This is a genomic window from Enterococcus sp. AN402 (assembly GCF_040719405.1).
GTDB classification, from domain to species: Bacteria; Bacillota; Bacilli; order Lactobacillales; family Enterococcaceae; genus Enterococcus; species Enterococcus faecalis.
The window spans coordinates 2,028,773-2,144,115 of sequence record NZ_JBFDTM010000004.1 but is presented as its reverse complement, the minus strand read 5'-3'; the positions used below and the strand labels follow the sequence as shown (position 1 = coordinate 2,144,115).

The 115,343-nt window shown below is 37.7% G+C and carries 109 protein-coding genes, 1 tRNA gene, 2 riboswitches and 1 other annotated feature (2 of these 113 running past the window's edge); of the genes, 94 read left to right on the top strand and 16 right to left on the bottom strand.

Features of this window, described 5'->3' with window-relative positions; translation table 11 throughout:
* The 24 genes from AB1I62_RS11765 to AB1I62_RS11650 all read left to right on the top strand — a co-directional run.
* Positions 1–356, top strand: partial view of a glucosaminidase domain-containing protein gene (locus AB1I62_RS11765; RefSeq protein ID WP_104859484.1) — the 3' portion only. It extends 1,192 nt beyond the left edge of the window; only the last 356 of its 1,548 coding nucleotides appear in the window; the start codon falls outside the window, past its left edge; its stop codon occupies positions 354–356.
* A gap of 217 nt (positions 357–573) precedes the next feature.
* Positions 574–984: a GtrA family protein gene (locus AB1I62_RS11760; RefSeq protein ID WP_002356537.1), complete on the top strand. Its 411-nt coding sequence runs from the start codon at positions 574–576 to the stop codon at positions 982–984.
* 77 nt (positions 985–1,061) lie between these two features.
* Positions 1,062–2,546: a nicotinate phosphoribosyltransferase gene (locus AB1I62_RS11755; protein ID WP_002356538.1), complete on the top strand. Its 1,485-nt coding sequence runs from the start codon at positions 1,062–1,064 to the stop codon at positions 2,544–2,546.
* Between the two features lie 2 nt (positions 2,547–2,548).
* Positions 2,549–3,376: an ammonia-dependent NAD(+) synthetase gene (gene nadE, locus AB1I62_RS11750; protein ID WP_002356540.1), complete on the top strand. Its 828-nt coding sequence runs from the start codon at positions 2,549–2,551 to the stop codon at positions 3,374–3,376.
* A 168-nt stretch (positions 3,377–3,544) separates the two neighbouring features.
* On the top strand, positions 3,545–5,374 hold the full coding sequence (locus AB1I62_RS11745; RefSeq protein WP_164978394.1) for a heavy metal translocating P-type ATPase: 1,830 nt from the start codon (positions 3,545–3,547) through the stop codon (positions 5,372–5,374).
* 91 nt (positions 5,375–5,465) lie between these two features.
* Positions 5,466–5,750, top strand: coding sequence for a (4Fe-4S)-binding protein (locus AB1I62_RS11740; RefSeq protein ID WP_010710643.1), 285 nt, complete (start codon positions 5,466–5,468; stop codon positions 5,748–5,750).
* Positions 5,740–6,015: a GNAT family N-acetyltransferase gene (locus tag AB1I62_RS11735; protein ID WP_002356545.1), complete on the top strand. Its 276-nt coding sequence runs from the start codon at positions 5,740–5,742 to the stop codon at positions 6,013–6,015. The genes AB1I62_RS11740 and AB1I62_RS11735 overlap by 11 nt, the downstream gene beginning before the upstream one ends.
* Before the next feature lie 167 nt (positions 6,016–6,182).
* Positions 6,183–6,419, top strand: coding sequence for a preprotein translocase subunit SecG (gene secG / locus AB1I62_RS11730; protein WP_002356546.1), 237 nt, complete (start codon positions 6,183–6,185; stop codon positions 6,417–6,419).
* Between the two features lie 145 nt (positions 6,420–6,564).
* The gene (locus tag AB1I62_RS11725; protein ID WP_002384145.1) at positions 6,565–7,338 is read left to right on the top strand and encodes an alpha/beta fold hydrolase; all 774 of its coding nucleotides are present in this window, start codon (positions 6,565–6,567) and stop codon (positions 7,336–7,338) included.
* On the top strand, positions 7,338–9,707 hold the full coding sequence (rnr, locus tag AB1I62_RS11720) for a ribonuclease R (protein WP_104859486.1): 2,370 nt from the start codon (positions 7,338–7,340) through the stop codon (positions 9,705–9,707). The genes AB1I62_RS11725 and rnr overlap by 1 nt, the downstream gene beginning before the upstream one ends.
* Positions 9,708–9,719: 12 nt before the next feature.
* Positions 9,720–10,184, top strand: a complete 465-nt coding sequence (gene smpB, locus AB1I62_RS11715) for an SsrA-binding protein SmpB (protein ID WP_002356550.1) — start codon at positions 9,720–9,722, stop codon at positions 10,182–10,184.
* Positions 10,185–10,486: 302 nt separating this feature from the next.
* On the top strand, positions 10,487–11,206 hold the full coding sequence (gene atpB, locus AB1I62_RS11710) for a F0F1 ATP synthase subunit A (protein ID WP_002356551.1): 720 nt from the start codon (positions 10,487–10,489) through the stop codon (positions 11,204–11,206).
* 48 nt (positions 11,207–11,254) lie between these two features.
* Positions 11,255–11,476, top strand: coding sequence for an ATP synthase F0 subunit C (atpE, locus tag AB1I62_RS11705; RefSeq protein WP_002356552.1), 222 nt, complete (start codon positions 11,255–11,257; stop codon positions 11,474–11,476).
* 137 nt (positions 11,477–11,613) lie between these two features.
* Positions 11,614–12,144: a F0F1 ATP synthase subunit B gene (atpF, locus tag AB1I62_RS11700; protein WP_002365031.1), complete on the top strand. Its 531-nt coding sequence runs from the start codon at positions 11,614–11,616 to the stop codon at positions 12,142–12,144.
* The gene (gene atpH / locus AB1I62_RS11695) at positions 12,131–12,673 is read left to right on the top strand and encodes an ATP synthase F1 subunit delta (RefSeq protein ID WP_002356554.1); all 543 of its coding nucleotides are present in this window, start codon (positions 12,131–12,133) and stop codon (positions 12,671–12,673) included. The genes atpF and atpH overlap by 14 nt, the downstream gene beginning before the upstream one ends.
* Before the next feature lie 28 nt (positions 12,674–12,701).
* Positions 12,702–14,258: a F0F1 ATP synthase subunit alpha gene (gene atpA / locus AB1I62_RS11690; protein ID WP_002356555.1), complete on the top strand. Its 1,557-nt coding sequence runs from the start codon at positions 12,702–12,704 to the stop codon at positions 14,256–14,258.
* 15 nt (positions 14,259–14,273) lie between these two features.
* A complete protein-coding gene (locus AB1I62_RS11685; RefSeq protein WP_002359606.1) occupies positions 14,274–15,182 on the top strand; it encodes a F0F1 ATP synthase subunit gamma in 909 nt (302 codons plus the stop codon).
* 73 nt (positions 15,183–15,255) lie between these two features.
* Positions 15,256–16,662: a F0F1 ATP synthase subunit beta gene (gene atpD, locus AB1I62_RS11680; protein WP_002356558.1), complete on the top strand. Its 1,407-nt coding sequence runs from the start codon at positions 15,256–15,258 to the stop codon at positions 16,660–16,662.
* Between the two features lie 16 nt (positions 16,663–16,678).
* Positions 16,679–17,098 carry a F0F1 ATP synthase subunit epsilon gene (locus tag AB1I62_RS11675; RefSeq protein ID WP_002356559.1) on the top strand — a complete coding sequence of 140 codons (420 nt, stop codon included), beginning with the start codon at positions 16,679–16,681 and terminating at the stop codon, positions 17,096–17,098.
* A gap of 188 nt (positions 17,099–17,286) precedes the next feature.
* Positions 17,287–17,523, top strand: a complete 237-nt coding sequence (locus AB1I62_RS11670) for a DUF1146 family protein (RefSeq protein ID WP_002356560.1) — start codon at positions 17,287–17,289, stop codon at positions 17,521–17,523.
* A 102-nt stretch (positions 17,524–17,625) separates the two neighbouring features.
* Positions 17,626–18,927, top strand: a complete 1,302-nt coding sequence (gene murA, locus AB1I62_RS11665) for a UDP-N-acetylglucosamine 1-carboxyvinyltransferase (RefSeq protein ID WP_002356562.1) — start codon at positions 17,626–17,628, stop codon at positions 18,925–18,927.
* A 13-nt stretch (positions 18,928–18,940) separates the two neighbouring features.
* Positions 18,941–19,117: a DNA-directed RNA polymerase subunit beta gene (locus tag AB1I62_RS11660; protein ID WP_002356564.1), complete on the top strand. Its 177-nt coding sequence runs from the start codon at positions 18,941–18,943 to the stop codon at positions 19,115–19,117.
* 127 nt (positions 19,118–19,244) lie between these two features.
* A complete protein-coding gene (locus AB1I62_RS11655) occupies positions 19,245–19,613 on the top strand; it encodes a PTS glucitol/sorbitol transporter subunit IIA (RefSeq protein WP_002356567.1) in 369 nt (122 codons plus the stop codon).
* Between the two features lie 4 nt (positions 19,614–19,617).
* Positions 19,618–20,787: an AI-2E family transporter gene (locus AB1I62_RS11650; protein WP_002381494.1), complete on the top strand. Its 1,170-nt coding sequence runs from the start codon at positions 19,618–19,620 to the stop codon at positions 20,785–20,787.
* Positions 20,788–20,848: 61 nt separating this feature from the next.
* Here the strand turns inward: AB1I62_RS11650 and AB1I62_RS11645 are convergent, their stop codons facing one another.
* On the bottom strand, positions 20,849–21,475 hold the full coding sequence (locus AB1I62_RS11645) for an FMN-dependent NADH-azoreductase (protein ID WP_002356569.1): 627 nt from the start codon (positions 21,473–21,475) through the stop codon (positions 20,849–20,851).
* Positions 21,476–21,775: 300 nt separating this feature from the next.
* Here AB1I62_RS11645 and licT point away from each other — a divergent pair, with 300 nt between their 5' ends.
* The 10 genes from licT (at position 21,776) to manA (ending at position 34,538) form a co-directional block, all read left to right on the top strand.
* Positions 21,776–22,618 (top strand): BglG family transcription antiterminator LicT, encoded by an 843-nt coding sequence (gene licT / locus AB1I62_RS11640; protein WP_002359608.1) that lies wholly within the window; start codon positions 21,776–21,778, stop codon positions 22,616–22,618.
* Between the two features lie 162 nt (positions 22,619–22,780).
* Positions 22,781–24,661, top strand: a complete 1,881-nt coding sequence (locus AB1I62_RS11635; RefSeq protein ID WP_048737933.1) for a beta-glucoside-specific PTS transporter subunit IIABC — start codon at positions 22,781–22,783, stop codon at positions 24,659–24,661.
* Positions 24,662–24,685: 24 nt separating this feature from the next.
* Positions 24,686–26,131, top strand: coding sequence for a glycoside hydrolase family 1 protein (locus AB1I62_RS11630; protein ID WP_048737934.1), 1,446 nt, complete (start codon positions 24,686–24,688; stop codon positions 26,129–26,131).
* A gap of 181 nt (positions 26,132–26,312) precedes the next feature.
* On the top strand, positions 26,313–26,882 hold the full coding sequence (locus tag AB1I62_RS11625) for a guanylate kinase (protein WP_002387147.1): 570 nt from the start codon (positions 26,313–26,315) through the stop codon (positions 26,880–26,882).
* Between the two features lie 147 nt (positions 26,883–27,029).
* The gene (locus AB1I62_RS11620; protein WP_002388377.1) at positions 27,030–27,707 is read left to right on the top strand and encodes a TetR/AcrR family transcriptional regulator; all 678 of its coding nucleotides are present in this window, start codon (positions 27,030–27,032) and stop codon (positions 27,705–27,707) included.
* A gap of 20 nt (positions 27,708–27,727) precedes the next feature.
* Entirely contained in the window at positions 27,728–29,455 is a 1,728-nt protein-coding gene (locus tag AB1I62_RS11615; protein WP_002374237.1) for an ABC transporter ATP-binding protein, read from the top strand.
* The gene (locus AB1I62_RS11610) at positions 29,452–31,320 is read left to right on the top strand and encodes an ABC transporter ATP-binding protein (RefSeq protein ID WP_141435603.1); all 1,869 of its coding nucleotides are present in this window, start codon (positions 29,452–29,454) and stop codon (positions 31,318–31,320) included. Before AB1I62_RS11615 ends, AB1I62_RS11610 begins: the two co-directional genes overlap by 4 nt.
* A gap of 162 nt (positions 31,321–31,482) precedes the next feature.
* Entirely contained in the window at positions 31,483–32,352 is an 870-nt protein-coding gene (locus tag AB1I62_RS11605) for a VOC family protein (protein ID WP_002359617.1), read from the top strand.
* A 129-nt stretch (positions 32,353–32,481) separates the two neighbouring features.
* The gene (locus tag AB1I62_RS11600) at positions 32,482–33,525 is read left to right on the top strand and encodes a serine hydrolase (protein WP_010777864.1); all 1,044 of its coding nucleotides are present in this window, start codon (positions 32,482–32,484) and stop codon (positions 33,523–33,525) included.
* A gap of 41 nt (positions 33,526–33,566) precedes the next feature.
* A complete protein-coding gene (manA, locus tag AB1I62_RS11595) occupies positions 33,567–34,538 on the top strand; it encodes a mannose-6-phosphate isomerase, class I (RefSeq protein ID WP_104845876.1) in 972 nt (323 codons plus the stop codon).
* Between the two features lie 55 nt (positions 34,539–34,593).
* Here the strand turns inward: manA and AB1I62_RS11590 are convergent, their stop codons facing one another.
* From AB1I62_RS11590 to AB1I62_RS11570, 5 genes are all read right to left on the bottom strand, one after another.
* Complete coding sequence (locus tag AB1I62_RS11590) at positions 34,594–35,139, bottom strand: ECF transporter S component (protein WP_002356581.1); 546 nt, start codon at positions 35,137–35,139, stop codon at positions 34,594–34,596.
* Between the two features lie 2 nt (positions 35,140–35,141).
* Entirely contained in the window at positions 35,142–36,116 is a 975-nt protein-coding gene (locus AB1I62_RS11585; protein WP_010777863.1) for a nucleoside hydrolase, read from the bottom strand.
* 77 nt (positions 36,117–36,193) lie between these two features.
* Positions 36,194–36,238: riboswitch (PreQ1 riboswitch) on the bottom strand.
* Positions 36,239–36,352: 114 nt separating this feature from the next.
* Positions 36,353–37,045 carry a type 1 glutamine amidotransferase gene (locus tag AB1I62_RS11580; protein ID WP_002356583.1) on the bottom strand — a complete coding sequence of 231 codons (693 nt, stop codon included), beginning with the start codon at positions 37,043–37,045 and terminating at the stop codon, positions 36,353–36,355.
* Positions 37,035–38,387 (bottom strand): Mur ligase family protein, encoded by a 1,353-nt coding sequence (locus AB1I62_RS11575; protein ID WP_086318029.1) that lies wholly within the window; start codon positions 38,385–38,387, stop codon positions 37,035–37,037. Before AB1I62_RS11575 ends, AB1I62_RS11580 begins: the two co-directional genes overlap by 11 nt.
* A 205-nt stretch (positions 38,388–38,592) precedes the next feature.
* Positions 38,593–39,231: a transcriptional regulator gene (locus tag AB1I62_RS11570; RefSeq protein ID WP_002381503.1), complete on the bottom strand. Its 639-nt coding sequence runs from the start codon at positions 39,229–39,231 to the stop codon at positions 38,593–38,595.
* 402 nt (positions 39,232–39,633) lie between these two features.
* On the opposite strand from AB1I62_RS11570, the gene ssnA reads away from it, so the two are divergent.
* From ssnA to nifJ, 23 genes are all read left to right on the top strand, one after another.
* Positions 39,634–40,968, top strand: a complete 1,335-nt coding sequence (gene ssnA, locus AB1I62_RS11565; RefSeq protein WP_367019307.1) for a putative aminohydrolase SsnA — start codon at positions 39,634–39,636, stop codon at positions 40,966–40,968.
* Positions 40,969–40,998: 30 nt separating this feature from the next.
* Positions 40,999–44,004, top strand: a complete 3,006-nt coding sequence (gene ygfK / locus AB1I62_RS11560) for a putative selenate reductase subunit YgfK (protein ID WP_367019306.1) — start codon at positions 40,999–41,001, stop codon at positions 44,002–44,004.
* Between the two features lie 29 nt (positions 44,005–44,033).
* A complete protein-coding gene (hydA, locus tag AB1I62_RS11555; RefSeq protein ID WP_367019305.1) occupies positions 44,034–45,407 on the top strand; it encodes a dihydropyrimidinase in 1,374 nt (457 codons plus the stop codon).
* 23 nt (positions 45,408–45,430) lie between these two features.
* Positions 45,431–46,624, top strand: coding sequence for a diaminopropionate ammonia-lyase (gene dpaL, locus AB1I62_RS11550; protein WP_002356589.1), 1,194 nt, complete (start codon positions 45,431–45,433; stop codon positions 46,622–46,624).
* Positions 46,615–47,940, top strand: a complete 1,326-nt coding sequence (locus tag AB1I62_RS11545; protein ID WP_202452971.1) for a YgeY family selenium metabolism-linked hydrolase — start codon at positions 46,615–46,617, stop codon at positions 47,938–47,940. The genes dpaL and AB1I62_RS11545 overlap by 10 nt, the downstream gene beginning before the upstream one ends.
* Before the next feature lie 38 nt (positions 47,941–47,978).
* A complete protein-coding gene (gene ygeW / locus AB1I62_RS11540; protein WP_002359643.1) occupies positions 47,979–49,172 on the top strand; it encodes a knotted carbamoyltransferase YgeW in 1,194 nt (397 codons plus the stop codon).
* Between the two features lie 240 nt (positions 49,173–49,412).
* The gene (gene arcC / locus AB1I62_RS11535; RefSeq protein ID WP_002362589.1) at positions 49,413–50,357 is read left to right on the top strand and encodes a carbamate kinase; all 945 of its coding nucleotides are present in this window, start codon (positions 49,413–49,415) and stop codon (positions 50,355–50,357) included.
* A gap of 14 nt (positions 50,358–50,371) precedes the next feature.
* On the top strand, positions 50,372–50,752 hold the full coding sequence (locus AB1I62_RS11530; RefSeq protein WP_002356593.1) for a RidA family protein: 381 nt from the start codon (positions 50,372–50,374) through the stop codon (positions 50,750–50,752).
* A gap of 93 nt (positions 50,753–50,845) precedes the next feature.
* The gene (locus AB1I62_RS11525; protein WP_002356594.1) at positions 50,846–52,165 is read left to right on the top strand and encodes a nucleobase:cation symporter-2 family protein; all 1,320 of its coding nucleotides are present in this window, start codon (positions 50,846–50,848) and stop codon (positions 52,163–52,165) included.
* A gap of 93 nt (positions 52,166–52,258) precedes the next feature.
* On the top strand, positions 52,259–52,618 hold the full coding sequence (locus AB1I62_RS11520) for a LysR family transcriptional regulator (RefSeq protein ID WP_367019303.1): 360 nt from the start codon (positions 52,259–52,261) through the stop codon (positions 52,616–52,618).
* Positions 52,615–53,622 carry an XdhC family protein gene (locus AB1I62_RS11515; protein WP_077932760.1) on the top strand — a complete coding sequence of 336 codons (1,008 nt, stop codon included), beginning with the start codon at positions 52,615–52,617 and terminating at the stop codon, positions 53,620–53,622. The genes AB1I62_RS11520 and AB1I62_RS11515 overlap by 4 nt, the downstream gene beginning before the upstream one ends.
* Positions 53,623–53,742: 120 nt before the next feature.
* The gene (gene xdh / locus AB1I62_RS11510; RefSeq protein ID WP_367019302.1) at positions 53,743–56,316 is read left to right on the top strand and encodes a selenium-dependent xanthine dehydrogenase; all 2,574 of its coding nucleotides are present in this window, start codon (positions 53,743–53,745) and stop codon (positions 56,314–56,316) included.
* Between the two features lie 13 nt (positions 56,317–56,329).
* Positions 56,330–56,911 carry a molybdenum cofactor cytidylyltransferase gene (mocA, locus tag AB1I62_RS11505; protein ID WP_033594458.1) on the top strand — a complete coding sequence of 194 codons (582 nt, stop codon included), beginning with the start codon at positions 56,330–56,332 and terminating at the stop codon, positions 56,909–56,911.
* A 13-nt stretch (positions 56,912–56,924) separates the two neighbouring features.
* Positions 56,925–58,073: a selenocysteine lyase SclA gene (sclA, locus tag AB1I62_RS11500; RefSeq protein WP_104890965.1), complete on the top strand. Its 1,149-nt coding sequence runs from the start codon at positions 56,925–56,927 to the stop codon at positions 58,071–58,073.
* Positions 58,074–58,088: 15 nt separating this feature from the next.
* Positions 58,089–59,111, top strand: a complete 1,023-nt coding sequence (selD, locus tag AB1I62_RS11495; protein ID WP_002407197.1) for a selenide, water dikinase SelD — start codon at positions 58,089–58,091, stop codon at positions 59,109–59,111.
* Between the two features lie 15 nt (positions 59,112–59,126).
* Positions 59,127–59,714, top strand: a complete 588-nt coding sequence (gene yedF, locus AB1I62_RS11490) for a sulfurtransferase-like selenium metabolism protein YedF (protein WP_109538029.1) — start codon at positions 59,127–59,129, stop codon at positions 59,712–59,714.
* A 20-nt stretch (positions 59,715–59,734) separates the two neighbouring features.
* Positions 59,735–59,992 (top strand): DUF3343 domain-containing protein, encoded by a 258-nt coding sequence (locus tag AB1I62_RS11485; RefSeq protein ID WP_002367121.1) that lies wholly within the window; start codon positions 59,735–59,737, stop codon positions 59,990–59,992.
* Positions 59,980–60,735: a selenium cofactor biosynthesis protein YqeC gene (gene yqeC / locus AB1I62_RS11480; protein ID WP_002368918.1), complete on the top strand. Its 756-nt coding sequence runs from the start codon at positions 59,980–59,982 to the stop codon at positions 60,733–60,735. Before AB1I62_RS11485 ends, yqeC begins: the two co-directional genes overlap by 13 nt.
* Positions 60,699–61,529 (top strand): selenium-dependent molybdenum cofactor biosynthesis protein YqeB, encoded by an 831-nt coding sequence (gene yqeB, locus AB1I62_RS11475; RefSeq protein ID WP_002376613.1) that lies wholly within the window; start codon positions 60,699–60,701, stop codon positions 61,527–61,529. The genes yqeC and yqeB overlap by 37 nt, the downstream gene beginning before the upstream one ends.
* A 233-nt stretch (positions 61,530–61,762) precedes the next feature.
* The gene (locus AB1I62_RS11470; RefSeq protein WP_002382673.1) at positions 61,763–62,227 is read left to right on the top strand and encodes a flavodoxin; all 465 of its coding nucleotides are present in this window, start codon (positions 61,763–61,765) and stop codon (positions 62,225–62,227) included.
* A 37-nt stretch (positions 62,228–62,264) separates the two neighbouring features.
* Positions 62,265–63,122: a sulfide/dihydroorotate dehydrogenase-like FAD/NAD-binding protein gene (locus AB1I62_RS11465; protein ID WP_174097263.1), complete on the top strand. Its 858-nt coding sequence runs from the start codon at positions 62,265–62,267 to the stop codon at positions 63,120–63,122.
* The gene (gene gltA / locus AB1I62_RS11460) at positions 63,115–64,533 is read left to right on the top strand and encodes an NADPH-dependent glutamate synthase (protein WP_367019300.1); all 1,419 of its coding nucleotides are present in this window, start codon (positions 63,115–63,117) and stop codon (positions 64,531–64,533) included. The genes AB1I62_RS11465 and gltA overlap by 8 nt, the downstream gene beginning before the upstream one ends.
* Positions 64,534–64,553: 20 nt before the next feature.
* The gene (nifJ, locus tag AB1I62_RS11455) at positions 64,554–68,087 is read left to right on the top strand and encodes a pyruvate:ferredoxin (flavodoxin) oxidoreductase (RefSeq protein WP_002389106.1); all 3,534 of its coding nucleotides are present in this window, start codon (positions 64,554–64,556) and stop codon (positions 68,085–68,087) included.
* Between the two features lie 35 nt (positions 68,088–68,122).
* Here nifJ and AB1I62_RS11450 read toward each other — a convergent pair whose 3' ends face one another.
* The gene (locus tag AB1I62_RS11450) at positions 68,123–69,538 is read right to left on the bottom strand and encodes a Ktr system potassium uptake protein D (RefSeq protein ID WP_002385738.1); all 1,416 of its coding nucleotides are present in this window, start codon (positions 69,536–69,538) and stop codon (positions 68,123–68,125) included.
* A 369-nt stretch (positions 69,539–69,907) separates the two neighbouring features.
* On the opposite strand from AB1I62_RS11450, the gene AB1I62_RS11445 reads away from it, so the two are divergent.
* The 8 genes from AB1I62_RS11445 (at position 69,908) to AB1I62_RS11410 (ending at position 77,666) form a co-directional block, all read left to right on the top strand.
* Entirely contained in the window at positions 69,908–71,425 is a 1,518-nt protein-coding gene (locus AB1I62_RS11445) for a flavocytochrome c (RefSeq protein ID WP_002356617.1), read from the top strand.
* Between the two features lie 226 nt (positions 71,426–71,651).
* On the top strand, positions 71,652–72,236 hold the full coding sequence (locus AB1I62_RS11440; RefSeq protein ID WP_002356618.1) for a thymidine kinase: 585 nt from the start codon (positions 71,652–71,654) through the stop codon (positions 72,234–72,236).
* Positions 72,237–72,247: 11 nt separating this feature from the next.
* Positions 72,248–73,321, top strand: coding sequence for a peptide chain release factor 1 (prfA, locus tag AB1I62_RS11435; RefSeq protein WP_002356619.1), 1,074 nt, complete (start codon positions 72,248–72,250; stop codon positions 73,319–73,321).
* Positions 73,314–74,147 (top strand): peptide chain release factor N(5)-glutamine methyltransferase, encoded by an 834-nt coding sequence (prmC, locus tag AB1I62_RS11430; RefSeq protein ID WP_202250968.1) that lies wholly within the window; start codon positions 73,314–73,316, stop codon positions 74,145–74,147. Before prfA ends, prmC begins: the two co-directional genes overlap by 8 nt.
* A gap of 43 nt (positions 74,148–74,190) precedes the next feature.
* Complete coding sequence (locus tag AB1I62_RS11425) at positions 74,191–75,213, top strand: L-threonylcarbamoyladenylate synthase (RefSeq protein WP_010712708.1); 1,023 nt, start codon at positions 74,191–74,193, stop codon at positions 75,211–75,213.
* Between the two features lie 75 nt (positions 75,214–75,288).
* Positions 75,289–76,527, top strand: a complete 1,239-nt coding sequence (gene glyA, locus AB1I62_RS11420) for a serine hydroxymethyltransferase (protein WP_002356623.1) — start codon at positions 75,289–75,291, stop codon at positions 76,525–76,527.
* Positions 76,528–76,658: 131 nt separating this feature from the next.
* Positions 76,659–77,288, top strand: a complete 630-nt coding sequence (gene upp / locus AB1I62_RS11415) for a uracil phosphoribosyltransferase (protein WP_002356624.1) — start codon at positions 76,659–76,661, stop codon at positions 77,286–77,288.
* A 105-nt stretch (positions 77,289–77,393) separates the two neighbouring features.
* The gene (locus AB1I62_RS11410; RefSeq protein ID WP_002356625.1) at positions 77,394–77,666 is read left to right on the top strand and encodes a membrane protein; all 273 of its coding nucleotides are present in this window, start codon (positions 77,394–77,396) and stop codon (positions 77,664–77,666) included.
* A 73-nt stretch (positions 77,667–77,739) separates the two neighbouring features.
* Here AB1I62_RS11410 and AB1I62_RS11405 read toward each other — a convergent pair whose 3' ends face one another.
* Positions 77,740–77,976 carry a hypothetical protein gene (locus AB1I62_RS11405; protein ID WP_002381528.1) on the bottom strand — a complete coding sequence of 79 codons (237 nt, stop codon included), beginning with the start codon at positions 77,974–77,976 and terminating at the stop codon, positions 77,740–77,742.
* Between the two features lie 158 nt (positions 77,977–78,134).
* Here AB1I62_RS11405 and AB1I62_RS11400 point away from each other — a divergent pair.
* Positions 78,135–78,207, top strand: a tRNA-Thr gene (locus tag AB1I62_RS11400).
* A 49-nt stretch (positions 78,208–78,256) separates the two neighbouring features.
* Here the strand turns inward: AB1I62_RS11400 and AB1I62_RS11395 are convergent.
* Both AB1I62_RS11395 and AB1I62_RS11390 read right to left on the bottom strand, forming a co-directional pair.
* Positions 78,257–78,583: an AzlD domain-containing protein gene (locus tag AB1I62_RS11395; protein WP_002356627.1), complete on the bottom strand. Its 327-nt coding sequence runs from the start codon at positions 78,581–78,583 to the stop codon at positions 78,257–78,259.
* Positions 78,570–79,277, bottom strand: a complete 708-nt coding sequence (locus tag AB1I62_RS11390; RefSeq protein ID WP_141417362.1) for an AzlC family ABC transporter permease — start codon at positions 79,275–79,277, stop codon at positions 78,570–78,572. The genes AB1I62_RS11395 and AB1I62_RS11390 overlap by 14 nt, the downstream gene beginning before the upstream one ends.
* A 213-nt stretch (positions 79,278–79,490) precedes the next feature.
* Here AB1I62_RS11390 and AB1I62_RS11385 point away from each other — a divergent pair, with 213 nt between their 5' ends.
* From AB1I62_RS11385 to AB1I62_RS11310, 16 genes are all read left to right on the top strand, one after another.
* Positions 79,491–80,042 carry an XRE family transcriptional regulator gene (locus AB1I62_RS11385; protein ID WP_002376638.1) on the top strand — a complete coding sequence of 184 codons (552 nt, stop codon included), beginning with the start codon at positions 79,491–79,493 and terminating at the stop codon, positions 80,040–80,042.
* A gap of 112 nt (positions 80,043–80,154) precedes the next feature.
* Positions 80,155–81,486 (top strand): hypothetical protein, encoded by a 1,332-nt coding sequence (locus AB1I62_RS11380; protein WP_002379697.1) that lies wholly within the window; start codon positions 80,155–80,157, stop codon positions 81,484–81,486.
* A gap of 175 nt (positions 81,487–81,661) precedes the next feature.
* On the top strand, positions 81,662–86,185 hold the full coding sequence (locus AB1I62_RS11375) for a bacterial Ig-like domain-containing protein (protein ID WP_202250967.1): 4,524 nt from the start codon (positions 81,662–81,664) through the stop codon (positions 86,183–86,185).
* 198 nt (positions 86,186–86,383) lie between these two features.
* Complete coding sequence (locus AB1I62_RS11370) at positions 86,384–87,085, top strand: bacterial Ig-like domain-containing protein (RefSeq protein WP_002379695.1); 702 nt, start codon at positions 86,384–86,386, stop codon at positions 87,083–87,085.
* Positions 87,086–88,522 carry a helix-turn-helix domain-containing protein gene (locus AB1I62_RS11365; protein ID WP_002356635.1) on the top strand — a complete coding sequence of 479 codons (1,437 nt, stop codon included), beginning with the start codon at positions 87,086–87,088 and terminating at the stop codon, positions 88,520–88,522. It abuts the gene before it with no gap.
* 243 nt (positions 88,523–88,765) lie between these two features.
* Positions 88,766–89,953 carry an FtsW/RodA/SpoVE family cell cycle protein gene (locus tag AB1I62_RS11360; protein ID WP_048737953.1) on the top strand — a complete coding sequence of 396 codons (1,188 nt, stop codon included), beginning with the start codon at positions 88,766–88,768 and terminating at the stop codon, positions 89,951–89,953.
* A gap of 24 nt (positions 89,954–89,977) precedes the next feature.
* Entirely contained in the window at positions 89,978–90,337 is a 360-nt protein-coding gene (locus AB1I62_RS11355) for an arsenate reductase family protein (protein ID WP_002359675.1), read from the top strand.
* A gap of 5 nt (positions 90,338–90,342) precedes the next feature.
* On the top strand, positions 90,343–90,657 hold the full coding sequence (locus tag AB1I62_RS11350; protein WP_002413422.1) for a glycine cleavage system protein H: 315 nt from the start codon (positions 90,343–90,345) through the stop codon (positions 90,655–90,657).
* Positions 90,658–90,710: 53 nt separating this feature from the next.
* Positions 90,711–90,958 (top strand) — a binding site (T-box leader).
* Positions 90,959–91,071: 113 nt separating this feature from the next.
* Entirely contained in the window at positions 91,072–92,109 is a 1,038-nt protein-coding gene (locus tag AB1I62_RS11345) for a methionine ABC transporter ATP-binding protein (protein WP_048737955.1), read from the top strand.
* Positions 92,102–92,788 (top strand): methionine ABC transporter permease, encoded by a 687-nt coding sequence (locus AB1I62_RS11340; protein ID WP_002362617.1) that lies wholly within the window; start codon positions 92,102–92,104, stop codon positions 92,786–92,788. The genes AB1I62_RS11345 and AB1I62_RS11340 overlap by 8 nt, the downstream gene beginning before the upstream one ends.
* Positions 92,789–92,802: 14 nt before the next feature.
* Complete coding sequence (locus tag AB1I62_RS11335; protein WP_367019296.1) at positions 92,803–93,621, top strand: MetQ/NlpA family ABC transporter substrate-binding protein; 819 nt, start codon at positions 92,803–92,805, stop codon at positions 93,619–93,621.
* 347 nt (positions 93,622–93,968) lie between these two features.
* The gene (locus tag AB1I62_RS11330; RefSeq protein ID WP_002362225.1) at positions 93,969–94,784 is read left to right on the top strand and encodes an isoprenyl transferase; all 816 of its coding nucleotides are present in this window, start codon (positions 93,969–93,971) and stop codon (positions 94,782–94,784) included.
* Positions 94,781–95,581 (top strand): phosphatidate cytidylyltransferase, encoded by an 801-nt coding sequence (locus tag AB1I62_RS11325; protein ID WP_002359680.1) that lies wholly within the window; start codon positions 94,781–94,783, stop codon positions 95,579–95,581. Before AB1I62_RS11330 ends, AB1I62_RS11325 begins: the two co-directional genes overlap by 4 nt.
* A 763-nt stretch (positions 95,582–96,344) precedes the next feature.
* Positions 96,345–96,995, top strand: coding sequence for a diphthine--ammonia ligase (locus AB1I62_RS11320; RefSeq protein ID WP_202250966.1), 651 nt, complete (start codon positions 96,345–96,347; stop codon positions 96,993–96,995).
* Between the two features lie 87 nt (positions 96,996–97,082).
* Entirely contained in the window at positions 97,083–97,310 is a 228-nt protein-coding gene (locus AB1I62_RS11315) for a hypothetical protein (protein WP_048737963.1), read from the top strand.
* A gap of 147 nt (positions 97,311–97,457) precedes the next feature.
* The gene (locus tag AB1I62_RS11310; RefSeq protein ID WP_048737964.1) at positions 97,458–98,189 is read left to right on the top strand and encodes an HAD family hydrolase; all 732 of its coding nucleotides are present in this window, start codon (positions 97,458–97,460) and stop codon (positions 98,187–98,189) included.
* A gap of 23 nt (positions 98,190–98,212) precedes the next feature.
* Here AB1I62_RS11310 and AB1I62_RS11305 read toward each other — a convergent pair whose 3' ends face one another.
* From AB1I62_RS11305 to AB1I62_RS11285, 5 genes are all read right to left on the bottom strand, one after another.
* Positions 98,213–99,325 (bottom strand): SHOCT domain-containing protein, encoded by a 1,113-nt coding sequence (locus AB1I62_RS11305; RefSeq protein WP_367019294.1) that lies wholly within the window; start codon positions 99,323–99,325, stop codon positions 98,213–98,215.
* Between the two features lie 101 nt (positions 99,326–99,426).
* The gene (locus AB1I62_RS11300; protein WP_010783600.1) at positions 99,427–99,978 is read right to left on the bottom strand and encodes a DUF5067 domain-containing protein; all 552 of its coding nucleotides are present in this window, start codon (positions 99,976–99,978) and stop codon (positions 99,427–99,429) included.
* A 222-nt stretch (positions 99,979–100,200) separates the two neighbouring features.
* The gene (locus AB1I62_RS11295) at positions 100,201–101,010 is read right to left on the bottom strand and encodes a TPM domain-containing protein (RefSeq protein WP_128705471.1); all 810 of its coding nucleotides are present in this window, start codon (positions 101,008–101,010) and stop codon (positions 100,201–100,203) included.
* Positions 101,007–102,152: a hypothetical protein gene (locus AB1I62_RS11290; protein WP_010824820.1), complete on the bottom strand. Its 1,146-nt coding sequence runs from the start codon at positions 102,150–102,152 to the stop codon at positions 101,007–101,009. Before AB1I62_RS11290 ends, AB1I62_RS11295 begins: the two co-directional genes overlap by 4 nt.
* 103 nt (positions 102,153–102,255) lie before the next feature.
* A complete protein-coding gene (locus tag AB1I62_RS11285) occupies positions 102,256–103,488 on the bottom strand; it encodes an SPFH domain-containing protein (protein ID WP_002356656.1) in 1,233 nt (410 codons plus the stop codon).
* 207 nt (positions 103,489–103,695) lie between these two features.
* On the opposite strand from AB1I62_RS11285, the gene AB1I62_RS11280 reads away from it, so the two are divergent.
* The 7 genes from AB1I62_RS11280 to AB1I62_RS11250 all read left to right on the top strand — a co-directional run bounded on the left by AB1I62_RS11280 (position 103,696) and on the right by AB1I62_RS11250 (position 111,279).
* Positions 103,696–105,738: a penicillin-binding transpeptidase domain-containing protein gene (locus AB1I62_RS11280; RefSeq protein ID WP_202250964.1), complete on the top strand. Its 2,043-nt coding sequence runs from the start codon at positions 103,696–103,698 to the stop codon at positions 105,736–105,738.
* A 115-nt stretch (positions 105,739–105,853) separates the two neighbouring features.
* The gene (gene tsaB / locus AB1I62_RS11275) at positions 105,854–106,573 is read left to right on the top strand and encodes a tRNA (adenosine(37)-N6)-threonylcarbamoyltransferase complex dimerization subunit type 1 TsaB (protein ID WP_002356660.1); all 720 of its coding nucleotides are present in this window, start codon (positions 105,854–105,856) and stop codon (positions 106,571–106,573) included.
* Positions 106,545–107,099 carry a ribosomal protein S18-alanine N-acetyltransferase gene (gene rimI / locus AB1I62_RS11270; protein ID WP_002384199.1) on the top strand — a complete coding sequence of 185 codons (555 nt, stop codon included), beginning with the start codon at positions 106,545–106,547 and terminating at the stop codon, positions 107,097–107,099. The genes tsaB and rimI (AB1I62_RS11270) overlap by 29 nt, the downstream gene beginning before the upstream one ends.
* A gap of 7 nt (positions 107,100–107,106) precedes the next feature.
* Positions 107,107–107,571, top strand: coding sequence for a ribosomal protein S18-alanine N-acetyltransferase (rimI, locus tag AB1I62_RS11265; protein WP_002359702.1), 465 nt, complete (start codon positions 107,107–107,109; stop codon positions 107,569–107,571).
* On the top strand, positions 107,568–108,614 hold the full coding sequence (tsaD, locus tag AB1I62_RS11260; protein ID WP_002388334.1) for a tRNA (adenosine(37)-N6)-threonylcarbamoyltransferase complex transferase subunit TsaD: 1,047 nt from the start codon (positions 107,568–107,570) through the stop codon (positions 108,612–108,614). The genes rimI (AB1I62_RS11265) and tsaD overlap by 4 nt, the downstream gene beginning before the upstream one ends.
* A gap of 317 nt (positions 108,615–108,931) precedes the next feature.
* The gene (gene argS / locus AB1I62_RS11255; protein WP_002359703.1) at positions 108,932–110,623 is read left to right on the top strand and encodes an arginine--tRNA ligase; all 1,692 of its coding nucleotides are present in this window, start codon (positions 108,932–108,934) and stop codon (positions 110,621–110,623) included.
* Positions 110,624–110,778: 155 nt separating this feature from the next.
* Complete coding sequence (locus AB1I62_RS11250) at positions 110,779–111,279, top strand: HD domain-containing protein (protein WP_002356666.1); 501 nt, start codon at positions 110,779–110,781, stop codon at positions 111,277–111,279.
* Positions 111,280–111,360: 81 nt separating this feature from the next.
* Here the strand turns inward: AB1I62_RS11250 and AB1I62_RS11245 are convergent, their stop codons facing one another.
* Positions 111,361–111,693, bottom strand: a complete 333-nt coding sequence (locus AB1I62_RS11245; protein ID WP_002362641.1) for a helix-turn-helix transcriptional regulator — start codon at positions 111,691–111,693, stop codon at positions 111,361–111,363.
* Between the two features lie 93 nt (positions 111,694–111,786).
* Here AB1I62_RS11245 and AB1I62_RS11240 point away from each other — a divergent pair, with 93 nt between their 5' ends.
* From AB1I62_RS11240 to typA, 5 genes are all read left to right on the top strand, one after another.
* Positions 111,787–112,110, top strand: a complete 324-nt coding sequence (locus tag AB1I62_RS11240) for a hypothetical protein (RefSeq protein WP_161971835.1) — start codon at positions 111,787–111,789, stop codon at positions 112,108–112,110.
* Between the two features lie 64 nt (positions 112,111–112,174).
* A riboswitch (Fluoride riboswitch) is annotated at positions 112,175–112,244 on the top strand.
* A 76-nt stretch (positions 112,245–112,320) separates the two neighbouring features.
* Positions 112,321–113,586 (top strand): voltage-gated chloride channel family protein, encoded by a 1,266-nt coding sequence (locus AB1I62_RS11235; RefSeq protein WP_109538012.1) that lies wholly within the window; start codon positions 112,321–112,323, stop codon positions 113,584–113,586.
* Between the two features lie 49 nt (positions 113,587–113,635).
* On the top strand, positions 113,636–113,914 hold the full coding sequence (locus AB1I62_RS11230) for a UPF0223 family protein (protein ID WP_002356679.1): 279 nt from the start codon (positions 113,636–113,638) through the stop codon (positions 113,912–113,914).
* On the top strand, positions 113,915–114,697 hold the full coding sequence (locus AB1I62_RS11225) for an inositol monophosphatase family protein (RefSeq protein ID WP_010712689.1): 783 nt from the start codon (positions 113,915–113,917) through the stop codon (positions 114,695–114,697). It begins immediately after the preceding gene.
* Positions 114,698–114,917: 220 nt separating this feature from the next.
* Positions 114,918–115,343 carry the 5' end (the start) of a translational GTPase TypA gene (gene typA / locus AB1I62_RS11220; RefSeq protein WP_002356682.1) on the top strand. The gene runs 1,410 nt beyond the window's last position, so the window shows 426 of its 1,836 coding nt (coding positions 1–426); it begins with the start codon at positions 114,918–114,920; its stop codon lies off the right edge, out of view.

Below are 115,343 nucleotides of genomic sequence, written 5' to 3'. Positions count from 1 at the left end.
CCATTTTAAAACAAAATTCAAAGACTCAAGAAATGTTTTATATTGGCCAAAAAATCACGATTCCTCAGCATACAGCGGCGACTTCTCTAGAACCGAAAGAACAAGCGTTACTTCAATCACTAATAATCAGTAAATCGGTGACTAATGCTTTGAAAACAGCAGAGCAATCAAATGGTAAAGCGAATGACTCAAAAACAGAGTCTACTGAGTATTATGAAGTAAAAAGAGGAGAGACACTCGCAAAAATTGCAAAAAAAACGGGCTATTCCTTAACCGCCCTCAAGCAGACAAATGACTTAACGTATTCTGTATTAACCGAAGGACAAACGATAGCACTTCCTAAGCTAAAGGACTGATGCTGATTTAACTTATTGGTTGATGGAGTCATATATTATTAGACGAAGAGAAGAGGAGAGTTCATCCATGGATGAACTTCTCCTCTTCTCTTACTATGTTTTTCATAAATACCTTAATAAATAGTAAAATTAGCAAGAGAATTGTGTCTTTACACAAAATAGATAGGTTTTCTTGCCGAAGTTTGATAAAATGATTAGTTGAAAGGATGCGTGAAAATTGAAAGAATTATTTCGTAAATACCGAGAAGTACTGGCTTATTTATTTTTTGGTGGTGCAACGACGGTCGTCAACTTAGTTGTATTTTTTGTTTGTCAAAATGTGTTAGGGCTGGATTACAAGATAAGTAACACAATTAGTTGGTTTTTATCTGTTCTATTTGCCTTTTTCACGAATAAATATTGGGTATTCGCAAGTAAGCATGAAAGCATAGCTGGTTTTTTTAAAGAAATGGGCTTATTTTATTGGTACCGAATTTTATCTTTTGTGGCTGATATGGGTTTAATGATTCTCCTAATTGATGGCATTCATTTTTCATCATTTTGGGCGAAAATGATTACACAAGTTGTAGTAGTGATTTTAAATTATTTCTTCAGTAAATTTTTCATTTTTAAAGAAAAAGAGGTCTAAGCAGATTTTAGGCTAAAAAAAATTTTTTTGTTATAATATAAACAAGTTTTTAATACAAAGAATAGAGGTAGAAAACGATGGACTATACATATGCAGATGATAGTTTGACATTGCATACAGATATGTATCAAATCAATATGATGCAAACATACTGGGAATTAGGGAGAGCAGATTTACATGCTGTTTTTGAATGTTACTTTAGAGAGATGCCCTTTAATCATGGCTACGCAATTTTTGCAGGCTTAGAACGTTTAGTCAATTATCTCGAAAATTTAACGTTTACAGAATCTGATATTGCATATCTCCGAGAAGTTGAAGAATATCCAGAAGATTTCTTGACGTATTTAGCAAATTTTGAATTTAAATGTACTGTACGCTCTGCTTTAGAAGGGGATTTGGTTTTTAATAACGAACCGTTAATTCAAATTGAAGGTCCTTTGGCACAATGTCAATTGGTAGAAACTGCCTTGCTAAATATGGTGAATTTTCAAACATTAATTGCGACAAAAGCGGCTCGAATTAAATCCGTGATTGGCGATGATCCTTTATTGGAATTTGGAACACGCCGAGCACAAGAATTAGATGCTGCCATTTGGGGCACAAGAGCCGCCTATATTGGTGGGGCGGACGCGACAAGTAATGTTCGTGCTGGTAAAATTTTTGGTATTCCGGTTAGTGGGACTCATGCCCATTCATTGGTTCAGTCGTATGGAAATGATTATGAAGCATTCATGGCGTATGCCAAAACACATCGGGATTGCGTTTTTCTTGTTGATACGTATGATACTTTGAAAGCGGGAGTGCCAAGCGCAATTCGAGTAGCTCGAGAAATGGGTGATAAAATTAATTTCCTAGGCGTGCGGATTGATAGTGGCGATATGGCTTATATTTCTAAACGAGTTCGTGAACAACTGGACGAAGCAGGCTTTACTGAAGCAAAAATTTATGCATCGAACGATTTAGATGAAAATACGATTTTGAATCTAAAAATGCAAAAATCAAAAATTGATGTATGGGGCGTGGGTACCAAGCTGATTACCGCCTATGATCAACCGGCTTTAGGAGCGGTGTTTAAATTAGTTTCAATTGAAGGTGAAGATGGTCAAATGAAAGATACCATTAAACTATCTAGCAATGCTGAAAAAGTGACAACACCAGGAAAAAAACAAGTCTGGCGCATTACACGTAAATCTGATAAAAAGTCAGAAGGGGACTATGTGACACTTTGGAACGAAGATCCTCGCCAAGAAGAAGAAATTTATATGTTCCATCCCGTTCATACCTTTATTAATAAGTATGTCCGTGATTTTGAAGCACGGCCAGTACTCCAAGATATTTTCGTTGAAGGAAAACGTGTGTATGAATTACCAACTTTAGATGAAATTAAACAATATGCAAAAGAAAATTTAGATTCACTTTGGGAAGAATACAAGCGGGACTTGAATCCGCAGAAATATCCAGTGGACCTTTCAACAGATTGTTGGAACCACAAAATGAATTTATTGGAAAAAGTGCGTAAAGACGTTAAACATTTAACGGAAACGGTGAATAAGGAGGCCTAGAAATGACAACACTTCAAGAAAAAATCATTCAAGAGTTAGGTGTTTTACCGACAATTGATCCAAAAGAAGAAGTTCGTAAAAGTATTGATTTTCTGAAAGCTTATTTAACTAAACATCCTTTTTTAAAAACCTTTGTCTTGGGAATTAGTGGCGGACAAGATTCAACATTAGCTGGTCGCTTAGCACAATTAGCGATGACTGAAATGCGCGAAGAAACAGGAGATATGTCGTATCAATTTATTGCGATTCGCCTTCCATACGGTGAGCAAGCAGATGAAGCTGATGCACAAGCTGCGCTAGCCTTTATCCAGCCAGATGTTTCTTTACGAGTGGATATTAAACCAGCAGTGGATGCAATGGTTGGTTCGCTAGAAAACGCTGGCGTTCAAATTAGCGATTTTAATAAAGGGAACATGAAAGCACGTCAACGTATGATTACACAATATGCAGTAGCTGGCGAAAATGCTGGCGCAGTAATTGGCACAGACCACGCAGCCGAAAATGTGACAGCTTTCTTCACCAAATATGGCGATGGCGGAGCGGATATTTTACCGTTATTTCGTTTAAATAAGCGCCAAGGAAAAGCTTTGCTGAAAGAACTTGGGGCACCAGAAGCCTTGTATCTAAAAATACCAACAGCTGATCTAGAAGATGACAAACCGTTAGTTGCAGATGAAGTTGCCTTAGGTGTCACGTATGATGCCATTGATGACTATTTGGAAGGCAAAAAAGTCTCGGAAACAGATCAACAAACAATTGAAAACTGGTATAAAAAAGGACAACACAAACGGCATTTACCCATTACAATTTTTGATGATTTTTGGAAATAAAAACACAGACCATCGGCGAATGAACGATGGTCTGTGTTTTTTTTACATAACTACTTTTCAGAAAGTAAACGTTGCTACAGCAACTATCCTATGATAATGAAAGTCGTTTTCATTTAGGCGTTTTCACTTTCTTTTTCAAAACAGAAAAGGTACGCTCAATAATGTAAAGTGAATGATGGGAGAGAAAAAGAGATGAAGCATGTAACAAAATTGGGGATTACAATTATAACAGGAGTTTTGGCATTATTATTTGAATTTATTTTACATCAGCCGAATTGGGCGTATGGCATTATTTTAATAACAGGTTCTGTAATGGCGTTAATGATGTTCTGGGAAATGATTCAAACCTTACGTGAAGGAAAATATGGTGTCGATATTTTAGCGATTACCGCTATCGTTGCAACCTTAGCTGTGGGAGAATACTGGGCCAGTTTGATGATTTTAATTATGTTGACTGGTGGTGATTCATTAGAAGACTATGCCGCTGGAAAAGCTAACCAAGAGCTGAAGTCATTATTGGATAACTCGCCACAAAAAGCTCATCGCTTGAATGGCGAAAATTTAGAAGATGTTTCTGTTGAGGAAATCAATGTTGGCGATGAATTAGTAGTAAAACCAGGGGAACTAGTTCCAGTTGATGGCTTGGTAAAAACCGGGACATCAACAGTCGATGAATCTTCATTAACAGGAGAATCAAAACCAATTGAAAAAAATCCTGGGGATGAATTAATGTCGGGTTCCGTGAATGGTGATGGCTCTTTGAAAATGGTTGCTGAAAAAACTGTAGCCGACAGTCAATATCAAACGATTGTGAACTTAGTGAAAGAATCTGCGGCGCGTCCAGCTCATTTTGTACGTTTAGCAGACCGCTATGCGGTACCTTTTACACTAATTGCCTACTTAATTGCAGGTGTTGCTTGGTTTGTTTCAAAAAGTCCGACACGTTTTGCGGAAGTCTTAGTGGTTGCTTCGCCGTGTCCTTTAATTCTATCTGCCCCAATTGCTTTAGTGGCAGGGATGGGTCGTTCAAGTCGTCATGGGGTCGTTATTAAATCGGGAACGATGGTCGAAAAATTAGCTTCTGCAAAAACGATTGCGTTTGATAAAACAGGCACGATTACGCAAGGACAACTTTCTGTTGATCAAGTCCAACCAATCAATGCTGAAATAACTGCTGCTGAATTAGTGGGATTGGCAGCAAGCGTGGAACAAGAATCAAGTCATATTTTAGCTAGATCAATTGTTGCTTATGCCAGAAAGCAAGATGTCCCATTAAAAAATATTACAGATCTAGCGGAAGTTTCTGGTGCTGGCGTGAAGGCATTTGTGGATGGTGCTGAGATACGGGTAGGTAAAAAGAATTTTGTGACACAAGAGTCTCAAGAAACTGAAAAAATTGATAAAACGACTATTCATATTTCACGTAATGGCACATATTTAGGCCGAATTACTTTTACAGACACTGTACGCCCAGAAGCAAAAGAGACTATGGAAAAATTACACCAATTACATCTTCAACGAATTTTAATGCTGACGGGGGATCAAGAATCCGTCGCAGAAACGATTGCTGCAGAAGTAGGAATTACCGAAGTACATGGGGAATGTTTACCACAAGATAAATTAACTATTCTAAAAGAATTGCCTAAAGAAAATCATCCAGTCATCATGGTAGGAGATGGTGTAAATGATGCACCTTCGCTTGCTGCTGCAGACGTAGGTATTGCTATGGGCGCTCATGGAGCTACTGCGGCTAGTGAAACTGCTGACGTTGTTATTTTAAAAGATGACTTAAGTAAAGTCAGCCAAGCGGTCGAAATTGCCCAAGATACCATGAAAATTGCCAAACAATCTGTATTAATCGGAATTTTTATCTGCGTTTTACTAATGTTAATTGCTAGTACCGGGATTATTCCAGCGCTAATCGGGGCTATGCTACAAGAAGTTGTGGACACTGTGTCAATCTTATCTGCTTTGCGAGCTCGTCGAATTGGCAAGTAAGGTGGAACAATTAATTGCCTGAATGTCCAGCTTAGTGGTAAAATAAAGGTACGTTTTTAATATTAATAAGTTACAGGGGAGAGATTGTGCAATGAAAGGAAACCAAATAGATGGGCAACCAGTCACGGAAGAACAACTATTAAAAGAAGGCTACCGTAAATATACTGGGAAAGGAATTGATATCTTTTATAATAAAGATATTTGTGAACATATTGGTAATTGTGTTCGCGGAAATCCAGAAGTCTTTGAAGTTGGTCGGAAACCATGGATTATTCCAGATAACGGAAGTGTTGAAAATGACATGATTGTAGTTGATTCATGTCCAAGTGGCGCTCTAAAATATATTCGGAAAGCAGGGAACGAGTATGCAAATTAAAGAAGAAAACAATCGTTTTGCTCTATATAACGATGAAAACCAAGAAATTGGTGAAATGACTTGGTCAGATGCTGGCGAAAGCATGATGATTATTGACCATACGTTTGTTGATCCAACTTATCGTGGACAAAAATTAGCTGAAAAACTTGTTTTAGCCGGTGTTGAAAAAGCGAGAAAAGAGCATAAAAAAATTATTCCGCTATGTCCATTTGCCAAAAAAGAATTTGATACTAAACCTGAATACGGAGACGTATTGAGAAAATAAAGAAGAAACTAGCAACAGCCGCAAGTAGAAATCTGATTCCTACTTGCGGCTGTTGCTATTAGAGACAAATAGGGAAAGACATTAAATTTCACTGGTGTTTACAGATAAAATATGCTACATTAAAGTAGATGAATTTCGCATATTTGTATAAAAAGGAGAATTAACGCATGTATAATCTAATCTTAACGTTGGTCATCATCTTATCTGTTTTAATCGTCATTACTGTTATGATGCAACCAAGCAAACAAAACAGTGCAGCAAGTGCCTTCACTGGCGGTGCAGATAAATTATTTGGGAAGCAAAAAGCGCGCGGTTTTGAAGCTGTTATGCAACGCTCAACAGCAGTTCTTGGCGCAATTTGGATGATTTTATTATTTGTTTTGGCGTTCTTATCTTCAAAATAAGTACGTAATCTTTTAAAATGACAAGTTTAGAACAGAGAGATGAGTGCGGACACTTATTTTTCTGTTCTTTTTCTTTCTGAAAAAGTCTTTGAAACTTATCATTTCGGAAGGTTTTCTTTTGAGAATATGATAGAATGAAGCTGAGGTGAGCGAAGTGGCAAAAAAAATCAATTTACCGAAGCCGTTATTTTCAGAAAAAGGAAAACGGGCGGTCCTTTTATTACACGCTTATTCTGGCAGCAGTAATGATGTACGGATGTTAAGCAGACGTTTAGAAAAAGAAAATTATACTGTCTATTCGCCTAATTTTTCAGGACATGGCACGCTAGTTCCTGAAGATATTTTAGATCAAACAACGGAACAATGGTGGCAAGATACACAAGAAGCAGTCGCTTTTTTGAGAGAAAGAGGTTACCAAGAAATTGCCATTTTTGGTTTATCAATGGGCGGGATTTTCAGTATGCATGCATTAACGGAACAATTAACAGGATTAATTGGTGGTGGATTTTTCTGTTCACCTATCTACCCTGTCGAAAATAAAGTCCCAGAAAATTTCGTATTATACGCAGAAAATGTGATGAAAATCGCAGAAGTTCCTGCAGAGGAACAACAAAGCCGGTTGCAATCGATTGAGCAACGAGTCAAACAACAATTAGGAGCGATTGAAACGATTGCTAGTCAGACGGCTGACAAACTAAACAAAATCCACGCACCTCTTTTCTTAGCGCAAGCTGGCAAAGATGAAATGATTGAGCCAATGGGCGTCTATCAAACGGCCCAAGCGCTAACACAAGCACGTGTGACCTTACAATGGTACCCAAACAGCGGACATGTCATTACGGTGAGTGGAGAACACAAACAATTAGAGCAAGATGTGGTGCAATTTTTAGCAACACTACCTTGGAATGAGGAGAAATAATGACAAAACAAACAATTAAAGAGCAAATTTTACATTTCATGGAAAGCCAAAAAAAGAAAAGCTTTTCAATGGAAGAAATTGCACAAGGCTTGAATTTAGAAAAAAGTTCAGATTTTAAAATTTTAGTGCAAACCATTGCACAAATGGAACGAGAAAAGTCAGTTAGTTTCAACAAAAAAGGCAAAGTCCTGTTACCAATGAAAGACTTATTAATAGAAGGAACGTTTCGTGCAAATGAACGAGGCTTTGGTTTCGTGACCATCGATCCTGAAGAACCAGATGTTTACATTCCTAAAGAGGCAACGAACTTTGCAATGGATGGAGATACGGTTTTAATCGACGTGATCCAACATGCGGATCCTTTTTCAGATCGCGGCGCAGAAGGTAAAGTCAAAGAAATTAAAGAGCGAGCAGTGAGCCAAGTTGTCGGAGAATTTGTGGCATATAGTGAAGAAGAAATGGCAGAAATGGGACTGTATGGCTACATGATTCCCAAAGATAAGAAATTGAATCAGTATACTGTATCAATTGCACCTGAAGGGATTAAGCCAGTAGATGGTAGCATTGTCATTGCTGAAATTACCTATTATCCAGATCAAGAATATCCAACGAGTATGGAAGGACTAGTCAAACAAGTGATTGGTCATAAAAATGATCCAGGAATGGATATTTTATCAATCGTGGTGGCTCATGGAATTCCCACAGCATTTCCTGATGAAGTTTTGGCTGAAGCGGACCAAGTACCAGAAACTATTGCAGAAAGCGATTTAGTCGGTCGTCGGGATTTACGTGATCAGTTGATTGTGACGATTGATGGAGAAGATGCGAAAGATTTAGATGATGCAGTAACGGTACAAAAGTTAGCAAATGGCAATTTCTTTTTAGGGGTGCATATTGCAGATGTTTCTTATTATGTAACTGAAGGAAGCCAATTGGATATGGAAGCGTATGAACGTGGTACAAGTGTCTATTTGACAGACCGAGTTGTGCCAATGATTCCGCAGCGATTATCAAATGGGATTTGTTCGCTAAACCCACATGTTCCACGTTTAACCATGAGTTGTGAGATGGAAATTACACCAGAAGGAGAAGTTATTTCGCATGAAATTTTCCAAAGTGTAATCCAAACAACGGAGCGAATGACCTATACAGCAGTCAATGAAATTTTAGAAGAGCAAAAACCTGAAACGTTAGAACGCTACAAAGAACTAGTTCCCATGTTTAAAGAGATGGGTGAGCTGCACCATATATTAGAAGAGATGCGTATGCGCCGTGGTGCGATTTCTTTTGAAGATCGTGAAGCCAAAGTCCTAGTTGATGAAAATGGTCATCCCAAAGATATTCTTTTACGCACGCGTGGTGTGGGTGAACGATTAATTGAATCCTTTATGTTGGCAGCGAATGAAACTGTGGCGCGTCATTATCATGACTTAAAACTGCCATTTATTTATCGGATTCATGAACAACCAAAAGAAGAAAAAATGCAACGTTTCTTTGACTTTGCTGCAGTACTTGGCATTCTTGTTAAAGGAACAAAAGAAAACATTTCACCGAAAGATTTACAAAAAGTTTTAGAGCAAGTTGAAAATAAGCCGGAAGAAGTGGTTATCAATACGATGTTGCTAAGAAGTATGCAACAAGCGAAATACTCAGAAGACAACTACGGACACTATGGGTTGGCTGCTGAATATTATACGCATTTCACTTCACCAATACGTCGTTATCCAGATTTAATTGTGCATCGTTTGATTCGCAGCTATAGCCAAGATCAATCTGAAAAAAATCAAGAAAAATGGAACGAAGCATTACCAGAAATTGCCAATCATAGTTCAAGTATGGAACGTCGCGCAGTTGATGCAGAGCGTGAAGTGGACGCCATGAAGAAAGCCGAATTTATGGTAGATAAAGTGGGAGAAACGTATGACGGGATTATCAGCTCAGTCACAAAATTTGGTATCTTTGTGGAACTGCCTAATACAATAGAAGGCTTGATTCACGTGAACAACTTAAAACAAGATTATTTCCACTTTATTGAAAATCATATGGCGTTAGTTGGTGAACGGACGGGAATGACTTTGAAAATTGGTCAGAAAGTTCAAATCCGTGTTGAAAAAGCTGATCCAGAAACAAGAGAAGTTGATTTTGAATTGATTTCAGCTGAGGAAGTCGCGCCAGTCGAAGGACCAAAAGGACGTAAAAAAGGCAAAGCCAATTCTTCAACTCGTTCAAATAATCAACGAAGAAATAAAAAAGATGAATCATTTGATGGTAAGAAAAAGAAAAATAAGAAAAAAGGCAAAGGCAAAAAACAACTTTTTTATAAAGAAGCAATGAAACAAAAAAATAAAAAAGGGAAAAAGAAGAAGTAGAGGAGGTCGCTTATGCCAAAAGGGGAAGGAAAATTAATCGCACAAAACCGCAAAGCTAGACATGATTATTCAATTATCGATACGGTTGAAGCTGGGCTTGTTTTACAAGGAACAGAAATCAAATCTATTCGAAATGGTCGTATCAATTTAAAAGATGGTTTTGCACGAATTCGAAACGGAGAAGCCTTTTTGTATAATGTTCATATTAGTCCATATGAACAAGGCAATATTTTTAATCATGACCCATTACGTACCAGAAAATTATTATTACACAAAAAACAAATTAATAAGTTAATCGGCGAAACCAAAAATACAGGTATCACATTAGTACCTTTGAAGGTCTATATTAAAGACGGCTATGCCAAAGTTTTGATTGGTTTAGCTAAAGGGAAAAAGCAGTACGACAAGCGTGAAGACTTGAAACGTAAGGAAGTTGACCGACAAATCAGCCGAACATTAAAAAATAACCGACGTTAAAAATGTAAATTTATTCTTTTTCGCATATTTGCTTGCCTTTCTTCGGATTAGGTGTAAAATCTGGTAAGTGTTGAGTAAATGAATGTAAATGATTCATTTTTTAATCGCTTCGGAAAGCAGTACCACCCTGCATTAGATTGGTTTATGGAAAAGGTTTTCCAACCAATTTTCAACACATGAAATTTTAAAAGTAAACTATTTGTAAATTATCAACAAGTGGTGGTACGATAGCTTTGCCAGGGATTATCACTCAGGAGTAGGATGAAACTTCTGAAAGATTGTTGGAAAAGAGGTGAATTGATTTGGAAGAGAAGAAATTACTCTTCAATATCGGACCAATTTGGTTTGATGGAACCATTGTTTTGATGGTGCTGTTGACGTGTATCATTGTTTTCGCCTTTGTCTATGCTTGTACGAGAAATATGAAGCTACGACCTAAAGGCAAACAAACGGTCATCGAATGGTTAGTGGATTTTATTCGTGGAATCATTACAGACAATTTACCTCGTAAAGAAGTGAGCAATTTTCATTTAATGGCGTTTACCCTGTTCATGTTTGTACTTGTTTCAAACATCTTGGGTCTCGTTACAAAAATCGTTGTGGGCGACGATCTCAGCGTTTGGAAAAGTCCAACCGCCGATCCAATCGTAACCTTAACGTTAGCGATGATGATGATTGTCTTAACACACTTCTTTGGTATGAAACGCTTTGGTTTTAAAGGCTATCTAGTTAATAGTTATTTAAGACCCGTTGGTTTCTTACTACCGGTAAAATTAATGGAAGAATTCACGAATCTATTAACATTAGGCTTGCGTTTGTACGGAAACATTTTTGCCGGCGAAGTTCTATTGGGCTTGATTGCTGGAACCGTAGCAAGCGTTGGATTATGGGTTATCCCACTAGCAATTCCGCTAGAAATGATTTGGGTAGCATTCTCAATCTTTATTGGATGTATCCAAGCGTTTATCTTTGTGACACTTTCAATGGTTTATATGTCACACAAAATTGAAACAGAAGAATAATCAAGAAATACGAAGGACAAAAATTATCTTTTAGGAGGATTTTACACAATGGAAGGATTAAATTTTATCGCAGCAGCAATTGCAATTTTCGGTTCAGCTATCGGAGCCGCTATCGGTAACGGACAAGTTATTTCAAAAACAATCGAGTCAATGACTCGTCAACCAGAAATGTCTGGTCAATTAAGAACAACAATGTTTATCGGGGTCGCTTTAATCGAAGCTGTGCCAATTTTAGGTGTCGTTGTTTCTTTATTACTTTTATTCAGATAAGCAATAAAATGGAGGCAGGACGCTGATTATTATCGGGACCGTCACTGCTTTCTTCTATCTTTAGCCTTTTCAATAGCTGGTGATAAAGCAGTTGAAGAAGCTAAATCGATTTTTGCAGGAAAGGAAGTTGAGACTTCATGCTACTTACTACATTGGTAGTCGGTGAAACGGCTCCTAGTACCACACTAGGCACGATGATTGTTGTCAGTGGTGCATTTTTAATCTTGATGCTCTTATTAAAGAAATATGCATGGGGAGCAATCGTAGATATTTTGACACAACGTGAAGAAAAAATTGCCAACGATTTAGACTCTGCAGAACAATCTCGCGTAGCAGCAGCGAAAATGGAAAAAGAACGTCAACAACAATTACTTTCTTCCAGATCAGAAGCAGCTGAAATTATTAAAAACGCGAAAGAAAGTGGAGAACAGACTCGCCAAAAAACATTAAAAGAAACAACTGCGGAAGTTACTCGCTTACGCGAAAAAGCTCGGACAGATATTTCTCAAGAACGTGAAGAAGCATTGTCTTCAGTAAAAAATGAAGTGGCAGATCTTTCTCTTCAAATTGCAGCCAAAATTTTAAATAAAGAATTAACACCAGATGCACATGAAGCATTGATTGATTCTTATATTGAAAGTTTAGGTAAAGCAAATGAAACTAGATAAATATACAGTTGGTAAACGCTACGGCAAGGCTTTGTTTGAGTTGGCAGTTGAAAAGAACCAAGCTGAAGCAATTTATCAAGAATTATTGACGCTTCGCGAAGTCTATCACCAAGTACCTGGTATCGGCGATATTTTAAGTGATGATCGCTTAGAACCTTATGAAAAAGACAGCATCATGGAAAAACTAGTAACAGGTTTTAGTGAAATGATGCAAAACTTTTTGCGAGTGGTTTACGAATATCGTCGCATGTACGATCTGCTCTTGATGATTGATGAATATGAACGACGTTATGATGAGCACCAAGGACTAATTTTGGGTTCAGTGACAACAGCCATTCCTTTATCAAAAGAACAACATCAAGCAATGGAAGAAAAAGCTGCCCAATTATTAGGGTATGAACAAGCGCATTTAGTCAATTTAATTGACCCGTCAATTGTCGGCGGAGTGGTTATTGAAGCAAACCATCAAGTAATCGATGGCAGCATCCGCAAACAATTAGAACATATGCAGCAGAAGTTATTAAAATAATCTTTAGGACTACAAAGAGGTGAATTGAATGGCTATCAAAGCAGAAGAAATCAGTGCCTTGATTAAAGAACAAATCGAAAACTATCAACAACAGCTTGCTGTTGAAGAAGTTGGAACAGTCACTTACGTCGGTGACGGAATTGCCCGCGCCCACGGTTTAGAAAATGCCATGAGTGGAGAACTTGTTGAGTTTTCAAACGGTTCATACGGAATGGCACAAAACTTAGAAACAAATGATGTAGGGATTATTATCCTTGGCGATTTTGAAACCATTCGTGAAGGAGATAAAGTACAACGCACAGGCAAAATCATGGAAGTACCCGTTGGGGAAGCTTTGATTGGCCGTGTTGTTAATCCATTAGGTCAACCATTAGATGGTTTAGGCGAAATTAAAACAGACAAAACACGTCCTGTGGAAGCAACAGCTCCCGGTGTTATGCAACGTCAATCTGTTGCTGAACCAATGCAAACTGGTTTAAAAGCCATTGATGCCCTCGTACCAATTGGTCGTGGACAACGGGAATTAGTTATTGGAGACCGTAAAACAGGGAAAACATCGATTGCAATTGATACAATTATTAACCAAAAAGGACAAGATGTAATTTGTATTTATGTAGCGATTGGTCAAAAAGAATCTACTGTTCGTAACCAAGTAGAAACACTTCGTAAATTTGGTGCCTTAGATTATACAATCGTTGTGACTGCAGGGGCTTCACAACCAGCACCATTACTTTACATTGCACCATATGCAGGAACTGCAATGGGTGAAGAATTCATGTATAACGGCAAACATGTCTTAATTATTTTTGATGACTTATCAAAACAAGCCGTGGCTTATCGTGAACTTTCTCTACTATTACGCCGTCCACCAGGTCGTGAAGCTTATCCAGGGGATGTCTTCTATTTACACTCACGTTTATTAGAACGTGCAGCTAAATTAAGTGATGAATTAGGTGGCGGTTCAATGACAGCCTTACCATTCGTTGAAACACAAGCAGGCGATATTTCTGCTTATATTCCAACAAACGTTATTTCAATCACTGATGGACAAATTTTCTTAGAAAGCGACTTGTTCTATGCAGGCACTCGTCCAGCCGTTGATGCTGGGTTATCTGTTTCTCGTGTCGGAGGATCAGCGCAAATCAAAGCAATGAAAAAAGTTGCCGGAACGCTTCGTTTAGACTTAGCTAGTTACCGTGAGTTAGAAGCCTTTACACAATTTGGCTCTGATTTAGATGCGGCAACACAAGCTAAATTAAACCGTGGTCGTCGTACGGTAGAAATTTTAAAACAAAAACTACATGCGCCACTGCCTGTAGAAAAACAAGTCTTAATTTTATATGCGTTAACACACGGCTTTTTAGATAGCGTGAGCGTGGATAAAATTTTACACTTTGAACAAGATTTATTCGATTATTTTGATGGCAAACATGCAGACTTATTGGAAACCATTCGTACTACGAAAGACTTACCAGATACTGATGCATTAGATGCAGCGATTACAGAGTTTTCTGAAATGTTTGCAGCGGCAAACAACAGCGGAGATTCAGCCAAAGAAGCTTTAGAAAAAATCGATAACGCATAAGAGAGGTGAGCGACATTGGGTGCTTCATTAAACGAAATCAAACAACGCATTGCATCAACAAAAAAGACAAGCCAAATTACCAAAGCGATGCAAATGGTTTCTGCAGCCAAATTGACCAAGTCAGAAGGCGCCTCTAAAAGCTTTCAAGAATATTCTTCAAAAATTCGTAGTGTCGTTACGCATTTAGTAGCTGCTCAGTTAAGTGAATTACGTGAAACAGAACAATCTTCTCTTAGTGAAGGGAACTATCATGTGATGTTAGCGCAACGACCTGTCAAAAAAACAGGCTATATAGTTATCACTTCTGACAAAGGGTTAGTTGGTGGCTACAATAGCTCAATCTTAAAACAAACCATGAGTATGATTCAAGAAGACCACGATTCTAATAAAGAATATGCCTTAATCGCCATTGGTGGTACAGGGGCGGATTTCTTTAAAGCACGCGGAATCGATGTTTCCTATGAGCTCAGAGGCTTAACGGATCAACCAACGTTTGAAGAAGTCCGTAAGATTGTGACAACGGCAACGACTATGTACCAAAACGAAGTGTTTGATGAATTGTATGTTTGTTATAATCACCACGTTAACTCACTAACGAGTCAGTTTCGTGTGGAAAAAATGTTGCCAATTACTGATTTAGATCCATCAGAGGCGACCTCTTACGAACAAGAATATCTTTTAGAGCCTTCACCTGAAGCAATTTTGGATCAATTATTACCACAATATGCAGAAAGCTTAATTTATGGGGCGATCATTGATGCGAAAACAGCAGAACATGCTGCTGGGATGACCGCCATGAAAACAGCCACTGACAATGCGCAAAATATTATTAGCGATTTAACAATTTCTTATAACCGTGCTCGTCAAGGGGCGATTACCCAAGAAATTACAGAAATTGTTGCTGGTGCAGCTGCACTAGAATAATCTAGTCTTACGTTTGAACGTTTATAAAAACGTTCAAAGCGTGTGACTTTATGAAGACTGGAGGAAAGAAATTATGAGTTCAGGAAAGATTGTTCAAGTAATCGGTCCCGTTGTTGACGTGGAATTTTCATTAGATCAATCCTTACCCGATATTAACAACGCTTTAGTCGTTTATAAAAATGGCGAAGCAAAACAAAAAGTAGTACTTGAAGTCGCTTTAGAACTAGGTGATGGAGTGATTCGTTCTATCGCCATGGAATCGACAGATGGTTTACAACGTGGAATGGAAGTTATCGATACAGGAAAATCAATTTCAGTTCCTGTTGGTAAAGATACATTGGGTCGTGTGTTTAACGTTTTAGGAGACACAATTGACTTAGAAGCGCCATTTCCTGCAGATGCTGAACGTAGTGGGATTCATAAAAAAGCGCCAGCATTTGATGAATTAAGTACCAGTAATGAAATTTTAGAAACAGGGATTAAAGTTATTGACTTATTAGCACCTTATCTAAAAGGTGGTAAAGTCGGACTTTTCGGTGGTGCCGGTGTTGGTAAAACCGTCTTAATTCAAGAATTAATTCATAATATTGCCCAAGAACATGGAGGGATTTCCGTCTTTACTGGTGTTGGTGAACGGACACGTGAAGGGAACGACCTGTACTATGAAATGAAAGATTCAGGCGTTATTGAAAAAACAGCCATGGTTTTTGGTCAAATGAACGAACCACCAGGTGCACGGATGCGTGTGGCCTTAACTGGGTTAACGATTGCTGAATATTTCCGTGATGTGGAAGGACAAGACGTGCTATTATTTATTGATAACATTTTCCGTTTCACCCAAGCCGGTTCAGAAGTTTCTGCCCTTTTAGGTCGGATGCCGTCAGCCGTTGGTTACCAACCAACCTTAGCGACTGAAATGGGACAATTACAAGAACGGATTACTTCAACGAAAAAAGGATCAATTACCTCTATTCAAGCAATCTATGTTCCAGCCGATGACTATACCGATCCAGCGCCAGCAACAGCGTTTGCCCATTTGGATGCAACAACTAACTTGGAACGTAAATTAACCGAACAAGGGATTTATCCAGCGGTAGATCCGTTAGCTTCATCTTCTAGTGCCTTGGCTCCTGAAATTGTTGGAGAAGAACACTACGAAGTGGCTACCGAAGTGCAACATATTTTACAACGTTATCGTGAATTACAAGATATCATCGCTATTTTAGGGATGGACGAATTATCAGATGACGAAAAAGTACTTGTTGGTCGCGCACGCCGTGTTCAATTCTTCTTATCTCAAAACTTTAACGTTGCTGAACAATTTACAGGTCAACCTGGTTCTTATGTACCAGTTGCGGAAACAGTTCGTGGCTTTAAAGAAATTCTTGAAGGTAAACATGACAATCTGCCAGAAGAAGCCTTCCGTAGTGTCGGTAAAATTGAAGATGCCATCGAAAAAGCGAAACAATTAAACTACTAGAAAGGCGGCAAACACAATGGATAGTCTTACTGTGAATGTAGTAACGCCTAATGGTCTAGTTTATGACCACCATGCAAAAATCGTTGTGGCGAAAACAACAGATGGTGAAATTGGTATTTTACCAAAACATGCGCCAATCATCGTTCCGCTAGCGATTGATGAAGTCCGCATCAAACGGACCGATTCAGATACACATGTTGACTGGGTAGCTGTAAATGGTGGTATCATGGAAGTCCGTGATAATGTCGTTTCTATTATTGCCGATAGTGCCGAACGTGAACGAGATATCGATGTACCTCGTGCTGAACGAGCAAAACAACGAGCAGAGCGTTTAATTGAAGAAGCCAAAGCAAAAGATGACCGCGATCAACTACGTCGTGCGACTGTTGCTTTGCATCGTGCAATCAACCGGATCAACGTATCGAAACATGGGTAAAAAAGGCTGAAGGATTCAGTCACTTTTGTAGAGTTTAAGGCGCTTGCTATTGAGTCAGTTGCCTTAAACTCTATTTCTTCGTATTTTTTAATAAATAGTGTCAAATTTTGGCATTTCAAGTGGATTAATTATCGGTTTTTATTATTTTGTGATAAAATGTTCCTACGTTAGAAAAAAGGAGGCTCCTTATGCAATACTATGGAGTAGATGCTATTGTTCGAATCGTTAGTCATCTTATGTTCATTTACATAAGTTTTTGGGCGTTGCAATCATTGCGTATTGAGCAATTTTTCAAAACCCAATTTACACCGCAAATTAGAATGCTGATGGTATTTTTCGCCATCGCTATCGGATACACAGTTAGCTCGTTTGCTTTAGAATTGATTGCGCTTTGTCGAAATCTTTTCATTGTGTATTTTCCTTAAAAATTGAAAAATAAAAAAAGGTACAATTTTTAGTTGAATAATGGTATAATAGTAAAGATTTTGAATAGGAATACCTATTCTCATTTTTTTGGGGGGAACAAAATGGAACAAATTATTGTTCATGGTGGTAATACAAAATTAGAAGGAACTGTAAAAATTGAAGGCGCCAAAAACGCTGTTTTACCAATTTTAGCAGCTACTCTTTTAGCTGAAGAAGGCGTTACTACTTTAAAAAATGTACCAATTTTATCTGATGTATTTACAATGAATCAAGTAATTAAGCATTTGAATGTAGCCATTGATTTTGATGAAGACGCGAATGAAGTAACAATAGACGCAACACAACCTTTAGGGATCGAAGCAAACTATGAGTACGTTAGTAAAATGCGTGCTTCTATCGTTGTAATGGGACCTTTATTGGCTCGTAATGGCCATGCCAAAGTGGCAATGCCAGGTGGCTGTGCCATTGGGAAACGACCAATTGATTTACACTTAAAAGGCTTCCAAGCATTAGGTGCAAAAATCATCCAAAAAAATGGTTATATTGAAGCAATTGCGGATGAACTAATCGGTAACACTATTTACTTAGACTTCCCAAGTGTCGGCGCTACGCAAAACATTATGATGGCTGCTGTTCGTGCGAAAGGAACAACCATCATTGAAAACGTTGCTCGTGAACCTGAAATCGTTGACTTAGCAAACATTTTAAACAAAATGGGTGCCAATGTTATCGGTGCTGGAACAGAAACGATGCGTATCGAAGGCGTCGATAAATTACATGCCGTAGAGCATTCAATCGTTCAAGATCGAATTGAAGCAGGTACGTTCATGGTAGCTGCAGCAATGACTGAGGGCAATGTTTTAATTGAAGAAGCAATTTCTGAACATAATCGTCCGCTAATTTCTAAATTAACTGAAATGGGTGCAATCATTGAAGAAGAAGAAAACGGCATCCGTGTAATTGGACCAAAACATCTAAAACCAACAGATGTTAAGACAATGCCGCATCCTGGTTTCCCAACAGACATGCAAGCGCAAATGACAGCGATCCAAATGTTTGCTGAAGGAACAAGCATCGTGACAGAAACAGTCTTTGAAAATCGTTACCAACACTTAGAGGAAATGCGTCGAATGAACGCTGACTTAAAAATTGACGGCAACATTGCCGTTATTAATGGTGGCAACGAGTTACAAGGAGCAGCAGTGGAAGCCACTGATTTACGGGCAGCTGCCGCATTGATTTTAGTAGGGTTACGTGCAAATGGCATTACACGTGTCTCTAATTTGAAATATTTAGATCGTGGCTATTATGAGTTCCATAAAAAACTTCAAAAATTAGGCGCGAACGTTGAACGTGTCAATGATGAAAAAATTGAAGAAAAACAAGCAACGACAGTAATCTAAAGGAGTCAAACGTATGAGTTCATTTCGTTATATTTTAGTAACATTATTGAAAATTCTAGTGGTCATTTCGTTAGTCATTATCTTATTTGTTGTGGGAACAATGATTGGTTATGGTTTGATTGGAAATGGGAATCCAATGGATGTCTTTGATGAAAAAATTTGGACTCATATTATGAACTTCTTTAAATAAAAACTTATTTTAAGGCGGTGAACAAAAGTCAATTGACGATTGTTCACCGCCTTTTCTTTTTCCTGAATATCTATTTTATTCTATGCTATAATAATAGAAGTAAGATAATGAAGGAGTGGGATGGAAGATGCAAGCAACCGTAACAGAAATAGGCAAACATGCAATCGATGATTCAGAAAAAATGATTATTCTTTTTGGAGAAACTGCTACCGATACCTTGAAGCAACATGCAGTTATTCAATCATTCCCAGAAAAAGACCAAGTTACCTTGGCAGAAGGAGATCATCTGAAAATTGGCGATACAAACTATACAATTACAAAAGTGGGTTCTTTTGCCAATAGTAACTTGCAAAGTATCGCTCACAGCACTTTAATCTTTGCTGATGCACCAACCGATGAGGATGATGTTATCCGAAATGGTGTTTATTTAACGCCCCATCAGTTACCAAAGATAACCATTGGAACAACAATTGATTATTTAGTAAATGGAGCGTGAATCAATGGATAAAAAACAAACGACTGATAAACGCCTGTCTTGGTTTTGGCGTTGGTTTTTAAATAATCAAGTAGTAACAGCCTTACTGATTGTCTTATTGGTGCTGTTAATTATTCTAACTTTTACGAAAGTTTCTTATTTATTTAAGCCCGTCTGGCAGTTTTTCGGCGTTGTCGGCTTACCAGTAATTATGGCGGGGATTTTATATTATTTATTAAATCCGATTGTCGATTATTTAGAGAAAAAACAAATCTCACGTGTCTGGAGTATTATCGGCCTATTTATTTTAATTGTGGCACTACTCATTTGGGGTGGTATTGTAATCGTTCCTAAAATTCGTGAGCAATCTGTCAGCTTTGTGAATCATTTTCCTCAATATATTGATACAATTGATCAAAAATCGCAGGAAATATTAAGTGATCCACTTTTCGCGCAATTTAGAGAACAACTTGAAGCGGCAGGCGATAAAGTTGTCAGCTCGTTAGGTACCATCATTAAAAACGTCTCAACGTTCACAGTACAAGGAATTGGTAATTTCTTTGGGGCGGTGGCTACGATCTTTGTCGCCATCATTACGATGCCCTTTATTCTATTTTATTTACTGAAAGATGGCAAAAACTTAGCGCCATATTTAATGAAGTTTTTACCAGTGAAGATGCGTAAACCAACCTTAAAAGTTCTTGCAGAAGTCAATGATCAAGTCTCTTCTTATATTAGAGGACAATTAACTGTCGCTTTCGCAGTGGCAATTATGTTTATGATTGGTTTTTCTGTCATTGGCTTAGATTATGCAGTCACTTTAGGTATTGCAGCAGGCTTTTTAAATTTAATCCCTTATTTAGGGTCATTTTTAGCCATGATTCCAGCAGTCTTTTTAGGAATTGTCAGTGGGCCAGCTTTGTTAATTAAAGTCTTGATTGTTTTTGCCATTGAGCAAACGGTCGAAGGTCGGTTTATTTCACCACTTGTCCTAGGCAGTCAGTTATCCATTCATCCAGTCACCATTTTGGTTGTTTTATTAACGTCTGGTAAACTATTTGGGATTGTCGGGGTGATTTTAGGAATTCCTGTTTATGCCGCAGCTAAGGTGATAATTACACACATTTTTGAGTGGTACCAAATTGTTTCCGGTTTGTATGATGAAGATAAGCCAGATCAACAAGAATCTACGTAACAAAAGAGACAAGCAGTGAACGAACTGCTTGTCTCTTTTTGATGTAAATCACTCGGAAAATTTAGAATGTTTTACCGTATTCAGTTGCTTTGGTCATGGCAGTATTTAAAAGTTCTTCCGCGCGATCAGGGAAATGATCGATTCCTTCGATGAATAATCCGTCAACTTGCTCAACACCAATAAAGTTTAGAATCGCTTTAATGTATTGAGAAGCAAAATCTTTTCCTTCGTAGAAGCCGCCATTTGATTGGATGTGTAAGGCTTTTTTACCACTTGTTAGAGGTTTTGGTCCTTCTGCAGTATATTGGAATGTTTTTCCAGCAACGTTGATTGTATCTACCCAAGCTTTTAAGCGTGTCGGTACGTTTAAGTTCCACATTGGATTAGCAATTACTACTTTGTCGGCAGATAAAAATTGATCAGTTAATTCATTAAAACGAGCCACTTTTTGTTGTTGGTTTTCGCTTAATGTTTCAAATGCTGCGCCAGCGCGAAGTGCACCCCAAGCAGATAATAATTCTTCATCGATTTCCGGCATGTTTGTTTCTGGTGCATAAACATCTAAAATTTCGATTTCGTCTGATGGATTTGTTTCACGGTATGAAGCTAAAAATGTTTCTAACGCACGAACTGAGCGTGATTCTTCTTTTGTTAATGGATGTGCTTTAACAACTAATAATTTTGACATTGTGTAATCTCCTTAAAATAAATAGTTTAAAAATTCAACATCTCTATTTTACTAATAAAAAGTAAGAGAAAGCAAGTCTTTTTTTTAGATTTAGTAAACTTTTTTTTAAAATGGATCAAAAGAGTAAAAAATAAATAAAAATATTTTTTGGAAAGGCTTGCATATTAAAAAAAAGCATGCTATTATTACTTTGTAAATAAGGATTGTTACTGCTTTGCAGGCAAAACCAGAGTCTTCCATTAACACAATCAGTGGAGGGATTCTGGGCTTTTTTTATAAAAAAGTGAGGTTGCATTCATCATGAGGATTGAAAAAGTTTTAAATAATAATGTCGTGCTTTCAAGAAATGAGCAAGGCGAAGAAATTGTTTATATGGGACGCGGCTTAGCCTTTCAAAAGAAGATTGGAGACACGATCAATCCAGATTATGTTGAAAAGGAATTCGTGTTAAAGGACTCCGCTATGGCAGGGCAATTCCAGCAGCTGTTTGAAGACGTCCCTACCAAAGAAGTAGAAGTCGTCAAACAAATCGTTGATTTAGCAGAAACAACGCTAGCGATTGAGCTTTCATCAAATATTTATTTAACTTTAACGGATCATATTCACTATGCGTTACTTCGAGCCAAAGAAGGAATTGATATTCCGAATCCTCTTGTATTCGAAACACGCAAATTTTATCCTAAAGAATTTGAAATCGCAAAGCAAGCATTAGCGATTATTGCTGAAAAGCTAGGAGTTCAATTTTCAGAAAATGAAGCGGGCTTCATTGCTTTTCATATTGTGAATGCTGAACAAGGAAATGGCAATATGGAAGTTACCATGGAAGCAACCAAGATGGTTCGTGATATTTTAACGATTATTAGTCGCTACTTTGGACAGGTGTTTGATGAAGATTCATTGAACTATCAACGAATTGTTACACATCTTCAATATTTTGCGCAACGTTATTTAAAACAAGAAGCGCATGATGAGGAGGACGAATTTCTTTTTGCATTGGTCCAAGGAAAGTATCCTAAGGCGTTTCAAGCGGTCCAACGTATTAATGAGTATTTATTAAAAAGCTATGATCGACCAATTGATCAAGCGGAAATGATTTATTTAACCATTCATATCCAAAGAGTGGTCAATGATAAAAAAGCATAACAACCAATAATCGCGGATTGTTACTGATAATGCAGGCAAAACCTAGATTGAAAAAACCGATAACGATTTTCGCAGACTGCGCAGCTGTGAAGAGAAGGATCTGGCTCTTTTTCAATGTAGGTTTTTTTGATATTAAAAATTAATGGAAATGAGGATCTAGAGATGAGTAAAAATCAAGAAATTGCAGCACGTGTGTTAAAAGCTGTTGGGGGCGAAGGCAACGTTAATAGTGTTGTTCACTGTGCTACACGCTTACGTTTTAAATTAAAAGATGAAAATAAAGCAGATACAGCTGCATTGAATGCTGACCCAGATGTTATTCAGGTAGTTCAAAGTGCAGGACAATATCAAGTGGTTATTGGCAGTCACGTTAGTGATGTGTATAAGGATTTGATGGCCAACAGTGGACTAGGTAATGATTCTGATAATAGAGAAAAAGAAAGTGGCGGAAATATCTTTAACCGTTTAATTGATATTATTTCTTCTATTTTTACACCGTTTTTAGGTGCAATGGCCGGCGCTGGGGTTCTAAAAGGCTTCTTAACATTGGCTGTAACTATGGGCTGGTTAGCTGACACTTCAGGCGTATATCTTGTTCTCTTTTCGATTGCAGATGGTTTATTTACTTTCTTACCAATTATGTTAGCGTTTACGGCTGCTAAAAAATTCAATACTAATCCCTTTTTAGCGGTTGCTTTGGCGATGGCCTTAGTTCATCCCAGCATTACTGCTTTAGCAGGCAAAACAATTAGCTTTGCTGGTCTTCCAGTGATTATTGGGCCAAGTGGCTATACTTCTTCGGTTTTACCAATTATTTTGGCTGTTTTTGCACAAAGTTATGTGGAACGTTTCTTCAAAAAAGTAATTCCGAGTTTTCTACAAATTATCTGCGTTCCGTTAGCTGTGTTCCTTATTATGGCACCTGTTACCTTCTTAGCTATTGGTCCTATTGGGACGGTCATCGGCGATTGGTTGGGACAAGGATACAACGCAATTTACGCTTTTAGTCCAATTATCGCAGGGTTATTAATGGGTTCGTTGTGGCAAGTCTTGGTAATGTTTGGTATGCATTGGGGCTTTGTACCAATTATGATGTTAAACTTAACACAAGGTGGCGATACGATGGTACCAATGTTATTACCAGCCGTTATTGCACAAGGCGGGGCTGCTTTAGCTGTCTTTTTCCTAACAAAAAATGTGAAACTAAAAGGTTTGGCTTTGTCTTCAAGCATTACAACTATTTTTGGAATTACTGAACCAACTGTATATGGCGTGACTTTACCATTGAAAAAACCATTTATTGCAGCTTGTATTGGTGGCGGTATCGGTGGTGCATTTGTGGCTATGAATCACGTGAAAAACTTTACGTTTGGCTTGGTTAGTATGTTGAGCTTACCTGGGTTTATTCCTGCAGAGACAAAAGATACTGCACCGATGATTACTGGTGCAATTGGTGCCGGAATTGCCTTTATCATTGCGTTTGTCTTAACGTTTGTCTTACGTTTTGAAGATCAACCTAATTCAGAAACAGTAACTGAAAAAACAGAAACTGATAAGATGGTGGCACCTGTAAAAACGAATCAAGAAGACAAAATTATTTTAGCAAGTCCACTTCAAGGTGAAATTTTACCGCTAGAAAAAGTACAAGACCCTGTTTTTGCGTCAGGTGCTTTAGGAAAAGGTGTTGCAATTGAGCCGACTGAAGGCAAACTGTATGCACCCGCAGATGGTGAAATCACCACATTATTTCCGACAGGACATGCTGTTGGCTTGACGACAACAGAGGGCGTTGAATTATTAATGCATATTGGCATGGATACGGTCGAATTAGATGGTAAAGGCTTTGAATTATCAGTGAAACAAGGTGATTCTGTTAAAAAAGGAGATTTGCTGGTTACTTTTGATATTGCTGCCATTAAAGAAGCTGGTTATCCAGTAGTTACACCGATTGTGGTAACGAATACGAATGATTATTTAGATGTTTTGGATATGAACCAAACAGACGTGTTACATGGTGAAGACTTTTTAGCCATTATTAAATAAAAGACAATTGGAGGAGGAACAAGTATGACAACAACGACAAAATTTCCAAAAGGATTTTTATGGGGCGGTGCGACCGCAGCCAATCAATTAGAAGGGGCTTACTTAGCCGATGGTAAAGGGTTATCTGTGGCAGATGCGATGCCGGGAGGAAAACAACGTTTCGCTATTTTAGGAGATGAAGCGTTTGATTGGACGATTGACGAAACGAAATATCGCTACCCTAATCATACAGGAATTGATCACTATGATCGCTTTAAAGAGGACATTGCGTTGTTTGCTAAAATGGGCTTCAAATGTTATCGCTTTTCAATTGCGTGGTCGCGTATTTTTCCAAAAGGAGATGAAACACAACCGAATGAAGCCGGCTTGAAATTTTATGATGCGGTTATCGATGAATGTTTAAGCTATAACATTGAACCAGTAATTACGATTTCTCATTATGAAATGCCACTGCATTTAGCGAAAGAATACGGCGGGTGGAAAAATCGTCAATTAGTTGACTTTTATGAACGTTTTGCGGAAACTGTTTTAACACGTTACCACCAAAAAGTTAACTATTGGATGACATTCAATGAAATTAATTCAGCTTTTCATTTCCCAGCACTTAGTCAAGGATTGGTAAAAAGCAATGGAGCCAATGATTATCAAAACATTTTCCAAGCATGGCATAATCAATTTGTTGCAAGTAGTAAAGCTGTAAAAATTGGCCATGAATTAAATCCAGAATTACAAATTGGATGTATGATTATTTATGCAACAACGTATGGCATTGATTCGAATCCAGTCAATCAAGTTGCTACAATGATTGAAAACCAAGAGTTTAATTATTATTGTACAGATGTTCAAGTTCGTGGTGAATATCCAGCATACGCAGAACGCATATATCAAAAATATGCTGTGAAAGACTTAGTCATTGAAGAAGGCGATTTAGAATTATTAAAAGAATACCCAGTGGATTACATTGGCTTTAGTTATTATATGTCGACTGCTGTCGATGTTACTGGTACTACCAACGATACAGCAGATGGGAATCTTTTAGGCGGCGTTAAAAATCCCTTCTTAGAAGCAAGTGAATGGGGTTGGCAAATTGATCCCGAAGGATTACGAATTGCCCTAAATGAATTATATAATCGTTATCAAAAACCTTTATTTATTGTGGAAAACGGCTTAGGTGCAATTGATAAAGTAGACGAAAATTTCTATGTGGCAGACGACTATCGGATTGATTATTTACGTCGTCATATTGAAGCAATGGCAGAAGCAGTTGCAGACGGCGTCGATTTAATGGGCTATACGCCGTGGGGCTGTATTGATTTAGTCAGTGCTTCCACAGGTGAAATGAGTAAACGGTATGGGTTTATTTACGTTGATTTAGACGATGAAGGAAATGGTACTAAAAACCGTTATGAAAAAAAATCGTTTAATTGGTACAAACAAGTTATTGAAACTAATGGACAAAACTTAGACTAGTTATTGTAATTAAACAAAACAAGATAAGCGTAGTAGGTTGTTGCTTCTGTTCCCGCCGTTTATTAATTTTTAAGCTTGGACCAAAAATCTAAAGTGATTTTTGGCCCAAGCTCTTTTTTGTCAATTTTTCAAAATAGTGCACAATACGTTATAATAGAAACAACTGAGAGGAGCGTTTCTAGTGATTAAGCAATTACAACATCCATTTTTTGTTATTATGGGTCCGAGTGGTTCTGGCAAGACCGCAATTACAAGTAAGGTTTTTCCGAAAAACTATAAAGTTATCTCGCATACTACGAGGAAAAAACGATTGGATGAAGTGGATGGTGTGGATTACTATTTTGAAACAAAAGCAAGTTTTCAAGCCTTGATTGAAACCAATCAGTTAGTGGAGTATGATTTTTACCATGGAAACTATTACGGTGTCGGTGTAGCTGCCATCGTTGAAACAACGAAAGAGCATCCAGCCTATAATGCGTTAACTTTTCCAGGCTTTCAAGCGGTCTTTGAGCGTTTCGGCGAGTCCGTCATTCCAGTTTTTTTTGACGTTTCAAAAGAAAATATTTATCAACGTTTAAAACAACGAGAATCTGATCCTAAAATTATTGAAGAACGTTTAAACCTTTATGATCAAGAAATTCTTATCAAAAACCAATTGGAACAATATCCTAATTATCAACGAATAGATGCCAATGGACCTATAAAAGAGGTCGCTGGCTTGTTACAAGAATGCATCAAACACTATTATTAATCAAGCAACTGGTGAGACAGAATCTAACATCAATTTTGTCTTGCTAGGTGCTTGATTTTTTTTGTAAAAAACTTGCATTCTGAATAGAGAGTGCTATAATGACATGGTGTCATATGACAATGTGTCATAAAAGGGAGGAACACAAATATGCCTACGAATACGTTTTTTCATTTGCCAGAAGAAAAGCAACAACGCTTATTAGATGCTGCGCAAATTGAATTTTCGCGCCATTCTTTACAAGAAGCGTCAATTGCAAATATTGTTAAATTAGCGGAAATTCCGCGCGGTAGCTTTTATCAATATTTTGAGAATAAAGAAGATTTGTATTTTTATTACTTTGCGACATTAAGAAAAAATAGTGAACGAGATTTAGAGAAACAAATTATTGCAGAAAATGGTGATTTAATCGAAGCCATGGATGTCTATTTCTCCAAAATGATTGTCGAAGTGCTAACTGGGGAGAATGCTTCTTTCTATCGGAATTTATTTGTCAACATGGACTATCGTGCTTCACGTCGGGTGACGGATAATTTAGCGACTGGGGAAGAGGAAAAAAATAGGAAACAGAACTGTCATAAGCATAGAGGAAGAAAAGGCCATGCTGCCTATGCAGAACATCTTTATCAAATAATCGATCGTTCGAAATTAACCATTGAAACGCCAAAAGAATTCACATGGTTTATGCAGACGGCGATGCATGCCGTTTTCTCAACAATTGTTGATGGGTATCGTCAACAAAGAGAAAATCCCGCCTATGATTCAACTGAAGCAGTCAAACAATTAAAAATGAAATTAAATTGGTTGAAAAATGGCGCTTATAAGTAGCAAAAAGGAGGAGAAGTTAGTTGATTAAACTAGTCAAACGGATGTCGTTATGGTCGGTCTTTGCAGCGGTTTTATTTATGATCGTGCAAATTATCGCAGATTTATATCTGCCCACATTAACATCTAATATCATTAATGACGGTGTCGCTAAAGGAGATATTAACTATATTTGGAGTACAGGAGTTGTCATGTTAGGCTTTTCTTTGATTAGCATTGTCGCTTCTATTGGAAATACTTTTTTTGCCACCAAAGAATCACAAAGTTTAGGTAAAAAATTACGGACTGATATTTATCGAAAAGTTGAAAATTTTTCTAATAATGAATTTGACAAATTTGGGACAGCTTCGCTAATTACACGAACAACCAATGATGTCAATCAGATTCAAATGGTTATGCAAATGTTTTTACGTTTAATGATTAACGCACCTTTAACGTTAATTGGTGCAAGTTTTATGGCGTATAACAAGGACCCACAATTAACGAAAATTTTTCTATATGTTTTACCAATTATGGCTGTTTTAGTGGGAGGTATCATGTTTTTAGCGGTTCCGTTATTTAAAAGCATGCAAAAGAAAACCGACCGTTTAAATTTAGTTTTTCGTGAAGGACTGACAGGAGTTCGTGTGATTCGGGCCTTTGGCAAAGCAAACTATGAAGAACAACGTTTTGATGAAGCCAATAAGGATTATACACAAACGGCGATTAAAGTGAATACGATTGTCGCTTTGATGATTCCTTTAATGACACTCATTATGAGTGGTACCAATATTGCAATCACTTGGTTTGGCGGTCATTATATTGCGGAAATGCAACTAGAAGTAGGGAACTTAATCGCCTTTATGACTTATGCCATGCAAATTCTGATGAGTTTCATGATGCTATCCATGATTTTTGTCATGGTACCGCGGGCGCAAGCTTCTGCTGATCGGATTAATGAGGTGCTAAATACTGATTCAGAAATCAAAGATGTACCCAATCCAGAACTACTCTCTCTAAAAGGCGACAAAGCAACATTGGCGTTTGAACATGTTAATTATCGTTACCAGCATGCTGAAAACTTAGCACTGGAAGATATAGATTTTTCAGCAAAATCTGGGGAGACGGTCGCAATTATTGGTGGGACAGGTTCTGGGAAAACAACGCTGGTTAATCTTTTACCACGTTTTTATGATGTTGAATCTGGCAAGATTTTACTAAATGGTAAAAACATTAAAGAAACGTCACAGCATAATTTACGAGAAATGATTGGCTTTGTACCGCAAAAGGCTGTTTTATTTACAGGAACGATTCGTGAAAATATGCAATACGGCGCCCCAAATGCGACCGATGAAGAAATTTGGCAAGCTTTAGAAATTGCGCAGGCAAAGGCGTTTGTTTCAGAATTGGCAGAAGGTTTGGATAGTCATGTCGAACAAGGCGGCGGTAATTTTTCTGGCGGACAACGCCAGCGGTTGGCTATTGCTCGTGCTTTAGTAAAACCAGCAGATGTCTATGTTTTTGATGATTCCTTTTCTGCATTGGACTTCAAAACAGATGCTAATTTAAGAAAAGCCTTAAAAGAGCAGATGACGGATGCAATTGTTGTTTTAGTGGCCCAACGTGTAAGTACGGTTATGGAAGCATCGACAATTTTAGTATTAGACGAAGGGAAATTAGTTGGTAAAGGAACGCATGAAGAGTTATTAGCGAACAACCAAACGTATCAAGAAATTGTACATTCTCAATTGAGAGAGGAGGACCTTGCATGAGTAGTCGACCAAAAGGCGGACCAATGGGCGGTGGACCAGGACGCAACATTGGCGCAAAAGGGCCAAAACCAAAAAATTTCTGGAAAACAGTGAAACGTTTATTTCGATACATGTCTAAACGAATGCTGTCAATTATTGCTGTCTTAGTATTAGCAATCGCAGCCGTCGTTTTCCAAATTCAAACACCAAAAGTATTAGGACAGGCAACAACTGAAATTTTTAAAGGCGTCATGAAAGGCGCTGCTGAAATGAAACAAGGCTTAAAAATAACATCTTTTCCAATTGATTTTGACAAAATCGGTCAAATTTTATTAATTGTTATTGCCATGTATCTTATTTCTGCTGTCTTTAATTTCTTGCAGCAAGTAATTATGACACGTGTTTCACAGCGAACAGTTTATGAATTACGTCAAGAATTAGAAGCGAAAATGAACAAAGTTCCAATTTCCTATTATGATACTCATAGTAATGGGGACATCATGTCACGGGCAATTAACGACATGGATAATATTGCGAGTACTTTACAACAAAACTTAACCCAATTAATTACCAGTATCGTGACATTTGTGGGTGTACTTTGGATGATGCTGACCATTAGCTGGCAGTTAACACTAATTGCCTTAGCAACAGTGCCATTAAGTTTAATTGTTGTGATGGTTGTGGCGCCTCGCTCGCAAAAACATTTTGCGGCTCAACAAAAAAGCTTAGGATTATTGAATAACCAAGTCGAAGAAACCTACGGTGGTCACGTAGTAGTAAAAAGTTTCAACCACGAAGAAAGTGATCAAGAAGTATTTGAAAAAGAAAATGAAAAATTATACCATGCTGGTCGCAAAGCACAATTTATTTCAGCGATCATTATGCCTTTAATGAACTTTATCAAAAATCTAGGCTATGTGTTTGTTGCAGTCCTTGGTGGCGTAAAAGTAGCGAATGGTATGATGGATTTAGGGGATGTCCAAGCATTTCTTCAATATACCAATCAATTTTCACAACCGATTACTCAAATCGCTAATTTAATGAATACAATCCAAGCTACGGTGGCTTCGGCAGAACGTGTCTTTGAAGTATTAGATGAAGAAGAAATGGTGGATGAACCTTCTGGCGTACCAGTGGAAACAGATAGTCCTTATCGTGTTTCTTTTGAACATGTTGCTTTTGGCTATTCACCAGAGAAATTATTAATGAAAGATTTCAATTTAAATGTTAAACCTGGGGAAATGGTCGCAATCGTGGGCCCAACAGGTGCTGGGAAAACAACCCTAATTAACTTATTGGAACGCTTCTATGATATTAGTAGCGGCAGCATCAAATATGATGGCGTAGATACGCGCGATTTATCTCGCGAAGAGTTGCGAGCACACTTTTCAATGGTTCTTCAAGATACTTGGTTGTTCACTGGAAGTATCTATGACAATATTCATTATGGTAATGAGCAAGCGAGCGAAGAAGAAGTGATCCGTGCGGCGAAAGCAGCCCATGTGGATGATTTTGTCAGAAAATTACCAGAAGGCTATCAAACGATTCTAAATGAAGAAGCCAGCAATATTTCTCAAGGTCAACGACAATTAATTACAATTGCACGAGCATTCTTAGCAAATCCAGACGTTTTAATTTTGGATGAAGCCACCTCAAGTGTGGACACTCGAACAGAAATACTGATTCAAGCAGCAATGAATCGTTTATTGGAAAATCGGACCAGCTTTGTAGTTGCTCATCGCTTGTCGACTATCCGTGATGCCGATACGATTATCGTTATGGCAGAAGGTTCAATTGTGGAAACAGGAACCCACGATGAATTAATGGGGAAAAACGGTTTTTATGCTGACTTATATAACAGTCAGTTTTCAGAAGAAGTAGCCTAAAAGGCGAAGCAAAAAAATAGTAATTCATGATGAGGCGTCAGGAACCATAGTCGTAAAGACTGGTTCCTGAAGCCTTATTTTTTTAACAAAAAGTTAGCGAAATTGAAAAATTTCTATTTTCTTTTGAGAAAAACAGGATATTACTTGATGAAATAGCAAGAGATGTATAAAATGGGAGAGAAGAAAATGGAGGTAACAGAAAAAATGACTGAATTTCAATTAGAAAAAGCTGCGACATTAAAAACAATTGCCATTCGTGCGAAAAAAGTTGGCGAAATGGTCGACTTTTATAAAAAAGTAATGGGTTTTGTTTTAAAGTCAGAAGAAAATAACCTGTCTATCTGGGGTACACGTGAAGCAGGAACGCAATTATTAATTTTAGAAGAAACTAGAAAAGCCGAAGATTTTCATAATGAAGAAAAGCAAATGGCTTATTTTTCAATTAAAGTTCCTACGGAAAAAGAATTTTTACAAATTGCTCAACGAGTGCTTGAACAAGACTACCCAATTGATGAAAGTTTCCAAATTGGCACACGTCAAAGCATGTTCATTACTGATCTTGAAGGCAATCAATTTGAGATTTTTCACGATGAAGCAACAGCAAATTCGACTTCTGAAAAGCAACCAATTGTGCTTAAAGATCTTATCAGTGAGGACTTAGAGCCACATCAAGGGTTAGCCGCTGGGTCATATTTAGCGCATGTGCAATTAAAAACAAACAATCAAAAAGAAATAAAAGCATACTATGAGGAAGTTCTGGGTTTAAAACGCAATGAAAAAGATCAATTTGTTTTAGAAGATGGCAAAGCAACTATTGGATTCCAAAAACCTGAAACAAGTGAAGTGGATCAATTACCTGATCCACACTTAGGTTTAGATTTCTTTACCATTAAGCTCTCTGATCAAGAACATATTTTAGCAATGGAGCAACAATTAACGGCAAAAAATCAAGAGTTCTTTATTGACCAGAAAAAAGCGATTGTCACTGTGTTTGATCCAATTGGCTTGGAATGGTGGTTTGTCTTAAAATAAACGCTTAGACAGACAAAATAAGCTTGTTTTAGCAAGTCTGGAATAAAGTCGGAATAAAAGTTTAACGCTGCTTTTGTTCGGGACTTATTCTAGACTTTTCCTTTAATATTAAAAATAGTAGGTGAAAAAATGTACGAAAAAACAAAGTGGAAAATTCAAAATATGATGAAAAAAGGTGTTTTTTCGGGGGCTAGTTTTTGTTTCATTGAAGGTGAAAAAGAGGAGAGCAATTGTTGGGGACTCGCACAAGTAAAACCCACCAAAGAACAATTAACCTCGGCCATGCTGTTTGATGTGGCTTCTTTAACCAAAGTAGTCGGCACCACCACCGTTATTTTACAATTAGTGGAAGAAGGAAAAATTATTCTAGATCAATCATTACAAACCTATTATCCCTCTTTTCAAGATCCTAATATTACAATCCGGCATTTGTTGACACATACGGCAGATTTACAAGGCTATATTCCTAATCGTGATCAGCTGAATGCTCAAGAATTAAAAGACGCCTACAATCATTCATTTCACGCAGGCAAAGCAATAGGTAAAAAAGTCGTCTATACAGATGCAGGGACTATTTTATTAGGCTTTATGTTAGAAGAAATGTTCCAACAATCAATGATAGAAATTTTATCTGAGCGAGTATTGCTTCCTTTAGGGATGAACGAAAGTACGTTTCTACCAAAGAATCCTTTAAACTGTGTGCCAACAGAATTACATGAACAACGAGGGTTGATTCGAGGTGCAACCCATGATCCTAAGGCATTTGTTTTACGGGAACATGCAGGGAATGCTGGCTTGTTTAGCAATGTCTATGATTTAACAAAATTTGTTCGAATGTATTTAAATCGAGGCAGTTATCACAATCTCCAATTCTTAAAAAAAGAGACGATTGATTTGTTACTAGTTAACCAAGTGCCAGCTGCAGATAAACCACGTTCTCTAGGCTGGGATTTTAAATATGATGTAGCTACGCAACGGCCATTATTATTCCATACAGGCTATACAGGCACTTTTTTGCTAATTGATGTGCAACAACAATCAGCGTTTATCTTTTTATCTAATCGAGTCCATCCAGAGGACCACCGGAACACTTATATCGAAGAAAGAGATCAGTTGTTGGCAACCTATTTAAAAGAGAAATCATCAGTTTCAGATGAAATGACTAGTTTTTAGTGATATAATGAGAGCGAATTCAATTTGGGAGGTCACAGTCAATGCAAGAACCATTATTTTTACAACCTGTTTTTCAAGAAAAAATTTGGGGCGGCAATCGTCTACACACGCTATTTGGTTTCGATTTACCGAGCGATAAAATTGGTGAAGATTGGGCAATCAGTGCACATCCACATGGCGTTAGTACTGTTTTAAATGGCGAATTTAAAGGAAAAAAATTAGATGAATTGTGGGCAGACCATCAAGAGTTATTCGGCCATGCAGGTGGCGCTGTCTTTCCATTATTAACGAAAATTTTAGATGCTGAAGATGATTTATCCGTGCAAGTTCATCCCGATGATGCATATGGCCAAAAACATGAAGGCGAGCTAGGCAAAACTGAATGTTGGTACATTATTGATGCAGAACCTGGCGCTGAAATCATTTATGGACATCACGCGAAAACAAAAGAAGAACTAGCTGAAATGATTGAAGAAGGTCGTTGGGACGATCTTTTAAGAAAAGTACCAGTGAAAAAAGGCGATTTTTATTATGTACCAAGCGGCACTATTCATGCCATCGGCTCGGGTATTTTAATTTTAGAAACGCAACAAAGCAGTGATACTACGTATCGGGTTTATGATTATGATCGAACAGATGATCAAGGAAAGTCCCGGGAATTGCATATTCAACAATCCATTGATGTGACAACCGTTCCGGCAAAGGATCCTGACCTCTCTATTCAACAAGAAAATCAAGGACAATCAAGCATTGTTACTTATGTAAAAACAGATTTCTTTAATGTCTATGAGTGGCGTGTCAGTGGGATTCTAAAAGTCAAAAAACAAGCACCTTATACATTAGCAACAGTTATTGAAGGTGTGGGTCGATTGATTACAGAAGATGCTGCAAAAGCAGATGTAGCTACTTTTGATTTGAAAAAAGGCGATAGCTTTATCTTTCCAACAGATATTCCGAGCTGGCGTTTTGAAGGTGATTTAACGATTATAGCTTCAGAACCTGGCAGTCGCTAAAAAAATGAGGAGATCATCAACAGATGATTTCCTCATTTTTTGGCATTAAAACAGTTTATTTTGTTATAAAGGAACGTTTAGGTAAGGCAGCGATAACAGCTGTGACGATGATGACTGATAGCAGACGATCCCCGTAATCTGTTATCAATTGAACCAACAGGACGCTTGCTAACTGATTTAAGCCTAAACCATATAAAAATTGGACAATTATGCTGGAGCCAGCAGAAGTAATTCCACCAAATAAACAAACTGTGATTAAGGAAGAAATCACTGTTCCTGGTATCGTTAACCACAACGTTTTAAATGGTAATTTGGTTACTTTTAACTGCTGATGAAGGAGCAAGCCTGCTAAAATTCCTGTGCAGAGTTGGACAGGTGAATAATACAGAGAAAAGATATCCGTTGTCAATCCAGTTAATAGACTTGTTAAAATACCTGTCAGTGCACCAAAGAGTGGGCCTAATAACGCACCTGTAAAAATAGTTCCCACGCTATCAAGATAGATTGGTAAGCGAAGGAGCAATGCAATGGTACTGCCAAGGTAATTTAAAGCAACACTAAAAGCGATAATTGTAATGATTCGTGGTGTTATTTTTTTCATGGTTATCCCATCCTTAAATTTTTGAAATCTCTTTCGATCTCATCTATTTGTACATTTAAAAGAATGGATAGAAACTTCACGAAAAACTGTTGACTATCAACCGTAGTCAAGACATGACAATTAGCTGGTTGCTGCTGGAAATGATACTGATCGATCATTGATTGCCCCATAGCAATGCCGTCAGGAACAATTTGTCCGTAACTGGAAAAGCCTTGGCAGAGCGCAGGATCAATAAAATAAGCAACCGCTAAGGGATCGTTGATAACACACCCTAAAATACGTTCATATTTCCAATGAAAATCAAAATAAAATTGAGTAATCTCAGCGAGGTAATTCCCCATTTTGGGGTTGAGTCGTTGGCAATAATTGAGAATTGTTGGTGTAAAAACAATTTCTCGTGTGACATCTAAGCCGACCATTTCGATTTTTGCACCTAATTTCTCAAAAACCCAAGCTGCTGCATCAGGATCACACCAATAATTAAATTCTGCAACAGGAGAGCAATTGCCGTGGCTTTTAAAGGTACCACCCATTGAGACAAAACGTTGAAGATTTCGCCCCAGAAGAGGTTCTTTTTTTAAAGCCAACGCAATGTTTGTTAAAGGACCAAGGGCAATGATTGAACAATCGGTGGCTTGTTGAAAGGTTTGTGCTAAATAGTCGGCAGCGGAAAGCGCTTGTGCTTGGATTTTGCTAGTTCTGGGGAAATATGTTTCACCTAAACCATCCATGCCATGTGTATCTTGTGCACTAACAAATGGCCGTTTTAAAGGGCTAGCAGCCCCTTGGTAGACAGGAATATCTAAGCGATTAACTTTTTCCAAACATTTAAAAACATTTTCCACGCCAATCTCCACAGGGACATTTCCGCAAACAACTGTAATCGCTTGGACATCTAGCTCTGGTGAAGCAAGTGCGTACAAGAGAGCAAGCGTGTCATCAATTCCGGGATCACAATCAATAATTACTTTTTGCATTTTTTCCAATCCTCCTTTTTCGTTAACTGCAAATGATAACTCTTGTTAAAAAAGCTATGACTTGAGTTAGTATTGAGAGATACTTAGTTTTTTATTCTGGGAAGTTTCCGAACCAGTCCGAGAAATTCTCGATTTTAAATGCACCTCTTTATCTTACTATATTTTGTAAAGATGTAAATAGTTGTCGGAGAAATGAAAAAGAATCTAGCCCTATATGTAGGAACTAGATTCTTCTTTTATTTATAAAGCGTTTCAGGAATAGCGATCGGTTCACCATATTTTTTCTCTAAAGCGGTCCGAATTAACCGAATCCCTAGATTTTTGTTGCGTGCTAAGATTGGACCGTGGAAGTAGGAGCCAAACACATTTTTATAGACAACGCCTTCGCCATTATCTTGACCGTTATTGCCTTTGCCTTGTTTGACTGTTCCTAAAGGTCGTTCACCTTCGCCTAAAAAAGTCATGCCGTTATGATTCTCAAAACCATAATACGTTTCATCAAATTCTTCATTATAAATTTCAATATCACCAATGAAACGATTGTTGTCTTGGCTCAAAGTGTAATGATCTAACGCACCGATTCCTTTAATTTTTTCGCCTTGTGCGCCGACATAGTAATGTCCTAGAAGTTGATAACCACCACAGATAGCTAACAAGACGCCGTCATTTTCAATATAAGAAGTCAAAGCTTCTTTTTTATTCTGAATGTCTTCTGAGATGATCAGTTGCTCGAAGTCTTGACCGCCACCAACAAAGACTAAATCATATTTTTCGGGATCAAACGGTTCGTAGATACTGATAATTTCTGATCGGAAGGTAACGCCCATTTTTTCGGTTAAATATTTAAGCATCAATAAATTTCCGTTATCTCCGTAAGTATTTAATAAGTTGCCATATAAATGACAAACGACTAATTCTTTAGACACCATTCATTCCCCCTTGAATATACCCTTGGGCTGTTAATGATTTTCTTAATTGCAAAACAGCAGTATAGGTTGCCAAAATATAGACATGATCTGTCGGCAACCTTTTAATTTCTGAAATTACTTGCTCTAAATCAGCAATTTCTAGTAATTTTTCTTCAGGAATACCCGCAACTTTTAAACGCAAGGCCATATCTTCATGGCGATCACCGCCAGCAATTACTTTTGGAATGTCCATATCAGCAAAGGCTTCATGATTACCATCCCAAATCCAACTGACATCAATTCCATCTGCATAATTGGCATTTAATAATGAAACTAGCGAGAAAGAATAAGGGGCTAAGCCCATCATATCAATGACCTGATTTAAACCAACGGGATTTTTTACTAAAACTAACGTACATTCTTTATCGCCAACTTTAATGGTTTCTTGACGTCCAAAAACTTTTTCATCATAAGCTAAGCCTGCTCGGATTTTATCTGGTGCCACCTGATAATATTCTGCTACCGCTGTGGCCGCTAGCGCATTATAAACATTATACATCCCACCAACAGCAATGCCGTATTCTTCGCCATCAATCACAAAATCAGCAGATGTATTATCCATCCGGACCATTTCCGTTAACTGCACATCCAACTCAGGCCGTTTGAAGCCACAATTTGGGCAATAGTAATCACCTAAATTAGCATACGTAATCATTTTATAATGAAGAATATGATTACATTTTGGACATAAAACCCCATCTGTATTGTAATGAGCCAATTGCTCTTTCGGTGGTAAATGATTAAATCCATAGTATTTGCGAGGATTTACAGTTTCTTTTGAATTAAAAATTGGCGAATCACCATTGCACAAAATAGTTGCTTCAGGAGCAGCAGCGGCGCCTTCCATAATTAAGCGATACGTCGTATAAATTTCACCATAGCGATCCATTTGGTCGCGGAAAATATTCGTAAAAACAAATAATTTTGGTTGAATATATTTAGTGACACGGCTTAAACTTGCTTCATCAATTTCTAACACCGCAAATTTCTTTTGTCCTTTTTTCGCCTTGGCATTTAAAAAAGTAGAGACAATTCCTTGCTCCATGTTAGCACCCGTTGGATTTGTTAATACCTCATCAAATTCTTGGCGTAAAATGTTAACAGTTAAAGCAGTTGTTAATGTTTTACCGTTCGTTCCAGTGACTACGACAATTTCATAGTCTTTTGCCAATGTATCTAAAATTTTAGGATCGATTTTTAGGGCTAATTTCCCTGGGTAGCTACTGCCGCCTTTAAAAAATGTTTGTAAAACCCATTGCGAAGTTTTTCCTGCAGCAATTGCTAAATGACTTCGAATCCCCATTTGTTGTCCCCCAATTTCTATATCTTTAATTTTTCGTTATTTTAAATTAAACTCAATCTATCATACCATAACTAAAATAAAAAATTAATTCCTTTTACTTTTTCTTACTATTATTTAAAAAGTCTTTTAGAAAAAGTAGAATAGTGAAGGAAAAAAGAGAATAGACGACTTGTCTTAACAACAAATCGTCCATCGATTTCCATTTTTATTTCGCATCAATATAACTGTATAGCGTATATTTAGAAATATTGAAGAAGTTAGAAACTTTGTCCCCAGATTTAGTGACTAAGAAGGCGCCTTTATTATTTAAAAATTGAATACACTTGATTTTATCGTCCTTCGTCATTAATGGGACCGGCTTGCCAACTAATTTGACTGATTCATGAATTAAATCGTCTAACAACTCATTAACATCCTGAGGAATGTAATCAGGGTCTTTATCTTCTTCAGGTTCTGCAGTGGAAATCAAAGATTTTAAGTTCGACTCTGCAGCAATCAATGTAGTGATGTCGTAGTTAATAGCAAAAATACCATCGAGTTGACCATTCTCATCTTTAAAATACATTGTACTAGATTTTAAAATACGACCATCATGGGTACGGGTCAGATAGTTAATATGATCATTCAACTCACTGGGATCTTTTTTTAAGGCTTCTAAAACTACTTGAGAAGGTCCATCGCCCAGATGACGAGAAGAGACATGACCATTTTCGATGGAAACAATAGAATTGTTAATATTGTCTTCATTGATTTGGTGGATAACGACTTCGCAGTTTTCTCCAAATTGACCAGCTAAACCTTTAGCAATTTGTGTTAAAAAAGTAAGTTTTTCGTCGGATAACATAAATAAGCTCCTTTCTAATGTGCCTGGCACAAACAGTTTTTATAAGATTGTGTCAAATTTAACATAATATTTTTAAATGGAATAGGCAGTGCTAAATCCTTTAATGTCGCGTACTACCTGTTCTGAAAAATAATGATAGCATGATAAAAATAATAATACAAGATAACGGCTGTTAAAATTCTAAAAAATATTTTTTAGGTAGCATTGTTTTTTTTAAGGTAAGGTGATATACTTTAATCAAGTTAATGAGTTCGTTAGTAAAAAAATGCAAGCGCTTCAAATGCTTTTCGTAGGGATATAGATTAGCCAAGCTAGTCAAGCTATATTCGTGAATGATTGAGCGATAGATTTGTAAGCGTTTGCCACTTGTGGGGAATAGGTTGAAAAATAGGAGGAGAATACATGTTATTAATTGGAAATGGGCGTTTAATCACTCGGGATGCGCAGAATCATTTTTTTGAAAATGGGTGTGTGGCGATTGATGGTCAAGTTGTGAAACAAGTTGGAACGACAGAAGAATTAAAACAAGCTTATCCAGAAGCGACATTTATTGATGCTAAAGGTGGAGTGATTATGCCAGGCTTTATTAACATGCACAATCATATTTATAGTACCTTTGCACGTGGGTTAAGTTTAACGAATTATCATCCTAAAAATTTCATGGATATTTTGGTAGATCAATGGTGGCGAATTGATCGTGCCTTGACATTAGAAGACACTTATCAAAGTGGTAAGGTTGCTTATTTAGATAGTATTCGCAACGGTGTTACAACTGTCTTTGATCATCATGCTAGTTACGGAGAAATTACAGGAAGTTTAACCCAATTATCTAATGCAGCGGACGAGTTAGGGATTCGGACCTGCCTTTGTTATGAAGTTTCTGATCGCGATGGTGAGCAGAAAATGCGGGAAGCAGTTCAAGAAAATGCCGCCTTTATTAAAGCCAGTTCCTTAAGAAAGGATGATATGCAAAAAGCGATGATGGGTATGCATGCAGCCTTTACTTTATCAGATGCTTCTTTAGAATTATGTGCAGCCAATACGCCAGATGGGATTGGTTATCATATTCATATTGCAGAGGATTTAGCCGATGTTCATGATTCTTTGAAAAAATATGGGAAGCCGATTGTGAACCGATTATTTGATTTAGGAATTTTAGGAAAACAGACAATGGCAGGCCATTGCATCCATATTGGACCTCATGAGATGGAATTACTAAGAGATACAGACACAATGGTGGTCACGAATCCAGAGTCGAATATGGGGAATGCGGTCGGTTGCCCACCTGCGATGCGCATGTTTAATGAGTACGGTATTTTGATGGGTCTTGGCACAGATGGTTATACGAATGATGTGACGGAATCTTATAAGGTAGGAAATGTTATCCACAAACATCATTTAGCTGATCCAAATGCGGCTTGGGTAGAAATTCCCACAATGCTGTTTGATAATAATCCGCAAATGGCTAATCGCTATTTTAAAACAAAGCTAGGCGTTTTAGAACCTGATGCAGCAGCAGACGTCATTATTGTTGATTATCATGGCCCGACACCAATGACAAAAGAGAATTATAACATGCACATTTTATTCGGCATGAATGGTGGGATGGTCACTGACACGGTGATTAATGGAGAAATTCGGATGCGTAATCGTGAAGTTCAAGGAATTGATGAAGAGAAAGTTTGGCATGATGCGCAAACGCAAGCACAATCTTTCTGGAAACGAGTAAATCAATAGCTTTCATTATAAATAAAAGGAGTGACGTTAATGAGTGATATTATGCATCCCATCTCAATTGAGGCTTTATTAAATTGGATTTTTAGTGAGTATCAACAAGATGGCACAATTTTTGGCATTCGTAAATTTTATCATGCGGATCCTACAAAAACGATTTCGTTATTTGGAGAAAAAATGGAAACCCCTTGTGGTCCAGCAGCAGGTCCCCATACACAATTAGCACAAAATATTATTGCGGCCTATTTAACAGGTTCTCGTTTTTTTGAAGTTAAGACAGTCCAGATACTGGATGGAGAAGATTTACCGGTGAGTAAACCATGTATCGCAGCAGCGGATGAATGTTACAACGTTGAGTGGTCCACAGAATTGCGCGTTCCCCAAGCTTATGATGAATACGTCAAAGCATGGTTCGTTTTGAAGTTACTGAGTAAAGAGTTCGAGCTAGGTGACCCGAATGGTTTCATTTTTAACATGAGTGTTGGCTATGATTTGGAAGGGATTCAATCACCAAAAATTGATCGTTATATTAACGAAATGCAGAACGCAGAAGGAACGCCGATTTGGGCGGAATGCCAAGCAGCTGCCAAAAAATATCTATCTTATTTTAAAAAAGTAGATGACTTATATATCGAAGCAATTAGTCCTAAAGTCTGTCATTCTATTACGCTGTCGACTTTACACGGCTGTCCATCAGATGAAATTGAACGAATTGCGGCCTATTTATTAAGTGAAAAAGGGCTCCATTCCTTTATTAAATGTAATCCAACCATGTTAGGTTATGAATATGCGCGTCAAACGATGGATGAGCTAGGGTTTGATTATATGGTTTTTGACGATCACCATTTTAAAGAAGATTTACAATTTGAAGAAGCAGTACCGATGTTACAACGTCTGCAATTATTAGCTAATAGTAAAAATCTAAGCTTCGGAGTTAAAATTACGAACACTTTCCCGGTAACGATTGCAGCAAATGAATTACCTGGTGATGAAATGTACATGTCAGGACGTTCGCTATTTCCTCTTAGTATTTCATTGGCACAAAAATTATCAGAAGCATTTGATGGGAAACTACAAATTTCTTATTCTGGCGGTGCAGATATTTTCAATAGTAAAGAAATATTTGATGCTGGGATTTGGCCAATCACTATGGCAACGACGCTGTTGAAACCTGGTGGCTATCAACGAATGAATCAAGTTGCTAATGTATTGAGCACAGCAGAATATCCTCAGATGGTTCATGTCAACTTGGATAAATTAGCCCAAGTTGTTGAGAAAGCTAAAACACAAGCACGTTACCAAAAATCAATTAAATTACCAGAAAGTACCAAACTAAGAAAAACAGTTCCGTTAACAGATTGTTATATTGCTCCTTGTCGAAGTGACGGTGGTTGTCCAATCAATCAGGATATTCCTGCTTACCTTCGTTATGTAAGTGAAGGTAATTATTTAAAGGCCTTGCAAGTAATTGTCGATAAAAATCCCTTGCCTTTTATTACTGGAACCATTTGTGCACATCCTTGTATGACTAAATGTACACGTCAATTTTATGAAGAATCTATTCATATTCGGGAAGTGAAGTTAGAAGCAGCTGAACATGCTTATGATGAATTATTGACGACACTAGAAAAGCCACAGCCAAAAGAAAATGCACCTAAAACAGCTGTTGTGGGTGGAGGTCCTGCAGGGATCTCTGCTGGGTATTTATTAGCACGTGAAGGCATGCCTGTTACTGTGTTTGAAAAATCCAAGACAATTGGGGGCGTTTGTAGCCAGATTGTACCAGAATTTCGAATTTCTATGGAATCTGTTCAAAAAGACGTTCAGTTAGCGGAATTTATGGGAGCCGAATTCCGTACAGGACAAGAGGCGCCATCATTGGCGGAATTGAAAAACCAAGGCTATACGAATGTTATTTATGCCATTGGTGCATGGAAACATGGGGTCCTTCGTTTAGAATCTGGTCGAGCATTGAACTCGTTAGAATTTTTAAAAGCAAACCGAGAAAATCCAACAATTAATCCTTATGGAGAACAGATTGTCGTCGTTGGTGGCGGAAATACAGCTATGGACTGTGCTCGTGCAGCCACAACATTACCTGGTGTTAAAAAAGTCTCAGTGGTTTATCGTCGGAATAAACGCAATATGCCAGCAGATGAAGAAGAACTTTATTTAGCCTTAGAAGATGGTGTTGACTTTTTAGAATTACTTTCGCCAATTAAACATGAAAATCAACAATTAACTTGTGAAAAAATGGTCCTAGGTGAACGAGATGCCTCTGGACGCCGTCGTCCAATTGGTACAGGAGAAATGATTGATATTCCTGCTGATACAGTGATTGCCGCTGTTGGTGAAAAAGTAGATACAGAATTTTACCAAGCATTAGGCATTCACACAGACAACTATGGGAAAGTCGTTTCAAATCAAGAAACATTGGAAACAAATATACCAGGCGTCTATGTCATTGGTGACGCTAATTTAGGACCAGCCACAATTGTTGAAGCAATCGCTGATGCAACCAAAGCGGCCAATAATATTTGTCTTGTCCACAATCATCACTATGAAAAAGATAATTTAAATAGTGATGTCGCATTTGTTAGAAACAAACGGGGTATCCTTGTGACAGACGAGATGTCTTGTAGTCAAGCTAGTCGTTGCTTAGAATGCTCCACAATTTGTGAATCTTGTATGGATGTCTGTCCAAACCGAGCAAATATTGTTGTGTATGTCGAAGGAAAACCACAAATTGTCCATGTTGATCGGATGTGTAACGAATGTGGTAACTGTGAAACATTTTGCCCTTATGCAAGTGCCCCTTACAAAGACAAATTTACCTTATTTAATAGTGAATCTGATTTTTATGACAGTACTAATTCAGGTTTCTATGTTCAAAATCCTGTGGATAAAATTTGTTTACTGCGTCTATGGGGAACGGTGTCAACGATTCAATTAACAGATCAAGGATTAGATGTACCAGAAGATTTAATTGCATTAATGGTAACTATGATTGAAGAATATGCTTATTGTATGCAAGCATAAAAGGAAATTTACGACTGGGGGATAAATAAATGTCTATTCTGCTCAAAGGTGGAACCGTCGTATCTGCATATAATCGTCGTCAATTGGATATTCGAATTGACGGCGAGCAAATTGTAGAGATGGGGGCAAATTTACCAGTAGAAAATTCTCAGATTGAGGATGTTACGGGGTGTTATGTATTACCAGGCTTTATTGATGCGCATACGCATCTGGAATTAAATAATGGCAAAGGTTCGTTAAGTACGGCGGATAACTTTACCACTGGAAGCCAAGCGGCGGTGGCCAAAGGTACGACTACGGTTATTGATATGGCTACACCTAATAAAGGCGGCTCATTGAAAGACTGTTTAGCTACTTGGAATCAATTGGCTGAAGGCAAGAGTTCATGTGATTATACTTACCATATGTCCATGATTGAATGGAAACCAACGATAGCTGCTGAAATTCAGGAAATGATTGCTGCAGGTATTACTTCCTTCAAAATGTATATGGCTTATGATAATTTGCGAACCACAGATGCGGAAATTTTTGAAGCGATGAAGGAAATAAAAAAAGTTAATGGAATGTTAGGCGTTCATTGTGAAAATGGTGATTTAGTAGATGAATTAATCCAATCATATGTTTCTCAAGGAAAGCTAACCCCGCACTATCATCCGTTATCAAGACCGGCGGCTGTTGAAGCAGAAGCGGTAGCAAGATATTTGATGATAGCGGAAATGGCTGATTTGCCGGTTAATATTGTGCATTTAAGCACAAAACGATCGTTAGAAGCGGTGGAACGGGCTCGTCATAGAGGACAATCAGTTTATGTAGAAACTTGCCCTCAATATCTTTTACTAGATGATCACTTGTACGATGCGCCTAATTTTGAAGCAGCAAAATATGTCTGCTCACCGCCACTACGCAAACGAGAGGATCAACAGGCTTTGTGGCAAGGGATTAAAGAGGGGGCAATCAATACAATATCGACAGATCACTGTAGTTTTAATTTTCACGGACAAAAAACAGTTGGCGAAGATGATTTTAGTAAAATTCCAAATGGGATGCCAGGTGTTGAAACGAGACCAGAATTAATTTACACGGAAGGTGTGGCGAAGGGCCGAATCACCTTGGAAAAAATGGTTGCTTTGCTTTCTGAAAATATTGCTAAACAATTCTCGATGTATCCACAAAAAGGTGTGGTGCAAGAAGGCAGTGATGCCGATTTAGTTGTTTGGGATCCTAGAACAACCGGCGTGATTGCTGCGAGAACGCAGTTACAAAATGTCGATTATACGCCGTATGAAGGATTTGAAACACAAGGACAGGCTCGAATGGTTTATTTAAGAGGTCAAAAAGTTGCTGAAGCTGGGCAAGTCATCTTGGCAAATCAAGGAAAATTTGTTTTTCGTAAAGCAACTTAAAAATAGAAGGAGGAGAAGTATTTTTGGAAAAAATTAAATGGACAGCAAATGAAATGCCGAAGACGGAGGATAAGTACTTACCTCTGATGTCTAAAGAAAAAATTGAGAAAGCTTTGGCTTTTCACAAAAGTTTTCCACAGTATTCAGAAACACCATTAGCAGAATTGAATCATATGGCCGCTTATCTGGGGTTAAATGATTTCTTTGTTAAAGATGAATCTTATCGCTTTGGTTTAAATGCTTTTAAAGTCTTAGGTGGTTCTTTTGCCATGGCTAACTATATTGCCGAAAAATTAAAGAAAGATGTTTCGGAACTAACATATGATGAATTAACTTCTGATCAATTACGATCAGCTTTTGGACAAGCTACGTTTTTTACAGCAACTGATGGTAACCATGGACGAGGAGTCGCTTGGGCTGCGAATAAATTAGGCCAAAAATCAGTTGTACTCATGCCGAAGGGTTCAACACAGACGAGAAAAGAAAATATTGAAAAAGAAGGCGCAACCGTCACAATTGAAGAAGTTAATTACGATGAATGTGTACGAATGGCTAATAAAATGGCCGAAGAAACTGAAAACGGTGTCATGGTTCAAGACACCGCTTGGGACGGATATGAAAAAATTCCAACTTGGATTATGCAAGGATACGGAACGATGGCGTTAGAAGCCTCTCAACAATTAAGAAAATTTGGATCTGAACGACCTAGTCATGTTTTTGTTCAAGCTGGTGTCGGCAGTTTAGCTGGTGCGGTGATTGGTTATTTTGCTAATGCTTTTCCAGAAAACCCACCGATTATGGTCGTAGTTGAGGCACAGGCGGCTGACTGTTTATATCAATCAGCAATTAAAAAAGACGGAGAAATTCGCTTTGTCGATGGTGATTTACAGACAATTATGGCTGGCTTAGCATGTGGAGAACCTAATACGATTTCTTTTGATATTCTAAAAAATCATACATCCTTCTTTGTTTCAGCACCAGATTGGGTTTCTGAAAAAGGAATGCGTATGTTGGGCGCGCCATTAAAAGGGGATCCGCAAGTTGTATCAGGCGAATCTGGGGCAGTAGCAATGGGCTTAGTAGCTACAGTGATGCAAGATCCCGACTATCAAGAATTACGTGAGGCATTGCAACTGGATGAGACGTCAAACGTTTTAATGTTTTCTACCGAAGGGGACACTGATCCAGACAATTATAAAAAAATTTTATGGAGGTAAAAGGAATGGATTTTAATGCAGTAAATGCAGCAGCAGAAGGTTACAGAGAAGATATGGTCAAATTTTTAAGAGACCTTGTCAAAATTCCAGGAGAAAGTACAGAAGAAGGCAACAAAATTGCGCGAGCAAAAGCCGAAATGGAAAAATTAGGTTTTGATAAAATTGACATTGATCCTCAAGGGAATTTACTTGGTTATATGGGGTCTGGTGAAAAATTAATTGCTTTTGATGGGCACATGGATACTGTCGGAATTGGTGAAATGAGTAACTGGAAATTTGATCCTTACGATGGCTATGAAACAGAAACTGAGATCGGTGGTCGCGGTACGTCTGACCAAGAAGGCGGGATTGTTTCGGCTATTTATGGCGCTAAAGTCATGAAAGATTTAGGTCTATTATCAGAAAAATACACTGCTTTAGTAACAGTTACTGTCCAAGAAGAAGACTGTGACGGTTTATGCTGGCAATACATTATCAAAGAAGACGGTATCCGTCCAGAATTTGTTGTTTCAACAGAGCCAACAGATGGTGGGATTTATCGTGGTCAACGAGGCCGCATGGAAATTAAAGTTGATGTCAAAGGCGTTTCGTGTCATGGCTCAGCACCAGAACGTGGAGATAATGCCATTTACAAAATGGCGGATATCTTACAAGATGTTCGTGCCTTAAACAACAATGGAGATACAGAAAGCACAGCGATTCGTGGTTTAGTTCGTATGTTAGATCCTAAGTACAATCCAGAGTGGCAAGAAGCCCGTTTCTTAGGACGTGGTACGGTGACTGTTTCGCAAATTTTCCATTCTTCACCAAGTCGGTGTGCTGTTGCGGATGGCTGTACCGTTTCACTAGACCGTCGAATGACTGCTGGAGAAACTTGGGAAAGTTGTTTAGAAGAAATTCGCAATTTACCAGCTGTTAAAAAATATGGAGATGATGTGACGGTTTCAATGTACAACTATGATCGTCCTTCTTATACGGATTTAACTTATGAAATTGAATGTTATTTCCCAACGTGGGTCATTCCAGAAAATCATGATGTAACAAAAGCCTTGATGGAAACGCATAAAAATCTCTATGGAGAAACACGGAAAGGCTCTGTAGAAACAGTGGAAATGCGTGAAGAACGCCCATTGTTAGATAAGTGGACCTTCTCAACAAATGGCGTTTCAATTATGGGACGTAATGGCATTCCTTGTATTGGTTTCGGGCCAGGGGCGGAAGCACAAGCACATGCACCAAATGAAAAAACTTGGAAAGATGATTTGGTTCGTTGTGCAGCCGTTTATGCGGCATTACCAACGGTTTATTGTGGTTAAGTAAAGGATTATTAGACAAGAAAAAAGGAGCAGATGGAATGGAAACGTTTAAAGAATATATTGAGAAATTAGATAAATTAGAATTTGAAAAAATGTACGAAAATGACTTTTTCCTAACTTGGGAAAAAACAAGAGATGAATTAGAAGCTGTTTTCACAGTTGCCGATACATTACGCTATTTAAGAGAAAATAATATTTCAACTAAAATCTTTGATAGTGGCTTGGGGATTTCTTTATTCCGCGACAACTCTACAAGAACACGTTTTAGTTTCGCTTCAGCGTGTAATCTTTTGGGCTTAGAAGTTCAAGATTTAGACGAAGGAAAAAGTCAAATTTCTCACGGAGAAACTGTTCGTGAGACAGCAAACATGATTTCTTTTATGGCTGATATCATTGGTATTCGTGATGACATGTACATTGGTAAAGGCAATGCTTACATGCACGAAGTATCAGAATCTGTCCAAGAAGGATATAAAGATGGGGTATTAGAACAACGTCCAACGTTAGTGAATTTACAATGCGATATTGACCATCCGACACAAGCAATGGCAGATGCGTTGCATTTAATTCATGAATTTGGTGGTATTGAAAACCTGAAAGGGAAAAAAGTTGCCATGACTTGGGCGTATTCACCATCTTATGGAAAACCATTATCTGTTCCTCAAGGAATTGTTGGTCTAATGACCCGTTTAGGAATGGATGTCGTCTTAGCACATCCAGAAGGTTATGAAATTATGCCAGAAGTAGAAGAAGTTGCGAAGAAAAATGCGGCAGAATTTGGTGGAAACTTTACTAAAACGAATAGTATGGCAGAAGCATTCAAAGATGCGGATGTTGTTTATCCGAAAAGCTGGGCACCTTTTGCGGCAATGGAAAAGCGAACTGAATTATATGGCAATGGTGACCAAGCAGGAATTGATCAATTAGAACAAGAATTACTTTCTCAAAATAAAAAGCACAAAGATTGGGAATGTACAGAAGAATTGATGAAAACAACAAAAGACGGCAAAGCTTTGTATATGCATTGTCTACCAGCTGATATTACTGGCGTTAGTTGTGAAGAAGGCGAAGTGGAAGCTTCTGTTTTCGATCGTTATCGGGTCGAACTTTACAAAGAAGCTAGCTACAAACCGTATGTTATTGCGGCTATGATTTTCTTAAGTAAAGTAAAAAATCCGCAAAAAACCTTAACAGACTTAGCGGATAAAGCGACACCAAGAGAAGTAAAATAATGAATTTGGCATGAAGACAGATGCTTTTTCTTTACACAATGAATCATTAGAAGTTGCCTCTTCAACATGAACAAATAAGACCTTCCCAAGTCTATTCATGAATGTGTGATTGTCTCGAGTCAAGAACGCTTAGTCATGTGCGTTGACTTCATGCAACGACAACAGACAGTTAATACGAAAACTCGTTGTGAAAAAGAAAAAGCATCGTCCTTTTTATAAAACAGAAAATGAGGTGAAGCAATGGGCAAACGCGTCGTAGTAGCTTTAGGTGGCAATGCTTTAGGAAATAATTTGACGGAGCAGATGACTGCCGTAAAACAGACCTCCAAAGCGATTGCAGATTTGATTGAAGCAGGATATGAAGTTATTTTATCTCATGGCAATGGTCCTCAAGTGGGGATGATTCAATTAGCTATGGAAGAATTTTCCTTTAATAATCCACAATATCCAGTTGTTCCGTTATCCATGTGCGTAGCCATGAGTCAAAGTTACATTGGCTATGATTTAGAGAATGCGCTACAAGAAGAGTTGCGTCAGCGAAATATAAGTAAAGCCGTCACCACCATAGTCACTCAAGTGGTCGTGGATGAAAATGATCCGGCGTTCAAAAAACCAACGAAACCAATTGGCCGCTTCATGACAAAAGAAGAAGCAGAACAATTAGTCAAAGAAAAAAATATACAAGTGATGGAAGATGCTGGCCGTGGTTATCGCCAAGTCGTCGCTTCTCCTAAACCAAAAAATATTGTCGAACTTCTCACGATTCAAACATTGGTTGATGCTGGCCAAACAGTCATTGCTGGCGGCGGTGGTGGCATCCCAGTCATTCAAGAAGGGAACCGACTAAAAGGTGTAAATGCAGTCATCGACAAAGATTTTTGTAGTGAACGACTGGCTGAACAAGTGGATGCTGATCTGCTCGTGATTTTAACAGCAGTTGAAAAAGTTTGTATTAATTTTGGTAAAGAAAATCAAGAAGCCTTAGGGAATGTTTCAACAGAAAAAATGAAACAATATGCGCAAGAAGGTCAGTTTGCTCCAGGTTCAATGTTACCAAAAGTTGAAGCAGCGATTAAGTTTGCTGAATCTAAGCCAGGTCGAAAAACATTGATTACGTTATTAGAAAAAGCCAAAGAAGGATTATCTGGAAAAACAGGGACTTTAATTGAAAATAAAGAATCATAGAATGGAGGAAAACGATGACAAACAAAATGATTAATTCTGCACAGGCACCAGCTGCTGTAGGACCTTATTCACATTCTGTCTTAGCGGGAAATACGTTGTACATTTCTGGACAACTAGGATTAGATCCGCAATCGGGCGAAATGAAGGCTACAGTGGAAGAACAAGCAAAACAAGCTTTTATCAATTTAGGTTCGATTTTAAAAGAGGTCGAAATGACCTATGATAATGTTGTGAAAACAACGGTATTTTTACAACATATGTCTGATTTTAGCAAAATTAACGAAATCTATGGGAATTACTTTTCAGAAGTTTTGCCTGCACGTTCTTGTGTAGAAGTAGCCAAGTTGCCAAAAGATGGTTTATTTGAAATTGAAGCAGTTGCTGTCAAAGGATAATTTTTAAGATGTTTCTGAGGGAAAAAGGATTGCATTCTTTACTGATTAAGGGGAACAATCCTTTTAGAATAAAAAGAAGAAGGAAACGATCCTATGAATGAAAAAAAAGAGCAAGCATTATTTGAATATGATGCGAAACTATCAATTTCTGAAGCAATTCCGATGGGATTGCAACACGTTGTCGCAGCAGTAGTAGGGATTGTCACACCGGGAATTATGATTGCCAAAGTTTGCCAATTAAGTCCTAGTGATACGACTATTTTGATTCAAACATCATTGATTTTTTCAGCAGTTGCAACGTTAATTCAACTTTTCCCTATTTTTGGAAAAGTGGGTTCACGGTTACCAGTTATGATGGGGGCAAGTTTTGCGTATGTACCGATTTTGATGGCCATCGGAGCTGATTTTGGGATTGCAGCAATTTTTGGTTCCCAATTAGTTGGCAGTATTCTTGTTATTATTGTTGGTTTGTTCATTAAAAAAATACGTGTGTTGTTTCCGCCTTTAGTAACAGGAACGGTTATTTTAAGTATTGGACTATCCCTGTTTCCAGTTGCGATTAAGTATATGGCAGGAGGAGCTGGTAGTGCTGATTTTGGTTCAGCCCGGAATTGGTTAGTTGCATTATTAACCTTTGCGATTGTCTTTTACTTCAATTATTTTGCAAAAGGATTTTTGAAGTTATCCGCAATTTTAAACGGAATGGTTATTGGTTATTTGATTTCTTTAGCTTTAGGGATGGTTAGTTTTGAGCCAGTTCAAAATGCTAAAATCGTTCAGGTAATTACCCCGTTTCACTTTGGACTGGATTTTCAATTGGTACCAATCTTTACGCTTGTGGTGATGTTTATTGTTGATGCTGTTCAAGCCATCGGTCAATTTACAGCAACAACGGTTGGGGCAATGGATCGGGATGCAACGGATGAAGAATTATCTGGCGGAATTATGGGGAGTGGGTTCACTAACTTTATTGGCAGTTTATTTGGATCAATCCCAGTGGCAACTTTTGGACAAAATGTTGGTCTGGTTACGGTAACAAAAGTGATTAATAAGTATGTTCTGGTTTTCGCTTCAGTTATATTATTAATTGCTGGTTTTGTTCCGAAAGTAGCTGCATTATTAACTACAATTCCTTACGCGGTAATTGGTGGCGCAACGATTTCAGTTTTTGCTTCTATTTCTATGACAGGTATTCGGATGATTGCTTCGCAGGAAATGACTCCTCGAAATACTGGGGTTGTCGGAACAGCTCTAGCATTTGGAATTGGTGTCACATTGTCTACTGGAAGCTTAGCTGGTTTTCCAACTTGGGTAACAACGATTTTCGGTAATTCGGAAGTTATCTTAACCACTTTGGTAGCAGTCCTTTTAAATGTCATTTTAAAACCAAAAAAGCGCGTAGCACTTGAGTGAAGATTGCTTTTTTTGATACGAAAGTGAGTAAGCTTTCGTATCCTTTTTCCCTTACGTTATCTATAAAAAAATGAACGAATAAAGGAGGAGAAGATGTTTACGTATTCCCTAAACTTAAAATTAAAAACAGATCGGAACTTTTTTGGTCCTGGCGTTGTCGAAGTTTTACAAAAAATTCAGCAAACTGGTTCACTAAACTTAGCGGCAAAAGAGATGAAAATGTCTTATAATAAGGCATGGCGGATTGTGCGGGTAGCTGAAGAAGAGCTATCTTTTCCATTAATTATCAAAAGTGTTGGTGGTTGTAATGGTGGCGGGTCAATTGTTACGGATCAAGGAAAAGAGTTGATTAATCAATATCTTTTATTTGAGAAAAAAGTGTATCAACAGGTAGAGGCATGCTTTGAAGAAATATTTAAAGAACAGGATGTAGTATCGGAGGAACTGAAATGAGAGAAGTATTTCAGCGTTTGAAACAGGCAATATTGGAAAAGCAAGACACGATGTTATTAACGATTGGTACAAGTTCAGGATCTACACCACGAAGTCAAGGGGCTAGAATGCTGGTTTCCGCCGAAGGTAGAATAGCCGGAACTGTTGGTGGTGGCGCGGTTGAATTTCAGGCTGAACAAGTGGCAAAAAAGCTACTTATTGAGAAAGAAAATGCACAACGTCAATTTATTTTAGCACCGAATAATATTGCTGATTTAGGCATGGTCTGTGGCGGAAATGTCACGATTTTTTTCCATTATCTTTCATGGGAAACGCCATTTTTAAAAGAGTTGTGTGAGTCCATAGAAACGCATTTTCAAAATAATCAACAAGGTTGGTTAATGACTGAACTAGATCAAAACAATTTAGGAAAAGTATCCTTTTATAGTGAAACAGGCGAATTGATTGGTTCCACTTCTTGGGAGGGGGAATTAAGTTTGCTACCTAAAGGTATCCATTGTGAGCAAAAAGAGAACATAATTTTTTTAACAGAAGCGATCCTCCAAGTAGGGAAAGTGTATATTTTTGGAAGTGGTCATGTCGCACGCGCATTGGTACCTATTTTAAACTATTTATCGTTTTATTGCGTTGTAGTGGACGATCGTCCAGAATTTTTGACGGCACAAGCTTTTCCACAAGCTGAGGAACTACGGGTTATTCCTTTAGAAAATTTAGCTGCGTTTATTGAAATAACGGCGGACGATTATGGTATAGTAATTACCAGAGGACACAATTTTGATTTCATCGTTGCCAAACAGTTATTGGAAACACCAGCCAAATATATTGGTGTGATGGGGAGCAAACACAAAATTGCTTCACAAGTTCGACGGTTAAAAGAGGTCGGTTATACAATGACTGAAATTGAAAGAATTTTCATGCCAATTGGCTTAGATATTGCTGCCGAAACACCAGAAGAGTTAGCGATTAGCATCGCGGGAGAATTAATTCAACAGCGCTATCAATAATGCGGACCTTCAAATTAAATAAAAAACTTTTTTTGCTAAAAAATAATTTTTAGAACGGAGATTTGTGGTATAATCTAGGTGATTGAACACTAAACTATATCAGAAATCGAGGTGCAAGAAATGTATTCAATTATTGTAAATGGTCAAAGTGAAACCTGTGAAACAAACAAAAAATTAATGGACTTTTTGCGGGAGGATCTGGGCCTAACTGGAACAAAAGATGGCTGTAACCAAGGCTCTTGCGGTGCATGTACGGTGTTAGTAAATGGAAAGGCTTCCAAAGCATGTTTGTTTACTCTAGAAAAATTAGCTAGTAAAGAAGTCACGACAATCGAAGGTTTAAGCCAACGGCAAAAAGATGTCTATGCCTATGCGTTTGCAAAAACGGGTGCAGTTCAGTGCGGGTATTGCATCCCTGGGATGGTTATTTCGGCACAAGGATTATTGAACAAGAAACCCGAACCCACAAAAGAAGACATTCAGAAAGCTATACGAGGAAACATTTGTCGTTGTACAGGATATGTGAAAATAATAGAAGCCATTCAGTTAGCTGCTAAAATGTTTTGTGAAGAAACGAGCATTCCAGAAGAACATTCAAATGGTAAATTAGGGGAAGACTTCCAACGGGTCGATGCAGTGGAGAAAACCTTAGGAACAGGGATTTATGTAGATGACATTGACATAGAAGGAATGCTTCATGCATCTGCTTTGCGGAGTGCCTATCCTCGCGCAAAAGTTCTATCAATCGATAGTACCCAAGCATTGGCGCATCCTGACTGTGTGGCTGTGTTCACAGCTAAAGACGTTCCAGGAAATAATAAAATTGGTCATTTAGAATTTATTTCCGATTGGGATGTAATGATTCCAGAAGGAGAAATAACACGGTATGTTGGGGATGCAGTGGCACTCGTTGTTTCAAAAAGAAAAGAAACCTTACCAGAGATAAAAAATTTAGTGGAAGTTGATTACGAAGAAATGATACCGCTTACTTCTTGTGAAGCTGCTTTAGCAGAAGGTGCACCAGCTATTCATGAAAAGGGCAATATCTTGTCTCATGAACACTTGGTACGTGGCAACGCAGATGAAGTATTAGCAAATTCTGCGTTTGTAGTGACAGAACATTATTCCGTACCAATTAACGAACATGCCTTTATGGAACCCGAGTGTGCGATTGCAAAGCCTGAAGGTGAGGGCATTTTACTCTTTAGTGCGGGTCAAAGTATCTATGATGAACAACGGGAAGTGGCTCGGATGTTAGGACTGGATAAGGAAAAAATTCATGTTCAATCAAAACTTGTTGGTGGCGGTTTTGGTGGGAAAGAAGACATGAGTGTTCAGCATCATGCATCCTTAGCCGCTTGGTTATTGAAGAAACCAGTAAAAGTACTGCTAAGCCGTGAAGAAAGTTTGGTGGTTCATCCCAAACGCCATGGCATGGAAATGGACTTTACGACCGGCTGTGATGAAGAAGGCAATTTAACTGCAATGAAAGCAGTGATTTATGCGGATACTGGGGCCTATGCTTCTTTAGGAGGACCAGTATTGCAACGGGCTTGTACACATGCGGCAGGTCCTTACAAGTATCAAACGATTGATGTGGAAGGGTTTGCTGTATATACTAATAATCCGCCAGCAGGTGCATTTCGTGGATTTGGTGTTTGCCAAACGGCTTTTGCAATTGAAAGTAATTTAAACTTGTTAGCAGAAAAAGTCGGACTATCACCATGGGAAATACGCTTTAAAAATGCCGTCGCCCCAGGAGATACTTTACCGAATGGACAATTGGTCTCGAAAAATGCGGCGTTAAAAGAAGCCTTGTTAGCGGTTAAAGACGTCTATGAACAAGCGGAAGTTGCTGGAATTTCTAGTTTCTTTAAAAATAGTGGTGTGGGTGTGGGGCTACCTGATACAGGGCGTTGTATTATTTCTGTTGAAGAAGGAAAAATACATGTCCGCACAAGTGCTGCTTGTATCGGTCAAGGGATGGCAACCGTTACGACGCAAATTGCCTGTGAAACATTAAATTTACCACCAGAAATGATTGTTGCGGAAGCCCCTGATACAAGAAGAACACCGAATTCAGGAACGACAACGGCTTCGAGGCAGTCACTCTTCACAGGAGAAGCAACTAGAAGAGCGGCAATGCAATTACGGTATGAACTTGATATGGGACGTGCTTTAAGTGATTTGGAAGGTGAAGAATTTTATGGGGAATATTCAGCGAAAACGGATCCGTTAATTAATGATAAAAAAAGTCCAGTTAGTCATGCTGGCTATGGTTATGCTGCTGAAGTAGCTATTCTAGATGACAAAGGAAAAGTAGCTAAATTTGTGGCTGCGTATGATATGGGGCAAGTGGTGAATCCACGAGCTGCTGAAGGTCAAATTGAAGGTGGGATTGCGATGGGCATGGGGTATGCTTTAACTGAAAAATTTGCCTTAGAAGAAGGCTATGTTAAAGCAAAATATGCAACGCTAGGATTAGTGAACGCTACTCAAGTACCACCAATCGAAACAATTTTGGTTCATGCTGACAATCTTCACGAAGGTTTAGCCTATGGAATTAAAGGCGTAGGTGAGTTAGCAACGATCCCTACCGCACCAGCTTTAGCAGGCGCATATTTTGCCTTGGATGGTCAGCTCCGACCAAGTCTGCCTTTAGAAAATACCCCTTATCAAAAGAAAAAAAGATAAAAGGAGACAACTCATGTCACTCGTTAGTGTCATTATTCTAGCATCGGGCAATTCACAACGGATGGGCCAAAATAAATTGTTCTTAAAATATCAAGGAAAAACATTTTTAGAGCACACGTTAACCTTAGTGAATCAATTAGACGTATTAGAACGGATTTTAGTTGTTTCGCCTGAGAATCAGCCAGCGTTTCCTTTACCTAAGAACATTCAGGTGATTCTCAATCATCAATGGCAAGAAGGACAAAGTAGCAGTATTCGTTTAGGAACCGAACAAGCTCGGGGAGCTGGCTATTTATACTTACCTAGTGATCAACCATTGTTAACACCTAAAATGCTACAACCCGTGTTAGATAAATGTCAGAGAAATAAAATTGTAGTGCCATTACAAAAAGATGGCTGTCCTAGTAGTCCAGTATTATTCGGTAATCAATTTCGACAAGAACTATTAACATTGACTGGTGAAACAGGCGGACGCATGATTTATGAACGCTTTCCAGAAGCAGTTCAGATGCTGAGAATAGCGACTCCTGGCCGTTTAAAAGATATCGATACGCCAGAAGAGTACAGAAAACTAATTCAAGAAACCAATAGTTAGAGAGGAAAAACGTATGAAGGACTTGGTTTATTTAAATTATGCAGCGACTTCCTATAAAAAATTTCCAGCAACTATTGAGGCTTTGACTGCCTATTTAGCAGAAAATCAGTTCATGAATTACGGAAGAAATGCCCCTTTGCTTAGAGAGGGGCTTCCTCTTTTAGAGACACGTCAATTGTTAGCAGACTTTTTTCAGGCACCCAGTGCGGCTCAGATTACGTTTACGAATAACGCAACAACTTCCTTAAATCTTGCATTAGCGGGGATTTTACAACCTGGCGACCATGTGATTACGACCATGTTAGAACATCATGCAGTAGCTAGACCGCTTCACTTACTTGAGAAAGAACGAGGCATTTCAGTGACGTATGTTGCTTGTCAAAAAACTGGCCTGTTAGATGTAGAAGATATTCAGCGAGCCTGGCGAACGAATACAAAAGCCTTGGTGATGACACACGCATCCAATGTCTTAGGCACCATTTTACCCATTGAAGAATGTTTTCAATGGGCTCAACAGAAAGGCTTACTAACTGTTTTGGATGCGGCTCAAACGGCGGGATTTTTACCAATAAAAATGACCCAGATGGCCATTGATGTGTTAGCCTTTACTGGACATAAAAGCTTATATGGATTAGCAGGTATTGGTGGGTTAGCTTTTAGTGAGCGAGGGGCTGAAGCGGTCAAACCACTGATAACGGGCGGCACTGGTAGCCATTCTAATTCCTTTGATCAACCCTCTTTTTTACCAGATAAATTTGAAGCTGGTACGTTAAACAGTTTAGGTATTCTAAGCTTAAATAGTTCTGTTAAAGAGTTGAATAAAATTGGTTTAGCAGCGATTCAAAAGCACGAACGAACCTTAATGCAGAATTTTTTAAATGGTTTATCAGGGTTACCTGTCACAATTTTAGGAACCAAGGACGTGGCACAAACTGTCCCTGTTGTTTCTATCACACTGTGGAATCAGGAAGAAACAGTGGTGGCACAGCAACTAGCAGAACAATATGGCATTATGACGCGCGCAGGTTTGCATTGTGCACCATTAGCCCATGAAACAGCTGGGACTTTAGCAACTGGCACCTTACGTTTTAGCTTTGGTTGGCAGACAACGCCTGAAGAAATTACTTGGACAATTCACGCTTTACAAGAACTACTAATTTGAGAAGGAGCGGACAGCATGGATTTTTTATCACAATGTACATCAGGTGGCTGCGGGGCAAAAATTGAATCCCGTGTACTGAACCAATTGTTGCAACACTTACCCGAAACACCGGCAAATGAGCGGCTACTCGTCGGATTTGAACATGCCGACGATGCCGCTGTTTACCAAATAACGTCTGAAAAAGCTTTGATTTCAACGGTAGATTTTTTTTCACCAATGGTCAATGATCCGTTATCATTTGGAAAAATTGCGGTCGCTAATGCTTTAAGTGATGTTTATGCCATGGGCGGAACAGTCCTTTATGCGCTAAATCTTGTTTGTTTTCCACAAAAGATGTCAAAAGAATGGTTGGAACAAATGCTCTTGGGTGGCAGTTTAAAATTAAAGGAAGCGGGCGCTTTACTGGCGGGAGGTCATTCGATTTATGACCATGAACCCAAGTATGGCTTAGCGGTAACTGGAGAAGTTCATCCAGAAAATTTGTGGCATAATAATACGCCACAGGTGGGGGATGTCTTGATTTTAACTAAAGCATTAGGTGTAGGAATTATTCAAGCGGCTGTTCGGGGGCAATTAGCGAAGCAGACGGAACAAAAAATCGCGCAAGATTCGATGGAACGTTTAAATAAATATGCCGCTGCGAATGCTCGATCCTACGCAGTACATGCTTGTACTGACGTGACTGGGTTTGGTCTATTAATTCATGCAAAAGAAATGGCTGATAATCAGGTAACATTACTGATTGATACAGAAGCATTACCAACCATTACAGGAGCGTTGGCCTACGCCGGAGAATGTTTAGTCACTGCAGCTGGGCAAAGAAACCGCCAAACAATCGGAACGACAATCGATTATTCAAAAATTTCTATGGAAATGCAAGAACTTTTGTTTGATCCACAAACATCTGGCGGACTGTTAATTAGTGTCGCTGCTGATGAAGCGGCAGCCTGTTTAGCAGCTATTCAAAAAGAGGACCCTGTTGCCAAAATTATTGGCGAGGTTCTGCCAAAAGAACAACAAGCAGTAGTACTTTTATAGAGAGAAGGGCCAAATATGAAATTAGTAGATGCATTGGGGAAACCTTGCCCAATACCTGTGATTGAAACAAAAAAAGCTCTGGCGGAGTTAGGTTTAGCTGGAGGCACTATCGAGGTTTTAGTTGATAACGAAGTAGCTGTTGAAAATTTGAAAAAATTAGCTGCTAAAAAACAGGCCACTTTGACTGCGAAGCAGATAGAAGCCACGGTTTTCTCTGTCAAAATTACGGTACCTGAAGAAGCGACTCAACAAACAAGTCAGTCAGCAACAGATTTAGTAATTACGATTGGCTCCGATCAATTAGGTACTGGAGACGAGCAGCTAGGACGACTATTAATGAAAAGTTATCTTCAATCCTTATCAGAAGCAGAAACTGTTCCTACACAGCTATTATTCTTTAATCGAGGGGCGTTTTTAACGAATCAAGCAGCGAACACCTTAGATGATTTGCAACAATTAGCGGAGAAGGGAACCACGATTCAAACGTGTGGGGCCTGTTTAGATTTTTATCATTTAACAGACACCTTAGCTATCGGATCTATTACTAATATGTACGAAATTGTTGAAACAATGAATCAAGCGGCTAAAGTAATTACGCTTTAACAAAAAAAGAAGGTGAAAAGATGGAGTATTTGCTAACCTTTCCGAATACACATTATGCTGTTCAGGCAGAACAAGTACTGTTGACAAGAAAGGTGGCTGTTCGCGTCTTTACTTTGCCACCATCATTGACGGATGGCTGTGGGATCGGTTTACTCATTAATGAAGCGGAAATAACTCACAGTGTATGTTTTTTAGAAGAAGCAAAAGTACGCGTAGCCTCTATTTTTTCTGTGAAAAATGACCTTGGGGAAAGGAGGTACCAACTGTGGAGTCCTTAAAAAAGTGTTTTGATTTACAAGGAAAGGAAATTGTGTCGATTGTTGGTAGTGGTGGGAAAACAAGCTTAATGTGGGCGCTAGCAAAAACATATCGAAAGGAAGCTGTTCTGGTTAGTACAACCACAAAAATTGGGTTTCCCCAACGTCAATTGTATGATTATTTTTATACAAACCATTTTGAAAAAATAACGCCGAATATCTGCGGAATCACTTTAGCAGGAACCGCTATCAACAATCAAACAAAACTAACGATGCCTGCAATGACCTCGCTTCAAATATTGTTTCAGCACTTCACGAAAGTTTTTTTAGAAGCGGATGGTTCCAAACAACGACCTTTGAAAGGCTGGTCCTCTTATGAACCCGTGATATTAAAAGAAACAACCACCACAATTGGTGTGCTTCCGATTTCTGTGATTGGTCAAAAGATAGATGAAACGACCATTCATCGGTTGCCGCTTTTTTTGGAATTAACCGATGCGCAACAACAAGAACCAATCACAGAAACATTGTTAGCTCAACTGATTGCTAATCCAAAAGGATTGTTTAAAGAGAGCCAAGGCAAACGAATTTTGTGTTTAAATCAAACCCATACGCGAAGAGAGTTCGTTCAAGCGATGAATGTCTGTCTTCAGTTACCCAAAAGCTGTTTTGAAAAATTAGACAAAATTATTGCTTGCAATATGGAATTAGAGAAAGGACTTATTTTATGGGAGAAATCAGTCAAAACATCCAAGAAAAATTAGTGATTGTTCGCGGAGGGGGCGATCTAGCGACAGGCGTTATCCAAAAATTATGGCACGTTGGATTTAAAATACTAGTATTAGAAACAGAATGTCCTCTGGCCATTCGGCGGACTGTTTCAGTTTGTGATGCTATTTTCCAGAAAGAACAAAGAGTGGAAGATTTGGTTGCTGTTCGAATTACTTCATTAAAGGATTGCGCGAAATGTTGGCAGCAAAATAAGCTGCCTGTTTTTGTCGATCAAACAGCAAGTGCTATTCAACAATTGAAACCACTGATTGTTATCGATGCGATTTTGGCTAAGAAAAATTTAGGTACGCATCGAGGAATGGCACCGATTACGATTGCTTTAGGACCAGGCTTTTCAGCACCGCAAGATGTCGATGTTGTGATTGAGACAATGCGTGGACATAGGTTGGGACGTTTATACTTTGAAGGAACAGCTTTACCTAATACAGGTATTCCAGGTGAAATTGGCGGAAAAAGTGCGGAACGAGTTGTCCATGCCCCTGCTTCAGGACAAGTTACCCACCTTAAAAACATAGGGGATTTTGTGTTGAAAGGGGAAGCATTATTTTTTATCGATCAGGTTCCAGTTTATTCGCCTCTGACAGGGACTTTGAGAGGATTGATTTCAGAAAAGGTAACCTGTTATCAAGGGTTGAAGTGTGCAGATGTAGATCCTCGACCAGTTGAGAAAGTCGATTGCTTGACGATCTCCGACAAAGCTCGTGCATTAGGGGGAGCGGTTTTAGAAGCAATTTTTATGATTGGAAGAAGGAAAAACGTTTTATAAAAAAGAACCTAAATAATATTTTTTTTACCTTAAAAATATTGTTAAAAAGGTTTGGAGTGTGGTATAGTAAAGACGTAGTAAAAAATACTCTATCTCGAAAGGAGAAGAGTACATACTTAGTTAGATTAGTTTGTGAATAAAATCATTTGTTAAAAATTTTTTAAGTAGTTAATGTAAGGGGTTACAATTGCATTTGAATGCATTGAAATATTTAGGAAAAAGAAAGGAAATGAATGAAGATGGCACTAGTAAAAATTGTTTATGCAAGTATGACTGGAAACACAGAAGAAATTTCCGAGATTTTGGAAGAACAGTTTCAAGAAGCCGGAGTTGAAGTAGAACGTGAAGAATGTTCAGAAGTTGATGTAGACTTCTTTGATGATGCAGATGCTTGTATTATCGCAACGTATACTTATGGTGATGGGGAACTGCCTTTTGAATTTGAAGATTTCTTTGATGAATTAACTGAAAAGGATTTAGCAGGTAAGCCATTTGGCGTTGTTGGTTCCGGTGATCGTGAATATGGTGAATTTTTCTGTAAATCAGCGCATGATTTTGTAGGAGCTTTTGAAAAAGCTGGTGCTAAAAAAGTAGCTGAAACAGTTGAAATTGAAAACAATGCAGAAGAAGAAGACATCGAAATGCTAAAAACATTTGTTAAAAGTGTTGCCACAACTTTATCTGATAGCGTTGCCTAAAGGTTTAAGAAAGTAGGAGTCAGAATGAAAAGGAATGATGAAGGTAGGTATTTCAATGTTTAATATTCTTCAGTCGACTCAATTATCTAGTAATACATTTGATTTTTGGCTGGAAGCACCAAGAATAGCGACACATGCCCAGGCTGGACAGTTTGTTATTTTAAGAATTGACGAAAAAGGAGAGCGGATCCCTTTAACGATTGCGGAGACAAATCCACAAGCAGGCAGTATTCGAATTATTTTCCAAGTAATCGGTAAGACAACAGCTACACTTTCCCAACTTAAAACTTCAGACTCTTTGTTGGATATCACTGGACCTTTAGGTATGCCCACAGAAGTGAAGCAATATGGAACGGTGATGGTTGTCGGTGGCGGGGTTGGTATCGCGGCTATTTATCCAATTATCAAGGCTTTAAAAGAAGCAGGCAACCGAGTGATTACGATTTTGGGAGCACGAACAGCTGAGTTAGTTCTGTTACAAGAAGAATGCCGTCGTTATTCAGATGAGCTAATCATTACAACGGATGATGGTTCATTAGGTAAAAAGGGCTTAGTAACAGAAGCGATGGAAGAAGTTATTGCACGTGAATCTGTAGCGTGCAGTTGGGCGATTGGGCCCAGCATCATGATGAAATTTTGTACCTTGACAGCTGAAAAACATCAATTACCAATTTATGTTTCCTTGAATCCTATTATGATTGACGGAACAGGCATGTGTGGCGGTTGTCGGGTCACTGTTGATGGCACCATGAAATTTGCCTGTGTTGATGGACCTGAGTTTAAAGGCAATGAAGTAAATTGGGATGAATTCATTAATCGAATGAAGCAATATCAGGAAGAAGAAGCAGTTTGCTTTACAGATCGTTTGAAAGAGCAGGTGGAGAAAAATGGCTAGAAAAAGTCGTATAAAAACACCGATTGCGGAACAAGCACCTACTATCAGAAAGAATAATTTTGAAGAGGTTTGCTTAGGCTATACATTAGCAGAAGGGCAAGAAGAAGCGGTTCGCTGTTTACAATGTAAAAATGCACCTTGTATTGCTAAATGCCCCGTGATGATTGATATTCCTGGATTTATTTTAGCTATTCGTGAAGGAAACATGGAACAAGCAGCCGATATTTTAAGTAAATATACGAATTTACCTGCTATTTGTGGACGCGTTTGTCCGCAAGAAAAACAATGTGAACAAGTTTGTAAATTAGGGAAAGCCAAAAACTTTGAACCAGTGGCAATTGGCAAATTAGAACGTTTAGTTGCCGATTGGGCATTAGAAAATCACATGTTTCCTAAAAAAACAGCGGAACCAACAAAAGGGAAAATCGCAGTGGTCGGTTCTGGTCCTTCTGGGTTAACGGTTGCGGGGGATTTGGCAAAGCTCGGTTACGAAGTAATTATTTTTGAAGCGCTTCATGAAGCTGGCGGCGTATTAACCTATGGTATACCTGAATTTCGATTACCGAAAAAAATTGTTAAACAGGAAATTGCGAGTATTGAAGCCTTAGGTGTAACAATAGAAACCAATGTGGTAGTAGGTAAAACGATTACGATGGAAGAAATAATGACAGAGTTTGATGCCTGTTATCTATCGGTTGGTGCAGGGGCACCAAACTTTATGGGAATCCCAGGGACTAGCTTAAATGGGGTTTATTCTTCTAGTGAATTTTTAACACGAATCAATTTAATGCATAGCTATGAGTTTCCAGAATATGATACACCGATTAAACGTGCTAAAAATGTTGTTGTGATTGGCGGCGGGAATGTTGCAATGGATGCCGCTCGTTCAGCCAAACGATTAGGCGCTGAAAATGTGAACATTGTGTATCGTCGTTCGTTAGAAGAATTACCAGCAAGAATTGAAGAATACCACCATTCCCTTGAAGAAGGAATTAACTATTATTGGTTAACGAATCCAATTGCTTATTTAGATGACCAACAAGGAAATCTAGCCGGTGTTGAATGTGTCAAAATGGTTTTAGGTGAACCAGATGCGTCTGGAAGACGACGGCCAGAACCAATTCCAAACAGCACGTTTACCATTCCTGCTGATGCAGTAATCGAGGCAATTGGCCAAGGGGCAAATCGAGTCTTGTTATCAACATATTCAGAAATAGAACTAAATCAATGGGGGTACATTCAGGCTGATCCTAAAACAGGAGCAACCTCAATACCTGGCATTTTTGCTGGGGGCGACATAGTCACAGGTGCTGCCACCGTTATTTTAGCGATGGGCGCTGGGAAAATCGCAGCTAATGCAATTGATCAGTATGTCAAAACACAAAAAACAACAGTCACAAGCAATGTTTAGGAAAGATAAAAGGTGAAAAAATGAAAAAAACAATGGATGGAAACACCGCAGCGGCTTATATTTCATATGCGTTTACAGAAGTTGCCGCTATTTATCCTATCACACCAAGTTCAACAATGGCTGAGTTGGTAGATGAATGGGCGGAAAGTGGTTTAAAAAATATTTATGGTCAAAAAGTTCAAGTTATTGAAATGCAATCAGAAGCTGGGGCAGCGGGAGTAGTTCATGGTTCGTTAAAAACAGGTGCGTTAACCACTACTTATACTGCTTCACAAGGTTTACTGTTGATGATTCCCAATATGTATAAAATCGCAGGAGAATTGCTGCCTTCTGTGTTCCACGTAGCGGCTCGGGCAGTAACGACAAGTGCGTTGAGTATTTTTGGTGATCATGGCGATGTGATGGCTACCCGCCAAACAGGTTTTTGTATGTTAGCAGAATCGAGTGTCCAAGAAGTAATGGATTTGTCGGCAGTTGCTCATTTAGCTAGCTTAGAAGGTAGTTTACCTTTTGTAAACTTTTTTGATGGTTTTAGAACGAGCCATGAACTACAAAAAATCGAAGTGATTGATTATGATGACCTGAAAGAAATGGTGAATCAGGAAGCTGTAACTCGTTTTAGAATGGGAGGCATGAATCCTAATCATCCCACTGTTTCAGGGACCGCTCAAAATCCTGACATTCATTTTCAACAAAGAGAAACAGTCAATAAAAATTACGAAGAAATGCCAAAAATTGTTCAAAAATACATGAAAAAAATTAACAATCTTCGTGGAACAACGTATGATTTAACCGATTATTATGGGGTTGAAGATGCAACAGAAGTCATTATTTCAATGGGGTCGGCTTCACCAGTAATCAAACAAACAGTCGATTATCTCAATCAACAAGGACGCAAAGTTGGTTTTATCAATATTCATTTATATCGTCCATTTCCTACCGAAAATCTTCTTGAAAAATTACCAGCTACAGTAGAAAAGGTTGCTGTTCTAGATCGAACAAAAGAATCAGGAGCCGAAGGGGAACCGTTATTGCTAGATGTTCAAAGCGCTCTTTATCAACATGAAAATCGACCAATTGTGATTGGTGGACGTTATGGGTTAGGCTCTAAAGACGTAGCGCCTAATCAAATTAAAGCGATCTATGATCATTTGTTATTGCCATTTAAAGAATTAAAACAACGCTTTACGGTAGGGATCGTTGACGATGTAACCTATCAATCATTGCCAGAAGAACCTACTTTAGATTTAACGCCAGATACTACTTTCCAAGCAAAATTTTGGGGCTTTGGTTCTGACGGAACTGTGGGAGCAAACAAGCAAGCGATTAAAATTATCGGAGATCATACCGACCTTTATGCACAAGCTTACTTTAGTTATGATTCTAAAAAATCAGGCGGTTTAACCGTTTCGCATCTGCGTTTTGGTAAAGAGCCAATTACTTCCACGTATTTAATTGAACAAGCAGATTTCATCGCTTGTCATAATGCTTCCTATTTGCATAAATACGACCTGTTAAAAGGTTTAAAAGATGGCGGAACGTTTTTACTGAATACTATTTGGGATCAAGAAAAGGTTCATCGTTTATTACCGGCTAAGTTAAAAAAATATATTGGGGAGCACCAAATCAAATTTTACATTATCAATGCGGTTGAGTTAGCTCGCAAAGTAGGCTTAGGTCGTCGGATCAATACAGTGATGTCTACTGCCTTTTTTGAAGTAACAAATATTTTAACGAAAGAGCAATATTTACCGTTACTTAAAGAAGAAGTGAAAAAGACTTATGGAAAAAAATCAATGGAAATTGTTGAAAAAAATTACCAAGCGATTGATGCTACCTTTGAATCGCTGCAAGAAATTGTAGTCCCAGAAGATTGGGCCACCATTGTTTTAGAACCAGAAAATCAAGAGTCGGAAGCTCCAGCTTTTGTGACAAATATTTTAGAACCAATCAATCGTCAAGAAGGGGATCAGCTGACCGTTTCAGATTTGATTGAAAACGGAATGAAGGGCGGTGCCATTCCTATGGGCACTGCAGCTTATGAAAAACGTGGCATTGCGTTAGAAGTGCCTGAGTGGCAAATGGATAAGTGTACGATGTGTAATGAATGTGCCTTTGTTTGTCCACATGCGGCTATTCGACCGTTTTTAGCGGATGAAGAAGAACTGAAAGAAGCACCTGCAGGTTTTGCCATGCGCGAAATGCGTGGCACAGATGGGTTGATGTATCGTATCCAAGTTTCTTTAGAAGACTGTACAGGTTGTGGTCTTTGTGTTCAGGCATGTCCCGTGAAAGACAAGGCGATTTTAATGAAACCTTATGAAACTCAGAAAGAGCAAGCGATGAATTGGGCCTTTGCGATGACTCTTAAACAAAAAGCCAACCCAGTCAAAAAACTTTCTGTTAAAGGTTCCCAATTTAATCAGCCATTGATGGAATTTTCAGGTGCTTGTGAAGGCTGTGGCGAAACACCTTATATTAAGTTGTTGACACAATTATTTGGTGATCGAATGATGATTGCTAACGCAACAGGCTGTTCATCAATTTGGGGTGGTTCGTCACCAGTGACACCTTATACAACGAACGAATGTGGCCAAGGACCAGCTTGGAGTAATTCGCTGTTTGAAGATAATGCGGAATATGGTTATGGTATGTATATTGCCAATCGAACGAAACGTCAACATTTAGCTAGTCTGGTTGAAGAAAGTCTTGCTAAAAATGTCGGATCAGATTCACTTCAAGCCTTGTTAAATGATTGGTTGGAACACATGGCTGAAGGGGAAGGAACACAACAGCGAGCAACCAAACTAGCGGCGGCATTAAGTGAAGAAGCCGATGAAGATCCACTTTTAACAAAAATTTACGAACAAAAAGATTTACTAGTGAAAACGAGTCAATGGATTGTCGGCGGCGATGGTTGGGCCTATGATATCGGGTTTAGCGGCATTGATCATGTTCTTGCCAGTGGGGAAGATGTTAATATTTTTGTTATGGATAACGAAGTATATGCCAACACAGGTGGGCAAACATCTAAAGCTACACCAGCTTCAGCCATTGCCAAATTCTCAGCGGGTGGGAAACATACCTCTAAAAAAGATTTAGGGATGATGGCAATCACTTATGGGAATGTCTACGTTGCACAAGTAGCTTTAGGCGCAAACTCAATGCAAACGATTAAAGCAATTGACGAAGCGGAGCGGTACCCAGGCCCATCAATTATCATCGGTTATACCCCATGTATTAATCACGGGGTCAAAGGAGGAATGGTTCGGACGTTAGATCAAGCCAAAGAAGCCGTTGAATCTGGCTATTGGCCACTTTATCGCTATAATCCAGAGTTAGTTAAGAAAGGCAAAGATCCGATGGTCATTGACTACAAGAAAACAGATTTTGACAAAATGCGTGATTTTCTTGAAAAACAAACACGTTACTCTGCGTTGCATACAATTAAAGAGAATCAAGAAGTAGTCGAACATTTACTTGATAAAACTAAAGAAGATGCAATTGAACGCTCTGAAAGTTATAACAAACTAGCCACACATATGAAAAAATAAAAAACAAAGCCTCTTACTTGAGAGGCTTTGTTTTTTTATCCAATAATAATTTTTTCTGAAGGGTATTCGTAGCCTAAGTCACGTGTTTCTTTTGGTACAAAAATCATTAAGGTATAAAGCATACCAATACGTCCAATAAACATTAATAAGGCAATCATTAATTTACCTACTGTTGTTAAATCGTCTGTAATGCCCAAAGAAAGACCGGTTGTTCCAAAGGCAGAAGCGACTTCCACAATGATTGAAATCAAGGGCAGATTTTCAGTGGCTGACAAAAAGACGACAGCGAAAAAGCACATAATCAAAGATAACATGAAGACGACAATCGATTTTTTGACATCATCGTCATCTATTTTACGGCTAAAGACGCTAATATCATCTTCACTTTTTAAAAAGGCTAACAAATACAAGCCAATAATCGCAACAGTCGTTGTTCGAACACCACCACCAACAGAGCTAGGACTACAACCAATAAACATTAACACAGAGAAAATAATCAACGTTGTAATTTGGAAGTCCCCTAAATCATTAATTTGGAGGCCAGCGTTTCGTGTAGTCATCGAATAAAACATCGAACTTACCCAACGGCCACTTTCATTCATTGTCAAAAATAGGTGATCTTTTTCTAATAAGTAAATCAAAATAGTCCCACCAATAAACAGAACAATAAACGCTAGCAAAGCAATTTTACTAAACAATGAGAAGCGGAAAGGCAAGCCTCGTTTCTTCTTACGAAAGTTCTTTTTCTTAAAATGTAACCACTCATGAATTTCCAGTAAAACGGGAAATCCAATTCCGCCGATAAAAATTAAGAACATAATTGCCAGTAAAAAGAGATAATCATGAGCAAAAGGAATAATTGAATCACCTGAAATATCAAAGCCTGAATTAGTCACTGCAGAAATAGCTTGATAAAAGCCATAGAATATCGCATCTCGCCAGTTTGTATAATAACCACTTATATAAAAATAAAGCGAAAAGAGCGAGCCGAAGATTACTTGGAACCAAATTAAAATCAAAAAAGTGGTGCGGATCAGTCGAACAATTCCGCTCAGCCGCGGCTGATTCATGTCAGTCATAATTAACTGACGTTGCTTTAAGGTGATGCGCCGTTTTGATAAAATAAAAAAGACCGTTGAAATCATCATAATCCCTAAGCCACCAACTTGGAAAAGAACCTCCAATAAGACGATCCCACGATCATTAAAAACCGAATTAATATCGACTGTGGTGAGTCCAGTAACACTGACTGTACTGATTGCTAAGAAAAATAAATCAATAAAAGGAACATGCGAGTCAGGTTCTCTGAAAATAGGGAGGCAAAACAATAAATAAGAAATAACCGTCATTAATATGTAATAAGCGACGATGATTTGAATAGATGAAAAATTTTTGCGAATAAATCGATCGCTTTTTCGCTGTGCCAGCCACAGCAAACGTGTATGGTTCACTAGATAACCTCCCAATTCTAATTAAACTAAGTATACCAAAACTTTTCGCCTCAAACGAATAATTCTGCCAGAAAATCCTTGAAATGACAAATAAAAATAAGAAATTCGTTAGAAATAATTGGAAAACATCCACAAACAAGCGAGAACATGATATTTTATGAAAGAATAGAAAAATAAGTTGTTCCCCAAACAACTTATTGCTAATTGGTCAGTTTGTCTAACGATACAACTTTAAAAAGTAGTGGTAGCTTTTTTATTTCGGTTGATATGTGAATGTGTTCACTTTATGTAACAAACTGTTATTTTTATTCAAATGAAAAATAAGAAATTGTGTTGGTAGAAATCAATAGTTTATAAGGTGGGAAAACAATGAAAAAAGTGTTAATGGGAGTTCTTTCCCTAGGGTTATTATTAGGTGCAGCAACAGGTTGTACAAGCGATCAAGAAAAAGCTGCTGGTAAAACAAAAGCATCTTCTGAAAAAACAGAAGCAACATCTGGTGCCTCTGCTAATGGTTATACAGATCCAAGTGAACTAAAAGACAGTTATGATGTTGTTATTGTTGGTTCAGGTGGTGCGGGGATGACCGCTGCATTACAAGCCAAAGAAGCTGGCATGAATCCAGTTATTTTAGAAAAAATGCCTGTTGCAGGTGGGAATACAATTAAATCGTCTTCAGGAATGAATGCTTCACAAACAAAATTCCAAGAAAAAGAAGGCATTAAAGATAGCAACGATAAATTCTTTGAAGAAACACTAAAAGGCGGTAAAGGAACCAACGATCAAGAATTACTACGTTATTTTGTTGATCATTCAGCTGAAGCAATTGATTGGTTAGATACAAAAGGAATTACATTGAGCAATTTAACGATTACAGGTGGAATGAGCGAAAAACGCACACACCGTCCTGCTGACGGATCAGCAATTGGGGGCTATCTAGTTGACGGTTTAGTACGTAACGTTCGCGAAGAAAAAATTCCATTGTTTGTTGATGCTGACGTCACAGACTTAGTTGAAGAAAACGGTCAAATCGATGGCGTAAAAGTGAAAATGAAAGATGATAAAGAAAAAACAGTTAAAGCAAAAGCAGTCGTTGTCACAACAGGTGGTTTCGGTGCCAACGAAAAATTAATTACACAATACAAACCAGAATTGAAAAACTATGTTACAACGAACCAAGAAGGAACAACAGGTGACGGTATCCAAATGATTCAAAAAGTTGGCGGTGCGTTAGTAGATATGAAAGAAATTCAAATTCACCCAACTGTTCAACAAAGCGATGCTTTCTTAATTGGTGAAGCAGTTCGTGGAGAAGGCGCAATCTTGGCTTCTCAAAAAGGAGAACGTTTTGTTAATGAGTTAGATACACGTGACAAAGTTTCTGCAGCAATCAATGCCTTACCAGAAAAATCAGCTTATTTAGTCTTTGACCAAGGCGTTCGCGACCGTGCAAAAGCCATTGATTTCTATGATCAAAAAGGTTTCGTGGAAAAAGGTGAAACGATTGAAGAATTAGCTGAAAAAATTGGCATGCCTGCCGATACATTGAAAGCAACGATTGATACTTGGAACCAAGATGTTAATGCCAAAGATGACAAACAATTTGGCCGGACAACTGGCATGGAAGCTGACTTAAGCACAGCGCCTTACTACGCAATTAAAATTGCCCCAGGGATTCACCACACAATGGGTGGCGTGAAAATCAACACGAAAACAGAAGTTTTACGTGAAGATGGCACACCAATTAAAGGTCTATATGCTGCTGGTGAATTAACAGGTGGCTTACATGGTCAAAACCGTATCGGAGGCAATGCCATCGCCGATATTATCATTTATGGTCGTCAAGCAGGTACGCAATCAGCAGAATTTGCCTCTGCTCAAAAATAACTAGCATTAAAAAGTCTGAAATTGTAGTCAAATAACTACAATTTCGGGCTTTTTTATTGCATACTAGCAGGATCATTAGTTGGAGTATAAACAGCCCTGCTAAAATGACTTTGGCGTAGATTCTGTTTTTTTCAGAAAAATGCACGACCATTTTAGCTAAAAATACTGCTTTTTTGCTGAAAATATAGTAAAATACGTAAGGAACTAACGGAAAGGTGTAGTGAACATGGCTCAATTATTTTTCAAGTATGGCGCAATGAACAGTGGTAAAACCATTGAAATCTTAAAAGTAGCACACAATTACGAAGAACAAGACAAACCAGTTGTTTTGATGACCAGTGGACTAGATACACGTGATGGTGTCGGGAAAGTATCCAGTCGCATCGGATTACGCAGAGATGCTATTCCAATTTTTGAAGAAACCAATGTCTTTGACTTGATTAATGATTTGTCTTACAAACCTTTTTGCGTATTAGTCGATGAATGTCAATTTTTAAACAAGCATCATGTCATTGAATTTGCACGAATTGTTGACGAATTAGATATTCCAGTAATGGCATTTGGGCTAAAGAATGATTTTAGAAATGAATTATTTGAAGGCTCAAAGTATTTACTTTTATATGCAGACAAATTAGAAGAATTAAAAACGATTTGCTGGTTCTGTCATAAAAAAGCAACTATGAACTTGCACTATATTGATGGCAAACCCGTTTATGAAGGGGATCAAGTCCAAATTGGTGGGAATGAAGCCTACTATCCTGTTTGTCGCAAACATTATTTTCATCCAAAAACAGTGAATGAAGAACAGTAAGGAGAGACACTATGTACGATCAATTACAATCTATTGAAGATCGCTATGAGGAATTGGGCGAATTATTAAGTGACCCAGCAGTCATTAGTGATACAAAACGTTTCATGGAATTATCGAAGGAAGAAGCTAATACACGTGAGACGGTTGAGGTTTATCGCCGATATAAACAAGTTGTTGAAGGGATTAGCGATGCCGAAGAACTTTTAAGTGAAAACTTAGATGCGGAAATGGCCGAAATGGCGAAAGAAGAACTTTCTGATTTGAAAAAAGAAAAAGAAGTGTTAGAAGACCGCATTAAAATTTTATTATTACCAAAAGACCCAAATGATGATAAAAATATCATCATGGAAATCCGTGGTGCAGCCGGTGGCGATGAAGCCGCACTTTTTGCTGGCGACTTATTTAATATGTACCAAAAATATGCAGAAGCACAAGGGTGGAAAGCGGAAGTTTTAGAAGCGAACGTCACTGGAATCGGTGGATATAAAGAAGTAATTATGATGATTTCAGGAGATAACGTCTTTTCAAAATTAAAATACGAAAGTGGCGCTCACCGCGTGCAACGAGTTCCTTCAACAGAATCACAAGGACGGATTCATACATCGACAGCAACCGTTGTAGTTATGCCGGAAGCGGAAGAAGTCGAAATCGAATTAGCTGATAAAGATATCCGTGTCGATATTTATCATGCAAGTGGCGCTGGTGGACAGCACGTCAATAAAACCGCTTCGGCTGTTCGTTTAACCCATTTACCAACAGGAATCGTGGTCGCAATGCAAGATGAACGTTCACAGCTAAAAAACCGTGAAAAAGCAATGAAAGTTTTGCGTGCTCGTGTGTATGACCAAATTCAACAAGAAGCACAAAGTGAATATGATGCTAACCGTAAATCGGCGGTGGGGACCGGAGATCGTTCAGAACGAATCAGAACGTATAACTTCCCACAAAATCGAGTAACGGATCATCGTATTGGTTTAACCATCCAAAAACTCGACCAGATTCTTGCTGGTAAATTAGACGAAATCATTGATGCATTAGTCTTATATGATCAAACATCGAAATTAGAAGAGATGCAAAATGGCTAAACGTTACTTTGAAGTCCTTAACTGGGCTTCTTCTTTTTTAGAGGCGCAAGGCAAAGAAGGCTATGCTATTCACTATGTTTTTTTAGAACGTAAAGGTTGGGATAAAACGCAGTGGCTCCTGCATATGCAAGAAGAAATGCCCCAAGAAGAAGAGGAACAATTAAAAACGGATTTAGCCCAATTATTGACAGATTACCCAGCGCAATATTTGCTAGGACAAGCTGAATTTTATGGACATTCCTTTATTGTTAATGAACATACTTTGATTCCTAGGCCAGAAACAGAAGAATTAGTCGAGCGTTGCTTAAAAGCCAATCCAGATACTCCTTTGACGGTCGTGGATGTCGGAACAGGGACAGGTGCCATTGCGATTAGCTTGAAACTGGCACGGCCCAACTGGCGAGTTATTGCCATTGATCTTTCAGAGGAAGCGTTGACTGTCGCTAAACAAAACGCGCAAGCATTAGGTGCTGGCATCGAATTTTATCATGGGAATGGCTTACAGCCAGTTGCTTCTGAAAAAATTGATCTGCTTATTTCTAATCCGCCCTATATTAGTGAACAAGAATGGCATTTAATGGATGCAAGTGTCCGAACGTATGAACCTAAAACCGCTTTATTCGCTGAAAATAACGGTTTGGCTTTATACCAACAATTAATTCATGAAAGTCAAACGATGCTTAAAGCAGACGGTAAAATTTATTTTGAAATAGGGTTTCAACAAGGCGCGGCCCTCCAAGAATTATTGAACGCCGCCTATCCACAAAAAACAATTAAAATTGAAAAAGATTTATCTGGCAACGATCGCCTCGCGATAGCCGAGTAACTAAGGTTCTTCGTCGCCACTTTTCTAGAAGGAGCGATTTGCAATGGAAACAAAAAAATTAACCAAACAAGAAATAGCCCAAGCAGCAGCAGCCATTCAAGCAGGCGAGCTAGTGGCTTTTCCAACAGAAACTGTTTATGGCTTAGGTGCCGATGCCTTAAATGAAACGGCAGTAAAAAAAGTTTACCAAGTAAAAGGCCGCCCCAGTGATAATCCATTGATCGTTCATGTGAACAACGTTGAAATGGTCAAAAAATACGTAGCGACCTTACCAGAAGTCGCTACAAAATTGGTGTCTGCCTTTTGGCCGGGACCATTAACTTTAATTTTTAATGTGCCTAGCGATACATTTTCTAAAACAGTAACAGGTGGTTTAGAGACAGTCGCTTTTCGTATGCCAGATAACCAAGCGACCTTAGCTTTGATTGAACAAGCCAATGTTCCATTGGTCGGACCAAGTGCGAACACTTCTGGCAAGCCTAGTCCAACATCTGCAGAGCATGTTTATCATGATTTGCAGGGGAAAATTGCTGCCATATTAGATGATGGTCCAACTCAGATTGGGGTGGAGTCAACGGTCTTAGATTTAACGGCGGAAGATGGTGTGCCAGTTATTTTACGACCAGGAGCAATTACCAAAGAGCAGTTGGAAAGCATTATTCCTCAAGTGAAAATCGATACACACTTGATTAGTGAAACTGCAGCACCCAAAGCGCCAGGGATGAAATACAAACACTATTCTCCTGATGCGGAAGTTTGGATTATAAGCGGTCAAACAGCAGAATGGCAAGCGGCGATTCAGCAAGCAAAAGAGCAACAGGAAAAAATCGGCTTATTTTTAAGTGATGAACAGGCAGCACAACTAGATACAGAAAATGCGTTTGTTTATTCTTATGGTGCAGAAACGGTTGAAAATGCCACAAAAGAACTATTTGCAGGGTTAAGAGCGTTAGATGAGCAAGGAGCTACCACGATTTTTGCACAAGGATTTGCAGAAACTGGTTTAGGCACTGCTTACATGAATCGCTTGAAAAAATCAGCCAATCAAAAATTTTTTGAAAAATAAGAGGTATTTGTAACGAAGCTGACACAGAAGTATGATACAATCAGACAAAAGAAAACAAAATGGAGTGTTGTTTGAATGGATTACAAAACGTATGACCCAGATTTATGGAATGCAATTGCAAGAGAAGAAGAGCGCCAAGAAAATAACTTGGAACTAATCGCATCTGAGAATGTTGTGTCAAAAGCAGTTATGGCTGCCCAAGGAAGTATTTTAACGAATAAATACGCAGAAGGTTACCCTGGCAAACGGTACTATGGTGGTTGTGAATTTATCGATATCGTAGAAAATTTAGCTATTGATCGTGCCAAAGAATTATTTGGTGCAAAATTCGCGAATGTACAAGCCCATTCAGGTTCTCAAGCCAATACAGCGGCATACCTTTCATTGGTTGAACCAGGTGATACCATTTTGGGGATGGATTTATCAGCTGGTGGTCACTTAACACATGGTTCGCCCGTTAACTTTAGTGGAAAAACCTATAATTTTGTCAGTTATGGAGTGGATCCTTCAACAGAAGTAATCGATTACGATGTCGTGCGAATTTTAGCAAGAGAACATCGTCCAAAACTAATCGTTGCAGGCGCAAGTGCGTATTCACGAACGATTGACTTCAAACGTTTCCGTGAAATCGCTGATGAAGTAGATGCCAAGTTAATGGTTGATATGGCGCATATTGCAGGCTTGGTAGCTTCAGGGTTGCACCCAAATCCAGTTCCGTATGCTGATATCGTAACAAGTACGACCCATAAAACATTGCGTGGTCCTCGTGGCGGTTTAATTTTGACAAATAGCGAAGAATTGGCGAAAAAAGTAAATAGTAGTATTTTCCCAGGCATTCAAGGTGGCCCATTGGAACATGTGATTGCCGGAAAAGCCGCAGCTTTTAAAGAAGCTTTGGATCCAAGTTTTGCTGAATATAGTCAGCAAGTGATTGCAAATGCACAAGCGATGACGAAAGTTTTCAATCAAGCGCCAGAAGCTCGTTTAATTAGTGGGGCAACAGACAACCACTTATTACTGATTGAAGTGACAGGTTTTGGTTTAAATGGAAAAGAAGCAGAAGCTATTTTAGATAGTGTAAATATTACTGTTAATAAAAATTCAATTCCGTTTGAACAACTAAGTCCATTTAAAACAAGTGGTATCCGTATTGGAACGCCTGCGATTACTTCACGTGGTTTTAAAGAAGAAGATGCGGTAGAAGTTGCTAAATTAATCGTTCAAGTTTTAAAAGATCCAGAAAATACAGCAGTTCATGATGAAGTCAAAGCAGCTGTAGCAGCGCTAACTAAAAAATATCCATTATATAACTAACATCAGGGATAGCTGAAGCGCGATTCTCTGTACAAATAAGAGTCGGAGCTTAGGATTTAAGGAATTCAACTTGTGTCCTAGGCTCTTTTGTTTTACAATAAGAAAGAATAAAATAATGAAGGAGAATAGATATGGGAAAATTTCAAGTAATTGATCATCCGCTAATTCAACACAAACTAACAATGATTCGCGAAAAGAACTGTGGGACAAAGGTTTTCCGCGAAGTTGTCAACGAAATTGCTATGTTAATGGCTTATGAAGTATCACGGGATATGCCTTTAGAGGATGTTGTCATCGAAACACCGATGGGTAAATCAACACAAAAAACACTTTCAGGGAAAAAAGTAGCAATTATTCCTATTTTACGTGCCGGCATTGGCATGGTTGATGGGATTTTAGAATTAATTCCAGCAGCGAAAGTTGGACACGTTGGACTTTACCGTGATGAAGAAACATTGCAACCACATGAATACTTCGTGAAATTACCTGAAGACATTGCAAGTCGTCAATTATTTGTTGTTGACCCAATGCTAGCAACAGGTGGTTCCGCAATTATGGCCATCGATTCATTAAAAGAACGTGGTGCTAGCAACATTAAATTTGTATGTCTAGTGGCCGTTCCAGAAGGTGTGAAAGCTTTACAAGAAGCGCACCCAGATGTAGATATTTATACAGCAGCTTTAGATGAGCGCTTAAACGAAGACGGCTATATCGTTCCTGGTTTAGGGGATGCTGGTGACCGTTTATTCGGAACAAAATAATAACAAAAAACCGTTAGGTAACCGATTATGGTTACTAACGGTTTTCTTTTGCTTAAAGAACTTTTCTAGGTGTATAATAAAAAATAAAAAAACAAAGGAGGAGCTATGAAAAAGAATAAAAAAGTCTTACACGCTATCGCTGTGATTGCTAGTGTGATGTCAGTTTTGATGTATGTTTCGTATATTCCGCAAATTTATGGAAATTTACATGGGGAAAAAGGCAATCCGACGCAACCATTAGTGGCAATGATTAATTGTATTTTTTGGACGATTCATGGGTTATATGGAGACGATGGAGAAACACGAGATAAGTCCATTATTTTTGCTAATGTTCCTGGAATTATTTTTGGTTTTTTTGCGTTTATTACAGCATTATAGTTTCCGACGAATTGGAAAGTATTCCAATTCTGTACATAAAAAAGAGCGGGGGAAATTTCCCACGCTTGAAGAATTAAATCTTTTTCAATTGTTTGTAATTAATAACAATCACACCATTGCTGTGCACCATTAAGTGATTGTTTTTTTGCGTTTCGTCAATTTCGACGACAGCGGCATTTTTTAATTGTTTCGTAACAACGCCTGTTTGTGGCTGTCCGTGAACAAGAAAAGTAACATGGGTGTCAACGGCGAAATCCTTACCAGCATCCGATGGAACAACAGGAGTAACCATACCATTAAAATTTGACATACAAAAAACCATCCTTTCTTGATATCTCTATTATACCACATTTTCAGAAAAAAGTTTGTAAAGTCGCTATTTGGCTTATTTTAAAGAGATTTTGCATAAATAAATAACAAACAGACTTTACAAATAAAGTAGAAAGTCCTATAATAGATTTGTTTCAGGCCAGCTTAGCTCAGTTGGTAGAGCAACGCACTCGTAACGCGTAGGTCACAGGTTCGATCCCTGCAGCTGGCATCTAAAAAAACAGACAGGCACTACCAGATGGTAGTGCCTGTCTGTTTTTTTAGATAAAATTTTGGATTAGTGCAAATGAAGCAATGCCTACCAGTACAATAAGTAATAAGTTTTTAGAGAGTATTGCGGCTAAAATGGTAGGAAATGAAGCGAATAAATAAGGAAGATTGAGGCTTGGTAAATGCCCAATTCTTTGTTCAAATAAGCTACTAAACCATAAGGCGGACATAATCACAATGGGAACAAAACTTAGATATTCTAATAATTTCTGTGGCAGACTGATTTTTTTTAAAAGTAAAAATGGCAGTATTCTTGAAAGCCAGGTTGCAACGGTACAGCCTAAAATTGTTAAAAAGAGATACTCAGAAGAAGGCATGTTTTATCATCACTCCTATTCCACACCCGATTAACGTGACAACTAAGACAATTAAATTACTGGGAATAAAAATTAGACCAATAGACATCAAACCAAAAGTAATCAGGACCATGATGAGTTGTAAAGCGATTTTCATGGAACGATCACTAATTATCTGCAGATAGAGTAAACCAATGAACATAGCCACGACCGCAAACTCAAGACCTAATGCTTGAGGGTTTGCAATAAAGCGCCCTAGATAGGCACCGTTGATCGTCGAAAAAACCCAAGTCGCATAGGAAATCAAATTGGCAGCATTAAACCACTCAAAACTTAAACGTCCTTTGGTGTGGTTTAATTTATTCATTCCTAGTGCAAAACTTTCATCCGTCAGTAAGGTTCCCAACCAGAGATTTTTACCGAGAGATTCGGCTTTAAAGTAAGGCGCAATGGTCATTCCCATAAGAATCATACGCGCATTTACTAAGAAAGTCGCTAACACAATAGATAAGATAGGGCTGCCACCAGTCAACATACTAACTGTTACAAACTGAGCAGATCCTGCAAAAATAAAAAACGACATCGCACTAACAATAAGAGGGGAAAAACCTGCTGCTTGTCCTACGATACCAAAAGCAATGCCAATACCAATATAGCCAAAAACCGTTGGCAAGGCTTCACGAATGCCAGTGCGTGCATCTAATTGGTGGTTCATTTTCTTTTTTTCCTTCTTTCTGTATAAAATTTAAACACGTGTGTATGAAAATCTAGACCTTCGATAATAAGACACAACGAGCGAATGAGCGTTTTCATTATTAACCACTCCTTTTGAACAACTAAGATATATATTGTATAATACAATAAAGAATACTTTTGTTCAATATATTAAACTTTTGGATGATAAAAAGAAACAGAAGGAGCAACTATTTTGGAGATTAATACAATTATTGGCAATAATTTAAAAAAAATTAGACAAGAAAAAAAACTTACGTTAGATGAACTAGCTGGGATAACCGGAGTGAGTAAAGGGATGCTTTCGCAGATTGAAAAAGGAACCACCAATCCTACCATAAATACAATTTGGAAAATAAGTAATGGACTCAATGTTCCATATACGTATTTATTAGAAGATGACTATGTTAAAGAAAATCCCGTGGTAAAAAAAACTGAGACGGTAACACAACATTCTGAAGATCACTCCTATCGAGTCTTTAATTACTACTCAGACAACCAGGAAAGAAACTTTGAACTCTTTCAGTTTGAATTAGATCCAGGGAAAAAGTATCAAGCTGTTGGGCATTCAAAACGTTCGACAGAATATGTCATGGTTATTCAAGGAACATTAGCTATTGAAGTGGGCGGTCAGAGATATCTTCTTCCAAAAGACGCCGCTATGTATTTTGATGCTAATCAAGTACACACGTATATAAATGACGGAACAGAGAAAGTCCAAGCAGTCGTCATTAACTATTATACGTAACAGTGGAAAATAGACATTAGGAAATTGCTACATCTGTTATTTTATGGACAAAAAAAGTAAACAATGCTACCCTAAAAATAATAGAAAATGAAAGATAAAAGAAGAGGTCAAAATGAATAAAAAAATTGAAAGTCTTGGTAATACAGCATTAAGTCTACTAAGTAATACGATTATTGTTGTGCCTTATTTGCTTTACATTCAATTGAGTGATGGACACAACCTTTTAACAATTTTACCATTTGTCTTATTTTATACATTGCGTATGACAGGCATTTTTCTGGTTCGAGGAATTAATTTGTCTTTAACTAGTCTAGGTCTACTAAAGATTTCTCTATTGTTAGGCTTGGCAGGCTCCTTAATTGGGATTGCCGGCGCTTATTCTTTCCCGCTTTATAGTATTTCAGGAATGTTGTTAGGACTTAGTGGGGCGTTGTTGCCACCAAGTAATCAATCAATTCGCTTTTTCTTGAAAGAAGAAGGTCAAAAAATTAGTCACAGCAATCTTTTAACGACAGTCTTATTGACCGCTGTTTTATTTGGCGCTTTATTTTTTAAAGCGACTGAGATTGGACTGGCGTTATTGGTGTACGCGCTCTATTTTCTGGTTGCTTTAGTAGCAATCAAGAGCTATCCTGTTTCATTAAACGAGCTAGAAGAAGAATCAGCAGAAGTTTCACGAAAAGAATTAATTCTGTTTGTTATCTTTTTTGTGTTATTACTTTTATTAAGAAGTGGTCGCTTATTAACGAATGCGGTGGAATTTGATTACGCGATTGTTGGCGCCTGCTGTTTCTTTGTGGTGGCTGTCCTTTTCGTTAGTCATTATGGCAAACGCGGCGCGTATAAAGTATCATTAGAAATGAATCTTGCGACCTTGATTAACGGGATTGTGGGGAACTATTTATTTTTATTTGGTTCCATTTATGTTGCAGGGGTTTACGGCAGAGCTCATATGGGCATCTATCTCTATTTACCTTATGTTTTAGGGATGATTTTTGCAATGATTGCAGCTAGTAAAACGAAACAATGGTCAAACAACATACCAATGATTGGTCTGGCGGGAAGTTTGGGAATATTACTTCTTACTTCGTGGACTATTTTAGGCCTGTTTCTCTTGAGTTTTTTCAAAAGCACATTGAACAGCTTTTTAGCTAGGCGATATTATCAAGAGACAGATTTGCCAAAAGATAGCCGCATCCTTATCAAATACACAACACAAACAAAAGGGAGTTTATTCCATCAATTTATTTTGATGGCGCTTATGTTAGTCACTGTAGTAGGCAAAGGTGGCACGACACAATTTTTATTAGAATTGACTGGCGGCAAAGGCATTTCAATGCAAACAAGTCAATTTTTAACTTTCATTAAAAATAGTAACTCGCTCTTAGTGTTATTGTTTATTGCAGTTTATTTCGTGGTCGTTTTTCGTCAAAAGAAACGATAATTTACAAATATTCATAAAAAAATACTTGGAAAAACAGTGATTGTGGCTGATTTTCCAAGTATTTTTTTATGAAAAGCTGTTTTTTTTTTTCGAAGATTCAAAAAAAATTAATCAATTGTTTCATTTTTAACAAGCTATTATTAGGTTATATGAATTTTATTGAAAGGGGATTAGTATGAAGAAAAAAACTTTTTCTTTTGTGATGTTGAGTATACTTCTCGCACAAAATTTCGGGTTTGCCGTAAATGCCTATGCTGTAACAACGACAGAAGCACAAACAGAGACCACTGATACAGCAAAAAAAGAGGCAGAGTTATCGAACTCAACACCATCTTTACCTTTAGCAACAACGAATACTTCAGAAATGAATCAACCAACTGCAACAACTGAATCGCAAACCACAGAGGCGAGCACAACAGCTTCCAGTGATGCTGCTACACCATCTGAACAACAAACAACGGAGGACAAGGACACCTCACTTAATGAAAAAGCCCTACCAGATGTTCAAGCGCCAATTACAGATGAACTACTTGACAGTATGAGTCTTGCGCCGATTGGTGGAACAGAATACAGCCAAACAGAAGTTCACCGCGAATTAAATACAACACCGGTAACCGCTACGTTCCAATTTGCTGTTGGAAACACAGGTTATGCACCTGGATCAGTTTATACAGTTCAATTACCAGAACATTTAGGTTATTCAACTGTTAGCGGAGATGTGACGGGCATTGGCGCAACTTGGGCAGTCGATGCGGCAACCAAAACATTAAGTATTACGTTTAATCAACGAGTTTCAGATACTTCCTTTAAAGTAGAACTAAAAAGTTATCTAACAACAGAGGCGGAACCATTAATCAAAATTGAAACTCCAGGAAAAAATAAAAAAACCTACTCGTTTGATTTATATGAACAAGTGGAACCAATTCAATATAACGAACGAACCAGAACGACAGGGTTAGATGGCGAAATTTTTTATAATTTAGACCGGACGTTAACTGGCAATCAAACATTAGAATTATTAACAACAGAGACGCCAGGCGCTGTCTTTGGAAAACAAGATAACTTGGAACCTCAAGTTTTCAGTTACGATGTCGACATTAATGGTCAAATTTTACCAGAAACGCAAACCCTGTTAACACCTGGCAAAGATTATACATTAAGCGATAATTCACTAGGGCGGATTGCTGTAACTGTTCCAAACATGAATCAACAAAAAGCCTATTCTTTATCGATTAATCGAACAATTTATTTAGAGAGTGTTTCGGACTACAGTTATTCATTTGATCAGCAATATCCAACAACCAAGTTAGGTTCTCTTTCGTTAAAAAATACGACAGGAACGAATAAAACAACCGATTTTACTGCTAAGACGAGTCAAACAAGTAAAGTAATTGCTGACCGTGAAATGCGTAGTATATCCTATATCAGTTTTCGAAGCAAAGGGAAATATTATGTAACAATTTATGGCACGTTAACAGAAACAAAAATGGGTCAACAAATCGTATTAGAAAGTACAAACGGTCAAGAAATTAAGAATCCTAAATTTATGGCGTATGGTCCTTTATATGAATATGTAAAATTGGAAGACTATTTTGATATTAAAACTGAAGGGGGCAAGCTTATCTTAACGGCCACAAAAGATAGCTATTTAAGAATAAATATTTCTGATTTAACAATGGATTTTGACAAGAAGGACATTAATCTATCATTAAGTACCCCTGTAATTGGTCCCAATAAAGCCATTCAATTAGTATCCGATCAATATATTGAACCAATCGCTATGTTAAATCCTACGAATGCGGAAGCGACATGGGGAAATTATGATCGAAACGGTGCTTATATGAGTGATACCGAAATAGCTGTAGCAGGTAGTAAGGCCAACCCCATTGAAAATTTAGAGATTAAAATAAAGCATCCGCAATATCTATCTGTTAGAGCCACAAAAGATATTTATTTTTCATATTATGTTTTAGGGAAAGATTATACAGTCACACCAACCTCAGATGGTTCGATCATTAAGTTCACTACGCCAATTACAAATGAACTTGAAATTCCAATTGGCTTTAATTACGTGCCAGATAGTTTACCAAAAGATAAAAGTATTCCTTTTGATAAAATTCCTGTGACAATGAGTGCTGATGGCATTTCCCCTATAGAAACAGAAGTAAATACCAATCGACACATTGGTTCTGAACGAACACTTCAAAGTAGTAAAAATCAATTCCTTGTCAATGCACGAAATGATTCTTTTGACTCACTAAGCGTCCGCACAAAAATTCCAGCTGGCGCCGATGTTCTTTTTGACATTTATGATGTTTCAAACGATCAGGTAGATTCAATTTATCCACAATACTGGGATCGTGGCTATTATTTTGATAAACCAATGACACCAAACAGTCCTGGATACCCAACGATTACTTTTGACGAAAATACCAATAGTTACACGTTTGATTTTGGAAAAACCAACAAACGTTACATTATTGAGTATAAAAACGCCAATGGCTGGATCGACGTGCCAACTCTTTATATAACAGGGACAGCTAAAGAACCACAATCGAATAATAATGAAAGGTCTGCTTCGGTTTCTGTTCAAAATGAAGCGTTAGACATTTTGAGTGCAACACAAGCGGCGAATCCAACATTAAAAAATGTAACAAAAACAACAGTAACAACAAAAAATATTGATAATAAAACACATCGTGTGAAAAATCCAACGATTGAATTAACACCAAAAGGCACAACCAATGCACAAATCGATTTGAATTCTATTACCGTGAAAGGTGTGCCAGAAGATGCTTATTCATTAGAGAAGACTACAAACGGTGCGAAAGTCATTTTTAAAGACTATACATTGACAGAAAACATTACGATTGAATACAATACTGTCTCTGCAAACGCTGGCCAAATCTATACAGAAACAACAATCGACTCTGAAACATTGGACCAGATGTCTGCTAACAAGAAAAAAGTCACCACTGCACCAATCACATTGAAATTCTCAGAAGGCGATGCGGAAGGTATTGTTTATTTAGCAACTGCCACATTCTATACGCATAACATAGAGGATGAAAACCAAGCAATTGCGAAGGTTTCTTTTGAACTAATTGATAATGTCACGCATACAGCAACCGAATTTACAACAGATGAAAAAGGTCAATACTTCTTTGATGCCATCATGACAGGTGATTATACTTTGCGAGTAACGAATGTACCGCAGGAATATTCCGTGGATGAAGAGTATTTGACAGGAAAAGCCATTAAGCTGGTCAAAGGAGACAATCAACTAAAAATTCCATTAACGAAAACAATTGATCACAGTCGTTTACAAGTCAAAGATTCAACGATTTATGTCGGCGATTCATGGAAACCAGAAGAGAACTTTGTTTCAGCAACAGATAAAACAGGTCAAGATGTCCCATTCGAAAAAATCACTGTTTCAGGTCAAGTTGGTAACACCAAAGCAGGCGTTTATCCAATTATTTACAGTTACGAAGGTAAAGAAGAAACAGCCCATGTGACCGTCAAACCCGACCAATCTAAGTTAGAGGTTAAAGATTCAACGATTTATGTTGGTGATTCGTGGAAACCAGAAGATAATTTCGTTTCAGCAACAGACAAAACAGGTCAAGATGTCCCGTTTGAAAAAATTGACGTTCAGGGAACAGTGAATGTTGATAAAATAGGCGATTATGAAATTGTCTATAAAAATGGCACAAAAGAAGCGAAAGCAATCGTTCATGTCCGTGATGACAGTCAGTTAGAGGTCAAAGATACAACAATTTATGTGGGTGATAAATGGGAAGCAGAAGATAACTTCGTTTCCGCGACAGACAAAACAGGTCAAGACGTTCCTTTTGAAAAAATTGATGTTCAGGGAACAGTGAATGTTGATAAAATAGGCGATTATGAAATTGTCTATAAAAATGGCACAAAAGAAGCGAAAGCAATCGTTCATGTCCGTGATGATAGTCGTTTACAAGTCAAGGATACAACGATTTATGTGGGAGATTCATGGGAAGCAGAAGAGAACTTTGTTTCAGCGACAGATAAAACAGGCCAAGATGTCCCATTCGAAAAAATCACTGTTTCAGGTCAAGTTGATAACACCAAAGCAGGCGTTTATCAAATCGTTTACAGTTACGAAGGTAAAGAAGAAACAGCCCATGTGGCCGTCAAACCCGACCAATCTAAGTTAGAGGTTAAAGATACAACGATTTATGTTGGTGATTCGTGGAAACCAGAAGATAATTTCGTTTCAGCGACAGATCGTGATGGTCATGCTATATCCTTTGATAAGGTTCAAGTAAAAGGGGAAGTTGATACAAAGAAAACAGGAGAGTACCAGATTTCCTATACCACTGAGCCAGTTAATGAAACCAAACCAGCTGTGCAGTCACGACTTTTCTCAATGTTTTCAAACGAAACACCTCGTCAATTAACGACAGTAGCAACTGTTCATGTGATTGATCGTAATCCTACACCGCTACCAGATAAAAATGAGAACAACCAGACTAGTTCTTCAACGAATCAAACCACGATAAAAAGTAGTCAGTATGTCACACACATTGTGAAACCTGACAAGCAAGGACGTTATCCCAAAACGGGAGAACAAACTAATGGTCTATATCGTGTGCTAGGACTTGTTGTATTACTTATTGTGATTATTAGTGGTATAGTCATCAAGAAGAAACGAAAATAATTAAATGAGCGTGGGGCAAAAGTTTAAAGTAACTTTTGTTCCACGCTTAAAAGATGAATAAGTGCATGAATGAGGGTAGCTGTTTCCTTGGAAAATAGGAAGTTTTACAAGTGACTTTTATTTTAAGAACACCTATTAGCAGGTTTTTCTGTTAAGATAGTTATTTTTATGAAATAGTTTGGAGGAATAATAAACGAGATGAACCAGCGAACTATTTATTATGGTAGTATCGGCACAGCCTTATTTCTTTCTTCAGGAATGTTGATTGCTTCAGTGAATAGCTATGCAAACGAAGCGACAACACCAGGCAAATACACCGTGACTTATGAAGTGGATGGCAAAATTGAAACAGCAACCATTACGGTCAAAGAAAATCAAACGGAACTTAAATTAAAAGACACGTTTTTAGGAGTTAATCAAGCATGGTCACCATTAGACAATGTCGTTTTTCTAAAAGATAAAGAGGGTCGCCCTTTAAATTTAGAAAATGTAATTATAGAAAATAATGTAAATACTCAAAAAGTAGGCCTTTATTTTGTAACCTTCCGTTACGAGTCATACCTTTCTATTGCGAAGGTGTATGTCAACCCTACTAATTTTGCTGCAGAGGGGAATATGCTTGCAGAGCTTCCTTATAGTCAAGCAATGATTGGCCCAGAAAGATCAATTATTGCCTCGAGACAGGACAAGGAGCAACAAACAAAACAGGAGAAAAAGAAAAATAAAATTGAACAGGAACGAGTAAATAAAAAGGTGCTGTTAAATGATGAGTTGTTGAAAAAAATAGATACGATAGCCCCAGTGGAAATTACTGGAGGAGCGGCAAGTGGGTCCTCTCAATTTGGCACCACTTTAAGCTTCCTGTCAGGCTCACTTTTGTATGGAACAAGGAGAGTTTAAATGGAATTCTTGTTATTAGATGATCGAGAAAATTTAAAATTAGCGATTATTAGAAAGTTAGAGCAACAATATTCATTTTCTGAACGAAAAGATCGTTTATGTAAGCAATTAGCTATTTCTCCTTATTTGCTAGAACGGAACATAACAGAAATCAATGCAGATTTGCAACGCTTTGGTCTGATTAATGAGATGGAAATCAGTGAAAAAAATAATGAAATTTTGTTATCTCAAAGCCTTCGTATTTCTTCAAGTATTATTGAAGAATATTATTTAAAAGACTCGTTAGAATTTAATCTATTAAAAACGATTTTCTTTCATCAGTTTACCTCAATCAAAAAATACGGTGAAAAGCACGGGATGAGTCGAACGGTTGTATACAAAATTGTTGACCATATCCGGAAAGAATTAGGTCAATACGGTATTAAGTTATCCAAAAATTTACAACTTAGCGGCAATGAAATGGCGATTAGACAATATTTTACTATGCTTTATTACCGAATTTACAAAGATTCTGAAGAATTATATAATCAAACAGATCTTCGCGCAGTTAACCAATTATTGGCTCAATTGAAAGGCTCTTATGAAAATATCACTAATTTTCATTTATTTAAACATTATGTATTGGTGGCGTTAGAACGAACGCAAAGAAAAGCTAATTATTTTTTATCCCAAGAAGAAAATCCATTCGCTTTTGATGAAGAAAGTTCGATTTATCAAGAAATTCAAAGTTGGATCAACGAAGTGATGAAGGCGACTCATGCAGAGAAAAACGCAGAAATTCAAGGAATTATCGGCAATTTATCGGTCTATCAAAGTGAACTTATTTCGGAACATTTGCTGAGTTCTCACAATGAGGCAATTACGGCTACGAAAACATTATTCTTTTCTTATATGCCGTTTACAATTTCGGACGAAGAATTTTATCAAGAAATTGTTCCGATTATTTATCAACATCGTTTTATTACGCCGTTCATCGATATCACCTTACGAATTATGGATTTAGAATTTTTTCAGGAACGCTACCCAATTGTTTTTAATAGCTGTCGTCAGTTTTTATTTGCGTTGGATTGCTCGGCGTTTGAGTTTAGTAAGCTTTCTTTATTTTTTGATTTGCTATTAGTGTTATCCCGTCTTTATGACCAAAGGAATGAAAAAAGCACGATCAATCTTTATGTGAATTTTACGCAAGGAGAAAAATATACTCAGTTTATCAAAGAACAAATCAAAATATTCGAATCTTTCAGCATTCACTTTCATTCAGCGATTCGACCAGATACTGATTTAGTAGTTTCGGATTATTTACCAAAAACGTTATTTTCAGTAAAATGTTTAATTTGGTTAGCGCCCCCGCGAGCCAGTGACTGGCAAAATTTTGGCAACGAAATTGTCCGAATTAATAAAGAGCTACAACAAACGAAACAAAGAAAAAGCGAATAAAAACAGTCGCAACGTGTTTTAGTTGCGACTGTTTTTTGTTACTGAATGTTTATAGTAAACTTTCTCATTATCACTGATGTAAAAAATTTTAAATAAAAGCCAAATAGGATTGAAGAAAAAGAAAAAATTGCTAGTGAAGGACCAATTCTCTAAAGTTTTTCTCAAATATAGTAGAATTCCTTTCTTTTCTTCTGTGAGAAAGATATAATAAAAAACGTATGAACAAAGGAAAAGGGATGACGAATGAATAGAAAAGAGAAAACAAATTTAGATAGTCGAATTGATTACGGCGTGATATTACCAGTTTTTCTTTTATCACTAATTGGTATGCTATCGCTTTACGTAGCGCTTTACAATGATCCAAGCAAACCTAAAATTGGAAGCTTGTTAATGAAACAAGGACTGTGGTATTTAGTCGGAGGATTAAGTATTGTCATTATTATGCATTTTAGCTCAAAATTACTCTGGCGGTTAACGCCCGTTTTTTATACACTTGGATTAGTATTAATGGGATTACTACTGAAATTCTATGACCCCGTGCTAGCAGAGCAAACAGGTTCTAAAAACTGGATTCGCTTTGGTGGCACCACATTCCAACCATCGGAATTGATGAAGATTGCGTTTATTTTGATGTTGGCCTATATAGTGACCATGCATAATGTCAAATATGTGGACCGAACACTCAAAAGCGACTTTTGGCTAATTGCTAAAATGCTATTAGTGGCGATTCCGGTAATTGTTTTAGTACTTTTACAAAAAGACTTCGGGACGATGTTAGTTTTCTTAGCCATTTTTGGGGGAGTTTTCTTAATGTCTGGCATTACTTGGAAAATTATTGTGCCAGTTTTTATTTTAGCTGCTCTAGTCGGAGCTGGAACTATTTACTTGATTACAACAGAAACAGGTAGAGATTTATTGTCTAAGTTAGGGGTCGAAGCCTATAAATTTGATCGGATTGATTTATGGCTAAATCCTTTCCATACAGATCCAGATCGCTCATTCCAACCAGCGCTAGCATTAACAGCAATTGGTTCTGGGGGCCTTTTCGGAAAAGGCTTTAACGTGAGTGATGTGTATGTCCCTGTTCGTGAGTCAGATATGATTTTTACAGTTGTTGGTGAAAACTTTGGCTTTATTGGTGGCTGTTTCATTATTTTGTTGTATTTTATTTTAATCTACCGCATGATTCGCGTTTGTTTTGATACAAATAATGAATTCTATGCCTACATTGCCACAGGAATTATCATGATGATTTTGTTCCATGTTTTTGAAAACATTGGAGCGAATATTGGTTTACTACCATTAACTGGGATTCCATTACCGTTTATTAGTCAAGGTGGTTCTTCCATTTTAGGTAACATGATTGGGGTGGGCTTAATTATGTCCATGCGTTACCAACAAGAAACGGTTCGTACCAGAAGTGGTCGTTAAAGAAAGAAGAAAGAAGGGGTAGAAATGTACACACTTTATGAATATCCTAAATGCTCAACTTGTAAAAAAGCGAAAGCGTGGTTAGACCAACAAGGCGTTAAATACCAAGCAATTGATATTAAAGCAACACCGCCTAGTAGTGAACAATTAGCAAAATGGATGAAAGAGACCGGCTTGCCTGTTCGTCGTTTTTTTAACACAAGTGGGGTTTTATATAGAGAACAAGGCTTAAAAGATCTTGTTGACAGTTTTTCTATTGAAGAAGCAAGTCAGCGTTTAGCTGCGGATGGCATGTTGATTAAGCGTCCAATTCTCTTAAAAGACAATACATTTCTAACGAATGGTTTTAAAGAAGCAGATTACGAAGGAGTGCTTGGAAAATGAGTGAAATGAAACAAATCGATCAATTATGGATCGTACCAACAGAAGCAGGTTATAAAATTGGTTTAACCGCCGAAGCCCAAGAGGATTTAGGAAAGATTACTTTTGCAACGTTTCCAAAAGTCGGACAAACATTAGCTAAAGGTGATTCTTTAATTGAATTAGAAGCAGAAAAAGCAGTCAGTGAATTCAGTAGTCCATTATCTGGTAAGGTAGTCGCGATTAATGAAGCGGCTGATCAAGAGCCAAGTGCGTTAGATGAAGAAAATGCCTGGATTGCTGTTTTAGCAGATGTTGAACCAACAGAATTTGAAAATCTTTAGTCTTACGTTGACAAGGCCAATGTTTATTGCTATAATTTTCTCAATCTAATCAAAAGAAAGCTTTGAAAAGAAGAGTACATGTTAAGGACGTTTGAAGAGAGCCCTGTTTGCTGAGAATGGGTAACAGATTTAAGATGGAAGATGGTCTTTGAGCAGAGTAAGTGAGCGAAGCAGTGAACTTACTACGGGGCGCCCGTTACAGCCAACGGTATGCGAAGAATCAAGTACCGTATGAGGTTATTATTGAGAAATAATAGCGAATTAAGGTGGTATCACGAAATGACAAACTTTCGTCCTTTTTGCTGTAATAGCAAAAGGATGGAAGTTTTTTTGTTTTTATTAAGCAAATTCGTTTCATAAAAAGTGCTAAACCTTCAAAATAAGAAAGTAGAACAGAAAGAAGAGGAGAACAAAATGGCATTAATTGAATTACGTCATGTAAAAAAAGAGTTTTCCGGTAAAGCGGGTAAAGTCACGGCTTTAAAAGATATTGATTTAACGGTTGAATTTGGTGATATTTATGGCATTATTGGCTATTCGGGTGCAGGAAAAAGTACGTTGGTTCGCTTATTGAATGGACTTGAAACACCTACAGAAGGTGAAGTAGAAATTCAAGGACAAGATATTGCATTGTTGCCAAATAAAGAACTACGAAACTTCCGTAAAAAAATTGGGATGATCTTTCAACATTTTAATTTATTATGGTCACGGACGGTCCTAGAAAATATCATGCTCCCATTGGAAATTGCTGGCGTTCCAAAACAAAATCGGAAAAGCCGCGCAGAAGAGTTAATCAAGTTGGTTGGTTTAGAAGGACGGGAAACCGCCTACCCAAGTCAACTCTCTGGTGGGCAAAAGCAACGAGTGGGGATTGCCCGTGCCTTAGCTAACAATCCTGACATTTTGCTTTGTGATGAAGCAACGAGTGCTTTGGATCCGCAGACAACTGATGAGGTGCTAGAATTACTACTAAAAATCAACCAAGAATTAAATTTAACGGTTGTATTAATTACCCATGAAATGCACGTGATTCGTAAAATTTGTAATCGCGTAGCCGTGATGGAATATGGTGAAATTGTTGAAGAAGGTAAAGTAATCGATATTTTCAAAAAGCCTCAAACAGAAATTGCGAAACGCTTTATCCAACAAGAAGCGGATAAAAACATTGAAGAAACGGAACTGGTTGTTGAAGAAATGTTGGAACAATATCCGAATGGAAAAATTGTTCGCCTACTTTTCCACGGCGAACAAGCGAAATTGCCAATTATCTCGCATATTGTCCGAGAATATCAAGTAGAAGTCAGTATTATTCAAGGGAACATTCAGCAAACAAAGCAGGGTGCAGTGGGTTCTCTTTATATTCAATTATTAGGCGAAGAGCAAAATATTCTAGCAGCCATTGAAGGATTACGTAAACTTCGTGTAGAAACAGAGGTGATTGGAAATGAATAATCGTGGCTTAGCAAGTTTCTTTGATTTTTCGCAAATTGATATAAGTAAACTACAAGAAAAAACGATTGAAACACTTTATATGACAGGGATTTCAATCATAGTGGTCGCCATTTTAGGGCTGATTTTAGGACTACTACTTTTTGAAACGTCAGGCAGAAAAGGGATTTTGAGCCGATTACTGTATTGGCTAGTGGCCATTTTTGTAAATATTTTCCGTTCGATTCCGTTTATTATCTTAATCGTTCTGTTAATTCCTTTTACAAAAATTATTTTAGGAAGTATGTCTGGTGTCAAAGGCTCCTTACCAGCATTGATTATTTCCGCAGCACCTTTTTATGCTCGCATGGTCGAAATTGCTTTTCGTGAAGTCGATAAAGGCGTGATTGAAGCAGCCAAAGCAATGGGGGCCAATCGTTTCCAAATAATTTGGAAAGTTCTATTACCAGAAAGTCTGCCAGCGCTTGTTTCTGGCTTAACCGTTACAACCATTTCCTTAGTGGGATATACTGCAATGGCAGCTGCTATTGGAGCGGGCGGTTTAGGAAGTTTGGCGTATCAAGATGGCTTCCAACGTGGTCAAAATACAGTTACCTTAGTAGCAACGATTTGTATCTTAATTATTGTCTTTGCGATTCAATGGATTGGGGATACAGTCGCTAAAAAAATAGATAAACGATAAATGGAGGGAATAAGATGAAAAAACGTACATTATGGTCAGTAATTACTGTAGCAGTAGCTGTCTTAGTTTTAGGGGCTTGCGGCAATAAAAAGAGTGATGACTCGGTCTTGAAAGTTGGAGCTTCACCAGTTCCACATGCAGAGATTTTAGAACATGTAAAACCTTTATTAGAAAAAGAAGGCGTAAAATTAGAAGTGACGACTTATACAGATTACGTGCTACCTAACAAGGCGTTGGAAAGTGGCGATATCGATGCCAACTATTTCCAACATGTGCCGTTCTTTAATGAAGCGGTTAAAGAAAATGATTATGACTTTGTGAATGCAGGTGCGATTCATTTAGAACCAGTTGGGCTTTACTCGAAAAAATACAAATCGTTACAAGAAATTCCTGATGGTTCAACGATTTACGTTAGCTCTTCCGTTTCAGATTGGCCACGCGTATTAACTATCTTAGAAGATGCTGGTTTAATCACGCTGAAAGAAGGGGTAGACCGGACAACTGCTACTTTCGATGATATTGATAAAAATACTAAAAAGTTGAAATTCAATCATGAAAGTGATCCAGCAATCATGACCACTCTTTATGACAATGAAGAAGGGGCTGCGGTTTTAATTAACTCAAACTTTGCCGTGGATCAAGGATTAAATCCGAAAAAAGATGCGATTGCCTTAGAAAAAGAAAGTTCACCTTATGCCAATATTATTGCGGTTCGTAAAGAAGACGAAAACAACGAAAATGTAAAAAAATTAGTCAAATTGTTACGTAGCAAGGAAGTCCAAGATTGGATTACGAAAAAATGGAACGGTGCCATTGTTCCAGTCAATGAATAAAAAGAAAAAGACAATAGAATAAAAACTTGAGGTCGGGACAGGCGTGTTAAGCTTCAAGAAATAAGAAGAAAGTTCTGAAAGATGCTTTTTGTCTCTCAAGGACGTTCAGCTTATTTCCGAAGAAGCTGCTCCTGTCCCGTTGTTTATTTAAAATTTTAGGGCTAGGCAGATACATCATGTTGATTTACCTGCCAAGTCTAAGTTTTTTTCTTTTAAAAAAGGACTATAAATGATAAAGTTACAAGGAATTTCTTAATTATCAGGAAAATTCAGGGACTATGCATAGGCATTTGCATTAGTTATTGTTATAATAATTAAGATAGATTTTTTGGAATGGAGGGAAAAAGATGTTACGTTTTTTTCCGCAAAAAAATAAATATGTAGAAGAAGCAAGCCAGTACGCCTTTGATAAAGAAGGCCAAATTCCGCAGCACATTGCCATTATTATGGACGGAAATGGACGGTGGGCACAGAATCGAAGACTGCCGAGAATTGCTGGACATAAAGAAGGCATGGATACGGTTAAAAAAATAACGAAGCATGCTAGTCATTTAGGCGTTAAAGTTTTAACACTTTATGCATTTTCAACGGAAAATTGGAAGAGACCAACAGATGAAGTCAATTTCTTAATGCAATTGCCTGTTGATTTTTTTGATACATTCGTGCCTGAATTAATTAAGGAAAATGTTAAAGTCAATGTAATGGGCTACCAAGAGTTTCTACCAAGCCATACGCAAGATGCTGTTAAGCGGGCCATTGAGCAAACCAAGGACAATACGGGCATGGTTTTGAACTTTGCTTTGAATTATGGGGCGCGTGCGGAGCTACTAACTGCCATGAAACAGATTGCTGCAGAGGTTTCAGAAAAAGCATATACGGCAGATGAGATTACAGAAGAAACGATCGCAGATCACTTAATGACTGGCTTTTTACCCACGGAACTTCGTGATCCAGAATTGTTGATTCGAACAAGTGGGGAAGAGAGAATTAGTAATTTCTTGCTATGGCAAATTGCTTATAGCGAGTTGTTTTTTACAAAAGCATTATGGCCTGATTTTTCAGGAGACACTTTAGAAACCGCGATTGCTTCTTTCCAAAATCGTAATCGTCGTTTTGGAGGTCTAAAAGAAACTACAGAAACAGAAGGGAGCGATCCGCAGTGAGACAACGTGTCATCACAGCTATCGTCGCATTAATCATCTTTATTCCAATTATCTGGTATGGTGGTTTTGCAATTGAGATTGCCGCTGTTGCTTTGGCAGTAGTCGGCGTGTACGAGTTATTCCGTATGAAAGGATTAACGTTATTAAGTTTTGAAGGTGTTTTATCAGCATTAGGGGCCGTTTTTTTAGTTATCCCAACAATTAAGTGGTTAAACTTTTTGCCGGAAATGCAAACAAATTTCATTTTATTTTATGTCACTGTAATGTTGTTGTTAGGTGCTTCGGTGATTTCTAAAAATACATATACGATTGAAGAAGCTGGCTTTCCAGTTATTGTCAGTTTATATGTAGGGATGGGGTTCCAGAACTTTATTAGTGCCCGTTCCGCAGGTTTTGAAGTCTTGTTATTTGCTTTATTCATTGTCTGGGCAACGGATATTGGTGCATATCTATTTGGACGCCGATTTGGTCGTCATAAATTGATGCCAGATGTTTCACCAAACAAGACAATAGAAGGTGCACTTGGTGGTATTTTATCAGCCGTCGTTGTAGCAGCGTTGTTTTTAGTTTTCACAGCTAATAAAGGGCTATTTCCTTATCCAATGCCGGTGATGCTCGTATTGACGGTTCTATTTTCTATAGTAGGGCAATTCGGTGATTTGGTTGAATCTTCTATCAAACGTCATTATGGCGTGAAAGACTCTGGTAACATCTTGCCAGGACATGGTGGTATTTTAGATCGTTTTGATAGTTTATTATTTGTTTTCCCAATTATGCACTTATGTGGATTATTTTAAATTGATTAACAAAATTTAAAAAAGTATCGTCAAATAAGCAAAAATCCAGAAGAGTCTCTCTTCTGGATTTTTGCTGTTTATTGAGATAATGCGTGAAACACTGACAGGGTATGTTTGAGATAAGTTTAATTTTAAACATTCGGTGGTTTTACTCTTTAATTGACAATAGCCTTCTCTTTAAAGAGAAGGCTATCTAACGAATCAATATTATTATTTTAAAGTTGGATCAGACTATTTCTAGTATTCAAGTATTTTTCATTTAAGCGATGTATTCCCTACCTCTAATACATCCTTGTATCTCTCTAGACACGCCAGTTTTGAATAAAATCATCAAAACAATTGAATGGTTCGTTTAAAAATATTTTTCGTGTTCTAAATATTATAACATAAAACTCGTCAACTGACCACTAGCTGACGAGTTCATAATTTTTCCAGATAAATAGACAGCCGTTTTCCGCCGACTGTCTAAGATTAAGATAGATTTGTAAAGAAGTGAATAAATGCTTCCTACTATCTCTTTATAACATGAGGAAAAGAAAACTGCAAAAGATAGCTGTGTTTTTTGAAAAAAAGATCAGCTGGTTTCCGCCAGCTGATCATCCGTTGAAAAGAGATATAAAGAAGTGAATAAAGCTTGCTTTACCTCTATTTTATACCATGTTTTGATTTAAATAACTATTCAGTATTAGTTATACTTAAATAATAAATATGTATACGGATGTATTGTTTTGAGGTATAGTCATAGAGAAAAGAGGGAACGTTTATGAAAAAATTTTGTTTAAGTTATAGCTCTGGTAAAGATTGTTTATTGGCGATGGATCGATTGGTACAAGCAGGAAATCAGCCAGTTGCGTTAGTGACAACATTAAGTGATGAAATTAATCGTTCTTGGTTTCACGGGATACCAATCTCCGTCTTAGAAGCAGCAGCCGAAGCGTTAGATTTACCACTTGTTATATCACATAACAATGAAACAAATTACACAGAAAAAGTGGTTGAGGCACTGCAGGAAACTAAAAAATTGGGTGCAGAAACGGTTTGTTTTGGTGATATAGATATTGAACAAAATGGTGCTTGGGATCGCCAAGTTGCATTAAGTGCTGGGCTAGAGCCACAATTACCTCTTTGGCAGGAAAATCGCGAAGCACTTGTCAAAGAATTCTTGGCAAAAGGGTACACAGCAATTATCAAAACGGTCAGCAAAGAGGCAGGTATTCCAATAAAATTTTTAGGAGAACCGTTAGATGAAACATTTATCACGTACCTTAAAGAGCATCAATTAGATATTTGCGGAGAAAACGGGGAGTACCATACGTTGGTAATTGACGGCCCGCTATTTAAAAAGAGGCTCCATTATTATACTTCAGGAATTTATGAAAGTCCTTATGCTTATTCCTTGATTATTGATGCTTAAATGAAAGTAAAAGGACACAAGCTGCCACTTTTTCTAGGGATATGCTATAATTGACTTAAGAAAAGTAGAGAAAGTGAGTGGTTAATTATGGAAGAAACTGTCTTTTTTAATTTAGGAAATGCCCTTGCTTCAAAAAGAGATCAAAAAGAATTAATTAAAGAAGCCCAAATTGCGAAAGATACTCGAAAGATTCCAGGAAAACTGATTATCGTTGAAGATGAAGAAAATGGTACCCATATTTTATTTGAATTAGCTGATCAAACAGAACCATCTGTTGAAACAAAAGAATTCAAAGTGAAAAAAGTGATTGATTAATAAAAAAGCAACGAATTTTTCTAAATTCGTTGCTTTTTTATATTTTTTTACACAAATGATACAAAAAGAATATCAAAATCAAATAAATGATTAGTATACTTGAAGAAACAAATAGGAAGCAAAGCAAACGTTTTGAGGTGTTCTTTCATGGAAAATCGAGGAATTTTATTTGATAAAGATGGTACGTGTATTCGTTTTGATACTCTTTGGCAAGCAGGTTTGAAAGCTTGTTTTGAAACACTAAGTATGTTAGCCCCTCATCATTCAGCAGAAATAAAAAAGATATTAGCTATTCAGGAGCAACGTTTTTTGCAAAAACATTTACTTGATGAAGTCCTTTATCAGGAACTGTATCAGGAATTGGCGCAATTTGAGGAATTAGTCGAACAGGGAATCAGCAGTCGATGGCTAGAGCAATTTTTTTATGATTATTTACGAAAAAATCTGAAAAAGATTGAACCAATTGGTGATTTAAAACAGTTATTTCTTGAGCTGAAACGGAAGAACTATAAAATTGGATTAGCAACTTCAGATACTTTGCCAGCGACTATGTTGATTATGGAATATCTTGGTTTAACAGAAATGTTTGATTTTATTGCGACAGGAGATCGTTACTTACCGAAACCAGATGCGGACATGCTCCAAGCCTTTTGTCAGTCATGTCAATTGAAGGCGACAGAAGTAATTATGGTAGGTGATTCGCTCGTGGATGTTTTCATGGGAACTTGTCATGGTAAAGCAGGAATTGGTGTTTTAACCGGCAACTGCCAGTCAACTGATTTTGAAAAGTTTGAAGTAGCTTATTTTCGTGATATCCATGAAATACCTTATCAAGAATTATGGGGAAATACCAAGAAGAAAAAAATCCTGAAAAGATGACGAGTCTTTTCAGGATTTTTTTATTAATCTAATTGAAGCAATTGCCGTTTCTTTTGTTGAAATTCTTCTTCTGTTAGAACTCCTTCATCAACTAACATTTTTAAATTTCTTAACTCAGCCATTACGTCTTCAATAGTGCTAGATGAGTTTTTTTGTGAATCAGATAGTTTTGGTTCAATCGGTTGGTTTTTATCACTCTTTATAGGAGTTGGTATTTCTTTTTCTTTTATTCGACGAACAATAGTGTCTAATGATGAAAGGGCTCGTTCAGCGTTGAAACGGGCTCTATCGATCGCTAATTGACGATCAAATTCAGTGGTTTGCTCACTAAGTGTCTTTAAAAAGGAAATAGTGATGGTTGGGCGTTGCAAATCATCTAGATTAATCAAAATATAGACACTACTGACGCGATCATAAGGTACGTTTTCTTCGGTGAAATGGGTATTTTTTTTCTCTAAAATTTTGTAATCAGCGATAATGCTTACTGGCAAAATTTTTGATGAACCAACCAGTCGAAAATTTTTTTCAGGTTCATCGAATTCAATCGAGCCAGCAATAGTTGTTGTAGGATTGAATAGCCGGTTGTCTTCTTGGACATTTCTTAAATCCGTCAATGTCCAAGTTTGGGTATATCCTTGTCCCTGGACACCGAGTTGACCTGCACATTTCTTACAGATTTGGTAATTATCTGAAGTTAAATATTTTCCTTTATTATCCTGACAAAGAGCACATAGATTTCCATAAACTTCAGCATTTTTTTCATTTGCTTTTACGATTTCAGACTGCTTGTTTATTAACTCTTGCATTTGTTGTAAATCAGCTAAACTTTTTTTATCAACGGACCAAGTGGATACTTTAAGTTTTTTTAAACAGCTTTTTCCTACGCGATAAAAATCACTCGTAAAGTACTTGCCAGTTTCCTCTTCGCAAAGATAACATAAATTTCCCTTTGCTTGCATTGCTTGATCCTTTTTTATAATTTCTTCTTGACGTTTTATAATACTTTCCATTGTTCGATCTTTAATTTCTTTTGGTTTTAACTCTAAATGTTCTGCACAATGTTTACAGATACCGTGATTATCAAAGGTGATGATTTTACCAGGATTTAGATCACACAGTTCGCACATACTTTTCATGGGATGACTCCTTTTTGTTAAGATAAATTAATTTTACCATTCAACTCTATGAAGAACAAACCAAAAAAGCAAGTAGAACTAAGTGCCTACTTGCTTACAGACTATTTAATTGTAATTTCTTCAACAGCGATAGGATCTCCCATGCTGAACATACTGTCTCTGAAAGTAAAAGTTACAGGTTTTGTTTCATCAGCAAATTCATAAGGGTATGCTGCTTGGACAGTTGCGCCAGGATTAACTTTTTTATTTAACATGTCAATTCTATCTTTAATCGGAGAATCATTAACAATTCCATAAGTTAAATCTTCTGTTGTATCGCCGGTATTTTGTGATACGCTAACAAAACTAGAGTATAACATTTGTACATCTTGTGCTTCCTTAGTGTTATTAGTCAAATCAAATAGTACATAAAAGATTGGTTTACCATCGAAACTTGTACCTTTTTGGAATTCGGTGATTTTTAATACACCATCAGGAACAGTCAATGTTCGATCTTTATAAGTCCCTTTATCTTCTTTAGCTTTTGTTTCAGTTGTTGCGGTAGCAGTACTTGAGGTTTTTTTAGTTTTATTAGTGTTGTTTGTTCCAGAACCACATGCACCTAAAATCAGAGTACTAATTAAAACTAATCCTAACATAGAAAATTTTTTCATTTTCACTTTCCCTCCCATAGTTTAGTTAATGATTTGTAGCGCTTACTAAATAGTTGAAAACAATCCCCAATTAAATAACTTTGGACTACAAATCACTTAGTTTAAATGAAAATAAGTATACCGTCCTGTGTAAAAATAACACACCACAGTATACTTATTTTATCATTATTTCATAAAAATAACACCATTATTTTTATGAAATAATTAAAAAAGATAAAAAATCTAAAAACTTCGACCACCGCCACCGAATGTGCCGCCGCCAGTTGAGTGGGTGGTGCTACCACCACCGCCCATTCCGCCATTGCCGCCATTGTTTTTAGGAATACGACGCGTAGTGATGAAAGAGTTGGTTAACTGATCTGTGCGGGAGGTTAAGTTTAAAGTTGTTTTTTCCCTAAAGGGATATTGATAACTTGAAAATTTTAATTGATATTTAGAAATATTAATGCCTAAGAAGACCAAACTGAGTATCAGCGCAGCAGCAAAAGCAATTACCATTTCCAACGGGGTAATGGCTTTATAACGGGTGATTTTACCTGTTTCGCTGTCCACACGATAGTGCCCCCCAGGAACCCCTTTATCAACAAATGTTTGAGTTTCCTGAACAAAGGTTTGAGCAGCCGCGAAATAATTTCCTTGACTCATATTATCCCATATTTTATCTAAGGTATCATCAATTCGTGCATCTGTCATATAATCAATCATGTTTCCAGAAGTAGAGATGTAGATTTTCCGTAAGTCCATATCAATGAGAAAAAGAATCGCATTTTGGTCCTTGCCAACTTTATTTAAAAGATAATGATCTGCATAGTCTTGTTCATCGCCATAGGTATTATTATTTGTGGTCACAATAAAGACAGAGGCTTTTGTTTTTTCTTCTAAAGGTTGTATCTCTTGCTTTAGTTGGTTGATTTGATCAGGTGTCAGTAATTGTGCGTCATCATCAATTGAATTTTCAGCCGCCGAAACGGGTAGGGCAAGGCCAAAGGTAAGAAGTATTAGGAAAAAAATAGGTAAAAGTCGTTTTTTCATAGGAAATAACCTCCTAATAAAAAGAGTGCTAAGAGTCCAGCGAAAATGCCTAACGTTGCTAGTCCTAAACGAGTGTAACTAATTGGAAGCACACCGCTTACTTTACCTGTTTGTCCATTCATGGCATAATAATAAACTTTTTTTGATTGTTCCTGACTGCGATAGGTGACTAACCAAATTGGCAAAAGCATATAGTGATTATTTTCTTGGTTTAGAGAAATATCCGTGCGAACATTTGTCAACGTAGTATAACCAGAAGCAGAGTCCCGTAACAATGATTCCGAATAATCTTGTAATTCTTGTTGGACGTGTTTTTTGATTGCTTCATATTCAATATCGCGTTTTTCTGCTTGAAAACCTGCTAGGTATTGGCTTTTGAAAGGCACCGCTTGATCAATTAAAAATGGTTGAACGCCTTCCACCATTTTTTGTTGGATGTTTTTTGACAAGGCATTTTTAACTAATTCTTTAAACGATAATTTTCCTGAACGTCCCACATTGAAACGTTTTGTTTCGGTGTATTCAATATCACCTACGCGCCAAATGCGAATACTTGTGCCAGTAGCTTGCAGTTGTCCGTCGACTTCTGCATCAACGACCCAATAGGGGAAGTAAACCCCAGTTAATTTATCGATTTGATTTTTGCTGAAAAAATCTCGAGGAATGAACCATTTTTTCTTGGTCCAAGCGAGAAATTTTTCAATCGCTTCGTCTTTTTCAATTGTAAAGGGTAAGACGTTTTCTGGTAAAAATTCGCCACTTAATCGACCAGCCAAGACAACTGGATTATGGCAATAATAACAGTATGTGGCTGCTGTTGTTGCATCGGTGACAATTTGAGCGCCACAGCTTGGACAATTAAAAATTTCCATTGTGCCTGCATCGGCAGTTGTTTCATTCTCAGTGGTCTCTGTTTGTTGCATAGCGGAGGATTCTTCTTCCGCTGTGAAAGTCAAATTTTCCTCGGCAGTCGTTGTTGAGGGATTCTCTAAATGCGCCTCATGTTGCTGTTGCTCATAACGAGTCACTTCTTCTTCCGTGTAAATATTTAAACAATATTCACAATGAAATTTTTGATCTTTGGGATTAAATAAGAGCGGGCCGCCACAGTTGGGGCATTTATGGGTAAATGTTGTTTCCATTGCAACCGTCCTTTCTAATAGAGTGAGTAAATAACAGGAATCTGATTCAAAGAAAAAGGGTAGACTTGTGCCTGACCCTTTTCTTTAATTGTTCACTACTTGCTTATAAAGGAACCCCTTGGAATGGTTTACCACAATGTGGACAGAACTTAGGAATACCATTACTTAAGTCAACAATTTCGCTACATTCACTACATTTCATTTCTAATTTTGGTTTTTCGTTTGTTGGTTTTGGTGTACCACAGTTTGAGCAAAACTTCCCAGTGTTTTCAGTCCCACATTGTGGGCAAGTCCAAGTGTCTGTAGCCCCTTGTGCGTTTTGCTGGTTTTGTTTTTCTTGCATTTGTTGTTGGTTTGTTTGAGACGCTTGCGCAAAGTAGTTGCCATTCGCATTCATGCCCATACCAACGCCCATAAAGCCGCTCATAGCGCCACCTTCATTTTTACCAGCAGCCTCCATACCACGAGCCAAGGAACCTTGAACATAGCCTTCGCGAACACCTGGATCGCTGAGCATAGCTCCTTCATTTCGCATGTTGATTAATTTTGTTGAATCATCTGTATAAGAAATGCTCGCAACTGCTACAGAAACAATTTCCATGCCGCGATTGGTGCGCCAATCCTCATCAAGTGCAGTTTGCATATATTTGCTTAATTCAACACTTTTTGAGGGAACATAAGAAATACGTTGCCCATCAGCAGACATTTGATTGATTGCTGCTTGCAATGCTGTAATGAACTCTGCCAAATATTGTTCATTAATATCATTAATATCTACTTGCGTTTGATTTTTAGGAATCGCATTAGTATAAAATAGTAAAGGATCTGTAATTTTAATTGAGTAATTTCCGTGTGCACGTAAGAAAAGTTCGGCATTATAAAAATTATCAAAATAGTTTAATGGCGCAGGTGTTCCAAATTTAATGCCTTTAATTTCTTGCAAGTTAATATAAAAAACTTGTTGTTTTTGTGGAGTTACGCCACCAAATTTGAAACGACTGAAGGTCTCTGCAATCGCATCTTTTAAAGAACCGTTAAACATTGAAGGCGCAGAATCATTTTTGACTGTATAATAGCCTTCTTCAGCAGTGTAATCGATGATTTTGCCACCATCGACAAGAAGCATCATCATGTTGGGATAGACATGTACAACAGAACCATCTGTTAAAACATCGTCCGTTCCTTTACGATTAGAACCACGTTTATCATCTTTACGTACAAAAACACCTTTTGTCATGACGGTTGTGTCCCCCATATTATCAGGTTCAATAACCTCTAGCCATTGATCGGCCAAGCCACCGCCAACTGAACTTGTTGCTGCTTTAATAAGTCCCATGTTCATTCCTCCTAATAAAAAACTAATTGTTACTGCTAGTATACCACACAATGAATGCAGAGAAATCCAACGAAAGCCTGATGAAATGGAAAAATTTGATCAAACTTTATTAAGAAATTAAAAAAAGTATAGGTGAAACACAAGCATTTTAAAAAAAGTTACGTATAATAGAAGAAAAGACATATTATATAGTTAGGGGATTATTGAATGGAACGAAGCAATCGTAATAAAAAATCTTCAAAAAAACCACTTATTCTTGGTGTTTCTGCCTTGGTTCTAATCGCTGCTGCCGGTGGCGGGTATTATGCTTATAGTCAATGGCAAGCCAAACAAGAATTAGCCGAAGCGAAGAAAACAGCTACTACATTTTTAAACGTATTGTCAAAACAGGAATTTGATAAGTTACCGTCCGTTGTTCAAGAAGCTAGCTTAAAGAAAAATGGCTATGATACTAAATCTGTTGTTGAAAAATACCAAGCAATTTATTCAGGGATTCAAGCAGAAGGAGTCAAAGCTAGTGATGTTCAAGTCAAAAAGGAGAAAGACAATCAATACACATTTACCTATAAATTATCGATGAGCACTCCTTTAGGCGAAATGAAAGATTTGTCTTATCAATCAAGTATCGCCAAGAAAGGCGATACCTACCAAATCGCTTGGAAGCCGTCTTTAATTTTTCCAGATATGTCAGGAAATGATAAAATTTCGATTCAAGTAGATAATGCCAAACGTGGAGAAATTGTCGATCGTAATGGTAGTGGGCTAGCAATTAACAAAGTGTTTGACGAAGTGGGCGTAGTACCTGGCAAACTCGGTTCTGGCGCAGAAAAAACAGCCAATATCAAAGCTTTTAGTGATAAGTTCGGCGTTTCTGTTGATGAAATCAATCAAAAGTTAAGCCAAGGATGGGTCCAAGCAGACTCCTTTGTACCAATCACAGTTGCTTCTGAACCATTGACAGAATTACCAACAGGGGCTGCGACAAAAGACACAGAGTCACGTTATTATCCGCTGGGGGAAGCAGCTGCGCAATTAATCGGGTATACGGGCACCATTACTGCAGAAGATATTAAAAAAAATCCAGAGTTAAGTAGTACGGGCGTAATTGGTAAAACTGGTTTAGAACGAGCGTTTGATAAAGAATTAAGAGGGCAAGATGGTGGCTCACTAGTTATTTTAGATGACAAAGAGAATGTCAAAAAAGCTTTACAAACCAAAGAGAAAAAAGATGGTCAAACGATTAAATTAACGATTGACAGTGGCGTACAACAACAAGCTTTTGCTATATTTGACAAACGCCCTGGTAGTGCGGTCATTACCGATCCTCAAAAAGGCGATTTATTAGCAACGGTTAGTTCACCTTCGTATGATCCTAATAAAATGGCCAATGGCATTTCTCAAAAAGAATATGATGCTTACAATAACAACAAAGATTTACCATTCACAGCACGTTTTGCGACAGGCTATGCACCAGGCTCTACCTTTAAAACAATTACCGGTGCCATTGGTTTAGATGCAGGGACATTGAAGCCAGATGAAGAGCTAGAAATTAATGGTTTGAAATGGCAAAAAGATAAATCTTGGGGCGGCTATTTTGCGACACGTGTAAAAGAAGCAAGTCCAGTCAATCTGCGTACCGCTTTAGTTAATTCAGATAATATTTATTTTGCCCAACAAACATTACGTATGGGGGAAGACAAATTTAGAGCGGGTCTTAATAAATTCATTTTCGGTGAGGAACTAGATTTACCAATTGCCATGACGCCTGCTCAAATTTCAAATGAAGATAAATTTAATTCTGAAATTCTTTTAGCAGATACGGGCTACGGTCAAGGCCAATTGTTAATTTCGCCAATCCAGCAAGCTACCATGTATAGTGTTTTCCAAAATAATGGAACATTGGTCTATCCAAAATTAGTTTTAGACAAAGAAACGAAGAAAAAAGACAATGTAATCAGCGCCAACGCAGCGAATACAATTGCCACAGATCTTTTAGGTAGTGTGGAAGATCCTTCAGGTTATGTTTATAATATGTACAATCCGAACTTCTCATTGGCTGCTAAAACAGGAACAGCTGAAATAAAAGATAAACAAGATACAGATGGCAAAGAAAACAGTTTCCTTCTAACGTTAGATCGTAGTAACAATAAATTCTTAACAATGATTATGGTTGAAAATTCAGGAGAAAATGGTTCTGCAACAGATATCAGTAAACCATTAATTGATTACTTAGAAGCAACCATTAAATAAAAAGAGAAAATGAACGAAACGAGGTTTCTTTTTACAGAAACCTCGTTTTCCCTTTTTAGAAAAAGGAAAGTGTGCTACAATGAAGCGACTAAATTGTAGAAGGAAAGGGATTCGTGTGCGAATTTTAGCAATAGATACATCTAACCAAACATTGAGTATTGCTGTGTGTGAAAATCAAAAAATTCTGGGAAGTTATACAGCAACGGTTAAAAGAAATCATAGCTTAACATTAATGCCGGCAATTGACTATTTGATGAGCCAATTGAACTTGGCGCCAACGGCAATTGATCGTTTTGTCGTAGCAGAAGGACCTGGATCATACACTGGCTTACGTTTAGGCGTGACGACTGCCAAAACATTGGCCTATACTTTAAAGAAAGAGCTAGTAGGCATTTCCAGTCTACAAACGTTAGCTGCCAATTGTGTTGGACAAACCGGTTTAATTGTGCCTCTTTTTGATGCACGTCGTAAAAACGTCTATGCTGGTGCTTATCGGTTTGTCAATGGCGTGTGGCAAAATGAGTTACCGGACCAACATATTTCCCTGCGGGAGTTATTAGAACAACTAAAAAATGAACCAAATCTTTTTTTTGTTGGTGAAGATGTTGAAAAATTCACTGAAGAAATAGCTCAAATCATTCCTCATGGAGAAATTTGTGATGTCCCGCAATGGCAAATTCCTAATGCTGCAGTTTTGGCTGCGTTAGGTAGTGTGGCTGAACCTGTTGAAAATGTTCATGGGTTCTTACCTGCGTATTTGAAAAAAGTAGAAGCGGAAGAAAATTGGTTGAAGACACACACGCCTAATGGAGAAAGCTATGTGGAAAAACTTTAATTTTGTGACAAAATACTTTACAAAAAGACGGCAACGGTATATAACTAAAACCATTGCAATGAACCAGCAAGAATTTCAATTGCGTGAAATCACCTACCAAGATATTAAGGATTTACTAGCAATTGAACGTGAAGTTTATGCTGGGGAACTTCCTTGGACGATGTCTGCTTTCATGGCAGAACTTGGCTCAAAAGCGCCGCATCTCTATTTGTTAGCGGCAATTAACGGAAAAACAGTTGGCTTTATTGGTTGTCGGATTCAAGGAACGGATGCACACATTACGAATGTCGCTGTCCATACAGCATACCAAGGCTTAGGTTTAGGTCGTTCTTTAATAGAAGAAACGCGAATTTTTGCCAAGAAAAATCGTTGTGAAACCTTATCGCTAGAAGTACGAATGAGTAATGTTAAAGCCCAACGTTTGTATCGAAAAATTGGCTTTGCCTCACAAACGGTGAAAAAAGGCTATTATGACGAAAATAATGAAGACGCACTAGAAATGATAATTGATTTAAAAGAAGAGTGAAGAAAAAATGTTAGTAACAAAAAAAGAAATATCTGTAGCAAATATTGGTGAAGAATTATGGCGTTTTAGTAATTCTTCTTATACAACTGGCTCCCCTTGGACAGAAACACAATTCGCGGAAGATTTTGCTCAGGAAAATAGCGAATATCTTTTTTTAGTTGAAAATGGCCAGTGGTTAGGCTATATTGCCTATCATTTTATTTTAGATGAAGCAGAAATTAGTCACGTTGTTGTGAATGGTCAGAAACAACACCAAGGAATTGGTTGTCAATTAATGAAAGCTTTTAAAGAATATGTTAAAAGTCGTGACATTACACAAATTTTCTTAGAGGTCAGAGAATCGAATACACTAGCTCAAAAACTTTATGAGAAAACAGGTTTTCGGAAAGTAGCTGTTCGAAAAAATTATTATAAAGAACCTCAAGAAAATGCCTTTGTAATGTGTGCGAAATTAAGGAAGGAAGCCCAATGACAATTTTTACAAAAGAACGTAAATTATTATTAGCTGTGGAAAGTAGCTGTGATGAAACAAGTGTGGCTGTCATTGAAGATGGCGACAAAATTCTTTCCAATATCGTAGCTTCGCAAATTAAGAGCCATCAACGTTTTGGTGGAGTCGTTCCGGAAGTTGCGAGCCGTCATCATGTTGAACAAGTGACGATCTGTATTGAAGAAGCATTAACAGAAGCAAAAGTCACACCAGAAGAGCTTAGTGGCGTCGCTGTGACCTATGGGCCTGGGTTAGTCGGTGCTTTATTAATAGGACTTTCTGCAGCAAAAGCATTTGCTTGGGCGCACCAATTACCACTTATTCCAGTCAATCATATGGCTGGACACATTTATGCTGCCCGTTTTGTGGCACCGCTCGAATTTCCATTGATGGCCTTACTCGTTAGTGGAGGACATACGGAATTGGTCTACATGAAAGAAGATGGCTCTTTCGAAATTGTTGGTGAAACACGTGATGATGCAGCTGGTGAAGCGTATGATAAAGTCGGACGGGTGTTAGGGTTGCCTTATCCTAGTGGCAAAGAGATTGATGCTTTGGCCCATGAAGGCACAGATACCTATCAGTTTCCACGGGCGATGCTAAAAGAGGATAACTATGACTTTAGTTTTAGTGGCTTAAAAAGTGCGTTTATTAACACGGTTCATAATGCAGAGCAACGTGGTGAAGCACTGTCTACAAAGGATTTAGCCGCAAGTTTTCAGGCTAGTGTGGTAGAAGTATTAGTGACTAAAACCATTCGTGCTTGTCAAGAATATCCTGTTAAGCAATTGCTAATCGCTGGGGGCGTTGCTGCGAATCAAGGATTACGAGAAGCAATGAGACATGCAATCAGTGAACAATTACCAGAAGTGACATTACTTATTCCGCCATTAAAACTTTGCGGGGATAACGCGGCGATGATTGGCGCTGCCGCCTTTATCGAAGCTGAAAAGAATCATTTTGCTTCGTATAACTTAAATGCAGAACCTGGCGTTAGTTTTATGACAATTAGTGAAGAAGGCTAGCCAGCTAGACAAAAATTTGCTATAATGAAGCCAGTTTAACAATGACATTCGATGATAAAGAGAGTACTTATTTCAACGTCAGCTTAGCGATCTTGGGAAGGTGGGAGCCAAGAGTGATCGGAATGAGGAAGCGCACTTTTAGAATTCTGCTGAAAGCAGACGGCAATCACCGTTATCGATGAAGCAGGTCTATCCAAGTAGTATAGACAATTAGAGTGGTACCGCGGGTAAATTCTCGTCTCTGACAAAACAAATTATTTTGTTTTGTCAGAGACGTTTTTGTTTTTTATACTTACAAATTAATCAGGAGGGTTCTTATGAACAACAAAGAAATCGTAGCAAAAGCGTTACATGATGTTTTAAATGAAGAATTAACGATGGATCAAATCGAACAATTATTGGAAAATCCTAAATCTGTTGATCATGGAGATGTGGCTTTTCCAGCCTTTTCATTAGCTAAAATTTATCGTAAAGCACCACAACAGATTGCAGCAGAATTAGCAGAAAAAATTGATGGCACAAATTTTGAAAAAATTGAAGTGGTGGGACCTTATTTAAACTTCTTCATGAATAAAGAAGCAGTCAGTCAAGCTGTTATTGGCGCAGTAGTCAAAGAAAAAAACAACTACGGAAACAGTACCTTTGGCAATAATGGCAATGTTCCTATTGATATGTCTTCACCAAACATTGCTAAACCAATTTCTATGGGGCACTTACGTTCTACGGTAATCGGGAATTCAATTGCCTTTATTTTAGAAAAAATTGGGTATCAGCCAATTCGGATTAACCACTTAGGTGACTGGGGTACACAGTTTGGTAAGTTAATTGTAGCTTATAAAAAATGGGGTTCTGAAGAAGCAGTCCGCCAACAACCAATTAATGAATTATTGCGCTTATATGTGCAATTTCATGAAGAAGCAGAAGAAAAACCAGAATTAGAAGACGAAGCACGTGCATGGTTTAAAAAATTAGAAGAAGGAGACCAAGAAGCTAATGAATTATGGAAATGGTTCCGTAGCGAGTCTCTAAAAGAATTTGATAAAATCTATTCCATGTTAGAAGTTGAATTTGATTCTTATAATGGCGAAGCCTTTTATAATGATAAAATGGATGAAATTGTTACTTTATTAGAAGAAAAACATTTATTAACAGAAAATCAAGGTGCAGAAATTGTTGATTTGACAGAATATAATTTAAATCCAGCACTTATTCGTAAATCAGATGGTGCGACGTTATATATCACACGGGATTTAGCTGCTGCGCTTTACCGTAAACGGACGTATGATTTTGCCAAATCACTTTATGTAGTCGGCAACGAACAAAGCAATCACTTCAAACAATTAAAAGCAGTCTTGAAAGAACTAGGATTTGAATGGTCAGATGATATGGAACACATTCCGTTTGGTTTAATTACTCAAGGCGGTAAAAAATTATCCACACGTAAAGGGAAAATCGTTTTATTAGAAGAAGTATTGAATGAAGCTGTTACTTTAGCAGGAAATCAAATTAACGAGAAAAACCCAGACTTAGCAAATCGTGAAGAAGTGGCGAAACAAGTAGGTGTAGGTGCAGTTATTTTCCATGACCTTAAAAATGATCGTCTAAATAATTTCGATTTTGTATTAGATGAAGTTGTTCGTTTTGAAGGCGAAACTGGGCCATATGTTCAATATACACATGCTCGTGCGATGAGTATTTTACGTAAAGCAAACTTTACACCAGACGCTACACAACGTTATGCACTAAATGACAAGGATAGCTGGGAAGTCGTGAAGTTGTTACAAAAATTCCCTGAAACTGTGATGCAAGCTGCTGAAAAATATGAACCATCTGTTATTGCGAAACATAGCATTCATTTAGCACAAGCGTTCAATAAATATTATGCCCATGTTCGGATTTTGGATGAAGATGCTCAAAAAGAGGCACGCTTAGCGTTAGTTTATGCAGTTGCTACTGTTTTAAAAGAAGATTTACGTTTACTAGGGTTACATGCACCAGAAGAAATGTAGAAGTTTTTGTGAAAATTTTACTGCGTTGAACGCTAAACTTATTAAGCAAATATTAAAGTTAAGTTACAGATTGAGAAATTCATAGTAATTAAATAGCTGGGGTGCTATACTCGAGTCAAGTTATAAAAGGATTAGAAAAGGTGGCACCCAATTATATGACAGAAAAATGGCGTGAAGACGAAGAATATCTTTCTTATGTAGAAGATTTATTAGCAACCGAAGAAGTCCAAAAATTAGCAGAATACACACAACATATGCATTCAACTCGTTTAGAACATTCAATTAGTGTTTCCTATCATAGCTATAAATTAGCAAAGCGTTGGAACGGCAATGCTCGTGCAACAGCTCGTGCTGGTTTATTACATGATTTGTTTTACTATGATTGGCGCACAACAAAGTTTGACGAAGGCTCTCATGCCTATGTTCATCCACGAATTGCAGCCAAAAATGCTGAAAAAATTACAGAGTTGTCTGATTTAGAACGAGACATTATTATTAAACATATGTGGGGCGCAACTATTGCACCACCAAAATACAAAGAAAGTTACATTGTAACCTTTGTTGACAAATATTGTGCTGTAAAAGAAGCAGCGTTGCCGATGACGACAGCCATGAAAACCAAATGGCGTCAGTATTTTGGCCAACAGTCAATCTAATAAAAAGCTTATCCTTACGGATAAGCTTTTTTTGTTTGACGTTGACTAAAAAGTCTAGCATTCATCTATTTAAAATAAATATTAAAAGTAATTTTGTTCTGTTAATTTCTTTTGAGCGTATCGAAAGACTGCTTCTTGATTTTCAGTTGTTAACTGTTTGTAAATGTTCATAATATTGGTTGGGACAACAAATGACGTTTCTTCCGTTTCAGGAATACCTAAGATTTCAAGAGGTGATACATCTAAAATTTTAGATAAGGCGACAATTTTATCCCTCCCCATATTTTCAATCATTCCAGTTTCCCATTTCCTGACGGTACTTTTTCCAACACCAACAAAATTTCCAACTTGTTCTAATGTAAGATTTTTCTCCATCCTTTTTTGCTTCAAAAAATTTTCTTTCAAAAAAACCACCTCCGTAAAAACATTCTAGCACAAAAAGTGTCGCAAAAGAAACATGTTTTACTCTATACATAGAGTGATAAATAACTATTGAATAGGCATATATTGACGGTTTTTTCACAAAATGATATACTTCCAGTGTCTAATAAGACACTAAAAGGGGTGAAAAGGGGGAGTAAAATGGAATCAAATTTAATTCATTCAAAATTGAAATTAAAAGGGAAAAATGTTGAATGGTTAGCAAGTGAAATGACCGCTGCAGGTCAACCAATCTCAGCTTCAACAATTTATAAGAAATTAAAAGGAGAGGTTGTATTTAAAGCTTCAGATATTAAATTGATTTCTAAGTTGTTAGATCTGGAAAGCGAAGAAATCATGGTTATTTTTTTTAATGAGTTAGTGTCTAAAAAGACACGTGAAGATTGTTAAAAGTAATGAGTTATTCTTCTATTGCACTTTCCAGAGTTGCGTGGTATTATTTTTAATAGTTTAATAGCAACATGGTGATGGTGTTCACCACGAACTATTTATTGGACGAATAAATTAATGACGCCTACCAAACGGGAGAAGTGTACCCTTTGGTAGGCTTTTTCTGTACGCTAGGATTGGCGATAAGAAAATTGTAAAGGAGCATGTAAAGTGAAAAAAGAAACAAAGCAACTACTATCAATTGGCGGGTATATGGCAAAATGGTTGCTCATTACCGCAATTATTGGTTTATTTATGGGGGCGTTATCCGCCTTTTTCTTAAAGAGTCTCACCTATGTAACAGATGTTCGCTTAGCAAATCCTTGGTTACTCTTTATCCTCCCCATTAGCGGTGTCGTTTTTACGTATTTCTATACGCGTTTTGGGAAAAATGCTAGCCGAGGAAATAACTTAGTGATTGAACAAGGCAATGGCGGGGAAGAAGATATTCCCTTGCGCTTAATTCCTTTAACGTTGTTTGGCACGATCACTACGCACTTATTTGGTGGTTCTGTTGGTCGTGAAGGGACGGCGGTGCAAATGGGGGGCGCAATCGCAAATGCTGTAGGAAAAGTCTTTAAACTGTCCGCTTTGGAACGACAAGTAATTATTATTAGCGGAATTAGTGCAGGTTTTAGTTCTGTTTTTGGCACACCATTAGCGGGAACGGTTTTCGGATTAGAAGTTTTGGCGATTGGAAAAGTTCGTGCAGAGGCACTTTTCCCAAGTTTTTTTGCAGGCTTATTTGCTAATTTTGTAACTGAAAGTTTTGGTGTAACACATACGTATTATCCGATGGGCAAAATTCCGACTTGGTCGGTTGATCTATTCGTAAAATTATTTTTGGCATCGATTTGTTTTGGCTTGGCAGGTTGGGTTTTTAGTCGTTCCATTGTCTTTTTAAAAAAGACCTACGCAAATTGGTTTGCTAATGTCTACCTTCGTGCGTTTCTTGGGGCGTCCATTGTCGTTCTGTTTGTGGTCGTCTTAAACAACCAGCGTTATTTAGGCTTGAGTTTACCTTTACTAGAAGATGCTTTTGCAGGCAATGCGCAGCCTTTTGATTTTGTTGGGAAATTATTCTTTACGGTGTTATCCCTGGGTGCTGGGTTCCAAGGAGGGGAAGTAACGCCATTGTTTGAAATTGGGGCTACGTTAGGTAGTTCTTTGGCCCCTTTGTTACATCTGTCAATTCCTTTTTTAGCAGGTTTAGGATTTATTGGTGTTTTTTCTGGCGCCACGAATACGCCGATTGCTTGCTTCATTATGGGCATTGAACTATTTGGTAGTGAAGCGGCGGTCTATTTTTTCATGGTTTGCTTAATCAGTTTTATGTGTTCTGGAAATAGCGGTATTTATGCTTCACAACAAAGTTTGTATCGCAAAGGAACAGCAGAATATCCTCTCTTTAATGCATTAAAAAATCGACGTAAATAAGATGTTTTTTTATGAAAATATGCTAAACTAGAGAAGATGAGGTGAAGACATGAAAGACTATCAATATCCATTAGATTTAGATTGGACGACGGAGGAAATGGTGATTGTCACTAATATGTGGACAGCAGTTGAGCAAGCCAACGAAACAGGCTTGCCTGTTGACAAATTTTTAACAACTTATCAACAATTTAAAACGGTCGTTAAAAGTATCGGCGAAGAAAAACGCTTAGGTCGTGAATTTGAAAATGCTTCAGGATATTCGTTATATCGTACGCTTCAACAAGCTAAAAAACAGGGAAGCGGTAAATTAAAGCTGGGGGATGATTAGATGACTGAAACGCAAAAATTTGTTCAAACAATTCAAAGTTGGCTTTTTGAAGCAGCCGATGTGATTAGAATGAACTTGGAATCAGAGTTAACCGTTCAACAGAAAAATGGCCGCACTGATTTAGTGACAAATATGGATGAACAAACCCAAGAATTTTTAATGAATAAAATTCAAACAAATTTTCCCGAAGATCAAATTTTAGGGGAAGAAAAAGGCTACAATACTTTAAAAAGTTTTGCTGGTCGCGTGTGGATCATCGATCCGATTGATGGCACAATGAATTTTGTGATGGAAAGAGAAAATTTTTGTATTATGTTAGCTGTTTATGAAGACGGCATTGGTAAATTAGGTTTTATCTATGATGTGATGCGAGAAGAACTTTATTGGGGTGGCAAAGGGCTTGGCGTTTATCGGAATAATCAATTATTAAAAGCACCTACTATGAAAGCCTTGGCAGATGGATTATGGGGCATGAATGCTTACATGCATGGAAAAAATATTCATCACGCAACGGAAATCGGACAAGCAAGCATGGGCGTGCGTATTAGCGGTTGTGCAGGTTTGGAAATTATTGCTATGTTAAAAGGCAACCATCATGGCTATTTATCTAATCTAAGTCCTTGGGATTATGCAGCAGGCTTAGTACTTTTGGAAGAATTTGGATTTAAATACTCTGGTATTACAGGAAAACCATTAACTTTTGCGGGTCGTGAATACTTTATTGCAGCAACTCCTGAAACCTATGATGAAGTATTTACCCAGTATTTAAATGAATCGGAATAATCAAAGAAGAGCGTTGCTGAAAGGTAAGGCTCTTCCTCTTTTAAAAGAGAAAAATTTGTAAAAAAATGTCCTTGTTTTCAGAAAAAGCCGAATAATTTCTAAAACTTTCATTATTTTTGCAGGCGAAAGCCTTTTTTTAATGAAAAAAGTTTGCTATAATAAGCAGTCGGCTTTTATGGACTTAAGTAACATAAGCGTATATAGATAAGGAGCAATTAAATTGAAATACAGAGATGATATTCGTAACGTGGCAATTATCGCCCACGTTGACCATGGTAAAACAACCTTAGTAGATGAACTTTTAAAACAATCTGACACTTTAGATGGACACACACAATTACAAGAACGTGCAATGGATTCCAATGCACTTGAAAGTGAACGTGGAATTACTATCTTAGCAAAAAATACAGCCGTAGATTATAACGGTACACGTATCAACATTCTAGATACACCAGGACACGCGGACTTCGGTGGTGAAGTAGAACGTATCATGAAAATGGTAGACGGTGTTGTTTTAGTTGTCGATGCGTATGAAGGAACAATGCCTCAAACACGTTTCGTATTGAAAAAAGCATTAGAACAAAAAGTAACACCAATCGTGGTTGTTAACAAAATTGACAAACCTTCTGCTCGTCCTGAACACGTA

Bases quoted from the DNA above. Each gene is read 5' to 3' on its own strand.
- AB1I62_RS11755 (WP_002356538.1), top strand. From the start codon at position 1,062: ATGGACTATACATATGCAGATGATAGTTTGACATTGCATACAGATATG.
- nadE (WP_002356540.1), top strand. From the start codon at position 2,549: ATGACAACACTTCAAGAAAAAATCATTCAAGAGTTAGGTGTTTTACCG.
- AB1I62_RS11740 (WP_010710643.1), top strand. From the start codon at position 5,466: ATGAAAGGAAACCAAATAGATGGGCAACCAGTCACGGAAGAACAACTA.
- AB1I62_RS11735 (WP_002356545.1), top strand. From the start codon at position 5,740: ATGCAAATTAAAGAAGAAAACAATCGTTTTGCTCTATATAACGATGAA.
- secG (WP_002356546.1), top strand. From the start codon at position 6,183: ATGTATAATCTAATCTTAACGTTGGTCATCATCTTATCTGTTTTAATC.
- rnr (WP_104859486.1), top strand. From the start codon at position 7,338: ATGACAAAACAAACAATTAAAGAGCAAATTTTACATTTCATGGAAAGC.
- smpB (WP_002356550.1), top strand. From the start codon at position 9,720: ATGCCAAAAGGGGAAGGAAAATTAATCGCACAAAACCGCAAAGCTAGA.
- atpE (WP_002356552.1), top strand. From the start codon at position 11,255: ATGGAAGGATTAAATTTTATCGCAGCAGCAATTGCAATTTTCGGTTCA.
- atpF (WP_002365031.1), top strand. From the start codon at position 11,614: ATGCTACTTACTACATTGGTAGTCGGTGAAACGGCTCCTAGTACCACA.
- atpH (WP_002356554.1), top strand. From the start codon at position 12,131: ATGAAACTAGATAAATATACAGTTGGTAAACGCTACGGCAAGGCTTTG.
- atpA (WP_002356555.1), top strand. From the start codon at position 12,702: ATGGCTATCAAAGCAGAAGAAATCAGTGCCTTGATTAAAGAACAAATC.
- atpD (WP_002356558.1), top strand. From the start codon at position 15,256: ATGAGTTCAGGAAAGATTGTTCAAGTAATCGGTCCCGTTGTTGACGTG.
- AB1I62_RS11675 (WP_002356559.1), top strand. From the start codon at position 16,679: ATGGATAGTCTTACTGTGAATGTAGTAACGCCTAATGGTCTAGTTTAT.
- AB1I62_RS11670 (WP_002356560.1), top strand. From the start codon at position 17,287: ATGCAATACTATGGAGTAGATGCTATTGTTCGAATCGTTAGTCATCTT.
- murA (WP_002356562.1), top strand. From the start codon at position 17,626: ATGGAACAAATTATTGTTCATGGTGGTAATACAAAATTAGAAGGAACT.
- AB1I62_RS11660 (WP_002356564.1), top strand. From the start codon at position 18,941: ATGAGTTCATTTCGTTATATTTTAGTAACATTATTGAAAATTCTAGTG.
- AB1I62_RS11655 (WP_002356567.1), top strand. From the start codon at position 19,245: ATGCAAGCAACCGTAACAGAAATAGGCAAACATGCAATCGATGATTCA.
- AB1I62_RS11650 (WP_002381494.1), top strand. From the start codon at position 19,618: ATGGATAAAAAACAAACGACTGATAAACGCCTGTCTTGGTTTTGGCGT.
- AB1I62_RS11645 (WP_002356569.1), bottom strand. From the start codon at position 21,475: ATGTCAAAATTATTAGTTGTTAAAGCACATCCATTAACAAAAGAAGAA.
- licT (WP_002359608.1), top strand. From the start codon at position 21,776: ATGAGGATTGAAAAAGTTTTAAATAATAATGTCGTGCTTTCAAGAAAT.
- AB1I62_RS11635 (WP_048737933.1), top strand. From the start codon at position 22,781: ATGAGTAAAAATCAAGAAATTGCAGCACGTGTGTTAAAAGCTGTTGGG.
- AB1I62_RS11630 (WP_048737934.1), top strand. From the start codon at position 24,686: ATGACAACAACGACAAAATTTCCAAAAGGATTTTTATGGGGCGGTGCG.
- AB1I62_RS11620 (WP_002388377.1), top strand. From the start codon at position 27,030: ATGCCTACGAATACGTTTTTTCATTTGCCAGAAGAAAAGCAACAACGC.
- AB1I62_RS11610 (WP_141435603.1), top strand. From the start codon at position 29,452: ATGAGTAGTCGACCAAAAGGCGGACCAATGGGCGGTGGACCAGGACGC.
- AB1I62_RS11605 (WP_002359617.1), top strand. From the start codon at position 31,483: ATGTATAAAATGGGAGAGAAGAAAATGGAGGTAACAGAAAAAATGACT.
- AB1I62_RS11600 (WP_010777864.1), top strand. From the start codon at position 32,482: ATGTACGAAAAAACAAAGTGGAAAATTCAAAATATGATGAAAAAAGGT.
- manA (WP_104845876.1), top strand. From the start codon at position 33,567: ATGCAAGAACCATTATTTTTACAACCTGTTTTTCAAGAAAAAATTTGG.
- AB1I62_RS11590 (WP_002356581.1), bottom strand. From the start codon at position 35,139: ATGAAAAAAATAACACCACGAATCATTACAATTATCGCTTTTAGTGTT.
- AB1I62_RS11585 (WP_010777863.1), bottom strand. From the start codon at position 36,116: ATGCAAAAAGTAATTATTGATTGTGATCCCGGAATTGATGACACGCTT.
- AB1I62_RS11580 (WP_002356583.1), bottom strand. From the start codon at position 37,045: ATGGTGTCTAAAGAATTAGTCGTTTGTCATTTATATGGCAACTTATTA.
- AB1I62_RS11575 (WP_086318029.1), bottom strand. From the start codon at position 38,387: ATGGGGATTCGAAGTCATTTAGCAATTGCTGCAGGAAAAACTTCGCAA.
- AB1I62_RS11570 (WP_002381503.1), bottom strand. From the start codon at position 39,231: ATGTTATCCGACGAAAAACTTACTTTTTTAACACAAATTGCTAAAGGT.
- ssnA (WP_367019307.1), top strand. From the start codon at position 39,634: ATGTTATTAATTGGAAATGGGCGTTTAATCACTCGGGATGCGCAGAAT.
- ygfK (WP_367019306.1), top strand. From the start codon at position 40,999: ATGAGTGATATTATGCATCCCATCTCAATTGAGGCTTTATTAAATTGG.
- hydA (WP_367019305.1), top strand. From the start codon at position 44,034: ATGTCTATTCTGCTCAAAGGTGGAACCGTCGTATCTGCATATAATCGT.
- AB1I62_RS11545 (WP_202452971.1), top strand. From the start codon at position 46,615: ATGGAGGTAAAAGGAATGGATTTTAATGCAGTAAATGCAGCAGCAGAA.
- ygeW (WP_002359643.1), top strand. From the start codon at position 47,979: ATGGAAACGTTTAAAGAATATATTGAGAAATTAGATAAATTAGAATTT.
- arcC (WP_002362589.1), top strand. From the start codon at position 49,413: ATGGGCAAACGCGTCGTAGTAGCTTTAGGTGGCAATGCTTTAGGAAAT.
- AB1I62_RS11530 (WP_002356593.1), top strand. From the start codon at position 50,372: ATGACAAACAAAATGATTAATTCTGCACAGGCACCAGCTGCTGTAGGA.
- AB1I62_RS11525 (WP_002356594.1), top strand. From the start codon at position 50,846: ATGAATGAAAAAAAAGAGCAAGCATTATTTGAATATGATGCGAAACTA.
- AB1I62_RS11520 (WP_367019303.1), top strand. From the start codon at position 52,259: ATGTTTACGTATTCCCTAAACTTAAAATTAAAAACAGATCGGAACTTT.
- AB1I62_RS11515 (WP_077932760.1), top strand. From the start codon at position 52,615: ATGAGAGAAGTATTTCAGCGTTTGAAACAGGCAATATTGGAAAAGCAA.
- xdh (WP_367019302.1), top strand. From the start codon at position 53,743: ATGTATTCAATTATTGTAAATGGTCAAAGTGAAACCTGTGAAACAAAC.
- mocA (WP_033594458.1), top strand. From the start codon at position 56,330: ATGTCACTCGTTAGTGTCATTATTCTAGCATCGGGCAATTCACAACGG.
- sclA (WP_104890965.1), top strand. From the start codon at position 56,925: ATGAAGGACTTGGTTTATTTAAATTATGCAGCGACTTCCTATAAAAAA.
- selD (WP_002407197.1), top strand. From the start codon at position 58,089: ATGGATTTTTTATCACAATGTACATCAGGTGGCTGCGGGGCAAAAATT.
- yedF (WP_109538029.1), top strand. From the start codon at position 59,127: ATGAAATTAGTAGATGCATTGGGGAAACCTTGCCCAATACCTGTGATT.
- AB1I62_RS11485 (WP_002367121.1), top strand. From the start codon at position 59,735: ATGGAGTATTTGCTAACCTTTCCGAATACACATTATGCTGTTCAGGCA.
- yqeB (WP_002376613.1), top strand. From the start codon at position 60,699: ATGGGAGAAATCAGTCAAAACATCCAAGAAAAATTAGTGATTGTTCGC.
- AB1I62_RS11470 (WP_002382673.1), top strand. From the start codon at position 61,763: ATGAAGATGGCACTAGTAAAAATTGTTTATGCAAGTATGACTGGAAAC.
- AB1I62_RS11465 (WP_174097263.1), top strand. From the start codon at position 62,265: ATGAAGGTAGGTATTTCAATGTTTAATATTCTTCAGTCGACTCAATTA.
- gltA (WP_367019300.1), top strand. From the start codon at position 63,115: ATGGCTAGAAAAAGTCGTATAAAAACACCGATTGCGGAACAAGCACCT.
- nifJ (WP_002389106.1), top strand. From the start codon at position 64,554: ATGAAAAAAACAATGGATGGAAACACCGCAGCGGCTTATATTTCATAT.
- AB1I62_RS11445 (WP_002356617.1), top strand. From the start codon at position 69,908: ATGAAAAAAGTGTTAATGGGAGTTCTTTCCCTAGGGTTATTATTAGGT.
- AB1I62_RS11440 (WP_002356618.1), top strand. From the start codon at position 71,652: ATGGCTCAATTATTTTTCAAGTATGGCGCAATGAACAGTGGTAAAACC.
- prfA (WP_002356619.1), top strand. From the start codon at position 72,248: ATGTACGATCAATTACAATCTATTGAAGATCGCTATGAGGAATTGGGC.
- prmC (WP_202250968.1), top strand. From the start codon at position 73,314: ATGGCTAAACGTTACTTTGAAGTCCTTAACTGGGCTTCTTCTTTTTTA.
- AB1I62_RS11425 (WP_010712708.1), top strand. From the start codon at position 74,191: ATGGAAACAAAAAAATTAACCAAACAAGAAATAGCCCAAGCAGCAGCA.
- glyA (WP_002356623.1), top strand. From the start codon at position 75,289: ATGGATTACAAAACGTATGACCCAGATTTATGGAATGCAATTGCAAGA.
- upp (WP_002356624.1), top strand. From the start codon at position 76,659: ATGGGAAAATTTCAAGTAATTGATCATCCGCTAATTCAACACAAACTA.
- AB1I62_RS11410 (WP_002356625.1), top strand. From the start codon at position 77,394: ATGAAAAAGAATAAAAAAGTCTTACACGCTATCGCTGTGATTGCTAGT.
- AB1I62_RS11405 (WP_002381528.1), bottom strand. From the start codon at position 77,976: ATGTCAAATTTTAATGGTATGGTTACTCCTGTTGTTCCATCGGATGCT.
- AB1I62_RS11395 (WP_002356627.1), bottom strand. From the start codon at position 78,583: ATGCCTTCTTCTGAGTATCTCTTTTTAACAATTTTAGGCTGTACCGTT.
- AB1I62_RS11390 (WP_141417362.1), bottom strand. From the start codon at position 79,277: ATGAACCACCAATTAGATGCACGCACTGGCATTCGTGAAGCCTTGCCA.
- AB1I62_RS11380 (WP_002379697.1), top strand. From the start codon at position 80,155: ATGAATAAAAAAATTGAAAGTCTTGGTAATACAGCATTAAGTCTACTA.
- AB1I62_RS11375 (WP_202250967.1), top strand. From the start codon at position 81,662: ATGAAGAAAAAAACTTTTTCTTTTGTGATGTTGAGTATACTTCTCGCA.
- AB1I62_RS11370 (WP_002379695.1), top strand. From the start codon at position 86,384: ATGAACCAGCGAACTATTTATTATGGTAGTATCGGCACAGCCTTATTT.
- AB1I62_RS11365 (WP_002356635.1), top strand. From the start codon at position 87,086: ATGGAATTCTTGTTATTAGATGATCGAGAAAATTTAAAATTAGCGATT.
- AB1I62_RS11360 (WP_048737953.1), top strand. From the start codon at position 88,766: ATGAATAGAAAAGAGAAAACAAATTTAGATAGTCGAATTGATTACGGC.
- AB1I62_RS11355 (WP_002359675.1), top strand. From the start codon at position 89,978: ATGTACACACTTTATGAATATCCTAAATGCTCAACTTGTAAAAAAGCG.
- AB1I62_RS11350 (WP_002413422.1), top strand. From the start codon at position 90,343: ATGAAACAAATCGATCAATTATGGATCGTACCAACAGAAGCAGGTTAT.
- AB1I62_RS11345 (WP_048737955.1), top strand. From the start codon at position 91,072: ATGGCATTAATTGAATTACGTCATGTAAAAAAAGAGTTTTCCGGTAAA.
- AB1I62_RS11340 (WP_002362617.1), top strand. From the start codon at position 92,102: ATGAATAATCGTGGCTTAGCAAGTTTCTTTGATTTTTCGCAAATTGAT.
- AB1I62_RS11335 (WP_367019296.1), top strand. From the start codon at position 92,803: ATGAAAAAACGTACATTATGGTCAGTAATTACTGTAGCAGTAGCTGTC.
- AB1I62_RS11330 (WP_002362225.1), top strand. From the start codon at position 93,969: ATGTTACGTTTTTTTCCGCAAAAAAATAAATATGTAGAAGAAGCAAGC.
- AB1I62_RS11320 (WP_202250966.1), top strand. From the start codon at position 96,345: ATGAAAAAATTTTGTTTAAGTTATAGCTCTGGTAAAGATTGTTTATTG.
- AB1I62_RS11315 (WP_048737963.1), top strand. From the start codon at position 97,083: ATGGAAGAAACTGTCTTTTTTAATTTAGGAAATGCCCTTGCTTCAAAA.
- AB1I62_RS11310 (WP_048737964.1), top strand. From the start codon at position 97,458: ATGGAAAATCGAGGAATTTTATTTGATAAAGATGGTACGTGTATTCGT.
- AB1I62_RS11305 (WP_367019294.1), bottom strand. From the start codon at position 99,325: ATGAAAAGTATGTGCGAACTGTGTGATCTAAATCCTGGTAAAATCATC.
- AB1I62_RS11300 (WP_010783600.1), bottom strand. From the start codon at position 99,978: ATGAAAAAATTTTCTATGTTAGGATTAGTTTTAATTAGTACTCTGATT.
- AB1I62_RS11295 (WP_128705471.1), bottom strand. From the start codon at position 101,010: ATGAAAAAACGACTTTTACCTATTTTTTTCCTAATACTTCTTACCTTT.
- AB1I62_RS11290 (WP_010824820.1), bottom strand. From the start codon at position 102,152: ATGGAAACAACATTTACCCATAAATGCCCCAACTGTGGCGGCCCGCTC.
- AB1I62_RS11285 (WP_002356656.1), bottom strand. From the start codon at position 103,488: ATGGGACTTATTAAAGCAGCAACAAGTTCAGTTGGCGGTGGCTTGGCC.
- AB1I62_RS11280 (WP_202250964.1), top strand. From the start codon at position 103,696: ATGGAACGAAGCAATCGTAATAAAAAATCTTCAAAAAAACCACTTATT.
- rimI (WP_002384199.1), top strand. From the start codon at position 106,545: ATGGAGAAAGCTATGTGGAAAAACTTTAATTTTGTGACAAAATACTTT.
- rimI (WP_002359702.1), top strand. From the start codon at position 107,107: ATGTTAGTAACAAAAAAAGAAATATCTGTAGCAAATATTGGTGAAGAA.
- tsaD (WP_002388334.1), top strand. From the start codon at position 107,568: ATGACAATTTTTACAAAAGAACGTAAATTATTATTAGCTGTGGAAAGT.
- argS (WP_002359703.1), top strand. From the start codon at position 108,932: ATGAACAACAAAGAAATCGTAGCAAAAGCGTTACATGATGTTTTAAAT.
- AB1I62_RS11250 (WP_002356666.1), top strand. From the start codon at position 110,779: ATGACAGAAAAATGGCGTGAAGACGAAGAATATCTTTCTTATGTAGAA.
- AB1I62_RS11230 (WP_002356679.1), top strand. From the start codon at position 113,636: ATGAAAGACTATCAATATCCATTAGATTTAGATTGGACGACGGAGGAA.
- AB1I62_RS11225 (WP_010712689.1), top strand. From the start codon at position 113,915: ATGACTGAAACGCAAAAATTTGTTCAAACAATTCAAAGTTGGCTTTTT.